We start from the raw sequence: 112,874 nt of genomic DNA on the forward strand, positions 1-112,874 counted from the left end.
GATCGGCATGTCTCAGGGCATTGAAAACAAAGTCGTCGTCATCACAGGCGCAAGCAGCGGGCTTGGCGAGGCCACGGCACGCCATCTGGCCGAGCGCGGCGCTCTCGTCGTCCTCGGTGCGCGCCGAAGCGGGCGCATCGATGCGCTGGCGAGCGAGTTGACCGCTAGAGGCTATAAGGCCAAGGCCGTTTCCACCGACGTCACCGACCGGAACCAGGTCAAGAAACTGGTGGACACTGCGGTGGAGGAGTTCGGCCGCATCGACGTGATGCTGAACAATGCCGGTCTGATGCCGCTTGCACCACTCGAACGGCTCAAGATCGATGAGTGGGACCGTATGATCGACGTCAACATCAAGGGTGTACTTTATGGCATCGCCGCAGCGCTTCCGCACATGAAGGCCCGGAAATCCGGGCACATCATCAATGTCTCGTCCGTCTACGGTCATGTGGTCGACCCCGGTGCCACCGTCTATTGCGCCACCAAATTTGCCGTGCGCGCCCTGTCCGAAGGCCTGCGGAAGGAAGTAAAGCCCTACAATATCCGCACGACGATCATTTCTCCCGGCGCAGTCAGTACCGAACTGCTCGAGCATATCAGCGAGAAGGATATCCAGGCCGGCACGAGGGAATTCGTCAGCAAGATCGCGGTCGGTGCAGATACCTTCGCCCGCACCGTCGGGTTCGCGGTGAACGAACCCGACGACGTCGATATCAATGAGATCCTGTTTCGGCCGACTGCTCAGCCGGTCTGACGGAGTGCAGTCATGTCGACATCCTCATATCTGACGCGCCGTGCGCTCCTCGGCGCAACCTTCGCAACCGCAACCCTGCCGTATGCGGCCAAGGGACAGGAAGGCCGGGATCCAGCGAGCCAAGTACCGACCGATGTCAGAATCCGGATAATCTTCAACGGCATGACCATGACGGCGACGCTCTACGACAATCCGTCGGCGCTCGACCTCGCTTCGATGCTTCCCCTGGATCTCAAGATCGAAGACTACGGCAAAAACGAAAAGATCGTCTATCTCCCGCGCAAACTCACCGAGGAAGCTACCGGTCCCTTCGACAACGAGCAGCCGGGTGATCTCTGCTACTTCAAGCCATGGGGCAACCTTGCCCTGTTTTATGCCGATTACAGCTGGGACGGGTTGATCCGGCTCGGTCGATTTGATAACGGCTTCGACCCGCTGCTGGTACGCGGCGAATTCCCGGTCCGCATCGAACGGATATGACGAGGGGTTCACGGCTGAGGACTTCGTTTCAGTTCCTTCCGCCGGCAGGCCACGTGTTCAGCCAGTTGCGCTTCTTCACAGCACCGGTCGCGGCACGCCCCAGTCGTGCTGACCCTGAACTGGTCCGACACTTGGATGCAGGGCACGCCCACAGATCCGTCGACACATTCAGGCGTGAGGTGTCGCGCGATGCCTGGCATCTATCCTGAAACGCTTCTTGATCCTGTCGACGGGCGTCCCGTCTTGAAGCGGAACCTGGACCAGCCGGTCATAGGTCTCGAAGCCCATCTTGGCATAATAGGCAAGACCGCTGACATTGTCGGCCCGAATGGTGGCATTGATGAAGTCGAGCCCGAGTTCCTCCGCTGCGGCCCGGGTTGCGGGAAAGAGCGCGCTGCCGACGCCTGGAGCCTTTGGGTTCATACGGGCGAAGGTCCCGATGTCGGCAAAGCCTTTCGGCGGATCGCCGTATAGGCTGAGCGACTGAAAGCCGACAAGCGACCGATCATGCTCCGCGACATGGCAGAGAAGAGGAAACTCGCCGTCGATGAACCAGTCCACGAACTCGGCAGCCGAAAGCGGTGTCTCGAGTGCTGTTGTTCCCCCAGCCCGGATGATCTCGTTGAGGAGCTCGCTCAGTTCCGCTGCGTCGGCAGAAACTGCCTTTCGAATATGCATGTTCTTGGCGACCTCCAGACTGACGGCGTATTGGCGAAGTTGGAGATTACAAATCGCCATTTCGTCCGCAAAGGCAATTGTGGTTCGACGGTTCCTCCGGCCTCTTATGTTCAGGCGTTCAAACGCTGTTGCGTCTGTCGGTCGAAGAAGTGAACCTTTGATGTTTCGAAGGAAAGCTTCACCTGCTGTTCGGGCGCCAGTTCGACACGTTCGCGAACGACCCATGTCAGCTCCCTGCCGTCGAGGTCCACGGCGACATGAGTTTCCGACCCGGTGGGTTCGACCACCTTGACCACCGCGTCCACGCCGTTCTCGCCACCGAAGCTGATATCTTCAGGACGAATACCCAGCGTCATCGGTCTGTTTGCCGAATTAACGGGAGCCCGCGAGAGCGGCACGCGGGAGCCGCCCGGCAGCGACAATACCGGGTTGCCGGCATCTTCGATGGTCCCCTCGAGAAAATTCATCGCCGGGGAACCGAGGAAACCGGCGACGAAGATGTTGCGCGGTCTGTCGTAGAGTTCGAGCGGACTGCCGATCTGTTCGACGCGGCCGCCGTGCAGCACGACGATCTTGTCGGCCATGGTCATGGCCTCGATCTGGTCGTGGGTGACGTAGACGATGGTGGTCTTCAGGCGCTGGTGCAGGGCCTTGATCTCCGCCCGCATCTTCACCCGCAGTTTTGCGTCCAGATTGGAGAGCGGCTCGTCGAAGAGAAAGACTTTCGGATCGCGGACGATGGCGCGACCCATGGCGACGCGCTGGCGCTGCCCGCCGGAAAGCTGGGCGGGCTTGCGGTCGAGTAGCGGCTGCAAGCCGAGAATGGCCGCAGCCTCGCCGACCTTCTTGTCGATCTCAGGCCGCTTGGCTCCGGCGAGCTCAAGGGCAAACCCCATGTTCTGGGAGACCGTCATCTGCGGGTACAATGCGTAGTTCTGGAAGACCATCGCGATATCGCGATCCTTCGGCTGCAGATTGTTCACCACCCGGCCGTCAATGCTGATCTGGCCGGCGGTGATGTCCTCGAGCCCGGCGATCATGCGCAGCAATGTCGACTTGCCGCAGCCGGAAGGGCCGACGAGAATGGTGAATTCGCCATCCGCGATCTCGACGTCGACGCCGTGAATGATATCGACCGTGCCGAAGGACTTCTTGACGTTTCTGATGCTTAAACCTGACATCCCGGACCCTCTCGATTAGCGCTTCCTGCGCACACGCAAAGCCTGGTACGGCTTGCGCGGGATTTTCACGCCGAAGGCCGCGTCCGGCTTGCCGCCGCGCACGACCGAGCCATGGCGCGTCGGATGCGGAACGGGAGCCTCGACTTTCTCGGCCGGCGTGATCGTCATCTCCCAGGTGTCGATGATATCGACATCGTAGTCGTCGCCATCAACCGGCAGGCCGGTGGACCAGATCACCGGCTGATGCTCGCCGAAATAGATCAGGCGGAAATCGCCGTCGCCGTCACGCGCGCCGGAGACGCGCGACCACGGCCATTCGCCGATGATGCCGAGCGGTTCGAGACCGTGCTTGACGTCGGCCTCCAGGAGGTCCCGGAGGAAGCCGATGCGCTTCCATGCTTCGCCGCGCAATTCGCCACCCTTGGCCCACCAGATCAGATCCTCGGGGTGAGAATAGGTTTCGCCGTGACCGGCATAGCCGCCGCGCGCCATGGTGATCCAGAAACGGTGCACCAGCTCCCTCGGATGGAGATTGCCCCATGACTGCAAGATGTCGCCCTCATACTCGGGCTCGTCGTTGACGACGGGCTTGCCATAGGCATCGCGCCATTCCTGGGTCCGCTTGACGTCGGGGTTCTGGATGCAGGTGTGTGTCACCCACGGTTTGCGGTGATCGAAATTGGCGGTCACGTCGCCATTATGGATGGACCGCAGATGCTGGTAGGGGTCGTTTTCCTCCAGAATGTGGAAGTAGCGGTCCCACTGCTCCATCGGTTTCGTGTCGATCAGGAAATCATATTCATTGGCGAGCGACCACCAGACGTTCCGGTAGGCGGCAAGACGGGCGGCCAGATATTCGACATAGCGGAAATCCTGCGCGGCCGACATGTCCGCATAACCCCAGCGGTCATAGGGGTGGAAGATGATGATATCGGCCTCGATGCCGAGGTCGCAGAGTGCGGCGACCTGCTTTTCGAAGTGCTGGAAGGCGGCGGGGTTGGGCCGGTCGAAGTCTTCCTTGCCGTCGGAGCCGCGTTCGAAGCAGGCATGCAACGGCTCGTTGACGTTATAGGGATAATCCTTCGGAAACACGCCCATGCGCATCTTGTTGAAGCGCGCCGTCTTCAGCGTCTCCAGCGTCTGCTTCTGCATCTCGAACGGTTGATGCGTCCAGGCGTAGCAGGTCGTTCCGAAAGAGAGGAACGGCGTGCCGTCGGCATAGGCGAAATGGAATTTGTTGCGCACGCGCACCGGGCCGTGATTGCCGGCCGAAGGTGCGGTCGCGGCCAAAACACCGGTCTTGCCGTCGAGGGCCGCGGTCTTGGAGCGCGTCTGGAACGACCACTCGCCTTCGCTATCGGGCATGAAGCGAATGCGGTAGGTGCCGTTACCATCATAGAAGCCCGGCACGCGGACTTCGCGGCTCTTCTGGGTGAAGACGGCATCGAATGCCACGTCGAGATAGGGATTGCCGCCGGCAGGCCCTTCGAAGGAGGCCTCGTACACACCCCATTTTTCGACTGTTGCATCGGACATTCTGTCTCTCCTCGTAGAATGATTTTGTGATCAGCCTTTGACGGCGCCGGAGGTGAGGCCGGAGACGAAGTAGCGCTGGAACATGAGATAGACGATCGTCGCCGGCAGCACGGTCATGACGATCGCCGCGTTGAGCTGGCCGTAATTGCTGGAGAACTGCCCCTGAAACGACATCAGGCCGAGCGGCAGCGTCCACATGTGCTGGTCCTGAAGCAGCACCAGCGCCATGGCGAATTCGTTCCAGGTGGAAACGAAGTCGAGGATGAGCAGTGCGGCGAGGACGGGCAGGCATACCGGCAGAAAGATCCGCCGGAAGATGACGAAGTGGCTGGCGCCGTCGATCAGCGCTGCCTCCGATAGCTCCTTCGGAATGCCCTTGAAGAAGCCGTGCAGGATGAAAACCTGATAGGGAACGCCGAAGGCGATGTAGGGAAGGATGACGCCCGGATATGTGTCGATGAGGCCGAAGGAATTGACCAGGGTGAAGAGCGGCGCAAGCATCACCTGGAATGGGATCATCGTGCCGAACACGACGAGCAGCAGCAGCGCCTTGGTGATCTTCAACTTGATCTTGGCAAGGGCATAAGCGGCCATCGCCGACAGGAACAGGCCGAGCGGCACCTTGATGACGGTGATGATGACGCTGTTGAAGAAGGAGTTTGCGAAATTGCCGCGGCTCCATGCGGCGCCATAGTTTTCGAAGGCAAGCTCGGCCGGCGGCATGAAGGCGCCGGTGCTCGTCACCGCCGCCGGCGTCTTCAGCGAGGTGAAGACGATGAAGACGAATGGCGCGACCCAGACGAGCGCCACGATGACAAGCGTTATCCAGAGGCCGATCAGAACGGGATCGCGCTTCATCGACGATGGTTGGGCTTCGAGATGCACGGCGGCATGGTCGGTCGGCACTGCTGTCACGATTCGACCTCCTCGTGCTTCTGGGTCCATCTGAGATAGGGAATGACGACGGCCATGGTGATCAGCAGCAGCACGACGGATATCGCGGCACCTCGTCCGAAATCGAAGATCTGCATGGCCTGCGTGAACGCCCAGAGCGCCAGCATCTGCGTGGACTGGGCCGGACCGCCGCCCGTCAAACCGTAGACGATGTCGAAAGCCTTCAGCGACGAGATGACGGAGAGAACGAGGACGATGGTGATCGTCGGGCGCAACGCCGGCAATGTCACATGTTTGAACACCGCCCAGCGGCCGGCGCCATCGATGCGCGCCGCTTCGACGAGCGTCTGAGAGACGTTCTGCAGGCCGGCCAGGAATAGAACCATCGAAAAGCCGACCGTCTGCCAGAGATAGGCTACGAAGACGGAATAAAGCGCGATATCCTTATTGCCCAGCCAATCCTTGATCCAGACCTGCATGCCCCAGGAGGTCAGCAGCTGGGCGAACAGGCCGAAGAAGGGATCGTACATCCACTTCCACATGGTGGCGACGGCGATCGGCGCGATGATCACAGGCAGATAGAAGATGGCCCTGAGGCCATTGCGGCCGAATATTTTCTGGTTGAGGCTGAGCGCCAGCAGCAGTCCGACCAGCGGCGGAAAGATCAGGCTCATCACGGTCCAGATCACCGTGTTGCGGAACGCCACCCAGAAGACCGGATCTTTGGTGAAAATCGCCGAATAGTTCGCAAGGCCGACGAATTGCCGATTGGGATCGAGCCCGTTCCACTTCTGGAAACTCAGGATCACGACGTTGAGCATCGGGTAGAGCGCGAAGACCGCATAGATCGCCAGCGCCGGCACGAGCAGGATGAGCGCTTGCATGCGCGGATCATGTGTCGATTGTCGAAGTGACATGCTTTCCTCCTGGCAGTGAAAAGCCGCTGCCAGCTGATGAAAGAATGTGCCAGCCGATCAACTCAGAGGTCGATCGACTGGCGCTTGGGAGGGATCAGCTTCTGCTGGCGATGAAGCTCTGCAACTGCTTGGCCGCCTCGGTCGGTTCGGTGCTGCCGGAAGCGACATCATTGATGACGCGGAAATATTCCGTCGTGACATCGAGCGGGAACGCCTGGTCGCCGTTCATGTAGACCTTGCCGTATTTCTGGAAGATGCCCAGCCATTCGGCTTCGAGCGGCTTCTGATTGGCATACTGCACGTTCTTGTTGACGGAGGTCGAGCTCAACTGGCCGAGCAGATCCTGCTGCACCTTCGTCGACAGGAAATAGTCGAGGAATTTCGCCGCTATGTCGGGGTTCTTGCTCTTGGTGCTGATATAATTGTACTCGGCAAAGCCGTAGAGACGGTCGGTATTTGTGGGGAAGGGGAAGATGCCGTAATCGTCGAGATTGGCGCCGGAGCCGTTGAGTTGACTGACCAGCCAGTCGCCTTCGAGCATCATCGCCGCACGACCGGCGGTGAAGAGGCTGTAGGACTGTTTGTTATCGATGCCCATGAACGGCTGCAGCGTATAGTCCTTCGTCCACTTCGCAAACTCCGCGAAGGAATCCGTCGCGCAGGGTTCTTTGGTCCAGTCCAGCGTCATCGCCTTCAGCGCGTCGTGCTTTTCGGCGCCGCACTTGGTTTCGAGGATAACGTCCATGAGGCGCATGACGTGCCAGTTGACCGTGCCGCCAAAGGTGAAGGCGGGGATGCCCGCGGCCTTCAGCTTATCGGCCGCGGCAAGGAGTTCCTCGTAGGTCTTCGGCTCTTCCTTGATGCCGGCCTGTTCGAAAAGCTTCTTATTGTAGTAGACGGCTTCGCCCTTGAAGGTGAAGGGAACACCGTGCTTGCCGCCCGTATAGAGGTCGGCGAAAGCGGCAGCCGACGGCAGCAATTCGTTGTTCCACTTATACTCGGTGTAATACTTGTCGAGTGGCAGCGACAGGCCGGCCTTCACATACTCGCCGCCGAGGCCGAGACCCGCCCAGCTGAAATAAATGTCGGGTCCTTTGTCCGAGCCCGCGGCGACGCGGAGCGCGGTCTTGTGTTCATCGACGGCGCGCTGAACGATCTCGACATGCGTCCCGGGATTTGCAGCTTCGAAGTCCGTCGCCACCTTCTTCAGGGCCGTATTGGCAGCATTATTGTCGAAGTTGAGGGTCCAGAGCGTGATGTCTTCAGCAAGAACCGGTGTTGCCGAAAGTGACGCCATGGCGATCGCAACGATGCTCGCAGTCTTCAATTTCTCAGAAAGGGTCAGCATTACCGTCCTCCTCTTGTAAGCCGGGACCCTTTTTGCAGATACTCATTGACATGTCAACTGGTATGATGAGCTAACCATCGTGCCGTCGAGCAAATTTGGCCATCGTGGCGATGATGATGACCGCCGATGCCGCACCGGGATCGATGTGCCCGATAGCCCGGTCTCCCAATCGCGAAGCCCGTCCTTTCGCTGCCGTCATGTCTTTGGTTGCGTCACAGCCGACGCGGGCTGCATGCACTGCCATGTCGAGGCATTCGGGAAGCGGCTTTCCTGTCCCCCACGCATCAAGTGCCGCATCGGCCGCGGGCTTCCAGGCGTCGACCATCGTCTTTTCACCGGCTTCGGCCTTTCCGCGTTCCTGGATTCCCGTCGCCATGGCTGCGAAAACGCGGACGAAATCGTCATCGGTCAAGGTCTGCCTGTCCTTGGCTGCGGCCGCGGCGCGCATGAAGGCCGTGGCATATAAGGGGCCGGACGAAGCGCCGACCGCATTCAGGAATGCCTTTGCCGCAACGTTGAATAGCAGCGTCGGTGCTGTTTCCACATCGAGCGCGCCGACCGCCTTGGCGGCAGCCTGACAGCCTCCGTCCATGGCAAGGCCGTGATCGCCATCGCCGATGGCGCCGTCCAGCTCGCAAAGATGGTCGCGCTCTGCCGCGATATCCTCGGCAATCCCGGCAAACAGCTGTTGCAGGTCTTTGGTGGTAATCGTCATCGATCACCTCGCAAACATCGCGCAATCGCACGGGTGATCGATCAACCGCTGAAGCTCGTCGTCGAGATCCATGACGGTGATCGAGGCGCCGGCCATTTCGAGCGAGGTGCAATAGTTGCCGACGAGCGACGTGTGGATGACGAGCCCGGCATCGTCGAGCCGGGACTTCACGCGCCGCATCATGATATAGAGCTCCATCAGCGGAGTCGAACCCAGCGAGTTGACAAGCACGGCGACACGATCGCCTGGGGCCGCCTTCATCTCCCGAAGAATGTTGTCCATCAGCTCGTCGGTCACCGCATCGGCCGACCTCAGCGGCTCGCGCGCCATGCCGGGCTCTCCATGGATTCCCATGCCGATCTCCATCTCGTCCTCGCCGATCAGGAAGTTCGGCCGGAGGGTCTGGGGCAGCGAACAGGGAGAGAGCGCCACACCCATCGTATAGGTTCGTGCATTGGCATGGCGGGCGGCGCGCTCGACATCGTCGAAAGAGTAGAGAAGATCGCAGGCCGCGCCGGCGGCCTTGAAGATGAAGACGTTGCCCGCCACGCCGCGTCGCCTGTCCCTCTGATCGGCAGGAGCGGACGCCACGTCATCTGTGGTCAGGACGGTGCGGACCTCGATCTCGTCGAGCGCCAGCATCTCGGCGGCCATGTCGAAATTCATCACGTCGCCGGCATAATTGCCGTACATGAACAGGACGCCGGCGCCGCCGTCGACCGCCTTGGCGCAGGCGATGATCGGATCGGGCGGCGGCGAGGCGAAGACATTGCCGATCGCGGCGGCATCCGCCAGCCCCTTGCCGACAAACCCCAGAAAGGTCGGCTCATGCCCGGATCCGCCGCCGATGACCAGGCCGACCTTGCCTTTGCGCGGTCCGTTTCTGGCAATGATCGCGCGGGGCATGTCTTCGACTGCGTAAAGATGGCGTGGATGCGCCGCGAGGATCCCTTGCAGCATCTCATCGACGGCATCTGCGCCGGAATTGATAAGCTTCTTCGTCTTCACGCCGATCCTCCCCAGTGAGCTCCGATTGCATAGATGCGGCTGATGCGCCGGAGGTCAATCCGCCAGCGGCAAGGCCACGGTGGCGAAGGGTGCGAGCAGCAGATCCTTCCCCGATGCGTGGTAATCGACCCTTCGCTCTCCGCTCGTCAGATTGACGACGTGGAGCTTGGTTCCTTCGGCGTCCCGCGCAACGAAAGACAGCACTTCGGAGGGCGAGGACGAGATGCATTCCTGCCAGGATGCACCAGCCAAGGCGGACAAAGTCCGCACCGCATTGAACAGCGGGCGCCGCCCACCCTGCTCGATCGGCTCGGCCGGACCGGCAATCAGACCGAACGGACCGGTCAAGGCCGAGAGCGTCAGGCATTCGAGACCGGCATCCAGCACTCTGATTGCGTAACCGAGTGCGAAGGCTCCTGCGAAACGGCCGTTGTGGCGCGGGTCGCGGTTGGCCATGGGTATGCGCGCGCCCGAGGGATTATCCATTGTGCGGCTGCCATAGGGGTTCTGCCGCATCGGGATCGTCGAGGGGCCGATCCGGTAGGGCTTGTCGCCGTAGATGGCACGAACGGAGCGGGTGATGAAGGGCAGCGCTTCCAATGTCTGCATGACGCTGAGATCGTCGGCCGCATGCACGATGGGGTTGGTGCAGTGGCTGACGAAGTCGAGCTGCCCATCCGGGACGCGCTTGCGGTTGAGTTCGGTGAAATAGCTCAGCATGCCGCCGCCGATGCGCATACCGGGAAACGTGGCGCGGGCCACGCCATAGATCTCTTCGAGCGGCGGGCAGTCCGGCCATTGGCTGCCGGGCGGCGTCGATTGCCGGTCGACGGATGGCGAGATCATGATCGCATCCGGCTTGAATGCCGCCAGCTGCATTTGGCGGGCGATCTCGGCCGCCTCGCTTGCCGGCGACGATTTGCAGGGGAGCGCGATCTCCAGCGTCGAGCGACCGCGATGGACGGCGGCGATCGCGGTAAAAGTCTTCAGTGCTTCGGCGGCGTGCCCGGCATTCGGATCGAAATGAAAGAGGAGTTCACGAGGCGCGATCTCCGACAGGACGGCCTTTGCCGTGAGCGTCGCATCGGCCTCCTCAGGCGTCACGATCACGCCGATATCGGGCATGATGCCGTTCCGCTCTCCAAGCTTGAGTTTTATCGCGCCGCCCAAGGTCGCAGGCGCGAAGCGCGGTGCGGAATACCTGGTGTCTCTGATAACAAGCGACGTCTTTTGCCGGACAGGTTGGTTGGCAGAGATCTGGTAGGGCCAGGGCAGAGCGAGCGGCCTGACATATGTCTTATAGGATGCGTCCGACCAGTTTCTTTGATCTTCCATTTCAAAGGTGTCGCCCTCCATCCGGCATTCAGCCTGAACGTCAGGCATGACCTGGTGGGTGATGGCGCGTATGTCCTTGAATGGTTGCCAGGGTTCGATGACATCGGGGAACCGTGTCGTCACGATCTCCCCGTCGACATGCTCGACCTTCGCCGGCGAACCCGCCACGCCGACGATTGGATGCAGGATGCAGAAGCCGCAGCGGTTGGTCTCGAAGCCGGTCTCGGTCATGGCTTCGGCCTCGAAATCGAGCCGGTCCTGATATGCCGCGATGCGAACATCGATGACGAGCCTCGTTTCGCCGGGTCCCTCGCAGCGGGCCTGATAAGCGACTTCGAAACGGTCTTCCTTCTGCTCGATGCTGAGATCGACGATTTCAGGGCTGTAGGTGCCCCAGTCCCGGTCGCGAACGAGATAAGAAATCGCCCGTAGCACCTCGATGCCGTCGTAGCGGATCGCGCGGAGGTTGCCATCGGCGAGGTCGACGGTCAGCTTTCCGGCCCTCAGCCGAACCGGCGGCCTCTCGACCAGGTGGGTGCCGTAGAGCTGGAACGCATTGGTCGTCATCGCAGCATCGCTCCGACATCGATCGTCTGTCCCCTGGCAGCGCTGTCATAGGCGGCCTCGACGAGGGCGAAGGTCTTCAGATTATCGGCCCCCGAGGTCGAGTGCTCCGCGCCGCGCTTGATTTGATCGACCCAATGCTGCTGGATCGCATAGACGCTCTCCTGGATGTTGTGCCAAGGCCGCGAGGCCCAGGACAACAACTTCGGAGAGACATCCACTGTGGTGGTGCCCCTGCCGTGGGCGATTTCAATGCGGTAGCCCTGGGTCAGGCGGATCGTGCCCTCGGAGCCGTCGAGCTCGATCAGCGTTTCGGGAAACGGCTCTTTCGAGAGCTTGGTGGCGTAGCTGACGTCGACGACCGAGGTGGCGCCGTTTTCATGATCGAGCAGAATGGTTGCGACATCCTCGCCCTTGATCTTGGGATTGACCCGTTTGGTGCGGGCCGTGAGTGATCTGATATCGCCGAGGATATAGCGGGCGATATCGAGCGTATGAATGCCGAGATCTTCGATGATGAAGCGCTCGCCTTCGGCAAGATACGGCTGGCCGGAGAAGACGTCGTAACCCGAGCGGAAGGAGAAGCGGCCCCAGAAGGGCGTGCCGATGGCGCCAGCATCGAGCGCCTTGCGGACCGCCTGGATCGGCGTCTGCCAGCGAAAATTCTCGTGCACCATCAGGGCCACGCCGGCATTGCGGCAAGCCTCGACCATCGCCTTTGCATCCGACAGCGTCTTGGCGAAGGGTTTCTGGCAGATGGCCGGCACCTTATTCACTGCAGCCATTTCCACCAGAGCGCGGTGACTCTGGACCGTCGTGGCGATGTCGACGAAATCGAAGCCGCCATCGGCAAACATGGCCTCGGCATCGCGGTAGCGGCGATCGATACCGAACTGGTCGCCGACGACCTTCAGCCGCTCCGGATCGCGATCGCAGATCGCGACGATGTCAGCACCTTCGACGTCTTTCCAGGCGTGCATCTGGTTGATCGCGAAGAAACCGCAGCCGATCAAAGCCCCCTTCAACTCGGTCATCTCAGCCTGCCTTTGCCATCTGCATGAGGGTGACGCGCTGCTGCAGGCGCCGCTGGGCCTGATCGACCACGACGGCAATGATGATGACGAGGCCCTTGATGACCATCTGCCAGAACGAGGAGATGCCCATCATGACAAGCCCGTCGGAGAGGATGCCGATGACGAAAGCGCCGATGATCGTGCCGCCGATCGTGCCGCGGCCACCCGACATCGAGGTGCCGCCGAGCACGGCTGCGGCAATCGCATTGAGTTCGAAGCTTTCGCCGGTCGCCGGATGGGCGGCCATCAGTTCGGAGGAAATGACGACGCCGACGATGGCGGCGCAAAGTCCGGAAAACATGTAGACGAAGATCTTCACCACATCGACCCGGATACCGGACATGCGCGCGGCCCGCTCATTGCCGCCGACGGCGAAGATATGACGGCCGATCGGCGTCGAGCGGGCGACATAGGCGGCCGCGAGTGCCAGCACGATCAGGATCCAGATCGACACCGGCAAGCCGAGAATGCGCCCCGCGCCGAAGAAGTCGAAACCGGTCGTGGCATATTCGGGCCGGCCGACGAGGTTCGGAAAGGTCTGGCCGTCCGATGACAGCAAGGCGAGACCGCGGGCGACATAGAGCGTGCCGAGCGTGGCGATGAAGGGCGCGACGTTGAGTTTGGTGATCAGCAGGCCGTTGATAAGGCCGATGACGAGACCGATCGACAGCGTGATCAGCACGATCTCGAAGAGGTTGAAATAGATCGTGTAGCCGATCGGCAATTCGATACCGTAAAGGATCAGGCCGCCGGCGACCATGCCGCACAACCCGACGATCGATCCGACGGAAAGGTCGATGCCGCCGGTGATGATGACGAAGGTCATGCCCATCGCCAGGAAGGCGTTCAGCGCCACATGCTTCGACATCAGGATCATGTTCGCCGTCGAGGTGAAGTTCGGCGCGAAGATCGCAAAGAAGATGATCACGGCGAAAAGCGCGATGAAGGTCCTGAGCTTCATCAGCGTCAGAAGCGCCGAGCCGTTGGCGCCTTTCGGCGCAAGAGTGGTTGACGTAGCCGCCATCATGACGCGAGTTTCCCTTGATGTCCGTGTCCCTTGGCCGAAGCCGCGATGATGGCTTCTTCCGTCGCCTCGTTCCGGTCGAAAACAGCGACCAGCTGGCCGTTGCTCAAGACCGCGATGCGATCGGAAAGCGCCATGACCTCCTCGAGGTCGGAGGTCGAAAACAGAATGGCGAGCCCGTTTGCCGCCAGCCGCCGCATGGTGCGGAAGACGTCGGCCTTGGCGCCGACATCGATGCCGCGGCTCGGCTCGTCCATCAGCAGCACTTTCGGATTGGTCATTAATGCCTTACCGATAACGACCTTCTGCTGGTTGCCGCCCGACATCGAGGTCACCTCGAAATCCGGGTTCGGCGCCTTGATCGAAAGATCGCGGATGGCCTCCTGGACGGCGCTCTTCTCGGCACCGCTGTCGATATGGAAGAGCCGGGCGAAGCGGCCAAGGCTCGCCAGCGTCAGGTTGGAAGCGATCGAGAGCACCTGGACCAGACCCTCGCGCTGCCGGTCTTCCGGAATGAGCGCAAGGCCGCGGCGGATGCGCCGGGTGGTGTCGCGGGCGCGAACCCGCTTGCCGTCGATGAAGATCTTGCCGGTCGAGTGTGCGTGGCGGCCGATCACACACTCGAAGAATTCGCTGCGTCCCGCACCCATCAGGCCGTATATGCCGAGGATTTCTCCCGCCTTGACCGACAGCGAGACATCGTTGACCGACAGCCCGCCCGTCGGTCTGGGAAGGCTGATGTTTTCGGCGCGAAAGACCTCGGCGCCAACGGCATGGGTGACGGATTTTGCAAAGTCCTTGGCATCCGAGCCGATCATCGAGCGAACGATCCAGCGCGTATCGATGTCGCGCATCATTGCCTCGCCGGTGACCTGGCCGTCACGCAGCACGGTGATATAGTCACCGATCCGCATCAACTCTTCGAGCCGATGCGAGATATAGACGATCGCAACTCCTTGAGCCTTCAGTTCCGCGATCACCTTGAACAGGATGTCGACTTCGGCCGCCGAAAGCGCCGACGTCGGCTCGTCCATGATCAGGATCCGGGCATTTAGCGACATCGCCTTGGCGATTTCGACGAGTTGCTGCTGGCCGATCGGCAGATCCTCGACCATCGTGTCCGCCTCGATCCCGGCATCCAGGCGCTTGAGAAAGCCATTGGCCTTTTGCACCTGCGCCTTGTGGTCGATGCCGAGCAGGCCGCGGGTGATCTCGCGCCTGGCGAAGATGTTCTCGGCGACCGACATGTTGGCGAAGAGATTGAGCTCCTGGAAGATCATGCCGATGCCATGCGCCTGCGCTTCCGCTGGGCTGTCGAAGGAGACGGGTTCACCGTCGAGGATGATGCGGCCATGCGTCGGACGCTCGACGCCGGCGATGATCTTCATCAGCGTCGACTTGCCCGCGCCGTTTTCGCCGACGAGCACGTTCACCGCACCGCGGCGCAGTTCCAGATTGGCGCGCTTGACGGCGACGATGCCCGAATAGACCTTCGACACGTCGTCAAGGCGCAGGATGACATCATCCTTTTGTGCCTCTGTCGCCGTCATGAGCCCACCCTCAATTCCGAAGGTGTCACGAGCGGCAACTCGCCGCTTTTCGGCAGCGGAAAGGCGCCGATCACGGTCACCGTCTTGCCGGCGAGGTCCTCGCGCGGGACGGCCGAGAGGAAGGCCGAGTTGGCCTTCTCGTTGAACGCCTTGCCGAACTGCGCCCATTCGATCTGGTTCTTGAATTCGTTGAAATTGACGAAGTCCAGCGTGTCGCGGAGCGCCGTGCCGCGGAGCGCCGGCCCGATCTGGACCTTTGCATCGGCCTTGCCGTCGCCATCGGCGTCGACATCGAGCGTTGCCGCGCGCGAGTCCGTATCGGCCGCCACGACCTTGCCGGTGATCTTCACCGCATAGGTCCATGGCGAACTGCTCTGCTTGCGGGGATTGCCGTATTTCTCGCCCGCGGCATCAGGGCTGGAGGCAGCCAGTTGCATGACGTCTTTCAGGTCGCCAGCGCGCTTTTCGAAATAAGGCACGACCTCGGGCTGCCAGATCGCCTCGACCTTTGCATTCGGGTCGAAGGCGGTCTTGGCCGCTGCCGCCGCCTTTTCCTCCGGCGTCGGCGTTTTGATGATCTTGCAACCGGGCAAGGCCGCCGCCACGACGGCAGCGATGAGGGCGCCCTTCATTCTCAACATGCTGTGAACCTCGACGTCTTGCGAAATGCATTGCAGAGGGCGCGGCCGCGCACCCTCTGCATCTCGCGGCTGATCAGTTCGTCAGCGCGAAGGTCTCGAGCTTGCCGGAGTTGTCGGCGTTGATGAGAACGCAATCCATCAACTGCTTCTCTTCCTTTGGCGCCGTCTTGGTCTTGATGTAGGCGTCTGCTTGTTCGACCGCGAGCTGGGCCTGGGCATAGGCGGGCTGCAGCACCGTCGCCTTGATGCCGCCCGACTTGATGGAGTCACGCACGTCGTTGGAGCCGTCGAAGCCGACGACGATCACGTCCTTGCGGCCGGCCGCCTGCAGTGCTGCGATCGCACCCATGGCCATGGTGTCGTTGCCCGAAATGACGCCCTTGATGTCGGGATTAGCCTGGAGGATGGTTTCCATCTTCGAATAGGCTTCCGTCTGGCTCCAGTTGGCCGACTGCTTGGCGACGGACTTCAGGTCCGGGTAGTCGTCGATGACGTCGTGGTAGCCTTGCGAGCGGATGCCGGCATTGGTGTCGGACTCCTTGCCGACCAGCTCGACGTAATTGCCCTTCTCGCCCATCAGCTTGACGAATTCCTGCGCCCCGAGCTGCGCGCCCTGATAGTTGTTCGAGACGATCTGGGCGACGGCCACGCCCGTCGCATTGATTTCGCGGTCGATCAGGAAGGAGGGGATGCCGGCATCCTTGGCCTTCTTGACGGCCGCGACGGAGGCGTCGGCTCCGGCGTTGTCGAGGATGATCGCCTTGGCGCCGCGCCCGATCGCCGTGTCGATCATTTCCGACTGCTTGTTGGCGTCGTCATCATGGGTCATGAGCAGCGTCTCGTAGCCGAGTTCCTTCGCCTTGGCTTCGGCGCCGACGGCTTCGGCCTTGAAGAAGGGATTGTCATGCGCCGGTGTGATGATGGCGATGAGATCGGCCGCAAAGGCCGGCATGGCCGTTCCCAGCGCCAGGGCGCCGGCGAAAGCCGCAAGTGTCAGTCTGCGCGTCAGTTTCATTTTTTCCTCCCTGTTGTGAATGAAGCTCCGTCTCCTCGGAGCGGTTGCCCGGTCTCCCGGAGCAGTTGAGGAGGAGGGCTTGCCTCCTCCAAGCCGAATTCAGGTGATGCGCCGGATGCTCTCGGCGATCTCCTGCGGTTCGAATACTTTCTTCCAGTCGTCGCGCATCAGCGCCGGGATGCCGAACTCGATCGCCTTGTTGCAGGCATCCGAGAACACCCCATCGACTTCCTTGAAGATGACGGCGCCGAGCACGTTCATATGGCCGAGCAGGAAGTCGCGGGCGGCCTGTTCCGGCACGCCGCGGGCCACGCATTCGTCCATGGCCTGACGCATGATGACGAGCAGCGATGCGCAGACAGTTTCCGACAGGCCGGGTTCGAGCATGGCGAGCTGGTCGACCGTGACGCGGTGCGAGCGCATGACCGGAGCCCAGATGAGCTTGGCGATTTCCTCGCCAAGCGCATAGGCGCTGTCAGGCCCCTGCATCAGCGCCGAAACGATGTGCTGCTTGGCGAACAGGCCGCCGAAATGGTCCTTCTTGGCCTGCATGTCGGTCTCGTCGTTGAAGATCGGCGGATGGCAGGGATGAGTGACGAAATAGGTGAGGTCGTCACGCTTCGGCAGGTGGCCGGCAAAGGGAGCCGCAGCATCCAGCGCGACCACCATGGTGCCTGACCTGAGCTTGTCGACGATGCCTGCCGCGACTTTGCCGATCGCCGTGTCCGGCACGGCAAGGATCACCACATCGGCGCCATCGAGTGCGGCATCGACTGGCACGCAATCAAGACCGAGATCGTTCTTCAAGCGAGCCTTGCCCGCGTCGCTCACCTCGACATGGCGCACTTGGAATCGTGAGCCTTTGAGATTTTTGGCAAGCCGATATCCCATTTTTCCGCCTGCGCCGAAGAGGGCAATCTGAGTCATGTTTCCTCACCTTTTCCGTTTGGATAGGATCATATACTGGTATGATGAGTCAATCACCATATCACTGCTTAATCTGTCGCTATCAATTTTTTTCGGCATCGAGCCGGTCGATCGCCTGCACATTTCCGGCCGAGGGGCCGTCAGGGTCGAATTCGGATGCAAGCCAGACATCGACGATCGATTTCGCCAGCTCCGGTCCGATGACGCGCGCCCCCATCGTAATGATCTGGGCGTTGTTCGATTTCACCGCGCGCTCCGCCGAATAGGTGTCGTGCGTCAGCGCGGCACGGATGCCCGGAACCTTGTTGGCGGAAATGCAGACGCCGATGCCGGTTCCGCAGATCAGGATGCCGCGTTGATGTTCGCCGTTGACGATCGTCTGCGCGAGGCGCTGCGACAGATCGGCGTAGAAGCCGGACTGGCTGAGATCATGAACTTCCAGGTCGGTCTTGTGCGCGAGATGGGCGGCAATGACATCCAGCAGCGGTTTGCCTGCGCTGTCCGCGCCGATTGCGATCTTCATAGCAGTTTCCTTTCGCTCGCCTTCAGGCATGGAAATCACCCTTTGATCGCCGCGCTGACGCGGCGAAGAATGTCGAGGTAACCGTCGACGAACCAGGCGGAGCGGCCGATGAACAGGCCGTCGATATGCGGCTCGGTGATCAGTTCCTCGCAATTTTGCGGATTGACGCTGCCGCCGTAGAGCACCGGCACGGAACGGCCAAGAATGGCTTTGGCCACTTCGGCGATCCTTCCATGCCGCTCCGAGGCGTAGTCGGCGTTTGCCGGAATACCGTTGACGCCGATCGCCCAGACGGGTTCGTAGGCGAGCAGGACCGTAGCCTGTTCGGCGCCGGTATCGATGCCCCTCAAGGCTGCCTCGACCTGGCGCCGCAGCACGGCGTCGGCCTGACCTTCCCGGCGCTCCTGCAATGTCTCGCCGATGCAGATCAGCGGGGTGAGGCCGTGGCGGATGGCGGCCGAAACCTTGAGGCCGACGGTTTCATCGGTCTCCCCGAAATGCTCGCGCCGTTCGGAATGGCCGAGCTCGACCATGTCGAGCTCACAGTCCTTCAGCATGAGAGGCGAAATCTCGCCAGTCCAGGCGCCAGCGTCCTCCCAGTGCATGTTCTGGGCGCCGACCTTCACCGACGTATTGGCAAGCGCGCGCTTGACCTCACGCACTGAGGTAAAGGAGGGAATGACGAAGCGCTGCACGTGGACGTCGCGTTCACGGTCTGCATGGGCGAGGCGGCGCGCGAAGGCGAGCGCTTCTTCCACGGTCTTGTTCATCTTGAAGCTGGTGCCGACCCAAAGGACCATTCAGCTCTTCCTCCCGTCACGGATCTGGGCGAAATAGCCGTCGGTGCCGACCTGGCCGCCTTTGAGGGCGATCTGCAGGCCGTTGGTCGGCGGATAGTCGCCATGGGCGAGGCAAAGCGGCGAACCCGGCGTTTGCGGCAACGGCAGAAGCGTCGTCAGCGCGTCGACCTTCAACTGCTTGAGGGCGTGACTGGACGTGTCGCCGCCGGCAACGACGGCACGTGACAGCCCTTCGCTTTCGATCAAGCGAAGCAAGATCGTGCCGAGCGCACTCCCAAGCCGGTGACGGGCGCCCGGAAACCTGTCGATGTCGGCGCCACGGTCCGCGGACGGTCCAAGTGCGGTGTGGAGGATGACGCTCCTGCCTTGCCGAAGCTTCTGGACACCGGCCTTGACCGCTGCATCCACCGCGGCTTCACTATGCTCTCCGACCAGGGCGAGTGGGTCGAGCGCCATGCTCTCGAAGCCGTTCTCGACAGCGGTGCGGATCTGGCGCTCGGTGGTCGGCGAGACGCTGCCCGACACGACGGCGAGGCGGTCGACGGGGCCGATATCGGGAAATTCGGTCCTGCTGTCGTCGATGAAGCCGCTCCGCCGCCATGCGCTGAGCAGGGCATATTCGATCCCCGACGAGCCGGCGACAAAGCTTGCCGAACGGCCAGTGACACGGAGCAGCTGCCGACCCGCCGCCTGCTGTGTCACCTCGGAGTCGACATCGATGAGCAGGATGCCTTCGGAACCCGACGCCAGATCGTCGGTCCGTTGATCGGCGTCCGCCGCGGTGATCGCCACGAGATCGGCGACCAGGACGGGTAGACGGGTCTGCTTTGAGAGATGCACCGCAAGATCCGCCTCGTCCATCGGCGTCACCGGATGGCGGCTCATGACGGGATGGCGGTCGATGCGGAAGATCCGGCCCTGATAGGCGGCAAAGAGGTTGCCGAAGGCTGTGTAGCGTTTCAGTTGCGGCGCGCCGACGATGACGGGAACGACGGATTGGCCGAACACCGCGCCGCCGATTTCGATCGCCTTGCCGATGCTGCCGATCCCGGGGCTGGAATCGAAGGTCGAGCAGACCTTGTAGTGGCAGATCGCGGCACCAAGCGAATTCAGCCATTCGAAAGCGCGGGCAAGGTGCACCTGCATCCATGCCGGCGTCTCGCTGCGGCTCGTCCCGGCAAGGCCGATGGCGCGGCAATCGCTAAAACGCGCGAGCAGTTGCGGCGTGGGAACGTCGAGGAAGAGCGCGGTCGAGACACCGTTCGATGCCAGGGCCTCCATGACATCGGTGGAACCGGTAAAGTCATCGCCGTAATAGCTGACGAGAAGTCCATCCATCGCGATCACGCGCCCTTGCCGTCGCTGAATTTTGCAATCGAGGCGGCGAGCTCCGGATGTTCTCTCGCATAGATCTCCAGTGGTATGCCGGCGACGGCTGCCTGCCACGCCTGCTGCACGGCCCGAACGCCGGCCGCCGGACCATGGGGGTGACTGACGATGCCGCCGCCGCAGAGATAGAGAAGATCGACGGTGCGGCCGGTCCGCTGGTAGGTCTCCGGTGCCTGTCCGCCCCACTGGCCGGAGCCGGCAACCGGAAGCGGGCAATCGGCGGCATCAAACAGCGGCGCGCTGACGGCCTTGAAGGACGAGACGAAGCTGTCGTCCGGCTCCCAATATTTGACCCTGATGCCGTTGATCTGGAACTGATCGACCCCCAACAGCCGCCAGAATTGCTGGTAGACCTTGAAATCCATGCCGGCGCCCGGATCGCGGGTCAGCACGTCCCAGCCGTTTCGATGCGCATGCAGCACCAGATTGGAGCGCTTGCGCAGAAAGCTCATGCCGCCGAAGCCGATCGAGTTGATGTTGACGACGGCGCAGTTGCCGCCGGCCGCAGCGACGATGTCGTGATTGCGCATCATCTCGTCGGGGTCGGCATGCGAGATGCCGAAGGCATACATCACCTTCTTGCCGCTCTTTTGTTCGTGATCGAGAATGCGCGGCATGATCGCCGCGACGCGATCCTTGAGCGGCGAATAGGCCGGGCTCATCAGCTTCTCGTCGTCTTTGATGAAGTCGACACCCGATGCGATCAGTTCGCCGACGAGCGCGGCCGTCTCCTGGGGTCTCAGCCCGAGCGCCGGCTTGACGATCGTTCCGATGATGGGGCGACCTTCGACGCCGGTGAGGCGGCGGCTTCCCGGGATGCCGAACTGTGGTCCTGGATGCGCGCTTCTGAAGGCGCCTGGCAGCTTCATGTCGACGATGCGGATGCCGGTCATGCCCTTGATGGAGTAGACGCCGCCGATTGCAATGGTCATCAAAGCCGAGAGGTCGGTCCCGATCGCCTCGAGGGGAAAGGCGATGTCGATATCGGCGCGATGGAGCAGCGTGCCGGGGGCGACCTCGGGCCAGGTCGGATGACGTGCATCTTCGAGCGGGCGGATCGCCAGGACGCGGGCGGCGACCCGCGACTTCAGCTCTTCGGTTTCACCGGGAACGGGCACGAAGGTTCCGGTCGACTGGTCGCTCGCGATCTTGTCCGCCATCGCCTCGACGCTTCCGGGCGTCTCGATGCGGTAGGTCAGGGTAATCATCATGAAACGGACGGTTGCTCCTCTCGCCACGCAGATTGCCATGGCGTCAACTTGTGATCTGGTATAATGAGTATTCCAACTAATGAAAAGCAGAATTTTCGGATGCGCAAATTTTCGTCGACAGCTTTGTTCTCGACATGGAAACTGCTAGGAGGAAACATTTTGAGCCAGCGAGATGTGATGACCCAGCCCCTCGAACAAATCGTCCGCCGCAAACTCTCTGACGAAGTGTTTGATCGACTTGAGCGAATGATCACCTCGGGCGAGCTTCAGCCTGGCGACGAAATGCCATCTGAACGCGTGTTGATGGAACGCTTCGGCGTCGGCCGGCCGGCGATCAGGGAGGCCATGCAGTCGCTTGCCAGCAAGGGTCTTGTCAGCATTTCGCACGGCGAGCGGGCGAAGGTTCTCAGGCTGACGGCGAAATCGATATTCCGCCAGGTTGATCTCACCGCCAAGATCATGCTGTCGCAATCGGCGGATTCGCTGGAGCATCTCAAGAGTGCCCGCATCTTCTTCGAACGAGGCATGGCGCGCGAGGCCGCGCAGCGCGCCTCTGCCAGCGATATCGCTGATCTCAGGAACATCATCGAACGTCAGCGCATGTCGCTTGGGCGGGCGGAAGAGTTCATTGACGCGGACATGGAATTCCACACCCGCATCGCCCAGATCTCAGGCAATCCGATCTACGTCGCCGTCAGCGAAGCGATGCTTGCCTGGCTGAAGGAATATCATACCGAGATGCTGATCTGGACCGGCAAGGAAAAATTCACGCTGGTCGAACACGACGAGATTGTCGACCGCCTTGAAGCAAACGACGTGGATGGCTCGGAAACGACCCTCCTCAAGCATCTCGAGCGCTCGCGTGCGCTTTACGCGAAGTAACCTTCACGAACGCGGTCGCCGCTGGCCGGCACGCCTGGCCATCACTCACTTCCTGACTCTGTCTCACCCTCGCCCTTGATCCTTGGTCGCGACCGGGCTCCAGAGCTTATGGGATGTTTGTAAGCAGGAAATGCGGAACAATGAGCTGTGGGCGAGGTTCTGCCTGATCACGCAAAGATCCCAAGGAGGACATCAGGATGCGTATGAAACTCATAGCAGCTTCGCTTGTCGCCATCGGCATGGCCACGTCTGCTTTCGCACAGTCCAATCCGGCACCAGCCGGCGCCACGATCGATAAAAACCAGGCCGATCAAGGTGGCGGTGCAAGCGGCGAAATGAAGGCCAAAAAGCCGATGGTGACCGATACCACCACGACCGGCTCCACGACCACCGGCACTATGAAAACCAACAGGCCCAAGTGCCCCAATCCGGTCAACAACTCCGACAATCTTCAGACGCAGGGCGGTACGAGCAACGCCACGCCGATGGATGAGGCCTGCGCCGCGCATAACAACTGATTATTCCTTTCGCAAAGAACCCCGCTTCGGCGGGGTTTTTTGTATGCCTGCTCGGCCTATGCCCTGAACTCTCCTTTTGAGTTTATGCGGCGGATTGACGCACAACTCCAGCGGTGATATCTATGCCGAATTGGTCAGGCCAATTGACCAGCTGCGCGCTTGAGGAGAAGCCGCCGGAGGAGGCCACGATGTTTTCGCCTGTTGAATCCCGCCGTCTTTACCGGCAGGTCGCGGATCAGATTCGCTTGATGATCGCGAGCGGCGAGCTCGCCGTCGGTCAGCGGCTGCCGGCGGAGCGCGACCTGGCGGAGCAATTGTCGGTCTCACGTCCGACCGTCCGCGAAGCGCTGATCGTCCTGGAGGTCGAAGGCTTCGTCAATATTCGCATGGGATCCGGCATCTATGTCGTGCGCCAGCATGCCGCGACCGTCACTGGCGCCGAGCGGGAACCGGTGGAAGGGCCTTTCGAGCTGCTGCAGGCGCGCGCCCTCATCGAATGCGCCATTGCCGAAGAAGCCGCAGGCCGCGCCAAGCCGGCGGATATCGCTCTGCTCGATGAAACGCTGCTGCGGATGAGCGGCGTGGTCAATGATGCGAGCGCGGTGCTTTCTGCCGATCGCGCCTTCCACACCGGCATTGCCGCCATCGTCGGCAATGCGACATTGATCCGCGTGACGGGCGAAATGTTCGACATGCGCATGACCCCTTACTTCGCGAGGCTCGCGAGCCATTTCGAGGGGCCGGGAACGTGGCGCAGCGCCGTGGACGAGCATCGGGCCATTCGCGACGCCATCGCCGCCGGCGATGCGGCGGGCGCCAAGGCGGCCATGCGCGCCCATCTCACCATGTCGCAGAAGAGGTTTTCCGAGAGTTTCGGGGAGGAGCTTTCGGGAGAGGAGGAGCGCGGCCGCAGCAAAGGCCCCGCGAAAGGAACGACCAAGATTTAACCGAGCTCGGAGGAGAGAGCGATGAAGAAGAGACTGGCAACGATACTTTGCACCGCAGCGGCGATCATGGCGAGCAGCGCGATTGCGCATGCCCAGACAGTGCTGAAATGGGCGCATGTCTATGAAACGTCCGAGCCCTTCCACACCGATTCCGTGTGGGCTGCGGAAGAGATCAACAAGCGAACCGACGGGCGTTATAAGATCGAGGTCTACCCGGCCTCGCAGCTCGGCAAGGAAGCCGACATCAACCAGGGCCTCAAGCTCGGGACGGTCGACATCATCATCTCGGGATCGAGCTTTGCGGCACGCGACTACAAGCCGATCGGCGTAACCTACTTCCCCTATATCTTCCGCGGTCCCGATCACCTGATCGCCTATACCAAGAGCGATGTCTTCAAGCGTCTTGCCAAAGGCTATGAAGACAAGACCGGCAACCACATCGCCGCCGTCAGCTATTACGGCACGCGCCATACGACTTCAAACAAGCCGATTGCCAAATGCGCCGATATGGCGGGCTTGAAGATCCGCGTGCCTGATGTTCCGGCCTATCTCGCCATGCCGCGCGCCTGCGGCGCCAACACCACGCCGATCGCCTTTGCCGAAGTCTATCTCGCTCTACAGAACGGCACGGTCGAGGCGCAGGAAAACCCGCTGACGACGATCGAGGCGAAGAAGTTCTACGAAGTCCAGAAGAACATCATCCTCACCGGCCACATCGTCGATCACCTCAACACCGTGGTCTCGAAGACGCGGTGGGCGAGCCTTTCCGACGAGGACAAGAAGATCCTCGGCGAGGTCATGCAGGAGGCCGCCGAGCGCACGAGCAAGACGATCGCCGGCAAGGAAAACAGCCTTATCGCGACCTTCAAGGAAAAGGGCCTGAATGTCGCTGAGGTCGACAAGACCGATTTCGAAAAAACCGTGATGGAAAAGGTCAAGTTCGAAGATTTCGGTTACCAGAAGGCCGATTGGGAAGCAATCCGCGCGATCCAGTAAGACTCGCGGCGCGGCGCCGTAAGGCGCCGCGTTCCTTCATTCCGACTGGAACAAGGCCGATCATGTCGCAAGAAATCCATACGCAAATCACGGCCGAAGAAATCGGTCACGAGTTCGAAGGGCACGCGCCGACTGCAAACATCTCGGACTATGCCATTGAAGACTGGATCACGCTGATCGTCTTCTGGCTGATGGCGGGTTGCGTCTTCCTTCAGTTCTTCACGCGTTATGTGCTGAACGACAGCTACGCATGGACCGAGGAAATCGCCATCAACTGCCTGATCGGCGTCGTCTTTCTGGGTTCCGTCATGTGCGTGCGCACCTCGCGGCATATCCAGGTCGATGTGTTCTATCACTATATGCCTGCGGGCCTGGCGCGCGTGCTTGCCACCTTCGTCGATATCGTCCGCATCGGCTTTTTCGCCTATGGCTGCCACCTGATGTGGCGCTACGTCGATATCGTCGCCGACGAGCAGATGGTCACCATCGACCTGCCGCGCAACATCGTCTTCTACAGCGTTCTCATCGCCTTCGTGCTGATGTTGATCCGCGCGGTCATCGTCTTCATCGCCAACATCCGCCGCGGCTACTCCGTTCTGGAGCGCCCCGAAGAATTCCAGACCATCGAGGATTGATCCGATGCTACTGCTTCTTGGCTCGTTTCTGGTGCTGATGCTGGTCGGGGTGCCCGTTGCCATCTCGATGGCCGTCGCATCGGTGCTTTACATCGTCCTCTACGGCATCGCACCCGACATCATCGTCGCCCAGCGCATGATCGCTGGCGTTGAAAGCTTCCCGCTGCTCGCTGTCCCGTTCTTCATCCTTGCGGGCAACCTGATGAACTCGGCGGGCGTCACCGGCCGCATCTATTCCTTCGCCGTCGCTCTCGTCGGCTGGATGAAAGGTGGTCTCGCGCAGGTCAACATCATCGGTTCCGTGATCTTCTCCGGCATGTCCGGCACTGCGCTCGCCGATGCGGCGGGGATCGGCACGATCGAGATCAAGGCGATGAAGGATCATGGCTATCCGGTCGAGGCCGCAGTTGGCGTGACGGCGGCTTCGGCGACGCTCGGCCCGATCTTCCCGCCGTCGCTGCCTTTCGTGATCTACGGCATGATGGCGAACGTCTCGATCGGCGCTCTTTTCATGGCGGGCATCCTGCCCGGCATCGTCATGACGCTGCTGATGATGATCACTGTCGCCGCTTTTGCCTATTGGAAGCGGTGGGGCTCCGACGCGCCGTTCGATGTGAAGCAGCTGCTGTCGGCGGGGATGGAAATCGTCGTCGTCTTGGCGGTGCCGTTGGCCATCTATCTGCTGATGCGGGCGGGCGTATCGATGAATGTTGCGGCGGGCATTGCCCTTGCTCTGCTTCTCGCCCTCGACTGGTATTTCCGCTTTTCCGCCGTTATGGCGCTGATGACGCCCGTCATCCTGATCGGCGGCATGACGATGGGCTGGTTCACGCCGACGGAGGCCGCCGTCGCAGCCGTCCTTTGGTCTTTGTTCCTCGGTCTGGTGCGCTACCGTACGATGACACCCTCGACGCTCGCCAAGGCAAGCTTCGATACGATCGAGACGACGGCTTCCGTTCTCTTCATCGTCACTGCGGCATCGGTCTTTGCGTGGCTGCTGACGGTGAGCCAGGCGGCCCAGCTGCTGTCCGATGCGATCCTGTCGATCACCGACAACAAATGGGTTTTCCTGATCTTGGTGAACCTCTTGATGCTCTTCGTCGGCTGCTTCCTGGACACGATCGCGGCCATCACCATCCTCGTGCCGATCCTTCTGCCGATCGTCCTGAAATTCGGGATCGATCCCGTCCAGTTCGGTCTCATCATGACGTTGAACCTGATGATCGGTCTGCTGCATCCACCGCTCGGCATGGTGCTTTTCGTGCTGTCGAGGGTCGCGAAACTATCCGTCGAACGCACGACCATGGCGATCTTGCCTTGGCTGGTGCCGCTCTTCCTGGCGCTGATCCTGATCACCTTCGTCCCGGCCATATCGCTGTGGCTGCCGCAGCAGCTTGGACTGCTGAGATAGGAGCGGAAGATGCGGACACGTGTGGCTCGGCTCTACCAAAAGGGCGATCTCAGAATCGAGACCGCCGCGGTTGCAGCTCTCGGTCCCGGCGAGGTGCTCCTCAAAATGGCGGCCGCAGGCATCTGCGGTTCCGACCTGCACTACTATCAGGACGGCGGCTTCGGGCCGGTCAGGGTTCGCGAGCCGATCATCCCGGGCCACGAGGCAGCGGGAACAGTGAGCCAAGCAGCCGAAGGCGTCGATCTGAAAGCCGGTACGCTGGTGGCGGTCAATCCCAGCCAACCTTGCGGACATTGCGAATATTGCCACAAGGCAATGCCGATCCACTGCCTGGAAATGCGCTTCATGGGCAGCGCAATGCGCCTGCCGCATGAGCAGGGCATGTTCCGGGAATGGCTGGTGGTGCCGGCCAGGCAGTGCTTTGCGGTCGGAGTTGCGACAACTGCCGCAGAGGCGGCCTGTAGCGAGCCGCTCTCCGTCTGCCTGCACGCCGCATCGCGTGCAGGAGATATCGCCGGCAAACGTGTCCTGATCACCGGAGCCGGCCCGATCGGCGCCCTGATGGTTGCCGTCGCCTGTTATCATGGTGCGAGCGAGGTTGTGGTCACCGATCTCGCGGATGCGGCGCTCACCAGGGCCAAGGCGATGGGCGCCAGCCGCACGTACAATGTTGCCAAGGATGCCCAGGCGCTTGCCGGATTCGAGGCGGGAAAGGGCTATTTCGATCTCGTCTTCGAATGCTCGGCCGCCGCCCCGGCAATCCGCAGCGCGATTGCCACCATCAGGCCGCGCGGAACGATCGTGCAGGTCGGCGTCTCGGGAGACGTCCCGATCCCTCTCAACGCCATCGTCGGCAAGGAGCTTCAACTCCACGGAACTCAGCGTTTCCACGAGGAATTTGCAACCGCCGTCGATCTGATCTCCAGCCGCAAGATCGATGTCCGGCCGATCATCAGTCACAGCCTGCCGCTCGAACAAGCCACCGCAGCCTTCATCCTCGCCGGCGACCGCGCGTCCGCCTGCAAGGTGCAGCTCACCTTTTAAGCGCGGCACGGCGTCCGTCGCGGACGACGATCTCGATCGAAGCCGAGCCGCCGAACCTCACAAGGTTGTTGCGGCAGCGGTCGAACGGTGCATGTTCTGTATGAGCCAATCTGCGAAAATTCGGGCCAGTCGCCGCTGCGTGCCGGTCTTCGGATAGGCAAGGTAATGTCCTATGTACCTGTTGTCGCGGGACCCTGCCGAAAAGGGCCGCACGAGCTTTCCACTTTCGAGCTCGCGAGCGGCGAGGATGTTGGATTCGAGCGCCACGCCCAGGCTGTTCACGGCAGCGTCCAGGGCAAGAAAGCTTCTGTCGAAACTCATCGCGGGCGGTGGCGGAGAGCCGATCTGATTGGCTTCGAACCAGTCGATCCACTGTATCCTTTTCAGGTCGCTTCTGATCAGGGGATGGCGCAGCAGGTCGCGCGGAGACTTGAGGCGCTGCGCTACCTCCGGTGAGCACATTGGAAAGACAAGCTCCTCACCCAACGGGATCACGATGAGATCGTCGCGGTTTTGCGGCTCGCCATAGACGATGTCCGCGTCGAACAGATTGTCGACGAAACGGGCATAGTTAGTACTGGCGGCCACCCTTACTTCGATGCCGGGATTCTCCTTGAGAAAACCCGGCAGACGCGGCGAAAGGACTTGTGCGGCGAAGCTCGGCGCACAGTGCAGTCGCAGGAGTTGAGCCTTTTTGGATGAAATGAGTTCAACACCGCGCCGCAGCTCTTCGAAGGCGTTCGACGCGTGCAGCAGCAGCGTCTGACCTGCAAGCGTCAGTGCAATGCTTCTTGTGTTGCGTTCGAAAAGACTCGCCCCCAGATCGCTTTCCAACCGCACGATAGCATGGCTGACAGCGCTCGGAGACAGGTTCAGCTCCTCTGCCGCACGGCGAAACGAACCGAGCCTGGCGGCTGCTTCAAATATTCGCATGGCGGAAAGCGAGATCGTATTGAGCATGCGATTAGTGAAACAGATTCACCTACTGATGTAAACTTGGCGTTTGATGACTCCTCTCCGTTCGGCCAGAACTATGGCCGTCGCAGTGACGATCGCTGCGGGGAAGAGAACCGGACGCCGGGAGAGCGTCAGGAGGAGATCATATGCTTTTGGAAGGAAAGACCGCGGTCATTTCGGGCGCGGCAAGCAGGCGCGGTATCGGCCGTGCAACCGCGCAGCTTTTCGCCGAACACGGGGCCAGAGTGGCAATCCTCGACATCGACGCTGGCGCAGCCAAGGAAGCTGCCGCCACCCTGCCGACCGTTGCCGGCGGTGACCACATCGGTCTGCGTTGCGATGTGGCCGACAAGGCGTCCTGCCAGGCTTCCGCCGACGCGGTGGTTGCAACGTTCGGACGCGTCGATGCTCTGATCAACAATGCCGGTATAACGCAGCCTGTCGCGACGCTGGAAATTTCCGAAGCGGATTGGCATCGCATCGTCGCGGTGAACATGACCGGCGTACTCTTTCTCAGCCAGGCCTTCATTCCGCAGATGCGCGACCAAGGCGGCGGCTCGATTGCATGCATGTCTTCCGTTTCGGCCCAACGCGGCGGCGGGATTTTTGGCGGGCCACATTATTCGGCGGCCAAGGCCGGTGTTCTCGGGCTCGCGAAGGCAATGGCTCGCGAATTCGGCCCTGCGGGCATCCGCGTGAACTCTGTCACACCGGGACTGATCCAGACCGATATCACCGGCGGAAAGCTTACTGACCAGATGCGGGTTGATATCATCAAGGGCATTCCTTTGAGCCGGCTCGGTGAAGCGAGCGACGTCGCCAACATCTATCTGTTCCTGGCATCGGACCTGTCCGCCTATGTCACCGGCGCCGTGATCGACGTCAATGGCGGCATGCTGATCCACTGATCGGCGAATGGAATTCCGGTGTCTTTGAAAGGCGTTTTTCAAGAATGAGCCAGATTGGTCATAACATCAGCCTTACCGAGCGCGCGCGACGAATTCGCCGCAACGCCCTGCGGATGGGCGAAGTCCAAGGCCAGGGTTACATCGCCCAAGCCCTCGGCGTGGCTGATGTGCTCGCCGTTGCCTACTTCCACGCCACAAACTACCGGTCGGAGGACCCGGAATGGGAGGGCCGCGACAGGTTCCTGCTTTCGATCGGACATTACGCGATCGCGCTCTATGCCGCCCTTATTGAGGCGAAGATCATCCCCGAGGACGAATTGGAGACATACGGCACCGACGAAAGCAGGCTGCCGATGTCTGGAATGGCCGCCTACACGCCGGGCATGGAAATCACCGGCGGCTCTCTTGGGCACGGGCTCGGCATCGCCGTCGGCATGTGCCTCGCCCTCAAACGCAAGAAGTCGCAATCCTTCGTATACAACCTCTTTTCCGACGGCGAGCTCGACGAAGGCTCGACCTGGGAGGCGGCGATGTCGGCCGGCTCTTACAAGCTCGACAACCTTATCGGGATCGTCGACGTCAACCAGATGCAGGCGGACGGCCCTTCGCTCGGCGTCCTGAATTTCGAGCCGCTCGCTCCAAAGTTCGAAGCCTTCGGTTGGTTCGTCCAACGGATCGACGGCAACGATATCAGCGCGCTGGTCAAGGCATTCGACGCCGCGCGCACTCACGCCGGGCCGGAGCCGCGCATCATCATATGCGACACGAAAATGGCGAAAGGTGTCCCGTTCCTCGAGGCTCGCGAGCGCAATCACTTCCTCCGGGTAGAGGCAGACGAGTGGGCCGAGGCAATCAGGATCATCGATGCGGGAGTTGAAGCATGAGGCGCTCGAAATACATACGCCCGACTCATCTTTCGCAGGGAAGCGACCGGCCGCGGCTGACGACCTCGGCGATGATCGCCTCGATCGCGAGCGCCGACCAGCCGACGAAGCCGGCTCCATTTGGAAAGACGCTGGCGGCGCTCGCGGAAAAGGATGAGCGGATCGTCGGCATGTCGGCGGACCTCGCAAAATACACCGATCTTCATGTCTTCCGAGCGGCGCATCCCGACCGCTTCTACCAGATGGGAATGGCCGAACAGCTGCTGATGATGTCGGCCGCGGGCATGGCGCGTGAAGGCTTTCAGCCATGGGTCACGACCTATGCGGTCTTCGCTTCCCGGCGCGCATATGACTTCATCTGCCTGGCGATCGCCGAGGAGATGCTCGACGTCAAGATCGTCTGCGCATTGCCTGGCTTGACCACGGGCTACGGGCCAAGCCATCAAGCCACCGAAGACATCGCCATGTTCCGCGGCATGCCGAACCTGACGATCATCGACCCCTGCGACGCGCTCGAGATCGAGCAGGCGGTGCCGGCGATCTCCGCCTACAAGGGGCCCGTCTATATGCGGCTCCTGCGCGGCAACGTTCCCCTCGTGCTGGACGAATATGATTACAAGTTCGAACTCGGAAAGGCGAAACTCCTGCGGGATGGCCGCGACACCCTGATCATATCGTCGGGGCTGATGACGATGCGCGCCCTCGAGGCGGCAAAGGAGCTTCGCAAGGACGGCGTCGACGCGGCGGTGCTTCACGTGCCGACCATCAAGCCTTTGGACGAGGAAGCCATTCTGACGGAGTGCCGCAAGAGCGGCCGCCTGGTCGTCGTGGCGGAGAACCACACTGTCATCGGGGGCCTAGGAGAGGCCGTGGCGGGCACGCTGCTGCGTGCCGGCGTCGCGCCTGCCGCATTCCGGCAGATCGCATTGCCGGACCAATTCCTGGAGGCCGGCGCGCTGCCGACGCTCCACGACCAATACGGTCTGGCGACCAGTCGCGTGACGTCGTCGATCAAGTCCTGGCTGGGAACATAGGGACGGGACTCGGTTCTTTCAGGAGGAGAGCCGAGTTCTGATGGGAGCACATAATGGAGGAGAAGATGAGCTTGCAGACCAACAGACGCAGATTTCTGGTAGCGACGGCGGCAGCCCTGGCTGCCCCCGCACTTCTTACGACCGTGCGTCCGGCGCAGGCAGGCACGGCACTGACATTGGGTCACGGCGCTGCTCCAGGCAATCCCCGGACAGTCGCCGCCGCCAAATTCGCCGAGCTCGTGGCTCAGAAGACCGACGGCCGTGTGAAGATCAACGTCGCGGGTGCTGAGACGCTCGGCAGCGACTCGGCGATGCTTACCAGCCTGCGCACCGGTGCACTGGATTTTACTGCAAACAGCCAGGGCGCCACCTCGGCAATCGTGCCGGAGCTTGCCGCGCTTGGTCTGCCGTTTCTTTTCGGCGATACCGAGAAAGCGATCCAAGTTCTCGGCGGTCCGGTCGGTGAGGATCTGAACAAGCGTTTCGAAGCCGTCGGCGTCGTACCGTTGGACTGGTGGGACAACGGAATTCGCCACCTGACGAATTCCAAACGCAAGGTCGCCGCCCCGAACGATCTCGCCGGCCTGAAGATACGCACGCCCGCGGATCCGATGACGATCGACATCTTCCAAGCTCTTGGAGCCGGCACGGAACAGATCGCGTTCGGCGAGTTGTATATCGCCCTGCAGCAAGGCGTGGTCGACGGACAGGAAAACCCGCTCGCCAACATCGAGAGCTCGAAGCTCCACGAGGTCAACAGGTTCATCAGCCTGACGGCACATAAGTGGGAGTCGACGCCCTTCCTGATGTCGAAGATCGCCGAGGCCCGGCTCGGCGCCGACCTCGACGCCGTCAAGGCGGCGGCGAAGGAGGCGGGAGCGCTGCAGCGGACGCTGTCGAATGAGAAGGCGTCCGAAGTTCTCGGCGCCTTCAGGAAGAACACGGCGATCGAAGTCGTGGACGTGGATCGGGAAGCCTTCGTGAAGGCGACCGCCGCTGTCGCCGAGAGCTGGAAGAAAAAGCCCTTCGGCGATTTCGTCAGCAAGGTTGAAGCGGAGGCAAAGGCCTGACCGGCCTTTGCCATGACGCGGAGTCATCTATGGAAAACGTGCTGAAGGCCGTCGACACGACGGCCGGCGCCATCGTTGCGCTGTCCCGTTTCATCATCATTGCCAGCGGCATTGCGCTGACCGTGGTGACGACTGCCAATGTGCTTGCCCGCTACACGCTGCAGAGCGGCGGCTTCTCTTTCGCCCAGGAACTGCCGCTGCTGATCTTCCCGCTCTTCATCCTGGCGGGAATCGTCATCGCCGCGCAGGCGGGTGGACACATGGCGGTCGAGTGGCTGTACGACCAGCTTGAGGGGCGCTCGCGGATCGCCGCCTTCGTGATCGCGAACGCAATCAGCGTGGCAGCCTTCCTCGTGCTCGGCTATCAGGCCGTCGTGGTCGCCGAGATCGCAGGCGTCGAGCACAGCCCGGTCCTGCAGCTGCCCAACAGTATCGGATATTACGCGCTCGCTATCGGTGCGCTTCTGGTGTCGATCGTGACCGTTTCGGCAACGCTACGTGTCTTGCGCCTCGGCTGGGGGCACCGGACGGTGATCGGATCCGGGGAGATGCCGCTATGACCCTTGTCATGATCATCTCCTTCTGCGTTCTCATGGTGCTGGCCGTTCCGGTCGGCTATGCCCTGATCATCGCGGCCGGCCTTGGAGTGCTGTTCAACGGCTACGTCCCTTTGTCGGTGGTGGCGCAACAGGTCTACGACCAGACGCAATCCTTTCCGATGCTTGCGCTGCCCTTCTTCATGCTCGCTGGAACCCTGATGCTCGGCGGCGAGCTCGGCCGCCAGCTTCTCGAACTGGCGTCCCGCGCCATGCAGCGCTGGCGCGGCGGGCCACTTTCGACCACCGTCGTCTCCTCCGTCGTCTTCGGTGGGGTGTCCGGTTCGGCGGTGGCCAATGCGAGCGCTCTCGGATCCGTCCTCATTCCCTGGCAGAAGCGCCAAGGCTTTCCGCCGGCCCTTTGCGCGGCCAACAACGCAACCTCCGCGGTCATCGACGTCCTCATCCCACCGTCGATCCCGATGATCCTTTATGCCCTGATCAGCGGCGTCAGCATCGGCGACCTGTTCATCTCCGGAATCCTGCCCGGGTTGATCATGGCGCTCAGCTTCATTTTCGTCTGCTGGTTCATCTCCGTGCGGCGGGGCTACGAAGCGCAGGCCGTCAAGGTTCGGAAGCGGGACCTGGCCAAGCTTGCCGTTCAGAGCTTCCCGGCGGTCGTCCTACCCATTCTGATTGTTGTCCTCCTGCGTTTCGGTTTTGCAACGCCGACGGAGGTCTCGGTCCTTTCAGTGGTCTACTCGCTGCTGCTCAGCCTGCTGTTCTACCGGGACCTCACCTGGAAGCGCTTCTGCGACAACATGGTGGAAGCCGGGGTCGCGACCGGCGTGGTCATGCTCGTCATCATGGGAAGTGCGGCCGTCGGCTGGGTGCTGACCTTCGACCAGGCGCCGCAGCAGATGGCCGAGTGGGTGGCGACCCACATTTCCAGTCCCGTCGTCATCATCCTGATGATGAACATTCTGATGCTGATCGTCGGGATGCCTTTGGACATGCCGCCTGCCATACTGCTGCTGGGGCCGATCTTCGTGCCCCTTGCCGATGCGATCGGTCTCGACCGGGTGCAACTCGGCCTGATGATGGTGATCAATCTCGGCATCGGGCTCTACACCCCGCCCATCGGCACGACGCTCTTTATCTCGTCGTCGATCGCCAAGGCGCCGCTTGGGGCGACGACCAGCGAGCTGTGGCCGTATTTCGGGATGGCGATGCTGCTGCTGCTCGCCGTCAGCTTCATCCCGGCTCTGACGATCTACTGAGGGCGGGATCATGGTCGAGACGCGAAATCCGGTTGTCAGCGTCAAGGGACTGACGAAGTCGTATGGGGCGACGTCGGTTCTCAAGGGCGTCGACTTCTCCGTGGCGCGTGGCGAGATCCACGCTCTGCTCGGGGGTAACGGTGCCGGCAAGTCGACGATGATCCACATCATCACGGGGTCGGCCTCGAAAGGGGACGGCGACATTAGCTTCTTCGATCCGAGTGGGGCGCCGCGCACCGATGCCGAGGGCCGCGCCAGGGTAGCGGTCGTCCATCAGGAGCTTGCCCTTCTTCCCCACCTTAGCGTCGCCGAGAACATCACCTTACCGCACTACCGCAGGGGTTTCGCGGCGGTGAAAAAAAGGCTGTCGATCGAGAAGGCGTTCGAAGCTTTGGCGATGATCGATCCGGAGTTCGCAGCCAGATCCCTGCACCGGCTCGTGGAAGACCTCAGCCTTCACGAGGGCCAGATGGTCGAGATTGCCCGAGCGCTTTCGTCAGGCGCCGAACTCATTCTTCTCGACGAGCCGACGGCGAACTTGACGGCCGCCGAGACGAGCCGCTTGTTTTCCGTGCTCCGCCGTTTGACCCGCGAGACAGGGCTGTCCGTCGTCTTCGTGTCGCACCGGATGAAGGAAATCCGTCAGATCGCGGACGTCTGCACGATCATCCGCGATGGCCGCACCATCGTCGACCGCTTGGCGCTTTCCGAACTTTCCGATGTCGCGATCATCGAGAAGATGGGGCAGGTCGCTGCGTCGCATTCTGCGTCGAGCGCGGCCGTGGACCGGAACGGAATGAAGGGAGAGCCGCTGTCGATCCGGGAGGCGGATCTCGAGATCACGCTTTCTCCCGGGACGATCCTTGGAGTGGCGGGCGCGCCCGCCGGTCCCGCGACGCTGATCTCGGCCCTGGTCGGAGCCGCTCAGGCGAAGCGTTGGACGGTGTCGCGCGCGGGTTGGCCAGAGCGCTTCGCCTCTCCTAGGAGGGCGGCTGCGGCCGGCGCCGGTTTTGTCACTGGCGACCGGACCCACAAGGGTATTCTTCACAGCCTTCCGATCATTGACAACGTGCTGGCGTCGCGCCGGGTTGTCCGGGGTGCCACGTTCATCTCAGGTCGCGAACGCCTGGAATGCGTGGACTTGCTGCAGGCTCTCAGTGTGAAAGCCGCCTCGATCTGGGATCTACCCGCAACGCTGAGCGGCGGTACCCAGCAGAAGTTGCTTCTGGCACGGTGGCTCGGCTTGCCGTCGAGCCTGCTTGTGCTCGAAGAGCCGACGCGGGGTGTCGATATCCGCACCAAGAAGGAAATCTACCAGCTTATCCGGCAGATGGCGTCGACGGGAACGATCATCGTGTGGTGGTCGACCGAGAATGCCGAGCTCCTCGAAGTATGCGACCGGATCGTTGCATTCGACACCGAGGGTTGCGCCTCCGGCATCATCGAACGGCAGGACATGAGCGAGGACAGGCTCGCAGAACTGACAGGAATGGCGACATGATTCCAACATCGACAGAAGAGGCACGCGCAGTGGAGCCGTCTCCACAGGCCACCAGAAATCGCGACAGTCTCCTCAGTGCATACCGGACGGAAATCGCGATCGCAGTGGCAATGGTCATCCTAGGTCTTGCCGTCGGGTCGCAGGTTCCCCAGGCGCTGAGCTGGGGGAATTTTTCGAACATCACCCAGGCGGGTGCGCCGCTGATCATCATGTCGCTCGGTGTCCTCCTGGTGGTCATAACCGGTGGCATCGATCTGTCCGTCGGCTCGGTCTTTTCGCTGACCGGCATGGTGACGGCGCAGGTCATGGCAAGCGGCTTCGGCGGGATCACCTCCAGCCTCGCCGGTCTCGCCGTCGGACTCCTCTTCGGCTCCATCAACGGCTTACTGGTCACGGTCGCGGGCCTTGCGCCGTTCGTGGTCACCCTGATCACCTTCGCCGTCGCGGGGTCGCTCGCCTTCATCGTCACCAATGGCCGCTCCATGCCGATCCCGGATCCCGATTACTGGCTGCTCAATGCCGGCAGCATCGTGCCTGGCATGCCGAACTACATCCTGTTCTGTGTCGTCCTGCTGGTCGCCATCGAGATCTTCCTGAAGAAGGTCGTCGCCGGGCGCTGGTTCTACGCCGTGGGCAGCAGCGCTGCGGCCGCCTATCTGCTGGGCATCCCGGTCAAACGCACAAAGTTCTTCGCCTATGTCGCTTCGTCCCTTCTGTCGTCCTTTTCGGGACTGCTGACGATTTCCTATATCCTGAACGCGGAATCGACGGCCGGCGCCAGTCTGATGCTTCAGGCGATCGCGGCCGTGGTGATCGGCGGGGCGAGCCTTCTCGGCGGCACGGGAACCGCGGTCGGCGCCGTCCTCGGCGCACTGATGATCACGGTGATCCAGAACGGCGTCAATCTCATCGGCATCAACAGTTTCTGGCAGGGCTCCGTCACCGGCCTTGCCATCCTGATCGCGGTCCTCATCGACCGCTTCGGCAAGGCCCGGCGCAGTGCGGGCTGACAACCAGCAGTCGGTTGTATACCGGCTCAATGAGGAGGAGGGAAAGACATGAAATCAATATCTGAAATGAGCCGCACCCTGGTGTTCGGTCTGGTCGCCGTCGGCATCGGACTGGCGGGTTCTGTCCACGCGCAGGATAAGAAGACCGTCGCCTATCTCGCGCCGTCGCTTGATATCTCCTATTGGCAGTGGGTCGGTTATGGCGTGAAGGAGAAGGCCAAGGAGCTCGGGATGGACTACGTCGAGTACACGTCCGAGAACTCCCCGGCCAAGCAGATGGACAATGCGCGCACCGCCGTCACCAAGGGCGTCAGCGCGGTCGTCATCGGCCCGGTGAGCTCGACCAGCACGCCGCCGCTGCTCGCCTATCTGAAGTCCCAGAACATTCCCGTTTCGTTTGCCGGTATCGGGCCTCAGCCCGGCCAGACCGACTACACCTCTGCAGTCACGGCGAACAACTATGAGACCGGCAAGGCGCAGGGCAGCTTCGTGTGCAAGCTTGCAAAGGAGCGAGGGGGAAACCAGGTGGGAGTGCTGTCGCTGCCGCAGGACCGAGAGAATGCTCAGAAGTACCTGAAAGGTGCCGAGGAGTCCTTCAAGGCCGACGGTTGCGAACTTGCGCAGATGCTGGAAACCCGCGGCCTGACGGTCAATGAGGCCGTCACGCAGGCGAACGATATGCTGACGGCCCATCCCGACATCAAGGCGATCTACGGCATGTATGACGAGGCCGGGACGGGTGCTGCGAAGGTTCTTCAAACCCGCGGACAGACCGGCAAGGTCGGCATCGCCGTCGCCGACGGGAGTCCGACCACGATCGCGCTGCTGAAGTCCAACGCCATCCAGGGCATCTTCTTCCAGGAAGCGGTGGGGCAGGGCATCGACGGGACCCAGCAGGTCTACAACGCGCTGACCGGTGCACCGGTATCCAAGGACCTTGCGCTGGTCATGCCGCTTGTGACGGCCGACAAGGTGGACTCTCCGGAAGCCAAGGCCGTCATCGCGCGCGTCTTCCCGCCGAGCAACTGACCAGACGGAGTGCCGCCCCGGCGGCACTCCTGCGCCAATCTCCAGCGACCATGGAAACGAACGAATGGACGACCTTCCCATCATCGATCCCCACTTCCATCTGTGGGACCTGAAAAACAACTACTATCCATGGCTGTCCGACGGTGTGAAGCCCTCGGCCTTCGGCGACTATACGGCAATCAACCAGACTTATCTGATCGGCGACTATCTCGCCGACGCCAAGAACCAGAACCTCGTGAAAGCGGTGCATCTCGACGTCGGCTACGACCCCAGGGATCCGGCTGGTGAAACGCGCTGGCTTCAGGGCGTTGCGGACCAACACGGCTTTCCCCATGGCATTGTCGGATATGCGGACCTGCGCAAACCCGACGTTGGCAGGCTGCTCGACGAGCACATGCAGTTTGCCAATTTCCGAGGCATTCGACAGTCGATGAACTTCCACGACGATCCCGCCAAGACCTATTTGACCGTGCCGGAAGTAAGCCGCACCCCGGAATGGCGGCGAGGATTCAAGGAACTGGCACGACGGGAACTCATCTTCGATCTGCAGCTTTACTATTGGCAGATGGAGGAGTTCCTCGAACTTGCCCGCGACTTTCCTGATGTTCAGATCATCCTCAATCACACAGGCATGCAGGTAGACGGACCTGATCACTTCGAGGGCTGGCGGAAGGGGATGAAGGCCTTGTCTCAGGCGCCGAACATCGCATGCAAGATCTCTGGACTTGGGATGGGGGACTGGACCTGGACGACCAGCTCGATCCGACCCTATGTGGAGGAGGCGATCACTTTGTTCGGAACAGATCGATGCATGTTCGCGTCGAACTTTCCGGTCGACAAGCTGTTTTCAAGCTATGACAGGATCTGGAATGCGTTCAAGGAAATCACAAGGACTTATACGGAAGGGGAGCGCCGCGCTGTCTTTCACGACAATGCTGCGCGCTTTTATCGGATCTGAATTCAGCCCGAGAGCGCACTTCTCGATCCTGCTCATTCGTCCTTGAAGTCTCGTGCCGTCTTGCGGCTCTAAGGTCTCAGAGGCCTGACATGCGCTCACCATTGGATCGCCTTCTCGTTTCCGATGGTGTTTCCCCGAAAGCGGTCCTGTAGCTGGCAGCAAATCGGCCGAAATGAAAGAAACCCCATTTCAGGCATATGTCCCGCAGCAATTGTCGGTTGGAAGGGTCGAGAAGATCTTCTCGGGCCGCTCGCAAGCGCATCGCGCGCAAGTAGGCTGACGGGGTCGTTCCCTTGAACGTACGAAACCCTCCCTCAAGCGCACGAATGGAGACGCCTGAAGCCTCGGCTACATTCTGCATGGTAATGGGCTCGCCGACGTTCGCATGCATGAATTCAACGGCGCAGCGTATATGCCGCGGCGCGGGCAAATGCACTTTCCTCTCGAGCAGATGTGAGAACCGATGCGGGATAGAGCGCAAGACCAGATTGGCAAAGGCTTGGGTCAGGTGCGACACGGCAATCGGAGAATGAATGAGCGGCCCGTTGTTCCGCACCCCGTTGATGATCGTTTGAGCCAGTCCTCTGACGAGTTGGCCGGCCGGCGTCGAAAGATCGATGGTCGGCGCCAACCGCAATGTCCCGATCAGCGGCGTCTCCAATATTGCGGCGGCGGTCTGCGCAATCACTTTCCAATCCAGGCGAAGCACGTCGGACTGATGCGGCGTTCCCCGGACGGAAAAGCGGTCGGCCTCGCGATTATTCACCAACAGCAAGCGCCCAGCTGTTCCTTCGATGACGGTCCGGCCAAGCGCCAAATCGATAGCTCCGGAGCGCACAAGGATGACCGACAGCCATTCCGCCGTTTCGGGGGCCGCTTTTACGCTCCATTCGTACGAATATTGGCCACTGACAAGGGATAGCGTGCCATCGGTCCAGAAGCCCGTCTTCCAGCTGATAGCCTGCTCCCGACCGGTACGCCATGCATCAAAGGGACCGAAGCTCCCGGTGAAGGCTTCGACCATATATTCGAACGTCGAACCCTCAAAGCTCGGTGAAAAATCTACTGGCGTATTCTCTGGCATTCGAAATCAGTGGCCGATCAAATAATGAGCAAATGCAGAAAGAAACGGCATGGATTTGTCCCGGCCGTCTTCCGGGAGTTCGAGAGGCAAAATTTGTGCCGCGGACGCCAAGCTATCGGCGCGGCTGTCTGACCCACTCTTGCGCATCGCCGTGAGCTGCCGAATCTGAAGAAAATCGTCGGCTTAGCCTCCACCACGGCGTCAGCAATCCTTCCTGACCTGAAACTGCTCTATCGCCCACCCGGGCAGGTGGATTCGATGTGGAAGTCTCACGCTCCATCCTTGACGTCTATCAAATGTCTACATAATGTCTTCTAAAAATATGAGGTACCGATTTTGGATACTGAAGTCAATCCCGACCGCAAAGCCAAGCTTGGCCTTATGCTCCGCAGACGCATCCTGACGATGGAACTGCAGCCGGGGGCGGTGCTGGACGAAGTGGCGCTGAGTGAAGAGTTCGGGCTGTCCCGTCCGCCAGTTCGCGAGCTGATGCGCCAGATGGCCGGCGAAGGTTACATCGAGCTGGAAGCCAACCGCGCAGCGCGGGTCAGCTCCATGAGCTACCAGTCGCTGCGCGACTTCTTCCTTCTTGCGCCGATGATCTATATCACCGCCAACAGGCTGGCGGCCGAGAACGGAACTCGCGGGCAGCTCGACGTGCTGAAGCAGGTTCAGCGGTCATTTCGCAAGGCCGTCGACCACTGCGATGTCGAGGGACGCGTCTTCCACAACGACCAGTTCCACCGCCAGATCGGCGAGATGGCGCACAACGTCTATCTGGTTCCAAGCCTTCGGCGTCTGCAGATCGATCATGCGCGCATCGGCAAGGTCTTCTACAAGCACCCGAACACGCCGCGCATGCAGGAAGAGCTCGAGCTCGCCGCGCAACAGCATGACGAGATGATCGAAGCTATCGAGAAACGGGATGTCGATGCATGCGGAGAACTGGCGCGGCTTCACCTCGAACTTTCACGACGAAACATGGCCATGTACGCGGCCCCGGAGGGTCTGGAAACGCCGACCCTTTAAGGCCTGGCGTTTCGAAGAACACATCGAACCACTGCTGGCGGGACAACGGGCGAACGTCTGAGCAAGCAGGAATACACCCAGATCAAGACCATCTGGCTCAACCTTTCGGCAGCCTAACGCGGGACACCAAACGAATGTCTGACTTCCAGTTTCCAGGCCTGAATCTTGCTATCGCCACGCCGTTCGACGATGCCGGACGCATCGACTACGCAAGGCTCGAAGACAATGTCGAGCGTTACCTAGCCGCAGGCGTCAGAAGTTTTCTGTTCAGTTCCGGCACCGGCATGCATGTCTACCTTTCCAAGGAGGAATCCGAGGAACTGATCCGCCGCGGAGCCCGGATCGTCAACGGACGGGCGAAGGTGATCGCACAGACCTCCGCACTTCTGGTGGAAGACGTCGTCGAGCGCACTGTCCGGGCGCGAGACGCCGGCGCCGAGGGCGTCATGGTGCTTCCGCCCTTCTTCGAAGGGCCGACCGACGACCAGGGCATCCTCGATTTTTACAGCGAGGTCGCGAAGGCCGGTCTTCCGGTGATCGGCTATAACGTTCCCCAGGCGGTCGGCGTCGCCGTCACGCCCGAACTTCTGGACAAGCTGAGCGAAATCCCCGGCTTCTGTGCCGTCAAGGACAGCGGCGGAGATCTTGCCAAGCAGGCCGCGCTTATCCGCACCGGCCGCTTCGTCATGAACGGCGCCGACCCGCTCGTTCCCTATGCACTCTATGCCGGATGCGATGGCCTGATCTGGGGTGGGGCGAACTTCGCTCCGAAAACCTGCGTCGCCCTCGTCGAGGCTGCCGCCGGGCACAAGTGGGAGGAGGTTCGCGCGCTCTGGAAAATCCTGGAGCCGTCGATGGGGCTGATCTGGGAAGGCGATTACGTGCAATCCGTCTATGCGGCGGCGGATCTGGTGGGCTATGGCGCCGGCGCGCCGCGCAAGCCGCTGCGCGCGCTTGCCCCGGAAAAGCTTCCGGCCATCCGGCGCTCCCTCGAGACGCTCATGGAGCGGGAAGCGATCTGACGTGACCCAGGCCGGAAAGAACGTCTTCGTCGCATCCAGGCTTCCGAAACGCGCAGGCGTTTCGGGCTGGGTGGCCACGCTTGCGCCGCGCACGCCGCGGCCTGTGTTGAACGGACCGGTCGTTGCCGACGTTGCGATTATCGGCGGTGGTTTCGCCGGTCTTTCCGCGGCCCGGCGCATCTCCCGGCTGGATCCGAGCGTGCGGGTCGCCATCCTGGAAGCGGGTGTCGTCGGCGAGGGGCCGGCGGGCGCGAATTCTGGTTTCATCATCGACCTGCCGCACGAAGTCGCGTCAGACGATTTCAGCGGAGAGTCGGAGGCGAGGTTCAGGCAGTCTGTCCTCATACAGCGCTCGGCCATCGCTCTGGCGAGCGAGATGGCCGCGGAAAACGGCTGGGGCAAAGAAGTGTTCGATCCCTGTGGCCGATACAGCGTCGCCATCAGCGCGGAAGGCGACAGACATCTCGAGGACTATGCGCAACAGCTCACGAAAATGGGCGAAGCCCACCGGCTGCTGAACGGCAGGGAGATCGCGGCGGTGACGGGGTCGCCGGTCTATACCTCAGGTCTGTTCATGCCGGGTACGATCATCGTGCAGCCCGCCGCCTACATACGCGCGGTCGCCGACTGCCTGAAGGAGCCGGTCGCCCTTTACGAGCGGACGCCGGCACTCTCGTTCAAGCGCCTCGGCACGGGATGGCTCGTCAAGACGCCGCAGGGGTCGGTGCAGACGGCAAAGATCATCATGGCGAACAATGGACATGCCGAAAGCTTCGGCTTCTTCCGCGGGCGCCTGCTCCACGTCTTCACCTACGCCTCCCTCACCGAGGAGTTCGACCCCTCGCGCCTCGATGGAGAGCGGAAGTGGGCCGCCACTCCGGCCCTGCCGATGGGAACAACCGTCCGTCGCATCGGCACGGCCGGCGGCGATCGAATCCTGGTGCGCTCCCGTTACAGCTACAATCCGGGCATCGAAATCAGCGACGCCGCGATCCGGCGGGCTGGCCGCCTGCACGACGGCAAATTCTCCAAACGTTTTCCCATGCTCAGCGGCGTCGGGATGCAGTATCGCTGGGCCGGCGCGATGGCGCTCACCCGCAATCATGTTCCGGCATTCGGTGAGATCGAACCCGGCGTGTTCGCTGCATGCGGCTGCAATGGCCTTGGAGCGTCGAACTCGACGGCCTCAGGGATCGCAGCTGCGGAACTGGCGCTCGGTCACAGTTCCGAACTCGGCCGTATCTATGCGCGCCTGGCTGCTCCGACGGCATTGCCGCCGCAGCCTTTCACGACGATCGGAGCCAAAATGCATCTCGCCTATCGCGAGTGGAGTGCCGGACCCGAGTGATGCAAGCGATCTCCAATCTGCGCCAGCGGCACAGTTGACGACACGGCGAGGCCGACCATCTGGCGGCCTCGCTCCGTTTTATGACGCGCCGCTACATCCGTCAGCGAATGCCGCCATCGATCTCGAAATTTCGCCTCGGCAAAGAGAGCCCGCGCCGCGGCGAGGGGCGACGGCATCGATATGGCCGATGGCCTGTCCGGCGAGGAAGGCGAACAACACCCGCAATGCCGAATAGATCGGTTCGCTATAAATAAACGCTATAGCGGCAGAATGGAGTTGTGTTGGCCAGCGACGCTTTCCTGAACCTACTGTGACGGTGTCGGCGCTGGGCTGACGCCATAAGAACCGCGGAAAGCGGTCAGGAGTACGCTGGGCCATAAGCCCAAGCGTTTGCACCCGAGAACATGGAGTGGGAACATGAAACTTACCGTAAGCCGCAGAGCATTTTTCCTTTCTACCGCAGTCCTTTCGCTGGCGGTTGCCGTTTCCGGCCTGCCGGCCGGCGCGCTGGCCGCGGACGGGACGATCAAACTCGGACTCGTTGCGCCGATGAGCGGCCCGAATGCGCGCTACGGCGCATTTTCGATGCACGGCGCCGAACTCGCCGTCAAAGACATCAATGATGCCGGCGGCGTCAATGGGATGAAAATCGAACTCCTCAATGCCGACAGCCAGGGTACGCCCGTCGAAGGTGTTTCGGCCACCCGCCGCCTGATCGACCAGGATGGCGTCGACTTCATCATCGGCGACGTTTCCAGTTCGGTGACGCTCGCCATCCAGCCCGTCGCTGAAGACGCTGAAGTGCTTCTGCTGAATGCGGCGTCGTCCAATCCGAAAATCACCTACCAGGCCGGTGTCGGCGGGTTCAAATGGACCTATCGCAACTATCCGACAGATGAGAACCGGGCGCTGATCGTCGCCAAATATGCAGCAGAGCAGCGCGGCTTTACCAAGTTTGCCGTGCTCTCCGTCGACAGCGATTATGGCCGCTCGGCGATTACATTCACGAAGAAATACCTGCCTGACTTCAAGGGCGAGATTCTCAGCGAGGACTATTACAAGGAAGGCGAAGTCGACTTCCGCAGCGTTCTCGCCAAGATACGCGACAATGGCGCCCAGGCCATCATCATGTACGGCCTCGCCGATACGACACCCATCATCGCCCGCCAGATGGTCGAACTCGGAATAGCCGGCAAGGTGACGCTGATCGGCAATGGCGAGTTCAACACGGAAAAGACCGTCAAATCAGCCCCGTCGGCGCTCGAAGGCGCCGTTGAAGCCGCCGCATGGCTGCCGCAGTTCGACTCGCCCGAAAGCAAGGCTTTCGTCGACAAGTTCACGGCCACCTATGACGAAGCCCCGAACAACCACGCCTATGTTCACTGGGACACCGTCAATCTCCTCGCAGCGGCGATCAAGCAGGCCGGCAGCGCCGACAAGGTGAAGGTTCGCGACGCACTCTCCAAAATCAAGTACAAGAGCCCGGTTGGCGAGGTCACGTTCGACGACCACAACCAGGCCCGCCTGCCGATGATCCTGCTGCAGATCGAGAACGGCAAGCCGAGCATCAAGGGTGCCTATACGGCGGACATTCAATATCCTGCCAAGTAATCTGCCGGGAGGAATACGCCCATGCTCTCGACCATAGTTGAGCAAACTGTGAATGGAATCGTCACGGGTTCTGTTTACGCAATCGTCGCCGTCGGCATGACCATGATTTTCGGCGTGCTGAGAGCCATCAACTTTGCTCACGGCGAATACTACATGCTCGGCACGTTCGGGGCCTGGTTTGCGATCGACTATCTCGGACTGTCCTACGAAGCGTCGATTGTCGTGGGGGTTCTTGCAACGATTGCCGTTGCCTATGTGGTCGGGCAACTCGTCATGCGCCGGATGGTCGGCGCGCCCGCGGAATCGGGCGTGCTTGCCACCCTCGGCATCGCGCTGATCCTGCAGAACACCATCATTCTCGTCTTCGGCGGAGGCTACAAGTTCTTCGCCGGAGGTTATATCGAGCCGGTTTCCATCCTCGGCTTCAGCCTGGCCCAACAGCGCATTCTCATTCTCGTCGTCTGCTTGCTGGTGTTCATCGGCCTCGAACTGATGGTCAGCTACACCCGCTTGGGAATGGCAATGCGCGCCGTTTCCCAGAACGTCGAGTGCTGCAGCGTCGTCGGCATCGATGTGCCGCAGGTGGTGCTTCGAACCTTCATGCTGGGGGCGGCGCTGGCCGCACTCTCCGGGGTTCTGACGGCGCCGGTCAATGTCAGCGTCTATGGCGGCATGGGCGAGCTGATCACCTTCAAGACGCTGCCGATCATCATCATGGGCGGTTTGGGCAATGTGCGCGGTACTTTCGTCGCGGCGATGATCCTTGGCGTGGCCGAGAGCCTGGTCGCCACCTATGTCGGCCTGCAATTCCGCGACACCGTCGGCTTCGCCACGCTGATCCTGATGCTGATGTGGCGGCCGCATGGTCTCTTTTCGACGCAGGCGCGCTTCTAGCAGCCGCGCCCGCCGACCTTTCTCGAACGACCGAGGACTCGACATGTCTCTGACGGAAACCGCTCAACAGGTACGCAGGCGCGATCTTCGCATACCGCTCGCCGCGGTCCTGATCGTCCTAGCACTCGCCGCGCCGTTCATCGGCAGCCGTTACATCACCCATTCCCTGATCATCGCCCTGATTTTCATGCTTCCGGCACATGGGCTCAATCTGCTTGTCGGGTATACCGGTCTTCTTTCATTGGCCCAGGCCGCGTTTTTCGGCATCGGCGCCTATACGGCAGGTCTTCTCGCCGTCACCTACGGCACGCCGTTTTACGTCAATCTCATCGCGGCAGGCGCCGTCTCCGGAGCCCTTGCTCTTCCGCTCGGCATTCCCGCCCTGCGTCTGCGCTCGACGTCCTTCGTGATGTGTACGCTCGGTTTCGTGATCATCGGCCAGGCCATTGCCAAGAACTGGATCTCGCTGACCCGCGGTGACATGGGACTTTCGGGCATTCCCAAACCCTATTTCGAACTGGGTCCGCTGTCGTTCACGGTGTCCGGCACGACGAACTTCTACTATCTCGCCCTGATCATCGGGGTCCTCGCCACCTTCGCCGTCTGGGCGATCGTCCGCTCGCCCGCCGGGCGCAACATGGTGGCGATCCGTGAGAACGAGACGCTCGCCGAATCTCTCGGCGTCCCGACCTGGCGCTACAAGCTGATCGTCTTCATGATCAGCGCGGTGTTTGCCGGTATCGGCGGTTGCCTTTACGCCTATTACCTGACGGTCGTCAGCCCGCTGACCTTCCAGATGTATTATTCGACGACGATGCTGATCATCGTGCTGGGCGGCGGGGCGGGCATGATTTCCGGCACCGTCTTCGGAAGCCTGCTTTTCGTCGGGCTGACCGAGGCGCTGCGCATCACCCCCGAATTGCGCATGATCGCCTACGGCTTCTGCCTTCTCGTCCTGGTCTTCTGGTTCAAGAACGGGTTTGCGCCGCTGATCAATCGCTTCTGGAATGCGATCGGAGGTGCGAAATGACCGGTCATCTTCCGCTTCTCGCGATCAAGAACCTCAGCAAGTCCTACGGCGCGGTGAACGCCGTCAACGATGTCAGCATTCACATCGATCGGGGTGAGATCGCGGGCCTGATCGGACCGAACGGCTCGGGCAAATCGACCTTCTTCGATTGCAGCACAGGCCTTGCGAAGCCGGACACCGGCACGGTTGTCCTCGACGGACAGGACATCACCGGCTGGTCCCTGAACTGCATCGCCAGGGAAGGCCGCATGCTGCGCTCTTTCCAGAAGACCGTCACTTTCAAGTCGCTCGATGTCGAGGAGAACCTGGTCATCGCCGGTCAGATGTTCACCTTCCCGTCCATTGCATCGACCTTCGGCTTGGGAAAGATGTCCCGTCGGCGCATCGATGGTCTCAGGGAGAGAGCCCGCGAGCTGATCAAGATGGCGGGTCTTTGGGATGTGCGCCACCAGCCGGCGGGCAATCTGTCGGGCGGACAGCAGAAGCTCATCCAGTTCGCATCCATGCTGATGCCCGAACCGAAGCTCATCCTGCTGGACGAGCCGATGGCCGGGATCAATCCGAAGATCATCGAACGCGTCGTCGATACCATCCTGTATGCCAACAAGTCGCTCGGCGTGAGCTTCCTGGTGATCGAACACAATATCGATGTCGTCACCAGCATCTGCCAGCGCGTCATCGTGCTCGACCAGGGAGCCAAGCTCGTCGAAGGCTTGCCGGGCGACATCATTCAGGATCAGCGCGTCAGGGAGGCCTATCTTGGCGGGTAATTCGAACCTTTCGATCCGTGACCTGCGCGCAGGTTACGGCAATCTGGACATCCTCAACGGCGTCGATCTCGACGTGCCGACGGGACAGTTCGTGGCGCTCATGGGGCCGAACGGGGCGGGCAAATCAACGCTTCTCAAGACGCTCTACGGCATGACGACCATCAAGCAGGGAAACATCGACTGGCGCGGCAAGAATATTGCCGGTAACACGTCGCGGGCCATTCTGGGCGAGGGGATTTCCTTCGTGCCGCAGGGACGCTGCAACTTCCCCGTCATGACCGTCGACGAAAATCTTCAGATGGCGGCCTATACAATCCGCGACGTCAAGGTGAAGGCTGACCGCGACTACGTCTACGACCTCTTTCCGATCCTCAAGAAACGCCGCGCGACACTGGCCGGCAACATGTCCGGCGGCGAGCAACAACTGCTCGAAGTGGCGATGGCGGTGCTGCAGCGGCCGAAGGTGCTGCTGGTCGACGAGCCGTCCGTCGGGCTGTCGCCGGCGGCGATCGGCATCGTCTTCGACGAGCTTCTTCGCCTTCACGCCGACGGCATGACGATCCTGCTCGTCGAGCAGAACACCAAGAAGGCCATGGAAGTCGCCCAGCGCGCAGTCATCCTGAGACTTGGCAAAGTCATCTGGGACGGCCTGCCGAAAGACATCACCCATGACGAACTCGGCGAACTTTTCCTGACCGGGAAAATGCGCGGCGAAACCGAGGCCGTTCACTGAAGGCGATCTCTTGCCTCTTATAAAATAAGCGAGGAAATTCCCATGAGCACCTTTGTGCCTGCATCACGTGTGTCCAGAATCAAGGTTTCGCCAAGCACGGCTGCGGCCGCCCGGGCGCGCGAGCTGAAGGCGGCGGGTCGCGACATCGTCGACCTGACGGTCGGCGAGCCGGACTTCGACACGCCTGACAACATCAAGGCCGCAGCGCACGCCGCCATCGACAGGGGCGAAACGAAATACACCGCCGTCAACGGCACGCCGGCGCTGCGCAAGGCAATCATTGGCGATTTCAAGCGCCGGCTCGGCCTCAGCTATGCCGACGACGAAATTTGCGTCGGCGGCGGCGCCAAGCAGATTCTGTTTCTCGCGCTGATGGCGAGCGTCGAAAACGACGCCGAGGTGATCATTCCCGCACCCTACTGGGTTTCCTATCCCGATATGGTCATCGCCAACGAAGGCAAACCGGTCATCGTCGAATGCCCGCAGGAAACCGGCTTCAAGCTGACGCCCGAAGCTTTGGAAAAGGCGATCACGCCGAAGACCCTATGGCTGGTCCTCAACGCGCCGTCCAATCCGACGGGTGCCGCCTATGACCGGCGCGAACTCGAAGCCCTCGGCGAGGTGCTGCTGCGCCATCCCCATGTCTTCGTGCTGTCAGACGATATCTACGACCAGGTCTGGTTCAAGGACGAGCCGATGACGACGCTGGTTGCCGCCGTCCCGGAACTGAAGGAGCGTGTTCTGCTCACCAACGGCGTCTCCAAGTCCTACGCCATGACCGGATGGCGTATCGGCTACGGGGCGGGTCCGGCCGCATTGATCGCCGCCATCAACAAGCTGCAGTCGCAGATGTCGTCCTGCCCGTCGTCGGTCAGTCAGGCGGCCGCCGCCTATGCGCTGTCTTCGGACCAGGCATTCGTCGCCGAAAGCGTCAAGGTCTATAAGGAACGCCGGGATTATGCGTGCGCACGGCTGAATGCCGTGCCCGGCCTCTCCTGCCTCGTGCCGGACGGGGCCTTCTATCTGTTTCCGAACTGCGCCGGCGTCATCGGCAAGAAGACTCCTGAAGGCAAGACGATCGAGACGGATCTCGATTTTGTGCTCTATCTGCTCGACGGCGTCGGGGTCGCGGCACTGCAGGGGGCTGCCTACGGCGTATCGCCGCATTTCCGCCTGTCGATTGCGACGTCGATGGAGACGATCACCCAAGCATGCGACCGCATCGAACGGGCTGTTGCCGAGCTGCGTTAACCGCGAAAGGCCAGTGGGACTTGTGACTGGGACTTGCGTCCCTCCGGCTGCAGGCTTTACGTTTTGCATGAAACAACAAGCCGGTGACCATGAGCGTCGATTTCCGCAAACTGAAGAGCTTCGTAAAGATCGTCGATACGGGCAGCGTATCGCGCGCGGCAAGCCTTCTGAGGACGGCCCAGCCGGCGTTGTCGCAGCAGATCGCCGCTCTGGAGGCGCACTTCAAGCACAAGCTTCTCATCCGCAGCAATGTCGGCATTGCGCCGACGGAGGCAGGGCTCATCCTCTATCGGCATGCGCAACTGATGTTGAAGCAGATCGAGCAGGCTCAGGTCGACATCGATCAGTCCGCCAAATCGGTGGCGGGCCGCGTCTCGATCGGCCTTGCGACCTATTCCTCGTCAAGCGCCTTGTCGCTGCCGATCCTCAAGGAGATGAAGGCGAGGCATCCCCATATCGTCGTCCACATCAATGACAGTTTCGGCCAGATCCTCAGCGAACTGATCATGACGGGCAAGATGGATATGGCGCTGATCTATGCTGCTGCGCCGATCAAAGGCGTTACCCTGCAGCCATTGTTCCGCGAGGAAATGTTCCTCGTCTCGCCGCCGGGCATCGAACTCCCCGGGGATAGCAGCGCGCCGCTTCCGCTTGCCGCCCTCCAGGAGATCCCGCTGCTTCTTCCCAGCAAGGCCCATCTGCTGCGCCGGCTGATCGACGACGCGCTGGCGAGAGCCAGAGCGACACCTGAGGTCGTCTCGGAAATCGAGTCCGTTCCGGCCCTCAGCGCGGCTGTGCTCGAAGGGCTTGGATCGACCATTCTCCCGGCTTCGGTGGTGACGGAGACGGCGATCTTCTCAGGCGCGCAGGTGCGGGCACTGACCAAGCCGGTGATCGACGCGACCGTGTCGCTCTGCGTCGCAGATCATCTTCCCTTGTCGGAGCCCGCCATCGCCGCACGGTCGGTTCTGCTTGATGTCGTCGGCAAACTGATGAGCAGTCATCACCAGGGAATCAAGCCCGCCTAGCCCGAGCTGCTCCTCGCAGCGGCAGTCCGACGGCTGACCGCCGCCCGCCATAAGCAAACCCTATAGCGGCAGACTGTAGTTGTGTTAGCCAACGCGCCGGGCATTCCCCTAACCTTCAAGCAGACATCGGGTCCGGGCATCGGATCCGCATAGCGGCGCCTGCCGCGCCGAACAGTCGCTTCGAGGACAACATGGCAAAACTGGCTTTCGACACGGGTGGTACCTTTACCGACTTCGCGCTCCTGGATGACAGGGGCGACCTCCACCTTCACAAGGTCCTGAGCACGCCGAAGAACCCGGCTGAAGCCGTCGTGCAGGGTGTGTCCGAATTGCTGGAAAAATTCGCCGGCACCATCGCCATCGACCAACTGCAGGTGCTGGGCGCCACCACCGTCGTCACCAACGCCGTGCTCGAGCGCAAGGGCGTCGAGACCGGCTTCGTCACCACCGACGGTTTCCAGGACATGCTGCGAATCCGTAACGAAGGGCGCTACGACCTCTACGACCTGAACATCAAATATCCCGACCCGCTGGTCACCCGCGCAAACAGCTTCGGCGCCAAGGAGCGGATCGCCGCCGACGGTTCCGTCATGACCGAACTCAAGGAAGAGACGGTGCGCGAGATTGCCGGTCGCCTGAAGGAGAAGGGCATTCGCTCCGTCGCCGTCTGCCTTCTCCATGCCTATAAATATCCGCAGCACGAGCAGCGCGTCGCAGCGCTGCTGCGCGAAGAAGACCCCGATATCTTCGTCTCGCTCTCCTCCGAAGTCTGCCCTGAAATGCGCGAGTTCGACCGCGCGTCGACGACTGTCGTCAATGCCTATACGAGGCCGCAAATGGCCGGCCACGTCGCCCATCTGCAGCGTGAATTCGCAGCGAAGGGCATCGACCGCCAGGTCCTGTGGATGACATCCTCGGGCGGACTGGTGCCGAGCCGGCGTGCCGCGGAACTGCCGGTGCGCCTGATCGAGTCAGGCCCGGCGGCGGGTGCGGTGGCTGCCGCAGAGTTCGGCCGCACGGCAGGCGAGGCGAGCGTCCTGTCCTTCGACATGGGCGGCACGACCGCAAAGCTCTGCCTGATCCCGGACGGTGAGCCAAATGTCGGGACCGATCTCGAGGTCGCCCATTATCAGCGTTTCCGCAAGGGATCCGGTTTCCCGCTGAAGATCCAGTCAATCCAGATGATCGAGATCGGCGCGGGTGGCGGCTCGATCGCGGCCAAGAACCCTCTCGGCCTGCTCGATGTCGGCCCTCACTCCGCAGGCGCCATGCCTGGACCGGCCGCCTACCAGCGCGGCGGCACCCAGCCGACCGTCACGGATGCCGACATCCTGCTTGGATATATGGGCACCGAATCCTTCGTCGGCGGGTCGTTCAAGGTTTCCAGAGAAGCAGCTCACGAGGCGATGGCCAAACTTGCCGCCTCGCTCGAGGTCTCGGTCGAGCGCTGCGCATGGGGCATCCATGACCTCGTCAACGAATCCATGAGCAAGGCGGCCGCCATGCATGCGACCGATCTCGGCGTCGATCCCCGTTCGCTGCCGATGGTCGCCTTCGGTGGCGCCGGCCCGGTGCACGCCTATGGCATCGCCCGCAAGCTTGGCATTTCCCGCATCATCTGCCCGACCGGTGCTGGCGTCAGTTCGGCGATCGGCCTGTTGATCGCGCCCGTGGCCGTCGATCTTTCCGCAAGCCATCCGATGGTGCTCGACGCCTGGGATGTCGGCGCCATGAACCGCCTGCTGGACGAGCTATCGGCCCAGGGCGCCGAAGTCGTGTCGGCAGCGGGCGTCCCGAAGGATACGATCAGCAACCGCTACACCGTCGACATGCGCCATGTCGGCCAGGGCCATGAAATCACCGTGGCTCTGCCCGACCGGACCCTGCCGAAGGAGGAATTCCTTAGCGAGCTTCGCGGCAACTTCTTCAAGCTCTACCGCGAACTGTTCGGCCGTACCGTTGCCGCTCCGCTGGAGGTCATCACCTGGCGGCTGCGCGCCGGCGGCGAAAAGGATCAGGTCACGCGCCCGCACGAGACCGTCGTTGCCGACGCGAAGAAGGGCAGCCGAAAGGTCTATTTTCAGGAGATCGGCGGCTTTGCCGAGACTGCGGTCTACGACCATTACAAGCTTCCCGTCGGCGAAGAGGTCAAGGGTCCGGCAATCGTCGAGCAGCGTGAATCGACCGCGGTCGTCGGCCCGAGCGGCGTCTTCCATGTGGATGCCCATGGCAACCTCGTGATCAACATTCACTAAGGGGTACTCTGATGTCGAAACCCGCCACCGATTTCAACGACCCGATCAATCTTCAGGTCATGTGGAACCGCCTGATCTTCATCGCGGACCAGGCCGACAACGTTCTCGGCAAGACGGCATTCTCGCCGATCGTCCGCGAGAACCACGATTACGTGACTGTACTCCTCGACAGCAAGGGACGGGCGCTGGCGCAATGCACCTGGTCGATCCCGGTCTTCATCACCTCGCTCCCGGCTGCCGCCCAGAACTATTTCCTGCCGAAGTTTCCGGCCGACAGGCTCGAAGAGGGCGACGTGCTGGCGACCAACGATCCGGAGATCGGCACCGGCCATCTTCCCGATGTCACGATGATCACGCCGATCTTCAAGAACGGCAAGGTCGTCGCCTATGCCGGCTCCATCGCCCATCTTCCCGATATCGGCGGGGCGCCTCTGCATTCCGAAGCAAGCGACATCTACGAGGAAGGCATCCGCTTCCCGATCGTCAAGCTGCTGAAATCAGGCGTTCCGAACCAGGACGTCTTCGATATCATCGAAGCCTCGGTCCGCCTTCCGACAGAGGTGCGGGGCGATCTCGAATCGATGATCGCCGCCAACAACGTCATGGGCCGCGAACTCGTCAAATTCCTGGACGAGTATGGTCTCGACGATGTCGAAGGCCTGGCCGCTGCCATTCATTCCCGCTCCGAAGCGCAGACCCGCAAGGCGATCCGGGAATGGCCGAATGGCAGCTACGCGGCCGAGGTTCTGCTCGACGGTTACGATGTCGACGTGACGCTGAAGGCTTCGGTCATCATCAAGGACGACTCTGTTCATGTCGATTACACCGGCACCTCCGACCAGGTTCTGCACTCGATCAACTGCCGGACGAACTATCGCTACGCCCATTCGGTCTATGCTCTGAAGTGCCTGCTCGATCCCGAGACGCCGAACAACGAGGGCTGCATCGTCCCGATCACTGACGAGGCGCCGCTCGGCTGCATTCTCAATCCGCAGCAATGGACGGCGGGCAATTCGCGAAACCTGATCGGGCACGTCATTCCCTCGCTGATCTTCAAGGCGCTCGAAGGCGTCGTGCCCGATAAGGTGATGGGCGACAGCGGCGGCGCTCCGATCTGGGCCGCCAATTGCGTCGGTCAGCGCAATGACGGTACACAATATGGGTCCGTTCAGAATTTCCACGGCGGGCAGGGCGCGCGCGCTGAGCTCGACGGCCTGGACACGCTGAGCTTCCCCTCGAACTGCAAGGTAACGGCCATCGAGATGTTCGAGGTTGCCGTGCCCGTGCTGACCGAGCGGAAGGAACTGATCGCCGACTCCGGCGGCGCAGGTAAACATCGCGGCGGCCTCGGCCAGCGTGTCGTGCTCCGCAACCTCGGCAGGAGCCCGATGAACATCTATCTCGCCTCCGAGCGTGTCCGACATCCCTGCTTCGGCGTCGTCGAAGGGCAGAGCGGATCGGCCGGAAAGGTCTCGAAGGACGGCAAGCCTCAGTTCCCAAAGGGCAAGGTGGTCCTGAAGACCGGCCAGCGCCTCGAGGTAGAGACGCCTGGCGGCGGCGGTTGGGGATTGGCGAGTGATCGTTCGCGGGCGCTCATCGAGCAGGATCTTGCCGAGAACCTGATCACAGCGAAGGCCGCGCGGGAAATTTACGGCTATTCTGGCCCGATCGCTGCTGCGGCCGAATAGGGGAAAGATATGGGACGTCTTCAAGGAAAAATCGCTCTGGTGACGGGAGCCGGCTCCGGGATCGGTCGCGAGACCGCCCTGCTGCTGGCCAAGGACGGGGCCACCGTCGTGCTGACCGGGCGGCGGATCGAACCGCTGCGCGAGGTGGCGGCCTTGATCGAAGAGGCGGGTGGCAAGGCCGTCATGCGAGCACTCGATATCGAGACGCGTGAAGAGATCTTTGCGGCCGTGAAGTGGATCAAGGATAGCGTCGGACCCGTCGACATCCTGGTGAACAATGCCGGCAGCGCAAGCAAGGTGCTGAACGCGCGGTTCTTGAGCGAGGCCGAGTGGACCTCCACCATCAACGTCAATCTGACGGCCGTCTTCAACCTGACCCAGGCGGTCCTTCCGGACATGATCGCTAAGGGCGAGGGGACGATCATCACGGTCTCGTCGCTTGCCGTGATCAACCCCAACCTGCTCGGCGGCGCGGCCTATGGTGCGGCCAAGGCCGGCGTGAAGAACTTCATGACCTTCCTGCACAACACCTATCGCAATCAGGGGATCCGGGCGACGACGATCCTGCCCGGCGAGACGAATACGCCGATCATGGACAATCGCGCGCGCCCACCTCTGCAGGAGGAACGTGCCGTCATGATGGATCCTCATGACGTCGCCCGTGCGATCGTCCTCTGCGCCAGCCTGAACAAGAGCGCTGTGATCCCCGAGCTTCACATCTGCCCGACATTCATGCGGGACACGTCAGCGGATATCGAAATTGCGCGGTGGGTCGGAGCGCCGGCCGACACGCCGGATATGCCGAAAAAGTAGAATTGGGAGACATCGATGAACGGAGCGAAGTTGCGCGCGCGACTGTTGGCAGGCGAGGCAGTCACCATGTATACGCCGCATCACGTATCGTCGGGCCTGGCAGCCCGGCTGGTGGAGCTCGGCGCCGATTCCGTCTTCGTCGACTGCGAGCACGGAAGCTGGAGTTTCGAGGATGTGCGCATGACCGCGCAGATCGTCCGCTCCGTCGGCGGGGCGGCGATCATTCGGCCGCATTCGCACGAGCGCCCGATCATTATCCGCTACCTGAATGCGGGCGCCGATGGGATCATGGTCCCGATGGTGGACACGGCCGAACAGGCGCGCGCCATCGTCGATACCGTTCGTTACGCTCTTCCGTCCGACTTCGACAAGCGCCTGGTGGTGGCGATGATCGAGACGGTGGATGCCATCGACAATCTCGACGAAATGCTGAAGGTCGATGGCATTGACGTCTTCTTCATCGGCCCCGGCGATCTCTCGCAGAATATGGGTTATCCGCCGGCTCCGCCCTTCGGCGAGCCGCGTCCCGAAGCAGTGATGGATAAGGTCGCGGTCGCCGTCGACAAGATTCGTGCAGCAGGCAAGATTGCAGGCACGCTCGCCACCGCCGACGAATTGCCTCATTGGCTGCAGAAGGGGGTCCAGTTGTTCTACGTCCACACCGATCCCTTCCTGCGCCGCGGGATTGCCGGCATCAGGCAGACATTCACGCGATAGCGGGCGGAATTGGGCTTCCACCATTCGATCTTTTGCTACTGAGATGCTATCGGACGGTTCACCGCAGGTCAGCGTCCAAGGCTGCCAGCGGCCGCGATGATCTCTGCCGCGGTCGGGAAGATGGAGAGGCTGTTCGGTCCGTCGAGCGCCTCGATTTGTGCCCAGCCGATGGTGCCGTTCGCATTGACCAGGAAGTGCCCGAGGAGTTGGGTCGCGTGGTTCGCGAAGATCTCATTGTCGGCTTCGTCAAGCTCAAACCGATCCTTGGCGTTGAGTATCGTGTTGGCCTCCATCGGGTGCAGCGGTTCCGGCAATTCGTCCGTGGGGTTGATGCGTGCCGCCAGGAACTGTTCCATCGTTGTACGATAGGGCCATTCGGGCTGCTCGCAACTCCCATCGGGCAGGAACTCGGCATGCGGCACACCGTAGGCCCGATGCGTGCGGCAATCCGGGTCGCATAGAAGTGTTATTGGCGTTGGCCGGTGGCGGAAATACAGGCGGGCACGTTCCACCGGCGTGTTGATAACGGCGACGGTCTCCACCCCGGCGGCGCGTAGCGTCGGCTGTACGCCGGCAAGCTGTTCCAACTGACGCCGGCAGAACGGGCAGTGCAGCCCGCGAAAGAACCCGATCACGAACGGGCGACCGCTCAAGTCGGCGAAAGAGACCGTTCCGTCGAAGTTGGCCGTGGCGAGCGCGAATGCGGGAGCGGTTTCTCCAGGTTGCAGCGGGCGTTTCTGGTCTCCCATGGAACAGTTCCTTTGTCGTATCGTCTAGGTCGGACGACCGAAATTGAACTATACCACTTGTGGCCAGAAGGCCCAGCGCTCGATGTTGAGGTCACCGAAGGTGGTTAGGCATGCCTGCCATCTGCCGTTCCGCCCACTAAAGCGCTGAACTCTCCTATGCCCATTCTAATTTGCTTTCCAGTTCGCATTGTCGGGGATCGATCGCTGCGGCACGACGACCTGGATGATGGACGGACTGTTCAGGTTTTCTTTGGCGCCGTTTATGGCCTCCCTCAGTTCGCCATAGGTGCCCACTTTCCAGCCTTGGCAGCCAAAGACCTCTGCCAGCTTGCTGTAATTCCACTGGTGCAGGATGCAGGAATTGTAGAACGGTTTGTCGCCATGGAAAACCGATGCGTCGGCAAGCCATTGCTCCACGCCATAAATGCCGTTGTCCATCACAAAGATGATCGGGTTGAGATTGAAACGGGTTTGTGTCGAGAGGCATTGAGCGGTCATCTGAAACCCGCCATCCCCCGCAAAGACCAGTAGCCTTTGTTGATTTTGCTTCGCCAGCGAAACCCCGGTTGCGGCCGGACCGATATAACCGATCGCCGAATAGGATGATTGCACGATGAAACCGCGGCGAGCACCCACTTCAAGAAGCAGGCTCCCGAAATAATTCAAACTCGCGTCGGCACCAACGATGGTATTTCCGTCGATCTGCGCCTGAATGAAATCGTAGAAGCCCTGATAGGTAATTTCGCCTGCCGGATTGACGACCGGCAGTTGCCGGGCCGGTTTCACCGGAAGACTTTGGCCTTTGCACGTCAGCCTTTTGTCAATCAAGCCGTTGACGAGATCCGCTAGCGAAACCTGTGCGTTGAAGATCGTGCCATATTTCACGGTCTCCCAGGAGGCGAATGCGGTTTTATCGAGATCGATAGGCCAGCCCAAATCATTGATATCAGTCAACCAGACGCCCAGTGCCAATACGAAGTCGGAGTCTTTGACCAAAGACTGGACATAGGGTGATGACGATTTGCCATCGAACACCCCGGCAAATTGTACATCGTCTTCCGATAGAATGGCCTTGCTCAAAAGCTCGGTCACGTAGGGAATTTTGAGGTCCCGGATGAGCCGCTCCGCCTGGTCGTGAAGGCCAAACCGGTCGATCTCGACACCGACCCAGATCAGCGGTCGGGTGGCGTTTTGCAATCTTTCGCTGATTTGCGCGATCGACTGATTGAGACTGTTCTCGTCGGATATAACAGGCGCCGCTTTTAAGGCATTCGACGGGCGCGTACATCCCAGGTCCACCATATCCTCCAGCAACTCGATATAGACCGGACGTCTTTCCGTGATGCACTGCGTCAGCGCATAATCTATGAGCATTGGCGCAAGATGAGGGCTGTCGATGCGGACGGCAGCGGCGGTGATGTATTCGAATACCTGAAGATCCGTTTCCCGGCCGCTGATGAAGTGATGCGAACTGTAGCCGGTTTGTTCGAACGTCAGCGTTTTCTTGATGCTGGGCGCACCGTTGATCAGAACGACCGGCACTTTCTCGACGTAGGATCCGGCGATCGCATTTGTTGCGCAAAGCGAGCCTGCGGAATAGGTGACGCACAGAGCGCCAATTCCTTTCAGTCTGGCATAGCCGTCAGCCGCATAACCGGCATTCAGTTCATTCGCCTCTTCGATGACCTTTATATCGCTTTTCTCGACATAACTGTTCACCCATTCGATCGAATAATCGCCTGCTACGGAAAACAGGTGCCCCAGGCCCAGTTCGCGAAGTCTGTCGACCAGATATTGTCCAACCGTGTATGTGTCGCCCATGTTCCAACGGCTCCCCTGTTGACGACAATTGACGGATATTAGAGTGCCGTGCGTCCTTTCGGACGCACAAAGGACAGCTCTAACACTTTGAATCTACGCATCGTTCTTTCCGAAAATCGATTCCGATTTTCGGGCCGATGCGCTAGAACTCGCTCGCGTTATCGAATAAGCGCGGTACGTATATGTCGAATATGCCGGGGCATTTCCGCTCGGGAAATCTTTCCAGCAGGAAGCGCTTGAAAGCGTCATTGGTGAGTCCGTTGCCGGCGGCCTCCAGGGCGACGGACAAATACTCTATATTTTTGGCAACCTCGTTTTTGTCAGCCGGAAAGCCGTGACCGGGAAGGAACAGGTCATAGTCGGACAGCAGCATACCCTGCAAAATCCCAATCCAATGCTCCATGTATTTCGTCAGATAAAGGTGCGTTCCGCTGTAGATCAGGTCTTGCGCAATAAAAACGCCCACGTCCGGAAGACCTATGGTGAGAAGAAAATCGATCTCCGTATCGACGACTTCATCAAATAGGTATTTGACTCCGTCGATGATTTCCTCGCCGGCGCGGACAGCTCTTTCGGGAATGATCAAGCTCTTCGGAGCGAGATTGCCCAATTTCCAGTGGTCATTCAGGGAATCTTCCCCATGCTGCTGCAGGAACTCTATCGTTTTCGGCAATGCATAAATCGGAATATCGCTGAATGCGGCTCCCAGGCCGAACCAATGGTCGGGGTGTCTGTGCGACAGATAGATCCGGTCGATCTTCTTGCCGATACTGTTGGCATATTCCCTGAATTGCAGGGCATAGGGAACGAGGAATTGCCCATCGACGAGAACAAGCATGTTCCTGCTTTCGATGATGTGCGTTGCATTGGCGATATTGTCAGCCGTGAAAGCTGAAATGAAAGTATGAATACGGACATCGCCTGCTCGCCTGACGATTTTAATGGGATCCGGCAATTGCGTGACCATCGGTATCTCCCTGATTGAAAGGTCGTTTGCTGAGATTTGAAGTTCACTCGGGCACAACATCTGCGCCCGAGCGCCATCACGGATGAGATCAACGGCCGCGGGACGCGAGTTTCTCCTCCAATGTCTTCAGGGCCGCGCGCGCAACGTCGTAGGCGCTGTCGACGTCTGCCTCCGGCGCGTCCTCACCGGGCCGCCAGAAGCGTCTGCGCGTCATTCGCATCGAACTCTCGAAGGGTGGAATCGCGTTGAAGACTTCGACGAGATAGGGGCCGGAATAGACCGGCTCGATTTCGTCCAGCATGATCTCCCAGGGAATCCAGCTATCTCTGACAGCGCCCCGGTCCGGCGCCGAGATGTGAACGTAATTCAGCCGACTCTGCTGTACGGCACGGGCGACATTTTTCCTGAAGATGGCCGGTCCCTGGCTTTCCATGACGACCTGGGCTGTATCGATCGTGACGCCCCCGACCGGAATGTCGGCGCTTTCGAGAAAGTCCAGCGCTTCCGAGACCATGGTCGGCCCGGGCGTTTCCCAATTCTTGACCGGTTCGATGGCGAGCTTCACCCGCTTCTCCGCAGAATATTGCGCCAATTCCCGGAAGATGGAGGCGGCCGCCGCGTATCGTGGCTTCATCCAATCCTGAAGCGCGTCGCTCCAGATCCCTTCGCCGTCATCCGTCAGTGGAAAGATGCCATAGGGGTACAGGAACGGCCCCGACATGATCGTATTCTCCCCGCCCAGCACCGAGGTGATGTCGACGCGGGATTTGAGATAGGACAGCGCCTGCTTGCGCTGGTCCTCATAGGGCGAGGTCGGATCGAAGGTTCGCGTGGTCCCCACATTGGTTGTGAACTTCACATCCCGGAAGCCGGCCCGATCGAACGCCCTCTTGAGGCCGATATAGCTCTCGACCTCAGCGTGATGACCGACGTTGGCCGGTCCTGGGGCGATATGCACATCGAAGCCGGTGTAGCCGATCTCGGTAAGCGCTTTCAGATGCCGGACAAGAACCTGGGTATAGCCCGCGTCGTTCGGCCTCAAATCGGCTGTAAACATAAAGAAGCTGAAATATATCTCTCGTCTGCGTGCCTCTTCCATCTTCATCGCTCCAGCTGTCGCTATCCAGTCATGCGTGGTTCAGGATGATGTCCCGCCCGACACCGTCATGAAGCGAGATCCCTGCCCGCCTCCTTCACATCGCCATCGGGCTGAGACAAACGGTCCGCGCCGGGCTACCATCCGAGCAGCTTGCGCAGATATTCGCGGCCCATTTTCGCGTATTGCAGCGGATTGGCCTTGGCTGGGTCCTGCTCTGCCTCGACGCAGATCCAACCGGCGAAATCCGCCTCGGCCAACGCATCGAGGATTTCCGGAAAGGTCCCTATGGAGCCGTCACCCGGGACGGTGAAGATTCCCGCCTCGATCCCTTGCTGGAAGCACAATCCTTCTTTGTGAATCTTCGTAACCACCTCGGCGCGAATGTCTTTCAGATGAACATGCTTGATGCGGTGGGCATATTTTCTGGCCAGCGCCAGCGGATCGACACCGGCAGCCGCCTGGTGCGCAGTGTCGAGAAGCATGTTGACCAGGCGAGGATCCGTCTCGTCCATGAGCCGGTGGATCGCTTCCGTATTCATCACCCCGGTCCCCAGATGCGGGTGATAGCAGAGCCGGCGGTTACGGGCCCTGGCTTTCTCTCCGGCCTCATGCAGGCCTTCGATCAGCCGTTTCCACTGGTCATCGGAGAAATCGGGGCAATTCGGAAACAGGGCGACAGGAAGCGGATTGACGGCTCCGCCAAACTCGGAAACGACCAGGTCGGCCCTGCGCGGATCGTCGCTGCCGCCTTCCATGGCTTCGAGGAAGTCGAGTTGAGCATCGACATTATCAAGCGTATGACGCTTCATCGCATTGATGGTGAAGTAGGTGCTCACCCAGGGCTCGGAAATCCGTAATCCCCTGAGTTCGAGGACAGGCCGCAATATTTTCGGGTCCGTCGGATATTTGTGGCCGACGCCGCATCCGACATAGCCGGCGAGCGCCATTTCACTCAGAGCCTGCTCGTAGGGGATGCCGATGTCGATATTGATGAAATCGTCATTCCACCAGAGCGTGGGGATGACACCGAGCCAGACTTTGGCAGGCGTCAGTCGATGCAGATGTGTCGTCATGGCAATGATCCAGTTCTTGAAGACAAACGGAAGTGGCGTCAGGTCAGGTTTTGGAATCGAGAGCCGGAAAAAGCCGGAATTTTCGGCGGAAAGGCCCAGGAGCCGAAACCCGGCCCCTTGGCGCCTGCAGGGTGGGCTCCGATCGCCTTCCAGAGCAGACCCTCGACATAGGCATCGGGAGAAACGACGAAGGTGATATTCGCAGGCCTGGGGCCAAAGCGCTCGGTCCAGGCGGAGGACAGCTCGAACCAGGTGCCGGAATACCAGAGCTTGATCAGCGCACGGGCCACGTCTCCGAGCAATTCATTGCCCAGAATGGTCGTGCGCACCGCCTGGATGCGGACCTCACCTTCCGGGGATGGCAGGGCGGCGAAGGCGGCCAGCAGCGCGTCGACGATCTCGCCGCCGACCACCTTGTCGAGCGTGGCGAGATAGCGGTCCGCCAGGCCCGTTCCCAGGAGATCAAAGTGGGAGAAGGCCGTCAATTCGCCGGAAAGACCCAGAAATGCCTCGAAACGGTTGCTCATGCGTTTACCTCCGCCTGCCGGGTGGCGGCTGGCTGTTTGATGGCGCCGGGGATCTCATAGGTGGGGCTGCCGTTCTTACCGGGATGTTGCGGCAGGGGATTGCGGATGAGTTCGAGGATCATGTTGCGGAATTCGAACATCATCGGAACGGCTTCCAGCAGCAGGGTCGGCTGGCCGTTATAGGCACGCGTCAAAAGCTGGAGAAATTCGCCGTAGCGCGTGTTGAAGGCGATCGCCGCCCCACGCAGTTCCGAGCCTTCGAGTATGTCCTCCACTTTCAGGTTCTTTTTTATGGGATACGCGCCTTCCCAATCGACCTGCAACTCAGGACCTGTGGGGTGGCCGGGCTGGTCGCCCTTCTGGTAGTAGCGGCCTTTGACCAGTTCCTCGAAACGATAGTAATGGGCCAGTTCGTGGTCGTCATCGTCGTAGATACCGCCTCCGTCGCCCTCGCCCTGTTCGATGATGAGATCGATGGCTTCCAACGCGCTTTTCAGATCGGTCACCGGAAACAGCTCGCCGCCGCCGGAGTAATAATATTCCGAGGTGATCTGGCGCGATCTGTCGCCTGTAAAGATGGTTGTGCCCGCCCCATGCGCTTCGGCCTCCAGGTATTTGATGCCTTCCGCGATGGCTGAGTAGAACTCGCCGATACTGAAGAAGTGGAGGTCCTCATGGCTCGGATGGCTGGCAAGCGCGGTGATATCAGGGGGAGTTTTGCGATATATCAGGCCCTTGCCGACGAGATGTTCAGGACGCTGGGCCGGCCGCTCGATTTTCAGGAAAGTCGCCAGCGCCTCACGGCCGAAAGCCTGGATGCCGACCTTGAAATCCGTCTCGCCGTCCGGCAGGGCGGCGGGATAGCGGGCTACGAAGTCCGGCCTGACAAGATCCGGCGTGCCGCCGATGGCGTTGAGAATATTGGCCGCGATGGTCAGATGCAGCATTTCTTCCACGACGATCACGCGCAGAACCTGGGTCGCATCCTGATTGACGCCGGGCTTGATCGAGTAAAGCGCCGTCAGATAAGGCGGAATCGTCGCATGTTCGAGCTGCATCGCCCGGTAGAGAAACTCTTTCAGCTCATCGAGCGTCTTAATACTGGAGGAATACATCTCAAGCTCCATGAAAGATAAGTTGGGTTCACAGGCCGGCTTCGTGTCGCTTGCGAGGCCATCTGTTCGTTCCGCACAGCGGATGCCGGTCTTCGTTCAATGCAGAGACTTCAGAATGTCGCGGCCGCTTCGGAAGCACATGGCGGCCAGCGTCAAGGTGACATTGGCCGTGCCGATCGTCGGCATGCTGCCGCCGCCCACGAGATAGAGGTTTTCGTGGTCCCAGCTGCGCTGGTTCTTGTCCACGACGGAATTGGTCTTCGTCGTTCCCATGATATGGGTCCCGGCCAGATGATTGCCGCCGCGGATCGCATAGCCTTGCCCCTCATAGGCCACATAGCCGAAATCGCTGGGGTCGTATTGGGTATGATCCTGCGCGCCCAGACGCGTGAAGACGGTGCGCGCAAACTGGCGGCCATAGGCGGCACCCTTCATGGTATATTCCGGAACCGTGAAGGACAGGATGGGCCGCATATTGCCCAGAGCATCGGTATATTGCGGATCCACCGCGATGCGGTTGCTTTCGACGGGCATGACCTCGATCATGAATGCCAGCAGCAACTGCCGCGAAACCTGGTCGATCATGCCGCGCCGAAGATCCGCCCCGTAGAGGTTGCGATCATCCACCAGTTTGAGAAGGTCGGAAGTCGGCGCACCCGTGGCCCAGCCCCAGCCGTCGTTATGGATATCGATGGCGAAGGCGGCTTGCCTTTCCCGGAAAGGGCCGTCGCGCAGGTCCACGATACCGCCCGTCGAACTGGTTCCGCGCATCGTGCCGCAGATTTCCGGCATCAGCGCCCAGTTCAGCAGATAGGCGTGGTCCATCAGATTGCGTCCGACAAGACCGCTGGTGCTGCGCAGGCCGGAGGCAAGCATGAGACGCGCCGTTTCGATGGCGCCTGCCGCAAGCACGAAAACCTTGCCCTTCACGGTGATGGTCTCGTGAGCAGGTGAGGTCGGATCCTTGTAAATCTTGACCTCGAGAGAGTGGACTTTCCCGCTATCCGGATCGATGTTGACCTTCGATGCGACCGCCTGCGGCAATAGTTCGACAAGCCGCTCGCTGCTTTTCCCGTTTACTGCGAACGCCTTGGCAAGCGTTTTGCCGGAGTGGTAACGCGCTTGCACGGGACAGAGCGGTACGCAGTTGGTGTTGCCCTGGCAGCGACCGCCCTCTTCGACCTGATGCGTATCGACGGCGCCGATGGGACGGTAGCCCTTGCCGCCGTCATAGGCCGGGTTGGGTATGCTGTTGCGCCCCTGCGGATAGGGCCTGACCTTCAGGGGATAGGTCTTGTCGTAAAGTTCGACGCTGGTGCCTTCGATGCCCTTGTTGACCTGCTGATCCAGATAAGAAAGCGGCAGGCCGCGCATGGGAAAGACATAGTCGTCCGGGAAGGTCTGCCCCAGATATTGCTGATCTTCGACATCTGCCGATACACCGATTTCCCGCTCGGCCAGGCGGTAATCATCCTCGATTTCCTCAAAGCTCAGCGGCCAGTCCAACCCTTGGCCGAAAATGGTGCGCGTCTTGAAGTCCGAGCGAAGCAGGCGAGGCGTTTTCGCCTCCCAGTGCATGGTCGTTCCGCCGAAAATACGGGTATATGTCGTATCGCTGACATAAGGGCCGGATTGAACGATATAGGTCGAGCTATCGGTTTCCCCGGCCTGCAGCTTGCGAAGCTGCGGGCTGCGGGGCATGGCCGCGTTCGCATTCAGCGGAAAGGGCGACTGGTTGTCCTTGGAGGCTGCCGAATAGAAAGTCGTCAGCAGATTGTCATAGCCTGACAGTGTGCTGTTGGCACCGGTTCCGGCTTCAAGGATAAGGACACGCTTGCCCGCTTCGGCAGCCTGCTTGGCAATGATTGCGCCGGAAATGCCACTGCCGACAATCACGATATCGTAGTCGCCAGACGCTGCGACGGTTTCGGCATCGGCTTTTATCGCGGATTCAAGGGGAAAAAGCACTTTGGTCCTCCATTATTCTCGGAAAGCCGCATCAGGCTTTGCGGATCATGCGGTTCTGGACTCAATCGAGATTTCAGACCGGACGGCCTGACGTCGTCATGATCTCGGGCCGCGGGAGTTTCGGGGTTTGGACTTGGCGGCGGGGGCGGCGGCGGAGCGGGCTCTGACCGCCGACAGAAAGGAGGCGTAGCTCCAGGTCAGGTTCCGGACGCTTTTCTCATAGCCAACGGTTCCATCGAACTGTTCGCTCAGTTCATAGTGATCGCTGTGGTAGACGATGGCGCGCAGCATGACGTCAGACGAAGCCCGCAAGGCAGCTGAGGCGTCGGCGGCGCTGCTGGATGCGCCAAGTCCCAGTTCCGTGAAGAAGGGCTCGGAGAACTGATCGAGGGGGATGGCGCCGCTGGCCTCGATGGCATTGGCAAGCCGATATTGGAACTCGGCGAAGTTGGCCGTGCACAGAGCCCAGGGATGGCCGCCGACCACCGGGGCCGCCACATCGCCATCGTAATGATCGCCTGGATAGCGCCCGAAGAGTGGTCCGAGCCCTTTGGCCGCGTCGGCGCCATTGATCGGGTAATAGTTCGAAGACGAAGGATCGGCCCACTGGCGCCGCAGGATGGCCGCCGTTGCCAGCAGCTTGGTATCGGTCGGCTCGATCCCGCCATAGCAGACCGCAGAGACGATATCGATGTTCGCGTCGTAACCGGCTTGCTCCGCGGCATCCAGAATGCTCACATAGAGCTGCCCGTTCCAGTGGGTGGCCAGCTGGCTTTCCAGCCAGGAGATGGCATCGGCCACCCCGGCAGGCACGGCAATAGAGATCGTGTTTGCGGAAATTTCCCGGAAAAAGCGCAGCTGCACGGCCCTTGCGAAAAAGGAATAGCCCTCATATTCCTCCCAGAGATTGGTGGTCTTGTTCTGGTAAACTTCGAGAAGATAAGAGAGGTTGGTCTCGACCAATTGTTTGGCGATCGTCTGCGTGGCGCCATCCAGCTGATTGAACAAGGTCAGGATCGCAATCGACTGAATGGCCGGTCCGTCATTCTGCTCCGACCACGGACGAACCTCGCCGGTGATGGTGAAGCAGGCGTGGCCAAGTGTGACGGTCGCGGAATTCTGCGCATTCGCCTGGCAGAGCGCGGCGAAATTCACGTAGTCGACCAGGCTCGGCAAAACCCCGCCCGGAACGGGCAGCAAGCCGGCAAGTGCGATTTCGATGGCCGTAATGGCCCCGTCGCGGACCCAGTTGAAAACATAGTCCTGGTCGACACCCGGCGTGTTCGCGGGATAGGAGGGTGCGGCGATGACGCAGCCCGGGGCCGAAAAGACGCCCGGCGATGCCGGATCCTCGATGACATAGCCATCGCTTGTGATGTTGCGCATCATCAGCAGAGAAAAATAGCGCGACAATGCGACCAGATCGGTCTGCGCGAAGGCAGGCCGCGGTTTGACCGTAGGCGCATTGGCGCCGATATGGGCCGGGTTCGCACCGGTCATTGACTGACTCCAAAGCGCAACTGTCATTGACTGACTCCAAAATCGGTTGAGACTGCCGGGACCAGATCCAAAAATGTTCCGGACCGGTGGCGATGCGGTTTTTCGATAATTTTCGGGCTGCGTATTTACGGTTTCACGTCAAAAGCCGACGCCAACGACCCTTCTGCATTGAGAGTGAAAACAAGGTCTCTGCGGCGGCGAGGGCAGGGCGAGCTGGCCGCCCTGTTGTGTCGCCGTTGAAGCTTTAACTAGAAAGATCGTCGACGATCTGCTTTTTATCAACCTAAACGTGTTGACCTCAGGTCAAAAATTCGCGCAGAATTGCGCTTGGCGTTACGGGTGCTCCGGAGGGATGGATTCGACCAGCCCAGCGAGATTGGACCGTGTTGCCGCAGACCGGTTGCGCAACGCCAGAACCATTTGCAATTCCGTGGCGGAGATCGCGCTGTTCCTATGCCAGTCCATGGTGCCTCGCCCGAGCAGCAGCCAGTCGAGGGAGACATCCAGCAGGTCGGCGAGCGCGCAGGCGCTTTCCAGCGAGGTATGGCCGCCATTCTGCCAGCGTGAGACGGCGGCGACAGACACGTCCAGTTCGGCCGCCAGGGCGTGAACTTTCCGGAACTTGCCCCGGGATATCGCCTCTCGAATACGTTTGCCGCGGGCCATGTCGTGGGTCATCAGAATCCTCCCGTTGGTTGCGTTGAAATTGGCAATTACCAAGAGCTTTCGATCGACGAACATCAGAAACTTCTTATGAAAGGGGAAGGCAAAGCGAAGCACCGGTCAACCTGGTGAAATATCCAGATTGCTCCCGGTCGGCCTCCTGTTGTGAAACGTCAGAACATCAGGAGGGACGGATATGTTGCGGATACTCACCAAAGACATGCTCGATACCGATCGACGTGCTTTCGATGAAATGTTTCGGGCTCGCGCCGCCGTTTTTCGCGATCGGCTGGGATGGCAGGTCGATGTCCGGGACCAATGGGAGAGGGACCGATACGACGAGGCCGAGGATCCCGTATATCTCGTCACGCAACGACCTTCCGGCACACTGACGGGTTCGCTGCGCCTGCTACCGACGACGGGAGCGACGATGCTCAAAAGCGAGTTCCGGCATTTCTTCGATCAGCCTATCGACGTCGATAGCCCAACGACTTGGGAATGTACGCGCTTTTGCGTTCACCCGCTTGCCGGGCACATGGAGCAATCGCGCACAGTTGCCACGGAGCTGCTCTCAGGGCTTTGCGACCTTGCGCTCGACACCGGTATCGAAAGCATCGTCGGCGTCTATGATGGCGCCATGGTCGGAGTGTATCGCAGGATCGGCTGGAGGCCGACGCCGCTTGCCCGATCCCTGCCCGAGATTGGCAAGCTGTATGTCGGCCTATGGGATGTGACGGCGGACAATTGCCGGGCACTTCGGGCCAACCTGTCCCGACTGGAGCGAGCTTCGCCCAATCGTCCCAGAACCTTTGCCGATGGCGGCATGCGGTAAGGCTCGCCCAGCAGCGGGATATGCTCCCGCTAAGCCTTAACCCATTTTTCACCGCACCCATGGTTGTATTAGAATTAGCTGTTCCCCGATCCCGTGAAATGTTACCGGTACGAGTAGTCAATGAAACGCACAACCACGAGTCCATCTCATGCTGAGCAGTTCTCGTTTTTTCTATTGTCTGGATCGGATCTCCGCAGCGCCGACATTGCGGGATCTGGAAACGACGCTGGACGAAGTCCGCCACATCTATGCGATATCGCACATGGTTTTGCATGTGATCCGCTCCTCGGGGGCGGCGGCCAGCAATCCGTTACTGATGCTGACCTACCCGCCCGAGTGGGTGAAACAATATCTTGACCGGGACTACTTCAGCATCGATCCCGTCGTCCGTCTCGGCCGGCGCGGCTTCCTGCCCGTGGAATGGTCGGCGTCAAAATGGGATTCGGGCCGGGCTTATGGCTTCTTCAAGGAGGCCATGGCCTTCGGTATCGGCCGGCAGGGCGTGACTCTGCCGGTGCGGGGACCTCAAGGGGAGCGGTCGCTGTTTACGGTCACGTCCAATCACCCCGACGCCTACTGGCGGCATTTCCGCATGGACAGCATGCGCGACCTCCAGTTTCTCGCCCACCATCTCCACGACAGGGCCATGGTTCTGTCGGGCCTGAGAAAAACGGCGGATTTTCCGCAATTGTCGCGCCGCGAACTGCAATGTCTTGAAATGACGGCCAGCGGCCTGATGGCAAAGCAGATCTGCGCCCGTCTGTCCATTTCGGTGAGCGCGGTGCAACTCTATCTCGCCTCGGCACGCCGGAAGCTGACCGTCGCCACGACGAGTGAAGCGGTCGCCAAGGCTACGGCGCTCGAATTGATCTAGAGCCTGACGAAAACCTGCTCCGGCAGAATGCTTCAATCTAACCCGGAAAGGCTCTAAGCGTGGGGATCGCGGTTCAGCGCCTGCCCCTCGTGCGTGTCGCCAGAACATTGCGAATCGAGAAGCTGGAATGAATCCTGAGGACACCCGGCAAGGTCGACAGTATCTCCTTGTGAATCCGCTCGAACTCGCCGGCATTCGCGACCTCCACGCGCAACAGATAGTCCGAACCGCCCGTCATCAGAAAACATTCCCGGATCTCGGGATGCCGGCGAACCGCCGCTTCGAGGCGGTCGAGATAATCCTCTGTTTGTCGTTCCAGGGTGATGTTGATGATCACGGCGATCATCTCATCCGCATTGCCAGTGTCGATCAGCGCCGTATAGCCGCGGATCACACCTGATTTTTCCATGATTTTGATGCGCCTGAGACAGGCCGATGGAGAGAGACCGATCTCCGCGGCGAGCTTGGCATTGCTCATGCGGGCATCGAGGCGCAGCAATCTCAGGATATTGCGATCGATCGCGTCAAGAGCGGGCATGAGATATCGTTCCAAATATTCGTTGATTATGCGGCTAATAGGCAAATCACACAATAATCGACTACTGAATGATAGGCAATTTCGCTCATTATTTCATAAACTCCTTGAAATCGACAAGGGGTGGACATGGATAGCGATATTTTGGTTTCCCGCACACGCACCGTTACTCCAGCGCAGGGAGCCACGGGCTATCTGACGATCGATCTTGCCGCCCTCGGCCGCAACTATCGCAAGCTCGTGTCGATGCTGTCACCGGTCCGCGCGGGCGCGGTCGTCAAGGCAGACGCCTATGGCCTCGGCGCCGAGCGGGTCTCAAGAACGCTCTACAGGGAAGGTTGCAGGCATTTCTTCGTCGCCCAGTTCGTCGAGGCCCTGAGGCTCCGGCCGGCCCTTGCGCACGATGCCCAGATTTTCGTGCTGAACGGCTTGCAGCCCGGAAACGAGATCGCCTGCGCCGAGATGGGCATCGTTCCGGTTCTCAATTCGCTGGCGCAGTGGCGGCAATGGTCGGCGGCTGCACGTATCCTGAATCGCTGCCTGCCCGCCGTCCTGCAATTCGACACCGGCATGTCGCGGCTCGGCTTTCCCCAGGAAGAGCGAGCGGAGCTGGCGGCAGCCCTTAGGGACGGCGCCAATGTAGAAATCCTGTTCATCATGAGCCATCTGGCTTCGGCCGATGACATGGACAGCGAGCAGAACGGCGATCAATTTGCCGAGATGTCCCGCATCGCCGACGAATTTCCCGGCTTCGACATCTCCTTCGCCAATTCCGGCGGGGTTTTCCTGGGGGACGCCTATCACGGCGTGCTTGCCCGGCCCGGCATCGCGCTTTATGGCGGCGCTCCGAACGCCGGCGAGAAGAACCCGATGGAACCGGTCGTCAGCCTCGATGTCGCCGTCGTGCAGACGCGCATCGTGCCGGCGGGTGCCAAAGTCGGCTATGGCGGCGCGCATGTCACGCAGCGGGAAACGCGTCTCGCCACCATTGCCGCCGGCTATGCCGATGGTCTGCCGCGGTGCCTGGGCGACCGCGGCGCGGTCTATTTCAACGGCGCACGCCTGCCGATCGTCGGCCGTGTGTCGATGGACAGCGCGACCGTCGACATCACAGCACTGCCCGAAGGCGCGCTGACCTTCGGCAGCCTTGTCGAAGTGCTTGGCCGCCATCAGACGCTCGAGGACATCGCCGGCGACGCCGGCACCATTTCTTACGAAATCCTAACCGGCCTGGGCGATCGTTATCACAGGCAATATCGCTGAGAGCCGGCGGCTCCATCATTGGGAACATCATGAAGGTCATCGTTCTAGGAGCCGGCATCGTCGGCGTCACATCCGCTTATCAACTGGCCAAATCAGGCCATAACGTCACGGTCGTCGACCGGCAGTCGGGTCCGGCGCTGGAGACGAGCTTTGCCAATGCCGGCGAAGTCTCCTTCGGCTATTGCTCGCCATGGGCGGCGCCCGGCATTCCCATGAAGGCCATGAAGTGGCTGTTCATGAAGCACGCGCCGCTCATCCTGCGCCCGAAATTGGACATGGCCATGCTTGCCTGGATGGCGAGGATGCTGTCGAACTGTACCTCCGAGCGCTATGCGATCAATAAGAGCCGCATGCTGCGCCTTGCCGATTACAGCCGCATCGCGCTGGCCGACCTTCGCGCCGAGACCGGCATCGCCTATGACGAACGCATGCAGGGAACCCTGCAGCTGTTCCGCACGCAGCAACAGCTCGAGGCTTCGGCAAAGGATGTGAAGGCACTGGCTGCCGACGGCATTCCCTATGAGGTGCTGGACCGGGACGGCTGTGTCCGCTTCGAACCGGCGCTCAGGCACGTGCGCGACAAGATCGTCGGGGGTCTGCTGACGCCGAAGGACGAGACCGGCGACTGCTTCAAGTTCACCAATGCGCTGGCGGCCAAAGCCGCGGCGCTCGGTGTCCGTTTTGCTTACGGCACGACGATCAAGGCGCTGGATGTCGAGGCCGGCCGGGTGCGCGGGGTCATCACCGATCGTGAGCGGATGAGCGCGGAGGCGGTGGTGGTCGCGCTCGGCAGCTATTCGCCGCTGTTGCTCAAGCCGCTCGGCATCCGGCTGCCGGTCTATCCCGTCAAGGGCTATTCGCTCACCATCCCCATCACCGATGCGTCGCGCGCGCCGGAATCGACCATCATGGACGAGACCTACAAGATCGCGATCACCCGGCTCGGCGATCGCATTCGCGTCGGCGGCATGGCTGAAATCTCAGGCTATACCAACGACCTCGGCCTGGCCCGTCGCAGCACGCTGGAACACTCGGTCACCGATCTCTTCCCCGGCGGCGATATTTCCAAGGCTTCCTTCTGGTCCGGCCTGCGCCCGATGACGCCTGATGGCACGCCGGTCATCGGCGCGACAAAGGTCGCCGGCCTCTTCCTCAATACCGGCCACGGCACGCTCGGCTGGACGATGAGCGCCGGTTCGGCGCGGCTCATCGGCGATCTCGTCGGCGGCCGCCAGCCGGAAATCGATGCGAGGGATCTCGCAATCAGCCGCTACGGCTGAAAGCGCCCAGGGGGCAACACAAAAGAGGGATGAACATGATTGCACAAATCCAGTGTCGCTTGTGCGCCTCGTCTTTCGAGGTCCAGAATGTCCATTAGTTCTCAAACATATAACAATGCCGGCCTCACCCGGCAGCTGGCAATGCAGAGCATGTCGTTTCGGGAGACGGCGCATAGCGGAACAGACCCGGACGCGCTTTCGGAAGTATTGTCGACGCCAAACTCCCCGATCAAAGTTGTGGCGGAAGGCAATATGCCCATAGCGTACCGCTGCAATTTCGTCTCCGTGGGAGACGAGGTGACCGTAGCCGACTGCACCTACGAAGGCACGATCCTGATCAGGCGGGAGGCGACCAGCGACAGGATGATCGTTTTTCTGCCGATGGAGGGAAACGCGTTCTTCGACGGCATGCGGGAGCAAATATACTCGGTCCCCGCGCGTGGTACGATCCTTGAGGCAGGTCGTGCCGCAGGCGCCCGCCTGTTTGGGCCTCGCCGTCATTTCGGCCTGTTCGTCGATCAGGCGAAGATCATCAGCCACCTCACGCAGATGTTCGAACGAACGATCAGCGGCGACATCGATTTTCATCCTCACATCGATCTGACGACCGGTCCGGGGCTTGTATTGCAGCAACTTGTCTCGAACCTCCATCGCGGGCTCAGCGGCAACGGACCGCTGCAACGGTCGCCGCTGGCCGCCGGCTCGCTCTGCGACGCCGCGATCTATCTGCTTCTGGAGGCCTGTCCCAATCGCTTTTCGAACGAGCTTGCACTCCCTGCACCGACACCGGCCCCACGCCATGTAAAGTGGGCGATCGACTTCATGCAGGAACACATCGCCGAGCCGATTTCGCTCAACGACATCGCGATTGCAGCCAAGGTCAGCGTTCGGACTTTGCAACAGGGTTTCCGGCAGTTCAGGGATACGACCCCGATGGCCTACCTGCAGGAACTTCGGATGGTTGCCGCCCATCGCGATTTGCTCGAATCCGACGCCAGGCAGGGCATTGCCGACATCGCGCTGAGATGGGGCTTCACGCATCTGGGGCGATTTGCAGCCGAATACAGGAAGCGCTTCGGCCAGTTGCCGTCACAGACCTTGAAGCGCTGAGCGCTCACCCGGTCTCACAGATCAGCCTGTGTGGAGCCGTCGACGAACAATCCCTGCGTGAAAGTTTGCTCCATGCGAGAGGCCGGCGTCGTTGAAGTCATAGGTCGGGTTATGGAGCGGCGGCGAGTGCACGCCATTGCCCAGGAATACGAAACAGCCCGGCACGCGCGAGAGGAACTGCGCGAAGTCTTCGGATCCGGTCATCGGTTTACTCGCGATGGCGACGTTCGAAACACCGTAGAGATCACGTGCCACGGTCAGGGCTTCCTCCGTCAAGACAGGGTCGTTCATGAGAGGCACGAATTCCCTGGTGTAGATCACATCGGCCTTGACGTTGTAGGTCATGGCCGTGCCCTCGGCGATCAGGCGCATCTGCTTCTCGATCGTCTCGCTGATCTCCGAACGGAAGCTGCGGGCATCGCCCAGAATGCGAGCGAGGCCGGGGAGCGCATTCCTCGTGCCGTCGGTGATCAGTTCCGTGACGGACACGACGCCGATATCGGCCGGATCCAGCCGCCTGGAGACGATGGTCTGCAGATTGGTCAGGAGCGCACATGCCGCGACGAGCACCTCGTTGCCCCAGTGCGGCCTTGCGGCATGGCCGCCGATGCCCGTCAGCGTAATCTCGAAATTGTCCTCGGCCGACATGATCGCGTCAGGGCGCGTTTGGAAGCTGCCGACGCCGATCCCCGGCATGTTGTGGATGCCGTAGATCTCGTCGAAGGGAAATCTTTCGAAGAGCCCGTCGGCGATCATCGCCAGCGCCCCCTTGCCCCATTCTTCGGCCGGTTGGAAGATGAAGCGCACGGTGCCGTCGAAGCCGCCTTCACCAGCCAGGATCTTTGCGGCGCCGAGCAGCATCGTGGTGTGGCCGTCGTGACCGCAGGCATGCATGACGCCCGGGTTTTGAGATCGGTGCGGGACGGTCGTCTGTTCGCTGATCCTGAGTGCATCCATGTCGGCGCGCAGCGCGATGGCGCGGTTGCCGCTGCCGCGCTTCAGCGTTGCGACGACTCCTGTGCCGCCGACGCCCTCGACGATCTCGTCGAATCCGAATTCCCGCAGCTTTGCGGCGACGAAGGCGGAGGTCCGCTGCTCCTCGAAGCCGAATTCGGGGTACGTGTGAAGATTGTGTCTCCACGCCGTCATCTCTGCATGTAAAGCGTCCTCGTCGATGGTCATGCCGGCAATCCTTCCGTGGCAAGCCGGCGAACGACATCGAGCAGGATGTTTGCGCCTGCGACGAGATCCTCGTCGTCGGTATATTCCTTCGGATTATGGCTGATACCGCCGATGCTTGGCACGAAGATCATCGCCGACGGGGCGATCCTGGCGATCATCTGCGCATCGTGGCCGGCACCGGAGGTCATCCGCCGGCAGGCGAGGCCCCGTTCCCGCGCCGCCTCTTCGATCAGCCTCACGATGTTCTGATCGAACTTGACTGGTTCGAACCGGGCAAGCGTCTCCACCGATACGCCGACCTGCTCCTCGGCCGATAGCCTGTCCAGGAACGTCGCGAGCGCGGCTTCCTCTTCTCTCAACCGTTCTTCGTCCGGGTCACGGAGATCGACCGTGAACGTCGCCCGCGACGGGATCACGTTGATGACATCCGGTTCGAACCGCATGCAGCCGACCGTGGCGACCGTCGGCGTGTTCGAGGCCTGCGCCCGGTCACGCAGGAAGGTCACGACCCGTGCGGCCGCATGACCCGCGTCGCGGCGCATGGAGATCGGTGTCGTTCCCGCGTGATTGGCGTCTCCCGTGATAACAACTTTCTGCCAGGAGATGCCTTGCAGATGTTCCACGGCACCGAGGCGAATGCCCTCGCGCTCAAGCACCGGCCCTTGCTCGATGTGGAGTTCGATATAGGCATGCGGCCTAGGGAATCCTGGTTGACGCTCGCCGGCATAGCCGATCCGCTCGAGTTCGTCGCCGAGGATCGTTCCATCGGTGCCGATGGTGGCAAGCGCCGTATCGACATCCAGGCCGCCGGCATAGACCAGCGACCCCATCATATCGGGCGCGTAGCGCACGCCTTCCTCGTTGGTGAAGGCCGCGACGACAATCGGACGAGACGGCGTCAAGCCTTCTGCCCTCAGCGTTTCGATCACTTCAAGCCCGGAAAGCGTGCCGTAGCAGCCGTCGTAAATGCCGGCACCGATGACCGTGTCGATATGCGAGCCTAGCATGAGGGGTGCGTTGTCGGTCACGCTATCGGGCTTCCAGATGCCGAAGATATTGCCGATGCGATCGACGGCGACTTGAAGTCCCGCGCCCTCGATCCAGGCGACGAACCGGTCGCGGCCGAGTTTCTCCGTATCGGAGGCCGCCAGCCGGATCAGTCGGCCGTCGGCATCCCGGCCGATCTCGCCGAGCGTCCGGATCCGGCCGAGGAGACGCGCGGCATCGATCGATTGTCCGGTCATGTCAGGGCTCCTTCACGGTTCCTGGCGGCGACTGCTGCGGGCGACAGTCCGACGATCTCTTGATATTTGCCGGGATCGGTTGCGCCTTCGGTATTCACCACGAAGATACGGGAGCGGCCGTCGATCGAGAGCGCTGCCCTGAGCGCCGGGTCGGCGACGGCCTTGATGGCGCCTGCGAGGCCGACACCGCCGCTTTCGCCGGCAACGACGGCGGGGTCGCCGGAGACCGGGTTGGCAAGACGCTTCATGATGTCGGTCGCATCCGCCTCATCCACCGTCATGAAGGCGTCGGCGGCGCGGGCAAGAATCCGCCATGCGACAAGGGAGGGTTCGTAGCATTCGAGCATCGCCATGACGGTCGGTTCGCCATGGGCGACCGTCACCGGACGCCCGGCCCGCGCCGTCTCGAACAGGCATGCCGCGCGGGCGGGATCGACTACCGTAAAGACCGGACGATTTTTGCCGAACTCGATGGCCAGATGGCCGGCGACCGCTGCGGCAATTCCCCCGACGCCGGACTGGATAAACACATGAGTCGGCGGTTCCTGCATCTGTCGGAGCGCTTCCCTGACGAGGGCGGTATAGCCTTGCATCACCAGACCGGGGATCCGCTCATAGCCCGGCCAGGACGTATCCGAAACGATGATCCAGCCGTTCGCCTCGGCCACGCGGGCCGCTTCGCGGACGGCGTCGTCATAGGTTCCCTCGACGCGGATCATCTCCGCGCCGAAGCGGGCGATGGCGGCGATGCGTTCGCCGCTGACGCCTGCGTGGACGAAGATTGCGGCGCGCGCACCGACCAACTGCGCACCCTGGGCAACCGAACGGCCATGATTGCCGTCGGTCGCACAGGCGACCGTCATCGTCTGCGCAATGGCGCGAACCTCGGACGAATGCAGCTCCGCCATATCGACGACGCGGCCAAGCTGCTGCTCGGCCTGTTTGAGGACGAGGCGGATCACCGCATAGGCTCCCCCGAGCGCCTTGAAACTTCCAAGCCCGAGGCGGTGGCCTTCGTCCTTGACGTGGATTGCGGCGACGCCGATTTCGCTCGCCAATCCGGGCAAAGCCACGAGCGGCGTTACCGCATGGTCCTTCCGGAAAGCCAGGTGGCGTTCCACCTCCACGGCGGCGGAGGCGTCGAGCGTTTTCTCATCTCTCGGGTCAAGTGCCAGACGATAGTCTGCCGTGCTGTTCAAAAGAAACATCGCGCACCTTCATGTGGGTTTCGTTGAACTCTATTGCAGCGAACACGAAAAAGGCGCTGATATTTGGCCGTTCATTTGCAATTTTGTTTCATTGGAGCATCGGTTTGCGCAACCCCGTTCATCCGCCGCATCTCGACGATTTCGACCGGAAAATCCTCGCCATTCTTCAGCGGGACAATATGACCCCGCAGCGAACGATCGGCGATGCGGTGAACCTTTCCGCACCGGCCGTTCAGCGTCGGATCAAGCGAATGCGGGAGGAGGGCGTCATCCGGGCGGATGTCTCGGTCGTCGAGCCGGACGCGGTCGGACAATCCATCACGATCTTCGTCGAAGTGGAGGTCATCAGCGAAACCGCCGAGCAGATCGAGCAGGCAAAGCGTGAATTCACGGCCGCGGCCGAGATCCAGCAATGCTACTACGTCACCGGCGAAGCGGATTTCATCCTGGTCATCATCGTGCCGTCGATGGCCGACTACGAGGCTCTGACGCGCAGGCTCTTCTTCGGCAACAACAACGTCAAACGCTTCCGGACCTTCGTCGCAATGGATCGGGTCAAGGTCGGGCTTGGGGTGCCGGTGGGATAGCAGGATGCGGCGGCCCGTTTGCCGCCGCATCGGGAGAAGGTCATGCGGCGCGCTTCAACGCATCGCTGAGCGTCGAGACGATCGTGTCGATCTGAGCCTTCTCGATGATCAGCGGCGGCGAGAGGGCGATGATGTCGCCGGTCACGCGGATCAGCAGGCCCTTGTTGAAGCAGTCGACGAAGACGTCGTAGGCGCGGGTTCCTGGCGCCGCGGCTCTCGGCGCCAATTCCACCGCGCCGACCAGGCCGAGATTGCGGATGTCCACCACGTTGGGCGAGCCTCTCAGCGAATGGAGAGCTTCCTGCCAGTATTCGGCGAGATCGGACGCGCGGGTCAGCAGGCCCTCTTCCTCGTAGATCTCGAGCGTCGCGAGCCCGGCTGCGCAGGCGACCGGATGGCCGGAATAGGTGTAGCCGTGGAAGAGTTCGATCGCATTATCAGGTCCGACCATCAGGCCGTCATAGACCTTGCGGCTGGCAAAGACCGCCCCCATCGGGATCGTGCCGTTGGTGATGCCCTTTGCCGTGGTGATCAGGTCGGGCACGACGCCGAAATAGTCGGTCGCGAAAGGAGCGCCCAGACGCCCGAAGCCGGTGATGACCTCGTCGAAGATTAGTAGGATTCCGTGCTTGTCGGCAGTCGCGCGCAGCTTTTCCAGATAACCCTTCGCAGGCAGGACCACGCCCGCCGATCCCGACATCGGCTCGACGATGACGGCGGCGATGGTTTCGGCGCCGTGCAGTTGCACCAGCCGCTCGAGATCATCCGCCAGTTCGACGCCATGAGCGGGAAGGCCCTTCGAAAACGCGTTGCGCTCAATGTCGAGCGTATGGCGCATATGGTCGGCCGGTATTTGCGGGAAAACCCGGCGATTGTTGACCAGGCCGCCGACGGAAATGCCGCCGAAGCCGACGCCGTGATAGCCCTTTTCGCGCCCGATGATCCGCGTGCGGGTGCCCTGGCCGATGGCGCGCTGGTAGGCGATGGCGATCTTCAGCGCCGTATCGACCGATTCCGAACCCGAGCCGGTGAAGAACACCCTGTCGAGCTTGGCTTTCGGACCACCCGGCGCATTCGCGGCCAGTTTCGCGGCGAAGTCGAAGGCGATCGGATGCCCCATCTGAAAGGTCGGCGCATAGTCCAGCGTTGCAAGCTGCCGCTCGACCGCTTGCGCGATCTTCTTTCGGCCGTGGCCGGCATTGCAGCACCAGAGGCCGGCCGTGCCGTCAAGCACCTGATGTCCATCGACGTCGGTGTAGTACATGCCCTCTGCAGCCGCGAGAAGCCGCGGCGTCGCCTTGAACTGCCGGTTCGCGGTGAACGGCATCCAGAAATTGTCGAGTACGGGCGCGTTCGTCTTGTTGAGCTGGTCCATCCTGGCCTCCTTGGAATGCGCCGAGAATGGCGATTTCTCCTTTTCAAACAAGTCCTTTTCTTCGCCGATATAACCCATTGAAATATAACAGGTGAAGGGATACATTTTCGATATTCTGAACAAGACAAACGAACACATCATGTCCGTCGATATCGGCAACCGCCTTCGCCATCTCCGCATCGCCCATAAGCTTTCCCAGCGCGAGCTCGCCAAACGCACCGGCGTTCCCAATTCGACGATCTCGCTGATCGAATCGAACGCCTCCAATCCGTCGGTCGGGGCCTTGAAGCGGATTCTCGACGGCATTCCCATCGGTCTGGCGGAATTCTTCGCCTTCGAGCCCGAACGTCCAAAGAAGGCTTTTTATGCGGCCGAGGAACTGGTGGAGATCGGCAAGGGTGCCATCTCCTACAGGCAGGTTGGGGAAAACCTGTTCGGACGCAGCCTGCAAATCCTCAAGGAATGCTACCAGCCGGGCGCCGACACCGGAAAGGTTCCGCTTGTTCACGAGGGGGAGGAGGGCGGGATCGTGCTCTCGGGAAGGCTCGAGGTCACGGTCGACGACGAGCGGCGCATCCTTGGACCGGGTGACGCCTACTATTTCGAAAGCAGGCGCCCGCACCGTTTCCGCTGCGTCGGGCCCGTGCCCTGCGAGGTTATCAGCGCCTGCACGCCGCCGACTTTTTAGTTCCTGCCCTCGATGCGGGCAAGCACGCCGTCGAGTGCGGCGGTCAGAGCGGCAAGGCCGCCCTTCTTCTCGAAGTCGGAAAAAACCTGCTCGTTCAGTCCGCCCTTGGTCGCGAATTCGCGGCTCAGCGCGCTGAACGGTTCGTTGCCGGGCCTGTTCGCTTTCTGCGCGAGGCTTGCAAAGAGCTGGGCGATATAGGCCTGTCCCTTCGCCTTTTCGAGGCCGCTTCTTTCCAGCCAGACCGCAACCTGCTCCATGATGCCGAAATAGGTCGACATCATTGCGCTCGCTGCCGCGAGAAGATCGTATTCCTTCCTCGACTGGCATTGGACAGCCGTTCCGAGCATATCGAAAAGCGCTGCGACGGCGGTATCTGGCGGATAGATGGCGGTGACGCCTTGCCGGCCGGCGACGAAGGGCAGGGGGATCGCCTGCACGAGGTGCACGTCGGCGCCGATCCATTCGGAGAGGGCCTGGCGCTCCGTCGCCGCAACGAGGCTGACGACCATCTGGCCATCCCTGAACGACAGCGCGCGCACGACCTCCTCGGCGACCTGCGGCCGTATCGCCAGGAACACCATGTCGCTGCGATCGACGACGTCCTGGTTGTCCTTGGCAATTCTGACGGCGGCGAATTCGTCGGCGAGCGTCGCGGCGATGTGAGCGCTTCGTGGAGAGACGTGAATCTCGGAGGCATAGGCCGGTTCTGCGAGAAGCCCGCGAACCATCGCTTCGGTAATCGCGCCGGTGCCGACGAATCCAATAGGCTTGACTGTCACGTGATTACTCCGCGGCCCGCAGCGGGCCCAACGCGACATCCGTCGTGTAGTTCTCGCGCATGAAATTGATGAAATTGTCCTGGAACTGGCGGGTATGGGCATGGGCGAGTTCGTCGGCGAGCTCCACGTCCTTGTCCCTGATGGCATTCAGCATGAGTGAGTGCTCGTCGGTCAGGAGGTAGCCCTCGTGGGTCCGCTCCAGATATTCGAAATGCAGGTGGAGCATGCGCTGCCCCTGCGACAGCAGTTTCTCGTAGAACGAGGCCAGATACTGGTTTTTTCCGGCATGGGCGATCGCCATGTGGAATTCCTTGTTAGCTTCCGACATGGCCAGATGATTGCCGGTTTTAACAGCCGCTTCGAACGACTTCAGCCGCTTGGTGATGATCTTCAGGTCGGCCTCGGTCCTCAATGCTGCGGCAAGCCGCGTATTCATGCGCTGCGCGATGTCGAGCGCTTCCACATATTTCGGAAACGTCGCCACTTCGATCGGCGCCACGATCGTGCTTCGGTTCGAAAGCGTCACCACCAGTTCGTCGGCGCCGAGCCGGATCAGGGCCTCGCGGACCGGCGAGCGCGACATGTCGAAACGCTCGGCAAGCGTCATCTCATCGAGAAGCTGACCGGGCGGCAAAGTGAGTGCCAGGATCTCGTTGCGAAGCGTTTCGTAGACGTTCTTCCAGCCGGTCCCGCGGATTCGTTTCACTTCCGATTCATCAGACACTTAGGTCCCTTTCTCTCGACGCGGATGCCATTGGGCCAGAAAAACAGCGTGTCGGCAATGTAATTTTTCCACTTGACTTTGTCGACACGCTGTTGACTTAATATTCTCAGTCGACACGGAGCCGACAAAAAATAACAGAAACGGCTACAGCCGACGAGTGGAACCGCGCGCTTCGCGCACAGCAAAAGAGGAATGCCGATGCTTTCGAAGTTGATGACGTCCGCCTTGCGGGCGCTGCCCGCGCTCGCCCTGATGGGAGGCCTTTCCGCAACCGCCGCACGGGCTGAGACCGCCGAGGGATATTGGCAGGGCGTGCAGAAGGCGGGTGTGCTGCGCTGCGGTGCGGCTGTCGCGCCGCCCTATGTCATGCGTGATCCGGCGACCGGCGAATATTCCGGCTTCTTCGCCGATCTGTGCAAGGAATTTGCCGATGTGCTGAAGGTGAAGCCCGAATTCGTCGATACGACCTGGGACAATATCGTCGCCGGCCTGCAGGCGGGCAAATGGGATCTGTCGCTGGCGCTGAACCGGACGCCGACGCGCGCCATGGCGGTGCAGTTCTCGATCCCGGCGATGGAGTACCAGATCTCGCTCGCCTATAACAAAAACAATCCGAAGATTACGGCTGGTGCTGCTTCGGTCACCGATATCGACAAAGCAGGCGTGACGCTCGCCGTCATGTCGGGCACGGCGCAGGACAAGGCCATTTCCGCAGCGGTGAAGAACGCCACGATCATGCGTCTTCCCGGCAATGACGAGACCCGCCTGGCGGTAACCTCGAAGCGTGCCGACATCCTGGTCGACGCCTCCGACACCAACCAGCTCTTCACCCAGTCGAACCCGGATTGGGCGGTGGCGCTCAATCCGACGCCGGCGCTCGCCAAGCAGGGCGTCGCCTTCGGCCTGCCGCACAATCTCTCGGCTGCCGACGTCGAGGTGGTCGATATCTTCCTCGAAGAGAAGGTCGCGACCGGTCACGTCGACGAACTGATCAAGAAGGCGGTCGACGAAGTCCTCAAGGGCGCAAAGTAACCTCGCCGGGCCGGTGCGAAGATCGCGCCGGCCCTCTCCAGCTTCGATCATTGGAGATTGGCATGACCACGTCCTTCAGCCTTCCCCTCGTGAAAATGCAGGCGCTCCACAAAAGCTACGGCAACGGAGCCATTCAGGTGCTGAAAGGCATCGACATCGAAATGAAGCCCGGCGAACGCGTCGTCGTCATCGGTCCCAGCGGCGGCGGCAAGAGCACGCTGCTGAGAGTGATGATGGGGCTCGAGCAGATCGACAGCGGGTCGGTCAATTTCGATGGAAAGCCTTATATTTCTTCCGACGGGGCAGGGAGGAAGACCCAGATCGACACCAATGTCCGCCGTTCGATCGGCATGGTCTTTCAGCATTACACGCTGTTTCCGCATCTCAACGTCCTTCAGAACCTGATCCTCGCTCCCTGCAAAGTGCGTGGAGAAGCCAAGGCGAAGGCCGCGGCCCGCGCTCAGGCGCTGCTCGAGCGGTTCGGGCTCGGCGCCAAGTCCAAGGCCTATCCGGCCCAGCTTTCTGGCGGCCAGAAGCAGCGTGTCGCCATCGCCCGCGCACTCATGCTCGACCCGAAGCTGATGCTTTTCGACGAAGTCACGTCGGCCCTCGACCCCGAGCTCGTCAGCGAGGTGGAGCAGGTGATCCTGCAACTCGCCGCCCAGGACATGCCGATGATGATCGTCACCCATGACATGTGGTTCGCCAAAAACATCGCCTCCCGCGTGATCTTCTGCGCCGGTGGCGTGGTCGTCGAGGACGGCCCTCCCGAGCAGGTGCTCGGCGCCCCGCGCGAGGAGCGCACCAAGGAATTCATCGACCGCGTCTTCCATATCAAGCAGTAGGGAGGGGCACCCATGAACTACACGTTCGACTTCAACGCGGTTTCGCTGGCGCCGCTTCTGCAGGGGTTGTGGGTTTCGCTGGAACTGACGGCTGCGGCGAATGTCATCGGTATCGTCTTCGGCTTCGCGCTCGCTTTGCTGATCATGAGCCCTTACCGGATCGTCCGGCTGCCGTTCATGCTGTTCGTCGAATTCTTCCGCTGCACGCCGGCCATCGTCCAGATCGTCTGGATATTCTATTGCGTACCGATGCTGTTCGACGTCTTCCTCGACCCGGTGACGATGGGCATCATGGCGCTCGGCCTCAACCTGATGGCGTTCAACGCCGAGGCGTACCGGGCGTCCATCCAGGCGGTGCCGCGCGAACAGCTCGACGCCGGCATCGCGCTCGGCCTCAATCCGCTGCAGCGCGTGCTCCACATCGTCTTCCCGACGGCCTTCCGCGCCTCGATCCCGGTGCTTCTGACCAACGGCATCGTCATCTTCCAGCAGAGCGCGCTGGTTGCGATCGTGGCGATCCAGGACCTGATGTACCAGGGCAAGACGCTGGCCACCGAGACCTATCGCCCGATCGAGACCTTCACCGTCGTCGCTCTCATTTATTTCGCCGTGTCCTTCCCGATAACCCAGATCGTCGGCCTGCTCGAACGCCGCCGCCAGATCCTCGTCAGCTAGGAGGCCCGGATGACTCTCGATTTCTCGATCCTGCTGCGTTTCGAAAACGCACTTCTGCTCGGCCTGTGGATGACGATCAAGCTGACGGTCATCTGCATCGTGCTCGGATGCACCCTCGGCTTTCTCGTCGGCCTGATGAGGACGTCGCGCAACCTCGCGCTTCGCGCGGTCTCGGGCGCCTATGTCGAATTCTTCCGCGGCACGCCGGTGCTTATCCAGCTCTTCTGGATCTTCTTCTGCCTGCCGCTGCTCCTCGGCATCGAGCTCTCGAACCTGGCGTCCGGCGTCATCGCGCTGACGCTCTATATGGGGGCGATCACCAGCGAGACCTTTCGGGCGAGCCTCAAGTCGATCGGCCGGGAGCAACTGGACGCCTGCGTCGCCCTCGGTCTGCCGAAAAGGGCCCAGGTCGTCAACGTCGTGCTGCCGCAGGCGGTGCTGCGCGCAATCCCAACGCTGTTGTCGAACTGCGTCAGCCTCTTCAAGGAGAGCGCCCTGGTCTCGGCCGTCGGCATGGCGGACCTGATGTTCGTCGGCCAGAACATCTCCAACAACACCGCCCGTCCCGTCGAAGTGCTGACGGTCGTCGCCCTCATCTACTTCGTCATCGCCTTCCCACTCACGCGGGCCGTCTCCCTCATCGAGGGGCGCATTCTCAAGAAGCTCGCAATCTAATCAGTCTTTCCCAGGACAGGAGAAATCCCATGAAACTTTCCGGCGTCATGCCCGCGCTCATCACTCCCTTCGACGCGAACAACAGGATCGACTTCAAGGCGTTCGAAAGGCTTCTGACGCATCTGCGCGAGGCAGGCGTCACCGGCTGGGTTCCAAACGGCTCGACCGGAGAGTATTTCAGCCAATCCAGGGAAGAGCGCCGCGACGTGCTGCAGTTCGTCAAGGATTTCGCCAGGCCGGGCGAAATTCTGATCGCCGGCACCAACGCGCCCGCCACCCGCGAGGTGATCGAGCAGACGGCTATGGCGAGGGATATCGGTTATGACACGGTCCTGCTGGCGCCGCCATTTTATACCCGTCCGACACAAACGGAGCTCATCAAGCACTATGAAGCCGTCCTCGGCGCCGTCGATGTGAGCCTCGTCCTCTATTCCTATCCGGCCAAGGATGGTTCGGACATCAGTTTCGAGCTGATGGATCATTTTGCCGATAATCCGCGCGTGATCGGGATCAAGGAAAGCTCGGGCGTGCTGCAGCGCGCGGTCGACATCGCCAGCCGCTATGACGGCAAGATCCAGCTTGTCAGCGGCTCAGACGATATCGCGCTCGACTTCATGTTCTGGGGCGCCGAAAGCTGGATCTGCGGACCGTCGAACTGCATGGCCAAGGCCTGCTGTGACCTCGACCGCACGTTCCGATCCGGCGATCTGGATAAGGCGCGCGAGCAGATGAAAACGCTCTACCGGGCGATGAACATCCTCGAAAGCGGCAAGTTCGTGCAGAAGATCAAGTATGGCTGCGAGCTTCAGGGCTTGCCCGTGGGTATATGCCGCGCGCCGCTCGGCGAACTGACACCGGAGGAAAAGGCCGAATTCAAGGCCGCGATGCAGCCGATCCTGAATTGGTAACAGATCTGGAGCGGCCAAGCCGCGCCAGGGACCACTGAAATTATGAGGTTCGCCGTGTCATCCATCGTGGTCGTCGGCGCCGGCATTATCGGCGTCACCATCGCCTATGAACTCCAGCGCCGCGGCCTTTCCGTGACGCTTGTCGATCGCGACGCGCCGGGCCTCGGCGCTTCCTACGGCAACATGGCAAGTATTGCCGTCACCGAGTTCATGCCGGCCTCGCGGCCCGGCATCTGGGCGCAGATGCCGAAATGGCTGCTCGATCCGGAGGGGCCGGTACGCATCCGGCCTGGCTACCTGCCGAAGCTGGTGCCCTGGTTCCTCAGGTTCCTGGCCGCCAGCCGTCCCTCCAAGCTGAGGGCGCTGGAGGCGGCCGGCGCCGCGCTCTGCGGCCGCGTCTACGACGATCTGGACGCGCTGCTGAAGGAAACCGGCCTGACGCACATGCTGACGGTGGAGGGCTGCCTCAGCCTCTATACTGACGAGGCCGAATTCAAGGCCGATCGCGAGCATATCGAAATCCTGGAACGGTTCGGTTTCAGGTACGAAATTCTCGGCGGCAACGCCATCCGGGATCTCGAGCCTTTTTTGACGACGAAGATCGGCAAGGCGGTGCTCTTTCCCGACAACCGGTCGATCACCGACCCCTACAGGCTTGTCACCGCCCTTGCCGAAAGGTTCGAGGCGCTCGGCGGCAGGACCGTCCGTGGTGAGATCGCCGGCTTAGAGCAGGGCGAGGCCGGTGTTTCCGCTCTCCGGCTGGCGGACGGGCGCAGCCTTACGACCGAGAACGTCGTGCTGGCTGCCGGCGCCTTCACCGCCCGGCTTTCCGCTCTGCTGCGCGAACATATCCCGCTCGAAACCGAGCGCGGCTACCACACGCAGATCATGGAGCCCGGTATCTCGATGCGCCATTCCATCATCTGGCCGGCGCGCGCCTTCATGGTCACGCCGACGGCGGGCGGCATCCGCGTCGGCGGCACGGTCGAGATGGCCGGCCTCGACGCGTCCCCGGATTATCGGCGCGCGAAGATTCTGGTGAAGCGGGCTCAGGAGGCGTTGCCGGATCTGCAGGTCCGGCAGGCGACGGAGTGGATGGGGCATCGCCCGGCGCTGCCTGACACCGTTCCGGTCATGGGTCCATCAGCCAAGCGCCGCAACGTCTGGTACGCAACCGGCCACGGACATCTCGGCCTTACCTATGCGGCCACGACCGGCCGTCTGATGGCCGACCTCATCACCGGCGTTCAGCCGCCCGTGGATATGCAACCCTATCGCGTCGATCGCTTCTGAGAGCGGTGCCGTCGCAAGGAGAAAGGGAGTGAACATGCGAAGCGAACTCTATATCGACGGAAAATGGGTGAAGCCGGTCAAGGGCGGCGCCTGCGAGGTGACCAACCCCGCGACGGAGGAGGTGATCCAGACGATCGGAGCCGCAACAGCCGAAGATGTCGATCTCGCCGTCAAAGCGGCTCGCCGGGCCTTCGACAAGGGCGGCTGGCCGAAGCTGACGGGCGCCCAGCGCGCCGGATATCTTCGCGCGATTGCCAACGGAATCCGCGCCCGTCAGGCCGAGATCGCCCGCCTCGAAGTTCTTGACAACGGCAAGCCGTTTCCGGAGGCCGACTGGGACATCGCCGACGCGGCCGGCTGCTTCGATTTCTATGCGGGTCTGGCCGAACAGCTCGACAACAATCCCGAGGAGGCGATCGCGCTTCCCGACCAGCGCTTCACCTCCAAGGCGGTGCGCGAACCGATCGGCGTGGCCGGCGCCATCATTCCCTGGAACTACCCGCTGCTGATGGCGGCATGGAAGGTTGCCCCCGCACTCGCCGCCGGCTGCACCGTGGTGCTGAAGCCCGCCGAACTGACATCGCTGACGGCGCTCGAACTGGCTGATGTCGCCGATCAAGCCGGGTTGCCTCCAGGTGTCCTCAACATCGTAACCGGCGCCGGATCGGTCGCCGGCCAGGCGATCATCGATCACAAGCAAGTGGATAAACTCGCCTTTACCGGCTCCGGCCCGGTCGGCTCGAAAATCATGGCGGCCGCCGCCCGCGATATCAAGCGCGTCAGCCTGGAGCTCGGCGGCAAGTCGCCCTTCGTCGTCTTCGAGGACGCCGATATCGACAAGGCCGTCGAATGGATCATGTTCGGCATCTTCTGGAACCAGGGTCAGGTCTGCTCGGCGACGTCAAGAGTCCTCGTGCAGGACACCATCTACGAAGGTTTGCTAGCGCGTCTGGTCGAGGAAACCAACAAGATCAAGATCGGCAATGGCCTGGACGAGGGCGTGCTGCTTGGGCCGCTGGTTTCCAAGCGTCAGCACGAGCAGGTCGTCGCGGCGATCGAGGAGGCGCGGCGGGCCGGCGCGACCGTCGCCTGCGGCGGCGTCCGCCCCGAAGGATTCGACAAGGGTCACTACCTCCAGCCGACCGTTCTGACCGACGTTCCGCTCGACAGCGCCGCCTGGGTGGAGGAGATCTTCGGGCCTGTTGTCTGCATCCGGCCGTTCAAGTCAGAAGAGGAGGCGGTCGAACTCGCCAATGATTCCCGCTTCGGTCTGGCGGCCGCCGTCATGTCGAAGGACGACATCCGGGCTGAGCGCGTCGCGGCCGCCTTCCGCGCCGGGATCGTCTGGATCAACTGCTCGCAGCCGACATTCACCGAGGCGCCCTGGGGCGGCTACAAGGAATCCGGCATCGGCCGCGAACTCGGACGCTGGGGTCTCGACAACTATCTCGAGACCAAGCAGATCACCCGCTTCGCCAGCGAGGATTCCTGGGGCTGGTACATCAAGCCGGAGGCGGCCGAATGAACTGGAACCGGACCCTCGATCTGCTGCAGGTCCACTGCCAGGGCGAGATCGGCAAGGTCATTATGTCGGGAGCGCCTGAAATACCCGGCGCCACGATGCTCGACAAAATGGACCACATCAACACGGTCGACGACAGCCTGCGCCGCTTCGTCACCTTCGAGCCACGCGCCAATGTCGCCATGTCGGTGAACCTGCTGGTCGAGCCGACACGCAGCGATGCGGACGCCGGCTTCATCGTCCTCCAGGCCGATCGCGCCCACGCCATGTCCGGCAGCAACTGTATCTGCGTGGTCACCGCACTTCTCGAAAGCGGGCAGGTGGCGATGTCGGAACCGGAGACGATCGTCCGCCTGGATACGCCGGCCGGCCTCATCGTCGCGCGCGCCGCCTGCCGCGACGGCCGCTGCCTGTCCGTCAGCCTCGACAACGTGCCGAGCTTTGCCGAAGCGCTGGACAGGGAGGTGGACACGCCGAAATGGGGCCGCATCAAGATCGACGTCGCCTTCGGCGGCGTCTACTATGCGCTGGTGGATGTCGAGCAGTTCGGCTTCGATATTGCGCCTGCCAATGCGCGGCTGCTGGCGGAAGCCGGCATCGAGCTGAAGTTGCTTCTATCAGGCCAGGTCTCGGTCGCTCATCCTGTCCTCAGCGGTATCGACGAGATCGCCTATGTGATGTTTCGCGGATGCGAAGCCGACGGCGCGGTGCGGACCTGCACGACGCTGCGGCCCGGCCGCGTCGATCGTTCGCCGTGCGGGACCGGCAGCTCGGCGAATCTTGCCGTGCTGCATGCGCGCGGCGAGGTCGCCGTCGGCGACCGCAGGACGTCCCGGTCGATCATCGGCGGTGAGTTTCTCGCGGAGGCGATCGGCGAGACCGAGGTGGGCGGCCGCCGCGCCGTTCTGCCGAGAATAACCGGCCGGGCCTACGTCTATGGCCGGGAGCAGTTGCGTATCTCCGACGACGATCCCTTCGCAGCAGGATTTGCCCTGTCCGACACCTGGGGTCCCCAGGTCGGCCTGCTCGGTTAGGAGCCAAAGATGTCTCACGTTACACCACTGGCCGGCCAGACGGTCCTCATCACCGGGGCGTCGGGCGGCATCGGCGCAGCCATCGCCGAGCGCCTGTCTGCCGAAGGTGCGCGGCCTGTCATCCAATACGGGCGCGACAGGGAAGGGGCGGAAGCCCTGCATCGCAGGCTCGGTGGCGACGGCCTGATCGTCCAGGCCGATCTCTCCGGTCCGGACGGCGCCTTTGCACTCTGGCGCGACGCGCTCGCGGCGGCGGGGCGGATCCATGCCGTCGTCAACAATGCCGGTATCCGCAACGAGATTTCGATCGACGCCGATCCGTCCGATTGGCGGGCCGCCTGGCAGAAGGAGTTTCAGGTGAACTTCTTCGCGGCAGCGGACCTCTGCAAGGAGGCTCTGGTGCATTTCAGGCAACATGGCGGAGGGCGGATCGTCAACATGGCAAGCCGGGCGGGCCAGCGCGGTTACGCGGCCGATGCCAGGCCCTACGGGGCGACGAAGGCGGCGCTGATCAATCTCACAAAGTCGATTGCGCGTAGCTTCGGGCGCGACGGCGTCGTCGCCGTCTCCATCGCGCCGGGATGGGTGCGCACCGACATGGCCGAGGATTTCGTGGCGAAGCATGGCAAGGATGCGGCGGTCGGCGATATCCCGATCGGCGAGATGGCCGAGACGGCGGAGATCGCCGAGCTGGTAGCCTTCCTGCTGCGCCCTTCGCAGGTCTCGGTCAATGGCGCGACGTTCGACGTCAACGGCGGCAGCTACATCAGATAGGGAGGTTCGATATGAAAAGATTTGTGGGTAAGGTCGCGGTGGTCACGGGCGGTGGCGGCGGTATAGGGTCGGCCATATCGAAGAGGTTGGCCGACGAAGGCGCCCTGGTGGTGGTGACCGATGCCAATGCACAGGCTGCAGGCGACGTCGCCTCGCTCATCGAGGCGGCGGGCGGATCGGCGATCGCCATCGGGGCCGACATCTCCCGGAAATCGGAATGCGTCGACCTGATCGAGAAAGCCTTCGCGATCAAGGGGCAGCTGGATGTGCTGGTCAACAATGCCGGCATCAACCGGCGCGGAAACCTGCTGTCGCTTTCGGATGAAGACTGGCAGCTGAGTTTCGCAGTCAACCTGGATTCGATGTTCCATCTCTGCCGCGCGGTCCTGCCGCACATGATTGCGGCGGGCGGCGGCGCGATCGTCAACACCGCCTCGCAATGGGGCCTTTACCCCGCGCCAAACCATATCGCCTATAACACGACAAAGGCGGCGGTTGCCGCCTTCACCCAGAATCTGGCTCGCGACTATGCGCCCGACAAGGTCCGGGTCAATGCCGTCTGCCCCGGCGAGATCCATACGCCGATGCTCGAAGCCGGCGTTACGCGCGCCGGCCGGACGATCGCCGATCTCGACAAGCTCGTCCCCTACGGCCGCATCGGCAAGCCTGAGGAGGTGGCAGCGCTCGTTGCCTTCCTGGCATCGGATGAAGCGGCCTTCATGTGCGGCTCGCTGGTTGAAATCACCGGCGCGCAAGCCGTGGCGTGAAAGGACGGCCGAGTGCGCCGACACCGAGCCAGGGGTGGATGCCAGTCCTGCCCTGGTGGCCTTCGGCGCTCTGCGGCGGTTGGTTCGCCGCCGCCGCGGGCGTGCTGGCGCTAGACATGGCCGACAGTCCTGCCCATAGGCCCGCCAGAAAGGATCGCCGTTGCAGCCTCTCGCTCATGCTCAATCCGTCTGCTGTTCCAGTGTCTTGGCAAGCTCTTCATAAATGTGGGCAGATCCCGCATTGTTCTCGGCGGCATAATGGGCGCTGACCGACCGCGCGGCCTCGGCCGCAATACGAAAGGCATCTATCCGATTCTGCGGCTCAGGCTCAGCTTGCCCGCCGATATCGCCGTCGCGGAAACTGCCGGCTCTGTATCCCTCTGCCAGATCGATGACACCGATCTCAGGAATCCCCTCCTTCATCCGGCCGAAGAAGGCAGGCCCGGCCTGGCCGCCATCCCGGCGACGCAGCATCCCTTCTCCGGACGCCTTGCCGTCGATACAGGAGCCGATCCAGAAGGTGGGGCCGCTGGTCAAGGACGCTGGCGCGACGAATTTGCAATGAGTGCCTGGATCCTGGGACCAATGAAGATCGGTCGGTGCTGCCCCGCCAGTGCCATTCGAATACAAAATCACCACCAGGGCAATCGGGACGATAACCGGCAGCCGCCCTATGCCGCCGAAAACTCGTCTTGCCATGATGTCGCCCCTTGTTGAAGGACCTTCCATATCGTCCGCAATCGCCGTTGTCATGGCTTATTGGTTGACAATCCGGCGGACCTCCCAGCCGATTGCGGCAGACCTTACGGCTCAATTATAGGTGATCTTGTCGGTAACCCGCGGGCGATTGAAGAAATGGTGATCGAAGCTGTAGCCATTCATTCCGGTAAAGTTCGAAAAGAACGCCGAGACCGGTGTCGTCAATGTGTATTGCACCCGGGTCAGCACGACCTGCACGTCCGTTTCCTGTATCTCTGAAGGTATCGCGATCGCGCTCGCGGTGCCTGAGTTGAGCGCGGTGGTGTTGAGTGCGGCGGACCAGTTGACGGTCGCGCTGCCGCTGCTGCTGACATCGTTGACCGTAAGCGTGATCGTCAGCCCCGTCGTGTCATAGGGCTGTAGGATGAAGCTCGCGCCGGTGAGAAGCTTGGCAACGTCGGACTTTGTCCAGGAACTTTGCTGTGAAATCATATCGCCTGTGGAGGAGGCGATCTCATCGATCTTTCGGCTGACCGTGAGCGCGTGGCCGAGATCGACGGTGCCGAACAGCAGCATCACCAGGATCGGCAGAACGAGCGCGAATTCCACGCCCGAGGCAGCCGACCGGTCGTGCGTGAGGCGGCGGATCGCGGATAGGGTACACCGGAAAAAGGACAGGCTCCGTTTCATGGTCAGAAAGGCTCGTTGCGGAACAGAACGGCAGAGCCGAGCAGGTAGCGGCCATCGGAAAGCTTGGCGCTCGACAGGCTGAAGAAATTGACGACGGCCGTCCAGGGCAGGAACGTCTGAACCAGGATGTAGTCGCTGCCCTTGCCGACATCAAAGCTCTCGGTGACGGTGAGATTGCCGCTGTCGTCGATGGGGTCGGCGCTGGCGGCGGACGAGATGTCGGAGAGCACGTTCACCTTGACCAGGAGATCGCTGGAACAATTGAACGAGAGAAGCATGTCGCTGCAAATTTTGGCCTTGAAATCGGCCAAAGTCATATTGGAGGACGCGACCTCGCCGGTGCGGATCATCCGGGAGATCTTGTGCACCGAAGCATCCAGGGAAGAGTTGACGAAAAACATCAGCGACACTTCGATAATGCCGAATATCATGATGAAGAGCGGCAGAGCCAGGATCGCAAATTCGATCGCAGCCACGCCGTCTCGATCGGCGAGCAGGCGGCGCGGCGATGCAAAGAATTTCCTGCGGCTCATTGGGTCAGCCGAACGGATGCAAGATACTGGGTAAAGAGCGCCGACAGGCCGGCCGTGATCTCGGCCGATGATGACGCTGATATAAACAGGCTTGTGGACGATGCGCAGTCCGAAAGCGCATAGGGGATGTAGTCGCGCCTCGTGATGCTGGTCGACACGCCGCTATCCATGGTGCCGCCCCAGGTGCTCTTCCAGTTGGCGCTTGCCATTGTCGCGCCGACGGTGGCGTTGTAACCCCAGTCCGTGGTGATCGGCAGATATTCCGTGTAAAGCACGGCCATGGTGTCGGATTGATCTTTCAGATAGCCGCACCAGTCCGGATTGAGCGGCGCGACTTTGTTCCAATATGCCCCGGAGATCGCCTGTTTGTTACTCCATGTGACCTTGTCAGTCACCCATTCGCGCTTCGACTGGACGCCGTCCGTCAACAGGAGAACCAGCTTGAGCGGTGAACCCGAGGAGGTTCCGTCCCCTCCGGCGCCGACCTTTTGCTTGAGCGTCGCCAAGGAGACGTCGAAATAGGTGGCTGCCTTCGAGGTCGCGCTGGTGAGGCCGTAACTTGCGTCCGCGAGGCGGGTGCGCGCCGTGTCCGTGCTGAGCGTCGGGCTTAGAACTTCTGTCAGGGTGTCGCCCAGGCTATACAATCCGACCTTGATCCGTTCATGACTGCTGTCGGACGTGTCGATCATGTCGAGCACTTCTTCGACGGCGTCGCCGGCGACATCGGCGCGCAGCTTTATGTTCTTGGCCGTGCTGTATTCATAGTTGTTGCTGTATGTCTTGTTGCCGATTTTGTGTGAATCGCCCGTGTGGCAGGCGAATTGGCATCCGATGCCGGCATACATGGTCGACTGCCCCGACGTCGTTGCCGCCAGCAGCATCGATGGGGATGTGTCGATGACGATATAGACATTGAGATAGGACGTGGTTGGTCCCTTGACGGCGCTTGCCACGCTGACGTCGACTGTGTCGATATTGGCGATCTTCATCAAGGTCGTCGGAACCGTGCCGCTGGCCGTCGCGGTGATCTTGTGGTTTGACGTATCGATGTCGATGTCGCCAAGCGTATAGCTGTTTTCCACTTGTGCGTGGAACCAGTCGGAAACCTTTTCCTCGAGGGCGTCCTTGTCCGAGGTGTCGATCTGCTTGACGGCGGCGATCAGGGCCGCGTCAAGGTCGCTCTGCATCCGCTGCCTGACATTGTAAGCGCGAATATAGTCAAAGCTCGCGCCGACCGCGACGATCATCGGCACCAGGGTGAGGGCAACGACAATCGCGACATTGCCGCTCCTATCTCTGCCGAGACCGCGGAGGGCTTTGAAGAGCCGAGCAAATGAACAGGAAAGACCCGAGCGCAAAAACCACCATCACATAAGTCATGAAAATTACTCATGTGCGAGATGTATCCAAGGTGCTTAAGTCTTTGTTAATTCCTGCACTTTTCGACATGAAGCAGGCTGCCGACGCGCTATTTGCTGCGCAGATTGTACATGTTTGCGAATTATGGATATCCGCGGGATGGCATATCGTCGTCTTTCACGTCGAGAGGACCCACATCCGTGGGGTGTCAGCGTTCGGCTGACAGGGGCTGACCAAGCGCGGCGATCAGCGCGTCGGCAGCAATTTCTGCTCTTTCCTGCTGCTGTTGTGTCGAAGGACCGGGAAGTCCCATCAGCACGCCGAGCATATGGGTGCCAAGCAGCCGGTCGATGAATTGCACGGCGAGTTCGCTTCGGCGCTCGGCGCTGATGCCGAGAGTCTCCTGTTTGAGCCCGAGCATGAAGGCAACCATGCCTTCGAGATTGCCGACGAGGCTGGTATGAGCCATCTCCGCCAGACCGGGAAACCGGCTGGTCCCGGCGATCACGGTGCGCATGAGGGCGATCGTGTCGGGATCCATCAGGCGGCTTTGCGCCGTCATCCCGGCCCAGAGCAGGACGTCTCTCAGAGGTTTTTCAAGGAGCGCCTCCATCTGCGCCCGCTCGGCCTCGTCGTCCGGGTCGCAGGCATTGGAGATCACGGCTGAAAACAGGTCATCCTTGCTCTCAGCATGCCGGTAGAGCGTCATGATCGAGACGTTTGCCGCCTTGGCGATGCTTTCCATGCTCGTTCCCTCGTAACCGGTATCGAGGAATGATGCTTTGGCCGCCGCGAGGATGTCGGCCCGCTTGCTCGCCATCAACTTCGCTTTCGGATGGTCTGATGACCATGATTTCATGCGCTTGACTCCATGCGATAGTCAATCATATCGTATCAACGATAGTGAACGTTATCGTATCTCTACATCAGATTATACAAAGGTGCCGACACATGAAAGCTGCCCGTCTCAAATCCTATGGCGACATTGACCAGTTCACAATCGATGACGTCGGCAGGCCCACGCCTCAGGCCGGTGAAGTCCTGATCAAGATCGAGGCTTCCGCCGTCAACCACTTCGATCTCATGATCCGCCAGGGCTATGTGGCTCAATACATTCCCCTGGAACTTCCCGCGGTGCTGGGCGGTGACGCTGCCGGAAGCATCGTCGAGATCGGCTCCAGTGTGACCGGATTTGCGATCGGCGATCGCGTTATCGCCGATTTCGCACCGAACGGTAAAGGCGCGCATGCGGAGTACGGCGTCGTTCCGGTCTCGGCGATTGCCAAACTCCCCGCCAATCTCAGCTTCGAGCAGGGCGCTGCTCTGCCCAAGGCGGGTCTTACCGGCCGGCAATCGGTCGACACTCTTGGCGTCAAGGCGGGTGACCGCGTGCTGGTGTCAGGCGGTCTCGGGGCTGTCGGCCGTGCCGCCATCCAATATCTTCAGGAGATCGGCGCCAATCCGGTGGCCGGCGTCCGGGCGGATCGGCTCGACGAGGCGGCCCGGCTTGCGGGAGAAGCACTCGACATTGCCGAGCCTCCGGCTGCCACGACCTTCGATTACGCGATCAGTGCTGCTGCCCCTGTCGCGGCCAATCTCATCGGGCATGTCAGGGACGGCGGCCAAGTCGCCAGCATCGTTCCCGTACCGGAGGGTGCCAATATCGGCAATCGGGTGATCATCCACGAACTCTATCACCGCGCCGATGCGGCCACGCTCGAAGCCGTGGCCGACGCTGCCTCGCGTGGCGTTTTGATCGTTCCGATCGCCAAGACTTTCCCGCTGAGTGAGATCGGTGCGGCCCACAGCGCCGTCGCTGCCGGTATCCAGGGCAAGGTCGTCTTGAAACATTGAACGAGCGGAGCAGGCGATTGTGGAGGGGCCAGTTGCGCCGTCCCGCAATCGCCTGCCGGCAGGAGCCCTCCCGCCACAGGGAATCTGACTTAATCCCGCCTTCAGCGCTGCATCAGGAGATCATGCAGGCGTTTTTGAACGTATTGTGCAGTCATGTTTCGATTGTTGAAGAAGTCGCCAACCACGGCAATCCAGCCCTCAGACATCTGGGTCGGCATGGCCTGGGATTGGGCGCTGACTTCGCCCTTCCTCGCCTTGATCATCTCCAATCCAAGCTTGCCGCAACGATCAAGCCCGGACGGATCGACATCGGTGCGGACGGGCAACGACCCCTTGATCCGGCTGAAGGCAACCTGATTGTCGCGATCGAGCACCATGCGCGCGAAGGCCTGCTGCGCCTCTGCCGTGCCTTCCCGATTGGTCAGCGGAAAGGCAAAGGCATCGATCACCATGAAGTATGCGATGGATGTGCCCGGAACGAGGCTGCAATTGAAATCCTTGTCGACGCTGTAGCCGCGCGCCGCAAGCTCGCCCTTGGCCCAGTCGCCCATGAACTGCATGCCGGCCTTGCCCTGGCCCACGGCCACCGTGGCATCAGCCCATGTCTTGTCCTTTCGCTGTTCGATCGGTTCCACATAATTGGCCAGGCGCGACAGCATATCCAGGGCTTCGATCATCCGCGGGTCCTGCACCAAGTCGGCATCGCCGCTCATGAGACGGGCATAACCTTCCGGGCCGAACTTGTGATAGATGATGTCGTTGAAAATGAGCGACACTTCCCATCGCGCCCCGCCAAGCGCAATCGGCAGACGCCCCGTCGCCTTGATTTTTTCGGCCGCGTCGAAAAGTTCGTCCCAGGTCTGTGGCGTCTTCACACCCGCTTCGGCCAAGGCCGCTGCGCTTGTCCACAGCCAGTTTTCGGCATGGATATTGGTCGGCGCAAAGTAGACTTTCCCCTTGTAGGAGATCCGGTTGAGAACCGTTGCCGGGATGACGTCCTGCCAATGATCCGCCTGCGCGACATCATCTATATCTTGCACGATGCCCATTTCCGGCAGTTCGCGCGATCCCTCGTTTGCATTCCATTGCATCACCGCCGGCGCGTATCCATTGGCAATACGATCACTCACCACGCGCTGGACGGCGACCTTGTTCTCTGCCGGCATGTCCACCCACTGGTTGCCGGCGGCTGCCCAGGCCCGGCGGAAAACATCGAGTGCGGCAGACTCGCTTTTCGACACCCAGAAATGCACGACGTCGACGGCCATGTCCTGCCCCGCCAAAACCTGTGTCGCAGGACCTGCGGCCGCCAGAGCCGCGGCGAGCCATGTGCATATGATTCCCCGTTTCATCCGTTCCCCTCTTTCTTTGATAAACTCTGCCGCACCGTCCCTTGTGCGGCGCCTCTCTCAGGAGACAGTTTCAACCCGCAATTTGCGCGACCGGCCTGATATCCCGCGCAGAACCGCCCGGCGAGCCAATCGGTCGACCGCTACGGCCGCCGGTTCCGGCTTGGCATAGAAATAACCTTGGCCGATCTCGCAGCCGGCGTTCAAAAGGAAATCACGCTGGCTCTCGTCCTCGATGCCTTCCGCGACGCACCGTTTGCCGAGGTTGCGGGCCAGATCGATGATTGCCCTGATGATCTGTTCCGAGCGGATATCCTTGCCGATCTCGGCAACGAAGCTGCGGTCGATCTTCAGCTCATCGAAGGGGAAGTCGCGCAGATGCACAAGCGACGCAAAACCGGTGCCGAAATCATCGAGCGAGACCGACACGCCATGTTTGCGAAAACGGGAAATGGTTTCGATAATCTGATTGGCGCCGCGATTGAGGAAGACGTCTTCCGTGACCTCGATGGAAAAATCGAGCCAGTCGAGGTGGTTTGCTTCGACCGCCGCAGCGATGAGGGCGTAACCGTCGTCGCCGACCAACAGGGCCTCCGGCAGATTGATGGCAATCGACCCCACCCTGAGCCCTGCTGCTTTCCAGGTCCTCAGATCACGCGCGACGATATTGACGATACAGCGCGTCATGCCTTGTATGATATGGCCTTCCATGAGCGGCAGGAAGCGGCCGGGCGGAAGGATGCCGAGCTGAGGATGGCGCCAGCGCACCAGTGCCTCGAAACCGAGATGCTTGCCGGTCTGCAGATTGACCTTCTGCTGGTAGTAGACGACAAACTCGTCGCGATCGGCCGCGACGGCGAGGGCCGCAGCAAGCCGGTTCTGTTCCAGACGTTGGGCAAAGGATGCTTCATCGAAGATGACGGCTGTGTTGCGCTTGGCCTTGGCGGCATAGAGTGCCAGATCGGCGATGCGCATGAGCGTCGCCTCATCTGACGCGTGGCCGGGCACGACCGCGCCGCCGATGCTCGCCGAAACCGGTAGCAACCGGCCCTCGAAATGACATTCCGCTGCAATGGCTGCCACCGCGCGCCCGGCAATTCCTTCCAGCGTTGCCGCATCTGAAATTCCAGGAAGGAGAGCGGCAAACTCGTCGCCACCAAGCCTTGCGACGACGTCGCCGGTGCGGAAGGTCTTCTGCAGCGCACTCGCGACATGGCTCAAAACCGCATCGCCGGCAGGATGGCCAAAGCTGTCGTTGGTGGCCTTGAAGTGGTCGAGATCGACCAGCAGCATGGAAAAACCTGAGCCTGTCCGATCGAGCGAACCGAACAGCCCGTTTAGGGCCTCATTGAACGAAGATCGGTTGCCAAGGCCTGTCAGAGTGTCGGTATGCGCCAGATGCGTCAGTTTGATCTCGAAATCGAGAGTCCGGCGGTGCTCGGTGCGCAGTTTTATCAGCAGCGGTATGAAAAGGATGAGGGTCGCCAGTATCAGCGTGGCTGCGGTGAGGCTGAGGAGCACGGCGCTGATCAGGCGGGTATGATCGATGCTCACATCGCTTCGGTCGTGCGCGCTCTCGATCAGGGCGCTGAACTGACGCATGAGCATGCTGTCGGAGGAAACGGCGAAGTCGATTGGTCCCCAGAAGCTGTAACGCTCCCGCCGATCCAGCAATTTCGCGGACACGACGCGTTCAGCTCTTTCAAGAAAATCCTCCAGCCGCCCGTCGAGTTCCAGCCGTAATTTTTCAGATGCGGCATCCCGCCCGTTCAGCTTTTCGAGAAGATTTGCTTCGACCTCGATATTCAACGCGTTCAACTCTGCGCTCATGGCGCGGATGTCGTTAATCGCTTTTTGAACGTCTTCGACCATTGGCCTGACGATATATTCCGGCATATTCGGATCGGCCGAGGCGCGCATGATCGCGCGCGTCTGATTGGCAAGCTGCTGGAAGCGAATGAACTGGCGCCCGATCAGATAGCTGATGTTCTGCTGCAGGGAATGGCGATCAAGCGCCACCTTGACCGTCAGGAAGGTTGCCCCGATCAGCACCGTCATCACGACGACGGCGACGATGTAGTGTCGCCCGATGGAGCGGATATATTTCGCCACGGAGGAATGGGACTCGCCGGGCGGCATCACCGTGTTTTTCAAATCCGATCCCACCACCATTCGCGCTCCATCAGAAAGATACAAGCCGGCTGAGCAGCCGCCGGCATGCGGACGGTTGCATCACGATCATTTATTTAGAGATCGGCCATCATGGCCCTGTCCGCGCCTCGAGCACTGGCGCCGGAAATAGAAGGGTCACGTCGTGCGCTCCCCGGACCGCTGTCGCGATCGGATTTGCTGTCAACACTGCCAAGGGGAGGCTTTCAGCGAACCAACGCCGGTGCGGCTTTGCTCATCAACAACTGCTACCCGGAATGCTCCGGAGTTTCAGAGCCGGCGCGATCGCGCCATCTGCGCTGCACTTGGAATAGAGGCCGTCATATGCATGCCGATTATTGAACATTCCCACCTCTGATAGACGCGATCGATTGACGACAGCGCGGATTTTTGGCTCGTCCCTGAACCCGTCATCATGGCGGAGAAGTACAAGCAGCACCTCATTCGAATGACTCGAAATTGTGGACCACCTGGTTGAAGAAGCGTAAACACTTTTGTGAAAAGGCAATAAAACCAGTTCCTTGCGAAGAATTCGGTACAAAATCGTCGTGATTTGGCCATGGGATTCGGATTTCGGATAAGGCGCCCACCCTTGCTTTTCCGATCGATTGGCTTTGGCTTGTCAGTGTGCCTGGTTTGGACATCGGCAGCGTCGGCTGGGCGATGAAAGCCAAAGGACGCGCAGGTTGGGATCTGCGCGAGAGGCGAGGATGTCCATATTGCGCGGCCCGATCCGTTTCGCGCGTTGAAAGTTGCCGCGGCGCAAGAGAGGGCAGCGATCTCTTAATTTTCTGACCGCAATATTCAGGCCAAGCCGACATGCTCGGTCGCAGCGGCCGATGCCTTTGCGATCGGAAACTTCGGGCCTTCGTTTTCGCCTCAAATGACTTGGGCGGCCTTCTTGGAAGAATTCTCGACTGGATGGATGATGCATTCGGTTGCCCATGGTGAGGAAGATCCATGATGACGTTGTCTCAATCGCTTCGGCAGCCGGCCCTTTTCACGGAAGGGGACGAGCAGAGGCGAGACGGATCGCAGCATCAGGACGCCGCCGTCGACCGGGAAGCCCTTCTCGAAGCGTTGCTCGGCGCATTTCCCCTGCCGGTTTTCTATAAGAACTCCGAGGGGCGCTACGCCGGCTGCAACAAGGCTTTCGAAGACTTGCTTGGCCACAGGCGCGAGGAGATCATCGGGAAAACCGAGTTCGATCTCAATCCGGAGCACCCGGCTGAACTCCAGTTCACGTGGGATGAGAGATTTCTCGAAGGGCGCGGAGGCCGAGGCTTCGAGAAGAAGATGACTGCCGCGAGCCAGACGGTGCGGGATGTCGTCGTCAACAAGGCGGTGTTCACCGGGCACAACGGCGATCCGGCCGGGGTGATCGGCGCCATCGTGGACATTACAGAGCACAAGCAGGCCGAGCGGGAGCTCAAGAAAGCGCTTGAATTCGCAGAGGGGATCATCACCGCCATTCCCGATGTCCTCTTCGAGGTGGACGAGGACGGCCGCTACCTTCAGGTCTGGACAAGAAACCCAGAACTTCTGGCTCAGCAGAAGGAGATGCTGCTCGGCAAGACGGTCAACGAGGTTCTCGCGCCTGACCAGGCGGCCATCGCGATGGAGGCTCTCGCGGCTGCCGGCAAAGAGGGTGTTGCCTATGGCCGATGCATTCGGATCTCCTTGCCAAACGGCGAGACCCGATGGTTCGAACTCTCCGTCGCCAAACGGCCGAGCGCCGATCCGACGATCACCACGCTCCTCGCACTTTCGCGTGACATTACCGAGCGAAAACAGGCGGAGGAAGCCGTCAATTCCATGCGGACGCAGCTGCTCAGCGTGCTTCAGACCATTCCTGATATGGTCTGGGTGAAGGATATGGGCGGCGTCTATCTGTTGTGCAACCACGCGTTCGAACGACTGACAGGTAAGGCGGAGTCCGAGGTTGTCGGCAAATCGGATCTCGAACTGTTTGGTGCTGAAAGGGCTCAGGTCTTTCTGGAGTCGGACAAAGCCGCGATCCAGGCCGGAGGTACTCTGGCCTCCGAGGAATGGGTCATCTCCCAGGAAAACGGTCAATCCGTTCTTCTTGAGACACGCAAGGTTCCGGTGCTGGGCGCGGGAGGAGACGTCGTCGGGGTTCTCGGTGTGTCGCGGGATGTGACTGAGTTGAATGTCTCGCGCCAAAAAATCCACCAGATGGCCTTCTACGATCCTCTGACCTCGCTGCCGAACCGATCGCTGTTCAGCGATCGACTGCGGCAGATGATCACCGCTGCCGTATCGCGTGGCCAACGCGCCGGCGTGATGCTGATCGACATCGATCATTTCAAGGCGGTCAATGATACGATGGGACATCCCGTCGGTGATCAGTTGCTCTGCCAGGCCGCCGCGCGGCTGAACGAAAGCGTTCGCGACTATGACACCGTTGCGCGCCTCGGCGGCGATGAATTCGCGATCCTGTTGCCGGATATCCGGCAAGGTGACGATCTCGGCCGGATGGCCAACACGATCCTTGAAAAGTTCAAGGAACGTTTCCTGCTGGACGGCCAGGAGCTGTTTATTTCTTGCAGCGTCGGCATCGCGCTCTATCCCGATGACAGCGCTGACGCCAACGACCTCGTGAAATACGCCGACTCGGCGATGTATCTCGCCAAACGCTCGGGGCGAAACAGTTTTCGCTTCTACTCGAAGGACCTGACGGCGAGCGCCGAAGAGCGCATGCGGCTGGAATCGGAATTGCGCCGCGCGATCGAGCGCGGAGAGTTGGAATTGCACTACCAGCCCAAGGTGCTTTTAGACAGCGGCGCCATAGTCGGCTGCGAGGCCTTGTTAAGATGGCGTCACCCCGAAATGGGCATGATCCCTCCCTCGAGCTTCATTCCGGTTGCCGAAGAGACAGGGCTGATCGTGGAGCTCGGACGATGGGTGCTGCGCGAGGCTTGCCAGACAGCGGCCGAATTCAACGCCGATAGCCGGTCACCGCACAAGGTGGCGATCAACCTGTCGGTCAAACAGTTCCAGTCCGCCGGCCTGGTAAGGTCGATCGCCGAGATTCTCGAGGAGACCGGCTGCCGCGCGGAATGGGTTGAAATCGAAATAACGGAAAGCCTGCTGCTGGATCAGAAAGACGAAACGCTGCAGATGCTTTCTGAACTTCGAAACATGGGATTTTCGATCGCCATCGATGATTTCGGCACCGGCTATTCGGCGCTGAACTATCTCGCGCGCTTTCCGATCGACACGCTGAAGATCGACCGGTCTTTCATCAACAGCGCGGATAAACGCAACGAGGAACTTGTGAAGGCAATCCTGTCCATCGCCCGTTGTCTCGGACAGAATGTGGTGGCGGAAGGCGTCGAGACCGCCGAGCAGGCAGCCTTCCTGGTGGCAAATGGATGCGGTTCGGCGCAAGGCTTCCTTTACAGCAAAGCTCTGCCCAAGACGGAAATCATCGCTCTGTGGCTGCGTTCCCTGGCCAACGGCTGCTCCCCACGCGAGGAGCGGCCTTGCATTTGAATTCCATCACGCAGGGAACATCGTCGAACTGAGTGCAACGTGGCGATCACCCGTCTCCAGGCGACGCCGCCCTGACGCGGGTAACATCCATGTTGCCGTCAGCTATCGGCTTCCATGAGGCCGGGTTCGACATCCTCCTCCGACGGCTCTCGGCTTCCAACCCCGCCTGAAAGCCTCGCCTGGAACGCCGCCGTCAGCCATCTCGCAGCGGGGCCCGGCGGGTTTGCAACATTGCGGACCGCATGGATGGGAAGCTCGCCCTGGTCGAAGGCAGAAAACTGGAGACGGACGAGGCGGCCTGCAGCGAGATCGTCCTTGACCACGGATGCGGGAAGGCCGCCCCATCCCAATCCGCCGAGGATGAACAGATGTTTCGTCGCGTTGTCGCTGACCCGCCAGGTCTTGAGAGAGAATACATTGAAATCCCGGCCCTTCGCCGTTCCCGAAGCATCGAAGACCACCAACTGGGTTTCGTCTCGCACGTCGGCAAGGGTCAATGGCCGGCGCAGCGTGGCAAGAAGATGATCCGGGGCTGCAACGGGGACCATCGCCGTCTGGCCGATCCGCTCGAAAACGATCTGATCGTTTTTGACTGCCATAGTGCCGCCAAAGCCGACGACGGCCCTGCCATGAATTACCTCGTCCATGACGATCACAGGTGTCCCCGCCGTTACTTTCAAGGAGACGGTGGGATAGTGGTTGCGGAAGGCACGCAGCACCTCGACGACGACGTCCGAGGGGACAATGGAGCTCATCGCAACGTTGAGCTCTGCCTCCAGGCCGTCGCTCAAGGCCTGCACGCGAGCCCGCATCAGATCGAGATCGCCAAGCAAGCGGCGAGCATCCTCGACGACGGATCTGCCGGCATCTGTCAGCTCCGGTCGTCTGGTGCCGGAACGGCTGAAAAGCGCCACCCGCAGCTGCGCCTCCAGGTTGGCGATCGTATAGCTGACGACCGATTGCGTTCGGTTAAGGGCGCGGGATGCAGCGGAGAAGCTGCCTTTCTCCACCACGGTCAGGAACACCTGAAGCTGATCCAAAGTCGGGTGGGGCTGCATATCTCATCGATCCTATCGATAACTTTTCTCGAAAGTTTAGCGGTTTTCGCGATGAGCTTCCAGCTTTATCTATCCCGCGCGACGCACCGCATTTTGCTCCAGAGGTTCGCATGCCCAACACCACGACTGTCTTGCCTGCACCTGCCGGAAAATGGCTCCAGATTGGGCTGTGGGCCGCGCAGGTGCTGATCTTTGCCGCCTTCACCCTGTTCGGCTGCATGAAATTTTTCATGCCGGTCGATCAATTGGCGGCGATGTGGGTATGGCCCGGCGACGTTCCCGTGTGGTTTTTGCGTCTGATGGGTATTATCGATTTTGCGGGCGGAGTGGGCGTGCTGCTGCCTGCGTTGACCCGCATCCAGCCTCGCCTGACGGTGCTGGCGGCGCTCGGCTGCGTGCTGCTGCAAATCGCCGCGATGATCTTTCATCTCTCCCGCGGCGAAGCCCCCGCCGTGCCGCTCAACGTCATCCTGCTTGCTCTTTCGGCGTTCATCCTGTGGGGCCGCGGCAGGCGGGCGCCGATCGCGCCACGCCGATGAGGATGGCGGCCGAGCGGGGAGCCCCCTCGGCTCTCAGCAAACGCAGACATTCATCATTGGCCAGAGGTAACCGGGAGTGCCGGACGTAAGTTGGAAGACCTTCGACCATCTGTCGTTTGCCGGGGCGGATCTGCAGGAATTCTCAACGTCGCTTTCCCGTTTGCACAGCGGAATCCAAGTGAGATCGGAAAGTCAGCGGAATACGAAATATCAGGTCAATATGGTTCGCACGCGGGGGATCTCGGTCATCGCGAGCCGCTATGACGGCGATTTCTCGATCCACTTTCCCGCATCGATCGACACAGCCATGGTTCTCATTCCGCTGACCGGGAGCGCGATGGTCGCGGTAGCCGACCGTAATTTGCCGTCCATCCAAAACAAGGGCGTCTTCGTCGATCGGCTGTCGGACAATCAGCTGCGCATTGCGGGCCCCAGAACGCATCTTTGCCTTAGGCTGCCCCACTTCGAACTGACCCGGCGTATCGAAGCCCGGTTGAATGCCTCGTTGAGGGAGCGTCTCCAATTCGCAACCGAGATCGATCTGTCGCAAGGGCCTGGATTGGACCTGGCACGGCTCGCTATGGCCATCCATCACGGCCTGGCGGGTGAAACCCTCCATAAATCGCCTGCGGCGCTTGGTCATGTCCTGGGAGCAATGCTCGAGCTTCTCATCGACGCCCTACCGCACAACTATTCCCAGGAGTTTTCCCGCGACAGGGAGGCTCCTGTTCCATGGCACGTTAAGCGCGCGATCCACTACATGCATGGCAATATTTCCCGGGCGATGACTCTCAAGGAAATTGCTGAAGCATGCGGCGTCAGTGCCCGGACCCTGCAGGATGGCTTTCGAAAATTTCGCATGACGACGCCGATGGCCTATCTGGAGCATATGCGTCTTGATGTCGTTCGCCAGGAACTTTCATCGGCCGATCCCGAGCAATCGGTGAGAGTCATTGCGCAAAAATGGGGCTTTGCCCATGTTGGCCGGTTCTCAGGCCAATATCGAAAGCGCTTCGGCGAACTGCCATCGCAAACCCTTCGCAGGATTGTCGAAATTCCAGCCGATGTCGGGACGGCGGATTCAGGCCGCTCCCGACCAAGGGCGCTTGCCAAAGGATAAAGGAGCCGGCCTTCTCCTTTTGATCTGGCTTGCCGCTGTCCTCGATATGCAGTGGTAGAATTTGCAATCTATAAATGTGAAAAAATCACAACCTATGATATTTATAAAATCTTTGGTTGCGGTATCCGATTGTCGCATCTCTGTCCGTTTGACGCAGCAAAGCCGGCAAGCGCGCCGCTGTGCGCGCTAAAGTAAGAGTTTGTTAAGGCTGACACGGCGTTTACTAGCCATACGAACAGGCGCAACTCACTGAAATGAATAGCGAAGATGTTCCGGTTGATCGGCGAATGAAGCATGCCGGATCCTCGAGCCGTCGGACTTGGAGACATGAGAGTTTCCGATCCTCCCAGATTGTCAAGAATAGCGAATGCTCATGGCTGAAATCATCCCATTTCCAAACCCGGCCCCCAACACCTCGATCGAGATTCACGACCTCAACGTCGCAGGCGTATCGTCCGGAGATCCGGATATGGACCAAATGCTCCAGGCGCGTGCCCGGATCCAAAAGGTTCTGGATGAACTCGACAGATTAAGCGGAGCGCTGCAAACCGGTTCTGCATCGACAGGCGCCGCAGGGTAACCGCCCTTTCACTCGGACGATTTCTCGGCAAGACGGAGCGGGATGCAACGCGGCATTCTCGCCGCAACCCTGATGCTCGATATCGAGAAGATATACGGGCTGCTGCCTCACGTTAAGCGCTGAACCACCTCGACCAAGGTGCAGCTCTACAGGCTGCCTGACATCATGGCGTCTTGTGACGAAGGGCAGCGATCACACGATCGGCCATGAAAGCGCACCGCGCGCCATCGAACGGAAACAGCGCCGAGAATGCACCGGAGAGCTGGTTTTCGATCGACTGCCGCATCAGCTTTCGCGCCCGGTGCAGCCGGGTCTTGGCCGTTTCCGGTCTTATGCCAAGGTAAGATGCGGCCTCGTCCGTGCCCATGCCTTCGACATCCCGCAGCACGAATATAGCGCGAAAATCATCCGGCAGTTCGTCGACAGCATTTTCGAGGAGATGTCGCGCCTGGCTCCTGGCGAGTTCGGTTTCCGGATCAGTCGCCGACAGGGAGGACGGAAACTGCAATACGTCGCCGCCCCATCTCGTCTGCATGTCGATTTCCTCAAGTCCGGTGGTGTTCTTTTGCCGCCGCACGCGCCCCAGCGCCTCGTTGAGGGCAATGCGGGTCAGCCATGTCGAAAACTGTGCATCGCCCCGGAACGCGGCCAGATTGGTGAACGCCTTGATATAGGCGGCCTGGACGACGTCTTCGGCCTCCGCATCGTTGCGGATGATGGCGCGCGCCGTCCTGAACAGGCGCCGATTGTGACGCTGAATGATGGCGCGGATGGCAGGCTCGTCGCCCATTCTTGCCAGGGGCACGAGTTCGGCGTCGGACAGTGTCGATATTGGCCGCCGGTGTCGCTCGGCCGGTACCGGAATGGCTGTCATGGGAATTCTCCCCTTGCTTGCCGTCCTTCGATCGGAGCCCGGCCCTAAAGCCTTTTGTTTATGCATGCCGGTATCCCGGAACCGCTGCACACTTCCGGGCGACATGCATTAGGGCCGAACATCCAGTTTGCCCGTCATGGCGGGATGAAAACGACAATAGAAATCGACGGCTCCCGCCTGGCTGAGCGTCATGCGGCCTTCCGATTTTGGCGGCAGGTCGAGATCGAAGCTTTTGTCGCGTGCGGTTGCTGTGTGCCGGAATATATCATCGTTTCGCCAGACGATCACATCGCCGACATGCAGCTCGGCAGATGGCGAGCCGAATTTCATGCCGGCGATGGTGACCTGATATTCCGCCGCCGAGGCGACGCCGTTGCCTGCCCAAAGCAGCGCAGACAGCAGCGGGAGCCGCAGCGATTTGACCAGCGAGCCCATCGCCATGTCTACTTGATCATCGAAGCCAGATGCTCGGCATGCATCTGGTGCTCCTTGAACAGGGTCAGGCCCGTCTCCAGCAGTGACTTGAGCTCCTTATTCTCAGCCGACGGGATCAGGATCTTGGCAAGCGCTGAGTTGACCGACTTGTGATAAGCGACTTCGTTTTCGACATAGGCCTTGTCGAATGCCGCGCCGTCGAGCGCCTCCAGCGTTTTCAGTTCCTTCGCTGCCTGTGTCGACAATGATTGGCTGACGGCGTTGTCTTCGGGCGTCACCTTCAGTTTCTTGACGAGAGCGAGCGCCTGGTCGTTGACGGCCTTGTGGTCGCGCTCCATGGTCTTGGCGAATTCGATGACTTCGGCGTTCTTGCTTTTCTTCAGCGCCTGCTCCGCGGCGGTGACATCGATCTGCCCAGCCGTATAGGCGATGTGGGCGATCTGAGGATCGGTCGGTTTGGGGTCCGCGGCGATCGAAGCCGTGCTTATGGATGCCGCCATGAGGGCGGCGCCGAGAATTCCTTTCAACATGGTCTGTCTCCCTTGTGTCGATATGACGATGCCTCCCGGCAGCAGCGGTGTGCGCCTTTGAAGCGGACATTGGATGCAGGTCCGTCGAAAAGGTTCCCGGAAATTTCGGAGATGAAGAAACGGCTTGTTGTCGGCGTCAGTCCTTGCCGATGAAATGCTGGAGGACGATCGCGTGATTGTGGCGCAGATCTTTCGCAGCGTAGAGAAGTGTCGCGTCCGATTGCCGGATCTGGCGTTTCAGTTCTTCGACGGCCGATGAATTTTCTTCCAGCTCGTCCCGGTAACGGCGCTGGAACTCCGTCCATTTGGCGGGGTCATGGCCAAACCATCGGCGCAGCGCCGGGCTTGGCGCGATATCCTTCAACCAGATATCGACTGCCGCATCCTGCTTGCTCAACCCGCGCGGCCATAACCTGTCGACCAGGATGCGGGTGCCGTCACTGTCTTCCTTGGGCTCGTAGATTCGTTTGATGCGCAAGGCCATTTGCTCACTCGCCATGAGTCGACGCCAACTTCGACCGAAAAGACGGGCGAAGGATTTGGTTCCACCGAGGGGCTGATGGTTGCCAATTAGTCACACATGCCTACCTCTGGACTGTCATAATTGATTTTTCGCGTGCAACTGGTATTGCTCGGTCGCATGCCGCTGATATTTTCCGATTCTCTCAATATTGCCAAAAGGATACTTGATGCGAAAGTTGGCGCCGCTCGTCCTTGTCGCAGTTCTCAGTGCCTGCGCCCGGCCCTCGGATGGCCCAACCGCCGGTGGTTTCTATAATGCCACTGCCCCTCAAAGTAATGAGCGGATCCCGGTGGTCAGGCTCTCTGAAGCGCCGATGGGTCCGGTTGCGGTCACCCCGCTGGCCTATGCGGCCACGGATCCCGGGCTCAGCCTTATGCGCTCGGGTGGATTTGCCGATACGAAGCTGAGGCGCGGCGACGTCATCGAGGTGACGATCCTCGATCCCGGCGAAGATGGACTTTTCTCCTCGACCCAGAGCAAGACCCTCAATCTCGGCCGGTTCACCGTCGATTCGACGGGGAATGTGACGCTTCCCTTCATCGGCAAGCAGCGGGTGGTGGATTCCTCGCCGGAAGCCCTGCAGACCCGCATCGTCACCGGCCTCAAGGGCTCGGCGGTCAATCCGCAGGCCGTCGTCACCGTTGTCGACAGGCCCTCCAGCGGTTTCACCGTCAATGGCGATGTACGCTCCGCCGGCCGTTTCCCGCTCAGCGCACGCAAGGAGCGCGTGCTCGATGCGGTCGCTCTTGCCGGCGGTGCATCGTCGGCGCCAGGATCGGCGACCGTCACGCTGATGCGCGGCAAGCAGCGCGCCACCGTGCCGCTCCAGCGCGTCATCGATGACAGCAAACAGAATGTCTACCTGCTGCCTGATGATCAGATCTATGTCGACAAGGACTCGCCGACCTTCACCGCTTTGGGCGCCTTCAAGAGTGTCGGCGAGTTCGAATTCGAACCGGGCAAGCTGACGTTGGCCCAGGCGCTCGGGCGCGCCGGCGGCCTGCTCGACGATCGTGCCGATGCAAGCAATTTCTATGTGCTGCGCAACCAGCCGGTCTATACGCAGGTTGCAGCCGCAAATGGGAAGAATGCCGCGCCGCCTGTCGTGCGCACCAAGCCGGTGATTTACCGGGTCAATCTGAAGGACGTTTCCAATCTGGCGTTGATGCAGCGGTTCCAGATGATGGATGGCGATATCATCTACGCCAGCAACGCCAGCCTGGTGGATTTTGCCAAGCTCTTCAACGTCTACCAGAAGAGCGTGCCGACGGCCGCAGCGCCGATCCCCGGATCGAGCGGCAACTAAGCGCCGACTGGACGTTTCGCGAGGCCGCCGAGCAGATGCAAGGCGGCCTTCGCATTCTCGGGCCTGTCTTCAGGATTGTGCTGTGACAGGCAGATCGCCAACGCCTCTAAAGCCTGAAGCTCTTCGCCTTCCTCGTCGCAATGATGCAGGAGCAGGGACAGCAGAAGTCCAGCGGCATAGAGATCGGATCGGCCGTCGAGCGATTCACCGGCCATTTGTTCCGGAGACACGAAATCCGGTTGGCCGGCGAAGGCGAGATCGAGTTGCCCGTGCCGGCACCCGACCTCGATCGCGATGCCGAAATCGGCGATCTTCAAATGGGAGAGGTCGCCATCGGCAAGGAGAAGATTGAGCGGCGACAGGTCGCAATGCACGGTGCCGGCGGCATGGATGGCGTCCAGCCCGGACAGCGCCGAAATCATGATCGAGATGACCTCATCCGGAGATAACGGTTGTTCCTGCAAGCGATCCGCAAGCCGTCTCCCGAGCCATTCCATCACCAGGGCCGGGCGTCCGTCGGCGAGGCGCAGAACCGCTTGTGTTCCAGCGATATGAGGGTGACGGAGCGTTATGCCGATCTCGGCTTCACGCAGCATGAGCTTCCTCAGCACGGGGTCATCGGCGTGCTCGGGCCGCGGCATCTTGATGGCATGAAGCGTTCCGAGATCACGATGGCGGGCACGATAGATTTGGGTCAGCGCGCCGTCATGGACCAGCGCCTCGAGCGCGAAGCTGTTGGCGATGACCCCGGGATCGGTATCGCTGAGGCGGGCCTCGCCTCGATCGAGCGCATCCCGGACCCGGTCGACCAGCATCTGCCGGGTCTCGAGCGGATACCGACTGTCCGCCCTGGCATTCAAGGCCTGCCAGAGATGGGAGAAACGTCGCGCGATCTCCTCGAAATCCGCGTCCGGAGGTTCACGGCTCATCGGTCTTCACATCGATCACGATGGCGCTGAGATTGTCACGGCAATTGGCGATCAGCCCCTCGTGGACGAGGATGTCGGCCGCCTTTTCGATCTTTGCGGAAAGCAGGATTTCGGCGATGCCGCGTTCAGGGATCGCATTCGGCAGCGGCGCGCTGCAGAGCAGCAGCCGGTCGCCGGCCTGCAGTCCGCCGAAACGGACTTCGGGGATGAGATGTCCCCGCATGCCGATGGCGCGCGAGAGCGTGCGCCGCAGGCCGATCTCAACATGGTCGCGGGTGAGGCAGCGCATCATGCCGTCCCGTAAGAGATAGCAGCGGGCATCGCCGACCCAGAGCAAGGCGCAGCTGTCCCCAAGCGTGGCCAGCACGACGATGCTGGCGGCCGACGGCTCGCGATCGGAGGAATGATAGGCCGATTGAAGCAGGCCGTGGGCACGGCCGAGCTTGCCCTTGACCTCCTGCACCAGCGCTTCGATCGTCTGCTGCTTCGCCGTTTCGGCCAGCACGTGAACGGCGATCTTGCCGACTTCGGCCGCGGTGTTGCCGTCACCCACGCCATCGGCGACGGCAAAGAGCGAGGGCGTTTCCGAAACGAGCAGCGCATCGGCGTTGACGGCAAGCCTTGTTCCGGCATGCGTGGCATGGCTGTGCCGGAGCACCAGAGGAGGATGCGGTTCGACGACAACAGGACGCGGTGTCGCGACTGTTTCTGGCTGCGGCGCCGTTGAAACCACACTGGCACTCTCGCGCAGCAGCTTTGCGAAGTGAGCAGGTTCCGGGGCACCAGTGACGCCAAATCCCTTGGCCCGCCGCTCCTCGGGGTCGATCCGCCACCAGATCGTGCCGCGGCTGGACGCTCTGTCCTGCAGCGTCTCGTTTTCCGCGAGATCGGCCGGCCGCAAGCTCCTCAGCCGCTTCAGGCTTGCGGTGAAATGGTTGATCTCGAAATCCCGCTTGGCCGAGCTTTCGGCGATCGCCTCGGCCGCCGTAAACCACGTATCGTCCAGATAGAGTTGGCGCGGATGCTCGGAAAAGCCGTGAAGCTGTGCCGCGATAACAAGCGGAAAGCTGCGCCCGACGCGGTCGAGACTGGGAAGCAGGACGCCGGCAACGGTTGCCGGTCCCCAGAGGCCGCGCTCGATGATGAAACGCCATGCCGGCATGAGGCGAAACCGGCGTTCCCAATCCTCGCCGAGGTCCTGCTGCGCTGCCTGCAATCCCGATTGCAGCCAGGCGTCAAGTGCTGTTTGCAGGCCGCGGCCGAGCCCCATCGAGACGAAATCGCCGTGGCTCGGCAGCTTGCCGAAGAAGCCGATCCTGTCGGTTTCGCTCGGGCTTCGGTCCAGGGCGGCGCGCTCGTTCATATCAGACCGGTCAGAATTGTGCCGGGCATGAGAAGGCGCCGAGCGCCTCCAGCCGGAATGGATTGAGCACCGAACCGAACTGCACGTCGAATTCCGCCGCTTGGCCGTCCTGCTGGAATTTCGCCCGGAAGAGGTCGTCGCCCTGTATGGCGATGTCGGCATCGTCGAACAGCCGGAAGGGCGACCAATCGCCATTTTCCGTCAAGGCCTGCTGCCAGCCACCCGGCTGGAAGGCGAGGCGGGAAGCATTGCTTGCTTCCGTCGACGGCCAAGTGATCGATTTCGATTGGATCGGGCCGTGGAAATAGACCACGCGTTCGCCTT

The 112,874-nt window shown here is 61.1% G+C and carries 110 protein-coding genes (1 of these 110 cut by a window edge); 56 read left to right on the forward strand and 54 right to left on the reverse strand.

All coding sequences use genetic code 11. The annotated features are described in order from the left end of the window. The first annotated feature begins 7 nt into the window (after positions 1 to 7). Both ACMUVN_RS18590 and ACMUVN_RS18595 read left to right on the forward strand, forming a co-directional pair. Entirely contained in the window at positions 8 to 754 is a 747-nt protein-coding gene (locus ACMUVN_RS18590) for an SDR family oxidoreductase (RefSeq protein ID WP_132574853.1), read from the forward strand. A 12-nt stretch (positions 755 to 766) separates the two neighbouring features. Then, positions 767 to 1,234: a cyclophilin-like fold protein gene (locus ACMUVN_RS18595; protein WP_132574855.1), complete on the forward strand. Its 468-nt coding sequence runs from the start codon at positions 767 to 769 to the stop codon at positions 1,232 to 1,234. Between the two features lie 168 nt (positions 1,235 to 1,402). On the opposite strand, the gene ACMUVN_RS18600 is transcribed toward ACMUVN_RS18595, so the two are convergent. The 19 genes from ACMUVN_RS18600 to oiaX form a co-directional block, all read right to left on the reverse strand. Then, positions 1,403 to 1,912, reverse strand: a complete 510-nt coding sequence (locus ACMUVN_RS18600) for a GNAT family N-acetyltransferase (RefSeq protein WP_127430818.1) — start codon at positions 1,910 to 1,912, stop codon at positions 1,403 to 1,405. Positions 1,913 to 2,022: 110 nt separating this feature from the next. Further along, positions 2,023 to 3,093 carry an ABC transporter ATP-binding protein gene (locus ACMUVN_RS18605; RefSeq protein WP_028756740.1) on the reverse strand — a complete coding sequence of 357 codons (1,071 nt, stop codon included), beginning with the start codon at positions 3,091 to 3,093 and terminating at the stop codon, positions 2,023 to 2,025. 15 nt (positions 3,094 to 3,108) lie between these two features. Next, on the reverse strand, positions 3,109 to 4,629 hold the full coding sequence (locus ACMUVN_RS18610; RefSeq protein WP_132574857.1) for a DUF5060 domain-containing protein: 1,521 nt from the start codon (positions 4,627 to 4,629) through the stop codon (positions 3,109 to 3,111). 30 nt (positions 4,630 to 4,659) lie between these two features. Beyond that, positions 4,660 to 5,544 (reverse strand): carbohydrate ABC transporter permease, encoded by an 885-nt coding sequence (locus ACMUVN_RS18615; RefSeq protein ID WP_028756742.1) that lies wholly within the window; start codon positions 5,542 to 5,544, stop codon positions 4,660 to 4,662. Beyond that, positions 5,541 to 6,440, reverse strand: coding sequence for a carbohydrate ABC transporter permease (locus ACMUVN_RS18620; RefSeq protein ID WP_028756743.1), 900 nt, complete (start codon positions 6,438 to 6,440; stop codon positions 5,541 to 5,543). Before ACMUVN_RS18620 ends, ACMUVN_RS18615 begins: the two co-directional genes overlap by 4 nt. A 94-nt stretch (positions 6,441 to 6,534) precedes the next feature. Then, positions 6,535 to 7,788, reverse strand: coding sequence for an ABC transporter substrate-binding protein (locus ACMUVN_RS18625; RefSeq protein WP_028756744.1), 1,254 nt, complete (start codon positions 7,786 to 7,788; stop codon positions 6,535 to 6,537). Between the two features lie 70 nt (positions 7,789 to 7,858). Beyond that, entirely contained in the window at positions 7,859 to 8,503 is a 645-nt protein-coding gene (gene dhaL, locus ACMUVN_RS18630; RefSeq protein WP_028757655.1) for a dihydroxyacetone kinase subunit DhaL, read from the reverse strand. Positions 8,504 to 8,506: 3 nt separating this feature from the next. Further along, positions 8,507 to 9,511, reverse strand: a complete 1,005-nt coding sequence (locus ACMUVN_RS18635; RefSeq protein ID WP_132574859.1) for a dihydroxyacetone kinase subunit DhaK — start codon at positions 9,509 to 9,511, stop codon at positions 8,507 to 8,509. Between the two features lie 54 nt (positions 9,512 to 9,565). Beyond that, a complete protein-coding gene (locus ACMUVN_RS18640; RefSeq protein WP_132574861.1) occupies positions 9,566 to 11,413 on the reverse strand; it encodes a hypothetical protein in 1,848 nt (615 codons plus the stop codon). Further along, positions 11,410 to 12,444, reverse strand: coding sequence for a Gfo/Idh/MocA family protein (locus ACMUVN_RS18645; RefSeq protein ID WP_132574863.1), 1,035 nt, complete (start codon positions 12,442 to 12,444; stop codon positions 11,410 to 11,412). Before ACMUVN_RS18645 ends, ACMUVN_RS18640 begins: the two co-directional genes overlap by 4 nt. Position 12,445: 1 nt before the next feature. After that, complete coding sequence (locus ACMUVN_RS18650) at positions 12,446 to 13,510, reverse strand: ABC transporter permease (RefSeq protein ID WP_132574865.1); 1,065 nt, start codon at positions 13,508 to 13,510, stop codon at positions 12,446 to 12,448. Further along, positions 13,507 to 15,057, reverse strand: a complete 1,551-nt coding sequence (locus tag ACMUVN_RS18655) for a sugar ABC transporter ATP-binding protein (protein WP_097595392.1) — start codon at positions 15,055 to 15,057, stop codon at positions 13,507 to 13,509. Before ACMUVN_RS18655 ends, ACMUVN_RS18650 begins: the two co-directional genes overlap by 4 nt. Further along, positions 15,054 to 15,698, reverse strand: coding sequence for a DUF2291 family protein (locus ACMUVN_RS18660; RefSeq protein WP_047616917.1), 645 nt, complete (start codon positions 15,696 to 15,698; stop codon positions 15,054 to 15,056). The genes ACMUVN_RS18655 and ACMUVN_RS18660 overlap by 4 nt, the downstream gene beginning before the upstream one ends. A 73-nt stretch (positions 15,699 to 15,771) precedes the next feature. Beyond that, complete coding sequence (locus ACMUVN_RS18665) at positions 15,772 to 16,713, reverse strand: D-ribose ABC transporter substrate-binding protein (RefSeq protein ID WP_028757644.1); 942 nt, start codon at positions 16,711 to 16,713, stop codon at positions 15,772 to 15,774. Between the two features lie 99 nt (positions 16,714 to 16,812). Continuing rightward, the gene (locus ACMUVN_RS18670) at positions 16,813 to 17,640 is read right to left on the reverse strand and encodes a phosphogluconate dehydrogenase C-terminal domain-containing protein (protein WP_028757645.1); all 828 of its coding nucleotides are present in this window, start codon (positions 17,638 to 17,640) and stop codon (positions 16,813 to 16,815) included. Positions 17,641 to 17,722: 82 nt separating this feature from the next. Further along, positions 17,723 to 18,163, reverse strand: coding sequence for an RpiB/LacA/LacB family sugar-phosphate isomerase (locus tag ACMUVN_RS18675; protein ID WP_047616916.1), 441 nt, complete (start codon positions 18,161 to 18,163; stop codon positions 17,723 to 17,725). Positions 18,164 to 18,198: 35 nt separating this feature from the next. Beyond that, positions 18,199 to 18,963 carry a triose-phosphate isomerase gene (locus tag ACMUVN_RS18680; protein WP_097595389.1) on the reverse strand — a complete coding sequence of 255 codons (765 nt, stop codon included), beginning with the start codon at positions 18,961 to 18,963 and terminating at the stop codon, positions 18,199 to 18,201. Continuing rightward, positions 18,964 to 20,301, reverse strand: a complete 1,338-nt coding sequence (locus tag ACMUVN_RS18685; RefSeq protein WP_414815388.1) for a four-carbon acid sugar kinase family protein — start codon at positions 20,299 to 20,301, stop codon at positions 18,964 to 18,966. Positions 20,302 to 20,306: 5 nt separating this feature from the next. After that, positions 20,307 to 21,563 (reverse strand): 3-oxo-isoapionate-4-phosphate decarboxylase OiaX, encoded by a 1,257-nt coding sequence (oiaX, locus tag ACMUVN_RS18690; RefSeq protein WP_127430809.1) that lies wholly within the window; start codon positions 21,561 to 21,563, stop codon positions 20,307 to 20,309. A gap of 177 nt (positions 21,564 to 21,740) precedes the next feature. On the opposite strand from oiaX, the gene ACMUVN_RS18695 reads away from it, so the two are divergent. From ACMUVN_RS18695 to ACMUVN_RS18725, 7 genes are all read left to right on the forward strand, one after another. Beyond that, positions 21,741 to 22,445, forward strand: coding sequence for a transcriptional regulator NanR (locus tag ACMUVN_RS18695; protein ID WP_028756917.1), 705 nt, complete (start codon positions 21,741 to 21,743; stop codon positions 22,443 to 22,445). A 197-nt stretch (positions 22,446 to 22,642) separates the two neighbouring features. Next, a complete protein-coding gene (locus tag ACMUVN_RS18700) occupies positions 22,643 to 22,963 on the forward strand; it encodes a hypothetical protein (protein WP_097543341.1) in 321 nt (106 codons plus the stop codon). A 188-nt stretch (positions 22,964 to 23,151) separates the two neighbouring features. Next, positions 23,152 to 23,910 (forward strand): FadR/GntR family transcriptional regulator, encoded by a 759-nt coding sequence (locus ACMUVN_RS18705; protein WP_063474078.1) that lies wholly within the window; start codon positions 23,152 to 23,154, stop codon positions 23,908 to 23,910. Positions 23,911 to 23,931: 21 nt separating this feature from the next. After that, positions 23,932 to 24,906 carry a sialic acid TRAP transporter substrate-binding protein SiaP gene (locus tag ACMUVN_RS18710; RefSeq protein ID WP_132574866.1) on the forward strand — a complete coding sequence of 325 codons (975 nt, stop codon included), beginning with the start codon at positions 23,932 to 23,934 and terminating at the stop codon, positions 24,904 to 24,906. Positions 24,907 to 24,968: 62 nt separating this feature from the next. After that, complete coding sequence (locus tag ACMUVN_RS18715; protein ID WP_028756914.1) at positions 24,969 to 25,541, forward strand: TRAP transporter small permease; 573 nt, start codon at positions 24,969 to 24,971, stop codon at positions 25,539 to 25,541. A 4-nt stretch (positions 25,542 to 25,545) separates the two neighbouring features. Then, positions 25,546 to 26,952 (forward strand): TRAP transporter large permease, encoded by a 1,407-nt coding sequence (locus ACMUVN_RS18720; RefSeq protein WP_028756913.1) that lies wholly within the window; start codon positions 25,546 to 25,548, stop codon positions 26,950 to 26,952. Positions 26,953 to 26,961: 9 nt separating this feature from the next. Then, a complete protein-coding gene (locus ACMUVN_RS18725; RefSeq protein ID WP_028756912.1) occupies positions 26,962 to 27,996 on the forward strand; it encodes an L-idonate 5-dehydrogenase in 1,035 nt (344 codons plus the stop codon). Between the two features lie 57 nt (positions 27,997 to 28,053). Here ACMUVN_RS18725 and ACMUVN_RS18730 read toward each other — a convergent pair whose 3' ends face one another. Beyond that, positions 28,054 to 28,956, reverse strand: coding sequence for a LysR substrate-binding domain-containing protein (locus ACMUVN_RS18730; RefSeq protein ID WP_028756911.1), 903 nt, complete (start codon positions 28,954 to 28,956; stop codon positions 28,054 to 28,056). A gap of 143 nt (positions 28,957 to 29,099) precedes the next feature. Between ACMUVN_RS18730 and ACMUVN_RS18735 the strand changes: the two genes are divergently transcribed. The 10 genes from ACMUVN_RS18735 to ACMUVN_RS18780 all read left to right on the forward strand — a co-directional run bounded on the left by ACMUVN_RS18735 (position 29,100) and on the right by ACMUVN_RS18780 (position 39,163). Then, a complete protein-coding gene (locus tag ACMUVN_RS18735; RefSeq protein ID WP_028756910.1) occupies positions 29,100 to 29,861 on the forward strand; it encodes an SDR family NAD(P)-dependent oxidoreductase in 762 nt (253 codons plus the stop codon). Positions 29,862 to 29,905: 44 nt separating this feature from the next. Beyond that, complete coding sequence (locus ACMUVN_RS18740) at positions 29,906 to 30,745, forward strand: transketolase (protein ID WP_028756909.1); 840 nt, start codon at positions 29,906 to 29,908, stop codon at positions 30,743 to 30,745. Further along, positions 30,742 to 31,779 (forward strand): transketolase family protein, encoded by a 1,038-nt coding sequence (locus tag ACMUVN_RS18745; protein WP_028756908.1) that lies wholly within the window; start codon positions 30,742 to 30,744, stop codon positions 31,777 to 31,779. The genes ACMUVN_RS18740 and ACMUVN_RS18745 overlap by 4 nt, the downstream gene beginning before the upstream one ends. 65 nt (positions 31,780 to 31,844) lie before the next feature. Then, positions 31,845 to 32,849 (forward strand): TRAP transporter substrate-binding protein, encoded by a 1,005-nt coding sequence (locus tag ACMUVN_RS18750; RefSeq protein WP_028756907.1) that lies wholly within the window; start codon positions 31,845 to 31,847, stop codon positions 32,847 to 32,849. 29 nt (positions 32,850 to 32,878) lie between these two features. After that, complete coding sequence (locus ACMUVN_RS18755) at positions 32,879 to 33,409, forward strand: TRAP transporter small permease (protein ID WP_028756906.1); 531 nt, start codon at positions 32,879 to 32,881, stop codon at positions 33,407 to 33,409. After that, positions 33,406 to 34,665, forward strand: coding sequence for a TRAP transporter large permease subunit (locus tag ACMUVN_RS18760; RefSeq protein WP_028756905.1), 1,260 nt, complete (start codon positions 33,406 to 33,408; stop codon positions 34,663 to 34,665). Before ACMUVN_RS18755 ends, ACMUVN_RS18760 begins: the two co-directional genes overlap by 4 nt. Before the next feature lie 10 nt (positions 34,666 to 34,675). Continuing rightward, positions 34,676 to 36,166, forward strand: a complete 1,491-nt coding sequence (locus tag ACMUVN_RS18765) for an ATP-binding cassette domain-containing protein (protein ID WP_097543346.1) — start codon at positions 34,676 to 34,678, stop codon at positions 36,164 to 36,166. Continuing rightward, positions 36,163 to 37,176, forward strand: coding sequence for an ABC transporter permease (locus ACMUVN_RS18770; RefSeq protein ID WP_097543347.1), 1,014 nt, complete (start codon positions 36,163 to 36,165; stop codon positions 37,174 to 37,176). Before ACMUVN_RS18765 ends, ACMUVN_RS18770 begins: the two co-directional genes overlap by 4 nt. A 66-nt stretch (positions 37,177 to 37,242) precedes the next feature. Further along, positions 37,243 to 38,205, forward strand: a complete 963-nt coding sequence (locus ACMUVN_RS18775) for a substrate-binding domain-containing protein (protein WP_409527194.1) — start codon at positions 37,243 to 37,245, stop codon at positions 38,203 to 38,205. 64 nt (positions 38,206 to 38,269) lie between these two features. Next, a complete protein-coding gene (locus tag ACMUVN_RS18780) occupies positions 38,270 to 39,163 on the forward strand; it encodes an amidohydrolase family protein (protein ID WP_414815367.1) in 894 nt (297 codons plus the stop codon). Between the two features lie 76 nt (positions 39,164 to 39,239). On the opposite strand, the gene ACMUVN_RS18785 is transcribed toward ACMUVN_RS18780, so the two are convergent. Beyond that, positions 39,240 to 40,247 carry a helix-turn-helix transcriptional regulator gene (locus ACMUVN_RS18785; RefSeq protein ID WP_097543348.1) on the reverse strand — a complete coding sequence of 336 codons (1,008 nt, stop codon included), beginning with the start codon at positions 40,245 to 40,247 and terminating at the stop codon, positions 39,240 to 39,242. A gap of 381 nt (positions 40,248 to 40,628) precedes the next feature. Here ACMUVN_RS18785 and ACMUVN_RS18790 point away from each other — a divergent pair, with 381 nt between their 5' ends. The 14 genes from ACMUVN_RS18790 to ACMUVN_RS18855 all read left to right on the forward strand — a co-directional run bounded on the left by ACMUVN_RS18790 (position 40,629) and on the right by ACMUVN_RS18855 (position 56,436). Then, complete coding sequence (locus tag ACMUVN_RS18790) at positions 40,629 to 41,276, forward strand: GntR family transcriptional regulator (protein ID WP_176707342.1); 648 nt, start codon at positions 40,629 to 40,631, stop codon at positions 41,274 to 41,276. A gap of 134 nt (positions 41,277 to 41,410) precedes the next feature. Continuing rightward, positions 41,411 to 42,298: a dihydrodipicolinate synthase family protein gene (locus ACMUVN_RS18795; RefSeq protein WP_097595387.1), complete on the forward strand. Its 888-nt coding sequence runs from the start codon at positions 41,411 to 41,413 to the stop codon at positions 42,296 to 42,298. A 1-nt stretch (position 42,299) separates the two neighbouring features. Then, on the forward strand, positions 42,300 to 43,646 hold the full coding sequence (locus tag ACMUVN_RS18800; protein ID WP_414815368.1) for an NAD(P)/FAD-dependent oxidoreductase: 1,347 nt from the start codon (positions 42,300 to 42,302) through the stop codon (positions 43,644 to 43,646). A 417-nt stretch (positions 43,647 to 44,063) separates the two neighbouring features. Beyond that, positions 44,064 to 45,257 carry an ABC transporter substrate-binding protein gene (locus ACMUVN_RS18805; RefSeq protein ID WP_414815369.1) on the forward strand — a complete coding sequence of 398 codons (1,194 nt, stop codon included), beginning with the start codon at positions 44,064 to 44,066 and terminating at the stop codon, positions 45,255 to 45,257. 21 nt (positions 45,258 to 45,278) lie between these two features. Further along, the gene (locus tag ACMUVN_RS18810; RefSeq protein WP_047616795.1) at positions 45,279 to 46,151 is read left to right on the forward strand and encodes a branched-chain amino acid ABC transporter permease; all 873 of its coding nucleotides are present in this window, start codon (positions 45,279 to 45,281) and stop codon (positions 46,149 to 46,151) included. A gap of 43 nt (positions 46,152 to 46,194) precedes the next feature. Continuing rightward, the gene (locus ACMUVN_RS18815; RefSeq protein WP_063474086.1) at positions 46,195 to 47,181 is read left to right on the forward strand and encodes a branched-chain amino acid ABC transporter permease; all 987 of its coding nucleotides are present in this window, start codon (positions 46,195 to 46,197) and stop codon (positions 47,179 to 47,181) included. Continuing rightward, a complete protein-coding gene (locus ACMUVN_RS18820) occupies positions 47,178 to 47,951 on the forward strand; it encodes an ABC transporter ATP-binding protein (protein WP_414815370.1) in 774 nt (257 codons plus the stop codon). Before ACMUVN_RS18815 ends, ACMUVN_RS18820 begins: the two co-directional genes overlap by 4 nt. After that, entirely contained in the window at positions 47,941 to 48,684 is a 744-nt protein-coding gene (locus tag ACMUVN_RS18825) for an ABC transporter ATP-binding protein (protein WP_414815371.1), read from the forward strand. The genes ACMUVN_RS18820 and ACMUVN_RS18825 overlap by 11 nt, the downstream gene beginning before the upstream one ends. Before the next feature lie 42 nt (positions 48,685 to 48,726). Continuing rightward, positions 48,727 to 49,935, forward strand: a complete 1,209-nt coding sequence (locus ACMUVN_RS18830; protein WP_097595385.1) for an aspartate transaminase — start codon at positions 48,727 to 48,729, stop codon at positions 49,933 to 49,935. 89 nt (positions 49,936 to 50,024) lie between these two features. Beyond that, entirely contained in the window at positions 50,025 to 50,963 is a 939-nt protein-coding gene (gene nac, locus ACMUVN_RS18835) for a nitrogen assimilation transcriptional regulator NAC (RefSeq protein ID WP_047616805.1), read from the forward strand. Between the two features lie 191 nt (positions 50,964 to 51,154). Continuing rightward, positions 51,155 to 53,218: a hydantoinase/oxoprolinase family protein gene (locus ACMUVN_RS18840; protein ID WP_183904378.1), complete on the forward strand. Its 2,064-nt coding sequence runs from the start codon at positions 51,155 to 51,157 to the stop codon at positions 53,216 to 53,218. An 11-nt stretch (positions 53,219 to 53,229) separates the two neighbouring features. Continuing rightward, positions 53,230 to 54,906, forward strand: coding sequence for a hydantoinase B/oxoprolinase family protein (locus ACMUVN_RS18845; protein ID WP_254962630.1), 1,677 nt, complete (start codon positions 53,230 to 53,232; stop codon positions 54,904 to 54,906). Positions 54,907 to 54,915: 9 nt separating this feature from the next. Continuing rightward, positions 54,916 to 55,719, forward strand: coding sequence for an SDR family NAD(P)-dependent oxidoreductase (locus tag ACMUVN_RS18850; RefSeq protein ID WP_414815372.1), 804 nt, complete (start codon positions 54,916 to 54,918; stop codon positions 55,717 to 55,719). A 15-nt stretch (positions 55,720 to 55,734) separates the two neighbouring features. Beyond that, the gene (locus ACMUVN_RS18855) at positions 55,735 to 56,436 is read left to right on the forward strand and encodes an HpcH/HpaI aldolase family protein (RefSeq protein ID WP_414815373.1); all 702 of its coding nucleotides are present in this window, start codon (positions 55,735 to 55,737) and stop codon (positions 56,434 to 56,436) included. A 68-nt stretch (positions 56,437 to 56,504) separates the two neighbouring features. Here ACMUVN_RS18855 and ACMUVN_RS18860 read toward each other — a convergent pair whose 3' ends face one another. The 10 genes from ACMUVN_RS18860 to ACMUVN_RS18905 all read right to left on the reverse strand — a co-directional run bounded on the left by ACMUVN_RS18860 (position 56,505) and on the right by ACMUVN_RS18905 (position 67,933). Then, on the reverse strand, positions 56,505 to 57,185 hold the full coding sequence (locus ACMUVN_RS18860) for a redoxin domain-containing protein (protein WP_414815374.1): 681 nt from the start codon (positions 57,183 to 57,185) through the stop codon (positions 56,505 to 56,507). A gap of 165 nt (positions 57,186 to 57,350) precedes the next feature. Further along, the gene (locus ACMUVN_RS18865) at positions 57,351 to 59,006 is read right to left on the reverse strand and encodes a thiamine pyrophosphate-dependent enzyme (RefSeq protein WP_132574868.1); all 1,656 of its coding nucleotides are present in this window, start codon (positions 59,004 to 59,006) and stop codon (positions 57,351 to 57,353) included. 142 nt (positions 59,007 to 59,148) lie between these two features. Then, positions 59,149 to 59,973 (reverse strand): MBL fold metallo-hydrolase, encoded by an 825-nt coding sequence (locus tag ACMUVN_RS18870; RefSeq protein WP_414815375.1) that lies wholly within the window; start codon positions 59,971 to 59,973, stop codon positions 59,149 to 59,151. An 88-nt stretch (positions 59,974 to 60,061) separates the two neighbouring features. Continuing rightward, positions 60,062 to 61,078 carry a sugar phosphate isomerase/epimerase family protein gene (locus ACMUVN_RS18875; RefSeq protein WP_207910829.1) on the reverse strand — a complete coding sequence of 339 codons (1,017 nt, stop codon included), beginning with the start codon at positions 61,076 to 61,078 and terminating at the stop codon, positions 60,062 to 60,064. Between the two features lie 128 nt (positions 61,079 to 61,206). Next, positions 61,207 to 62,145 carry a myo-inosose-2 dehydratase gene (gene iolE / locus ACMUVN_RS18880; protein WP_414815376.1) on the reverse strand — a complete coding sequence of 313 codons (939 nt, stop codon included), beginning with the start codon at positions 62,143 to 62,145 and terminating at the stop codon, positions 61,207 to 61,209. Between the two features lie 38 nt (positions 62,146 to 62,183). Beyond that, on the reverse strand, positions 62,184 to 62,672 hold the full coding sequence (locus ACMUVN_RS18885) for a hypothetical protein (RefSeq protein WP_097543363.1): 489 nt from the start codon (positions 62,670 to 62,672) through the stop codon (positions 62,184 to 62,186). After that, positions 62,669 to 63,787 (reverse strand): ferritin-like domain-containing protein, encoded by a 1,119-nt coding sequence (locus ACMUVN_RS18890; RefSeq protein WP_097543364.1) that lies wholly within the window; start codon positions 63,785 to 63,787, stop codon positions 62,669 to 62,671. Before ACMUVN_RS18890 ends, ACMUVN_RS18885 begins: the two co-directional genes overlap by 4 nt. A gap of 96 nt (positions 63,788 to 63,883) precedes the next feature. After that, positions 63,884 to 65,755, reverse strand: a complete 1,872-nt coding sequence (locus tag ACMUVN_RS18895) for a GMC oxidoreductase (protein WP_414815377.1) — start codon at positions 65,753 to 65,755, stop codon at positions 63,884 to 63,886. 96 nt (positions 65,756 to 65,851) lie between these two features. Continuing rightward, positions 65,852 to 67,282: a glycoside hydrolase family 15 protein gene (locus tag ACMUVN_RS18900; RefSeq protein ID WP_047616822.1), complete on the reverse strand. Its 1,431-nt coding sequence runs from the start codon at positions 67,280 to 67,282 to the stop codon at positions 65,852 to 65,854. A 306-nt stretch (positions 67,283 to 67,588) separates the two neighbouring features. After that, complete coding sequence (locus ACMUVN_RS18905; protein WP_018245423.1) at positions 67,589 to 67,933, reverse strand: helix-turn-helix domain-containing protein; 345 nt, start codon at positions 67,931 to 67,933, stop codon at positions 67,589 to 67,591. Positions 67,934 to 68,114: 181 nt separating this feature from the next. Between ACMUVN_RS18905 and ACMUVN_RS18910 the strand changes: the two genes are divergently transcribed. Further along, positions 68,115 to 68,750, forward strand: coding sequence for an acyl-homoserine-lactone synthase (locus ACMUVN_RS18910; protein ID WP_063474099.1), 636 nt, complete (start codon positions 68,115 to 68,117; stop codon positions 68,748 to 68,750). A gap of 148 nt (positions 68,751 to 68,898) precedes the next feature. After that, positions 68,899 to 69,624: a helix-turn-helix transcriptional regulator gene (locus ACMUVN_RS18915; protein ID WP_047616826.1), complete on the forward strand. Its 726-nt coding sequence runs from the start codon at positions 68,899 to 68,901 to the stop codon at positions 69,622 to 69,624. Between the two features lie 73 nt (positions 69,625 to 69,697). On the opposite strand, the gene ACMUVN_RS18920 is transcribed toward ACMUVN_RS18915, so the two are convergent. Then, positions 69,698 to 70,162, reverse strand: a complete 465-nt coding sequence (locus ACMUVN_RS18920) for an Lrp/AsnC family transcriptional regulator (protein WP_047616828.1) — start codon at positions 70,160 to 70,162, stop codon at positions 69,698 to 69,700. A 126-nt stretch (positions 70,163 to 70,288) separates the two neighbouring features. Between ACMUVN_RS18920 and alr the strand changes: the two genes are divergently transcribed. From alr to ACMUVN_RS18935, 3 genes are all read left to right on the forward strand, one after another. Further along, the gene (alr, locus tag ACMUVN_RS18925) at positions 70,289 to 71,422 is read left to right on the forward strand and encodes an alanine racemase (RefSeq protein WP_414815378.1); all 1,134 of its coding nucleotides are present in this window, start codon (positions 70,289 to 70,291) and stop codon (positions 71,420 to 71,422) included. Between the two features lie 29 nt (positions 71,423 to 71,451). Further along, positions 71,452 to 72,702, forward strand: coding sequence for a D-amino acid dehydrogenase (locus tag ACMUVN_RS18930; RefSeq protein WP_254962653.1), 1,251 nt, complete (start codon positions 71,452 to 71,454; stop codon positions 72,700 to 72,702). A gap of 87 nt (positions 72,703 to 72,789) precedes the next feature. Further along, positions 72,790 to 73,812, forward strand: a complete 1,023-nt coding sequence (locus ACMUVN_RS18935; protein ID WP_414815389.1) for an AraC family transcriptional regulator — start codon at positions 72,790 to 72,792, stop codon at positions 73,810 to 73,812. A gap of 21 nt (positions 73,813 to 73,833) precedes the next feature. Here the strand turns inward: ACMUVN_RS18935 and ACMUVN_RS18940 are convergent, their stop codons facing one another. From ACMUVN_RS18940 to ACMUVN_RS18950, 3 genes are read right to left on the reverse strand one after another with little or no spacing between them, the layout of a single operon-like run. Continuing rightward, entirely contained in the window at positions 73,834 to 74,994 is a 1,161-nt protein-coding gene (locus ACMUVN_RS18940) for a M20 aminoacylase family protein (RefSeq protein WP_414815379.1), read from the reverse strand. Beyond that, positions 74,991 to 76,238, reverse strand: a complete 1,248-nt coding sequence (locus ACMUVN_RS18945; protein ID WP_414815380.1) for a Zn-dependent hydrolase — start codon at positions 76,236 to 76,238, stop codon at positions 74,991 to 74,993. The genes ACMUVN_RS18940 and ACMUVN_RS18945 overlap by 4 nt, the downstream gene beginning before the upstream one ends. After that, positions 76,235 to 77,446, reverse strand: a complete 1,212-nt coding sequence (locus ACMUVN_RS18950) for a diaminopropionate ammonia-lyase (protein WP_047616837.1) — start codon at positions 77,444 to 77,446, stop codon at positions 76,235 to 76,237. The genes ACMUVN_RS18945 and ACMUVN_RS18950 overlap by 4 nt, the downstream gene beginning before the upstream one ends. Before the next feature lie 104 nt (positions 77,447 to 77,550). Between ACMUVN_RS18950 and ACMUVN_RS18955 the strand changes: the two genes are divergently transcribed. Further along, a complete protein-coding gene (locus tag ACMUVN_RS18955; RefSeq protein WP_047616969.1) occupies positions 77,551 to 78,033 on the forward strand; it encodes an Lrp/AsnC family transcriptional regulator in 483 nt (160 codons plus the stop codon). Positions 78,034 to 78,073: 40 nt separating this feature from the next. Here the strand turns inward: ACMUVN_RS18955 and ACMUVN_RS18960 are convergent, their stop codons facing one another. Continuing rightward, positions 78,074 to 79,408 (reverse strand): aspartate aminotransferase family protein, encoded by a 1,335-nt coding sequence (locus ACMUVN_RS18960; RefSeq protein ID WP_132574885.1) that lies wholly within the window; start codon positions 79,406 to 79,408, stop codon positions 78,074 to 78,076. A 139-nt stretch (positions 79,409 to 79,547) separates the two neighbouring features. Here ACMUVN_RS18960 and ACMUVN_RS18965 point away from each other — a divergent pair, with 139 nt between their 5' ends. Next, positions 79,548 to 80,096, forward strand: coding sequence for a cupin domain-containing protein (locus ACMUVN_RS18965; protein WP_132574887.1), 549 nt, complete (start codon positions 79,548 to 79,550; stop codon positions 80,094 to 80,096). On the opposite strand, the gene ACMUVN_RS18970 is transcribed toward ACMUVN_RS18965, so the two are convergent. After that, the gene (locus ACMUVN_RS18970; protein ID WP_210304364.1) at positions 80,093 to 80,914 is read right to left on the reverse strand and encodes a pyrroline-5-carboxylate reductase; all 822 of its coding nucleotides are present in this window, start codon (positions 80,912 to 80,914) and stop codon (positions 80,093 to 80,095) included. The two genes, ACMUVN_RS18965 and ACMUVN_RS18970, sit on opposite strands and share 4 nt — an antisense overlap. Continuing rightward, positions 80,880 to 81,599, reverse strand: a complete 720-nt coding sequence (locus tag ACMUVN_RS18975; protein ID WP_047616841.1) for a GntR family transcriptional regulator — start codon at positions 81,597 to 81,599, stop codon at positions 80,880 to 80,882. The genes ACMUVN_RS18970 and ACMUVN_RS18975 overlap by 35 nt, the downstream gene beginning before the upstream one ends. 198 nt (positions 81,600 to 81,797) lie before the next feature. On the opposite strand from ACMUVN_RS18975, the gene ACMUVN_RS18980 reads away from it, so the two are divergent. The 10 genes from ACMUVN_RS18980 to ACMUVN_RS19025 all read left to right on the forward strand — a co-directional run bounded on the left by ACMUVN_RS18980 (position 81,798) and on the right by ACMUVN_RS19025 (position 91,124). Further along, positions 81,798 to 82,631: a substrate-binding periplasmic protein gene (locus ACMUVN_RS18980; RefSeq protein WP_047616966.1), complete on the forward strand. Its 834-nt coding sequence runs from the start codon at positions 81,798 to 81,800 to the stop codon at positions 82,629 to 82,631. Between the two features lie 62 nt (positions 82,632 to 82,693). Further along, the gene (locus ACMUVN_RS18985; RefSeq protein ID WP_047616842.1) at positions 82,694 to 83,476 is read left to right on the forward strand and encodes an amino acid ABC transporter ATP-binding protein; all 783 of its coding nucleotides are present in this window, start codon (positions 82,694 to 82,696) and stop codon (positions 83,474 to 83,476) included. A gap of 12 nt (positions 83,477 to 83,488) precedes the next feature. Continuing rightward, positions 83,489 to 84,151 (forward strand): amino acid ABC transporter permease, encoded by a 663-nt coding sequence (locus ACMUVN_RS18990; RefSeq protein ID WP_047616844.1) that lies wholly within the window; start codon positions 83,489 to 83,491, stop codon positions 84,149 to 84,151. A gap of 9 nt (positions 84,152 to 84,160) precedes the next feature. Next, complete coding sequence (locus tag ACMUVN_RS18995; RefSeq protein ID WP_132574895.1) at positions 84,161 to 84,826, forward strand: amino acid ABC transporter permease; 666 nt, start codon at positions 84,161 to 84,163, stop codon at positions 84,824 to 84,826. Positions 84,827 to 84,855: 29 nt separating this feature from the next. Beyond that, positions 84,856 to 85,734 (forward strand): dihydrodipicolinate synthase family protein, encoded by an 879-nt coding sequence (locus ACMUVN_RS19000; protein ID WP_183904364.1) that lies wholly within the window; start codon positions 84,856 to 84,858, stop codon positions 85,732 to 85,734. A 42-nt stretch (positions 85,735 to 85,776) separates the two neighbouring features. Further along, the gene (locus tag ACMUVN_RS19005) at positions 85,777 to 87,027 is read left to right on the forward strand and encodes an NAD(P)/FAD-dependent oxidoreductase (RefSeq protein ID WP_132574899.1); all 1,251 of its coding nucleotides are present in this window, start codon (positions 85,777 to 85,779) and stop codon (positions 87,025 to 87,027) included. 34 nt (positions 87,028 to 87,061) lie between these two features. Then, a complete protein-coding gene (locus ACMUVN_RS19010) occupies positions 87,062 to 88,552 on the forward strand; it encodes an aldehyde dehydrogenase family protein (protein WP_132574969.1) in 1,491 nt (496 codons plus the stop codon). Then, complete coding sequence (locus ACMUVN_RS19015; RefSeq protein ID WP_097543377.1) at positions 88,549 to 89,583, forward strand: proline racemase family protein; 1,035 nt, start codon at positions 88,549 to 88,551, stop codon at positions 89,581 to 89,583. Before ACMUVN_RS19010 ends, ACMUVN_RS19015 begins: the two co-directional genes overlap by 4 nt. Before the next feature lie 9 nt (positions 89,584 to 89,592). Then, positions 89,593 to 90,357: an SDR family NAD(P)-dependent oxidoreductase gene (locus tag ACMUVN_RS19020; protein ID WP_414815381.1), complete on the forward strand. Its 765-nt coding sequence runs from the start codon at positions 89,593 to 89,595 to the stop codon at positions 90,355 to 90,357. Positions 90,358 to 90,368: 11 nt separating this feature from the next. Then, positions 90,369 to 91,124, forward strand: a complete 756-nt coding sequence (locus ACMUVN_RS19025; protein WP_097543379.1) for an SDR family NAD(P)-dependent oxidoreductase — start codon at positions 90,369 to 90,371, stop codon at positions 91,122 to 91,124. Here ACMUVN_RS19025 and ACMUVN_RS19030 read toward each other — a convergent pair. From ACMUVN_RS19030 to ACMUVN_RS19055, 6 genes are all read right to left on the reverse strand, one after another. Further along, positions 91,099 to 91,242: a hypothetical protein gene (locus ACMUVN_RS19030; RefSeq protein ID WP_164735942.1), complete on the reverse strand. Its 144-nt coding sequence runs from the start codon at positions 91,240 to 91,242 to the stop codon at positions 91,099 to 91,101. The two genes, ACMUVN_RS19025 and ACMUVN_RS19030, sit on opposite strands and share 26 nt — an antisense overlap. Before the next feature lie 62 nt (positions 91,243 to 91,304). Further along, complete coding sequence (locus ACMUVN_RS19035; RefSeq protein ID WP_244604814.1) at positions 91,305 to 91,823, reverse strand: hypothetical protein; 519 nt, start codon at positions 91,821 to 91,823, stop codon at positions 91,305 to 91,307. Positions 91,824 to 91,934: 111 nt separating this feature from the next. Beyond that, positions 91,935 to 92,519, reverse strand: coding sequence for a TadE/TadG family type IV pilus assembly protein (locus tag ACMUVN_RS19040; protein WP_063474111.1), 585 nt, complete (start codon positions 92,517 to 92,519; stop codon positions 91,935 to 91,937). After that, positions 92,516 to 93,046: a TadE/TadG family type IV pilus assembly protein gene (locus ACMUVN_RS19045; RefSeq protein WP_047616910.1), complete on the reverse strand. Its 531-nt coding sequence runs from the start codon at positions 93,044 to 93,046 to the stop codon at positions 92,516 to 92,518. The genes ACMUVN_RS19040 and ACMUVN_RS19045 overlap by 4 nt, the downstream gene beginning before the upstream one ends. Continuing rightward, positions 93,043 to 94,404, reverse strand: coding sequence for a TadE/TadG family type IV pilus assembly protein (locus tag ACMUVN_RS19050; RefSeq protein WP_047616909.1), 1,362 nt, complete (start codon positions 94,402 to 94,404; stop codon positions 93,043 to 93,045). The genes ACMUVN_RS19045 and ACMUVN_RS19050 overlap by 4 nt, the downstream gene beginning before the upstream one ends. Before the next feature lie 209 nt (positions 94,405 to 94,613). Then, positions 94,614 to 95,264 (reverse strand): TetR/AcrR family transcriptional regulator, encoded by a 651-nt coding sequence (locus tag ACMUVN_RS19055; protein ID WP_047616870.1) that lies wholly within the window; start codon positions 95,262 to 95,264, stop codon positions 94,614 to 94,616. A 92-nt stretch (positions 95,265 to 95,356) separates the two neighbouring features. Here ACMUVN_RS19055 and ACMUVN_RS19060 point away from each other — a divergent pair, with 92 nt between their 5' ends. Then, the gene (locus tag ACMUVN_RS19060) at positions 95,357 to 96,259 is read left to right on the forward strand and encodes an NADP-dependent oxidoreductase (protein ID WP_132574903.1); all 903 of its coding nucleotides are present in this window, start codon (positions 95,357 to 95,359) and stop codon (positions 96,257 to 96,259) included. A 101-nt stretch (positions 96,260 to 96,360) separates the two neighbouring features. Here ACMUVN_RS19060 and ACMUVN_RS19065 read toward each other — a convergent pair whose 3' ends face one another. After that, positions 96,361 to 97,611, reverse strand: coding sequence for an ABC transporter substrate-binding protein (locus tag ACMUVN_RS19065; RefSeq protein ID WP_097543383.1), 1,251 nt, complete (start codon positions 97,609 to 97,611; stop codon positions 96,361 to 96,363). A gap of 57 nt (positions 97,612 to 97,668) precedes the next feature. Beyond that, positions 97,669 to 99,780 carry a putative bifunctional diguanylate cyclase/phosphodiesterase gene (locus ACMUVN_RS19070; RefSeq protein WP_063474116.1) on the reverse strand — a complete coding sequence of 704 codons (2,112 nt, stop codon included), beginning with the start codon at positions 99,778 to 99,780 and terminating at the stop codon, positions 97,669 to 97,671. A gap of 957 nt (positions 99,781 to 100,737) precedes the next feature. On the opposite strand from ACMUVN_RS19070, the gene ACMUVN_RS19075 reads away from it, so the two are divergent. Then, a complete protein-coding gene (locus tag ACMUVN_RS19075) occupies positions 100,738 to 103,293 on the forward strand; it encodes an EAL domain-containing protein (protein ID WP_097543384.1) in 2,556 nt (851 codons plus the stop codon). Between the two features lie 98 nt (positions 103,294 to 103,391). On the opposite strand, the gene ACMUVN_RS19080 is transcribed toward ACMUVN_RS19075, so the two are convergent. Beyond that, positions 103,392 to 104,351, reverse strand: a complete 960-nt coding sequence (locus ACMUVN_RS19080; protein WP_097543385.1) for a LysR family transcriptional regulator — start codon at positions 104,349 to 104,351, stop codon at positions 103,392 to 103,394. 110 nt (positions 104,352 to 104,461) lie between these two features. Here ACMUVN_RS19080 and ACMUVN_RS19085 point away from each other — a divergent pair, with 110 nt between their 5' ends. The 3 genes from ACMUVN_RS19085 to ACMUVN_RS19095 all read left to right on the forward strand — a co-directional run bounded on the left by ACMUVN_RS19085 (position 104,462) and on the right by ACMUVN_RS19095 (position 106,590). Next, positions 104,462 to 104,890, forward strand: a complete 429-nt coding sequence (locus ACMUVN_RS19085; RefSeq protein WP_097543386.1) for a DoxX family protein — start codon at positions 104,462 to 104,464, stop codon at positions 104,888 to 104,890. A 76-nt stretch (positions 104,891 to 104,966) separates the two neighbouring features. Further along, entirely contained in the window at positions 104,967 to 106,010 is a 1,044-nt protein-coding gene (locus ACMUVN_RS19090) for an AraC family transcriptional regulator (protein WP_132574905.1), read from the forward strand. Positions 106,011 to 106,383: 373 nt separating this feature from the next. Continuing rightward, complete coding sequence (locus tag ACMUVN_RS19095; RefSeq protein WP_244604813.1) at positions 106,384 to 106,590, forward strand: hypothetical protein; 207 nt, start codon at positions 106,384 to 106,386, stop codon at positions 106,588 to 106,590. 163 nt (positions 106,591 to 106,753) lie between these two features. On the opposite strand, the gene ACMUVN_RS19100 is transcribed toward ACMUVN_RS19095, so the two are convergent. The 4 genes from ACMUVN_RS19100 to ACMUVN_RS19115 form a co-directional block, all read right to left on the reverse strand. Beyond that, on the reverse strand, positions 106,754 to 107,464 hold the full coding sequence (locus tag ACMUVN_RS19100) for an RNA polymerase sigma factor (RefSeq protein ID WP_132574907.1): 711 nt from the start codon (positions 107,462 to 107,464) through the stop codon (positions 106,754 to 106,756). Between the two features lie 108 nt (positions 107,465 to 107,572). After that, positions 107,573 to 107,899 carry a cupredoxin family copper-binding protein gene (locus ACMUVN_RS19105; RefSeq protein WP_132574971.1) on the reverse strand — a complete coding sequence of 109 codons (327 nt, stop codon included), beginning with the start codon at positions 107,897 to 107,899 and terminating at the stop codon, positions 107,573 to 107,575. Positions 107,900 to 107,907: 8 nt separating this feature from the next. Further along, positions 107,908 to 108,429, reverse strand: a complete 522-nt coding sequence (locus tag ACMUVN_RS19110) for a DUF4142 domain-containing protein (RefSeq protein WP_132574909.1) — start codon at positions 108,427 to 108,429, stop codon at positions 107,908 to 107,910. A gap of 136 nt (positions 108,430 to 108,565) precedes the next feature. Beyond that, entirely contained in the window at positions 108,566 to 108,913 is a 348-nt protein-coding gene (locus ACMUVN_RS19115) for a DUF488 domain-containing protein (RefSeq protein WP_047616892.1), read from the reverse strand. 205 nt (positions 108,914 to 109,118) lie between these two features. Here ACMUVN_RS19115 and ACMUVN_RS19120 point away from each other — a divergent pair, with 205 nt between their 5' ends. After that, positions 109,119 to 110,258, forward strand: a complete 1,140-nt coding sequence (locus ACMUVN_RS19120; protein WP_132574911.1) for a polysaccharide biosynthesis/export family protein — start codon at positions 109,119 to 109,121, stop codon at positions 110,256 to 110,258. Here ACMUVN_RS19120 and ACMUVN_RS19125 read toward each other — a convergent pair. The 3 genes in view from ACMUVN_RS19125 to tssM are tightly spaced (at most 10 nt apart) and all read right to left on the reverse strand, a layout consistent with a single transcriptional unit that may run on beyond the window. Continuing rightward, entirely contained in the window at positions 110,255 to 111,187 is a 933-nt protein-coding gene (locus tag ACMUVN_RS19125) for a serine/threonine-protein kinase (protein WP_132574913.1), read from the reverse strand. The two genes, ACMUVN_RS19120 and ACMUVN_RS19125, sit on opposite strands and share 4 nt — an antisense overlap. Next, entirely contained in the window at positions 111,177 to 112,550 is a 1,374-nt protein-coding gene (tagF, locus tag ACMUVN_RS19130) for a type VI secretion system-associated protein TagF (RefSeq protein WP_063474127.1), read from the reverse strand. The genes ACMUVN_RS19125 and tagF overlap by 11 nt, the downstream gene beginning before the upstream one ends. Before the next feature lie 10 nt (positions 112,551 to 112,560). Beyond that, positions 112,561 to 112,874 carry the 3' end of a type VI secretion system membrane subunit TssM gene (gene tssM / locus ACMUVN_RS19135; RefSeq protein ID WP_132574915.1) on the reverse strand. It continues 3,163 nt past the right edge of the window, so only the last 314 of its 3,477 coding nucleotides appear in the window; its start codon lies beyond the right edge, outside the window; the stop codon is at positions 112,561 to 112,563.

Origin of the sequence: Rhizobium sp. IY2 (genome assembly GCF_047532935.1) — a bacterium.
GTDB lineage: Bacteria > Pseudomonadota > Alphaproteobacteria > Rhizobiales > Rhizobiaceae > Rhizobium > Rhizobium anhuiense.

Coding starts and splice junctions, on each gene's coding strand:
- ACMUVN_RS18590 (WP_132574853.1), top strand. CDS start 8: ATGTCTCAGGGCATTGAAAACAAAGTCGTCGTCATCACAGGCGCAAGC.
- ACMUVN_RS18595 (WP_132574855.1), top strand. CDS start 767: ATGTCGACATCCTCATATCTGACGCGCCGTGCGCTCCTCGGCGCAACC.
- ACMUVN_RS18600 (WP_127430818.1), bottom strand. CDS start 1,912: ATGCATATTCGAAAGGCAGTTTCTGCCGACGCAGCGGAACTGAGCGAG.
- ACMUVN_RS18605 (WP_028756740.1), bottom strand. CDS start 3,093: ATGTCAGGTTTAAGCATCAGAAACGTCAAGAAGTCCTTCGGCACGGTC.
- ACMUVN_RS18610 (WP_132574857.1), bottom strand. CDS start 4,629: ATGTCCGATGCAACAGTCGAAAAATGGGGTGTGTACGAGGCCTCCTTC.
- ACMUVN_RS18620 (WP_028756743.1), bottom strand. CDS start 6,440: ATGTCACTTCGACAATCGACACATGATCCGCGCATGCAAGCGCTCATC.
- ACMUVN_RS18625 (WP_028756744.1), bottom strand. CDS start 7,788: ATGCTGACCCTTTCTGAGAAATTGAAGACTGCGAGCATCGTTGCGATC.
- dhaL (WP_028757655.1), bottom strand. CDS start 8,503: ATGACGATTACCACCAAAGACCTGCAACAGCTGTTTGCCGGGATTGCC.
- ACMUVN_RS18640 (WP_132574861.1), bottom strand. CDS start 11,413: ATGACGACCAATGCGTTCCAGCTCTACGGCACCCACCTGGTCGAGAGG.
- ACMUVN_RS18645 (WP_132574863.1), bottom strand. CDS start 12,444: ATGACCGAGTTGAAGGGGGCTTTGATCGGCTGCGGTTTCTTCGCGATC.
- ACMUVN_RS18650 (WP_132574865.1), bottom strand. CDS start 13,510: ATGATGGCGGCTACGTCAACCACTCTTGCGCCGAAAGGCGCCAACGGC.
- ACMUVN_RS18655 (WP_097595392.1), bottom strand. CDS start 15,057: ATGACGGCGACAGAGGCACAAAAGGATGATGTCATCCTGCGCCTTGAC.
- ACMUVN_RS18660 (WP_047616917.1), bottom strand. CDS start 15,698: ATGTTGAGAATGAAGGGCGCCCTCATCGCTGCCGTCGTGGCGGCGGCC.
- ACMUVN_RS18665 (WP_028757644.1), bottom strand. CDS start 16,713: ATGAAACTGACGCGCAGACTGACACTTGCGGCTTTCGCCGGCGCCCTG.
- ACMUVN_RS18670 (WP_028757645.1), bottom strand. CDS start 17,640: ATGACTCAGATTGCCCTCTTCGGCGCAGGCGGAAAAATGGGATATCGG.
- ACMUVN_RS18675 (WP_047616916.1), bottom strand. CDS start 18,163: ATGAAGATCGCAATCGGCGCGGACAGCGCAGGCAAACCGCTGCTGGAT.
- ACMUVN_RS18680 (WP_097595389.1), bottom strand. CDS start 18,963: ATGGTCCTTTGGGTCGGCACCAGCTTCAAGATGAACAAGACCGTGGAA.
- ACMUVN_RS18685 (WP_414815388.1), bottom strand. CDS start 20,301: ATGGATGGACTTCTCGTCAGCTATTACGGCGATGACTTTACCGGTTCC.
- oiaX (WP_127430809.1), bottom strand. CDS start 21,563: ATGATGATTACCCTGACCTACCGCATCGAGACGCCCGGAAGCGTCGAG.
- ACMUVN_RS18695 (WP_028756917.1), top strand. CDS start 21,741: ATGACCCAGCCCCTCGAACAAATCGTCCGCCGCAAACTCTCTGACGAA.
- ACMUVN_RS18700 (WP_097543341.1), top strand. CDS start 22,643: ATGCGTATGAAACTCATAGCAGCTTCGCTTGTCGCCATCGGCATGGCC.
- ACMUVN_RS18705 (WP_063474078.1), top strand. CDS start 23,152: ATGTTTTCGCCTGTTGAATCCCGCCGTCTTTACCGGCAGGTCGCGGAT.
- ACMUVN_RS18710 (WP_132574866.1), top strand. CDS start 23,932: ATGAAGAAGAGACTGGCAACGATACTTTGCACCGCAGCGGCGATCATG.
- ACMUVN_RS18715 (WP_028756914.1), top strand. CDS start 24,969: ATGTCGCAAGAAATCCATACGCAAATCACGGCCGAAGAAATCGGTCAC.
- ACMUVN_RS18720 (WP_028756913.1), top strand. CDS start 25,546: ATGCTACTGCTTCTTGGCTCGTTTCTGGTGCTGATGCTGGTCGGGGTG.
- ACMUVN_RS18725 (WP_028756912.1), top strand. CDS start 26,962: ATGCGGACACGTGTGGCTCGGCTCTACCAAAAGGGCGATCTCAGAATC.
- ACMUVN_RS18730 (WP_028756911.1), bottom strand. CDS start 28,956: ATGCTCAATACGATCTCGCTTTCCGCCATGCGAATATTTGAAGCAGCC.
- ACMUVN_RS18735 (WP_028756910.1), top strand. CDS start 29,100: ATGCTTTTGGAAGGAAAGACCGCGGTCATTTCGGGCGCGGCAAGCAGG.
- ACMUVN_RS18740 (WP_028756909.1), top strand. CDS start 29,906: ATGAGCCAGATTGGTCATAACATCAGCCTTACCGAGCGCGCGCGACGA.
- ACMUVN_RS18745 (WP_028756908.1), top strand. CDS start 30,742: ATGAGGCGCTCGAAATACATACGCCCGACTCATCTTTCGCAGGGAAGC.
- ACMUVN_RS18750 (WP_028756907.1), top strand. CDS start 31,845: ATGAGCTTGCAGACCAACAGACGCAGATTTCTGGTAGCGACGGCGGCA.
- ACMUVN_RS18755 (WP_028756906.1), top strand. CDS start 32,879: ATGGAAAACGTGCTGAAGGCCGTCGACACGACGGCCGGCGCCATCGTT.
- ACMUVN_RS18760 (WP_028756905.1), top strand. CDS start 33,406: ATGACCCTTGTCATGATCATCTCCTTCTGCGTTCTCATGGTGCTGGCC.
- ACMUVN_RS18765 (WP_097543346.1), top strand. CDS start 34,676: ATGGTCGAGACGCGAAATCCGGTTGTCAGCGTCAAGGGACTGACGAAG.
- ACMUVN_RS18770 (WP_097543347.1), top strand. CDS start 36,163: ATGATTCCAACATCGACAGAAGAGGCACGCGCAGTGGAGCCGTCTCCA.
- ACMUVN_RS18775 (WP_409527194.1), top strand. CDS start 37,243: ATGAGCCGCACCCTGGTGTTCGGTCTGGTCGCCGTCGGCATCGGACTG.
- ACMUVN_RS18780 (WP_414815367.1), top strand. CDS start 38,270: ATGGACGACCTTCCCATCATCGATCCCCACTTCCATCTGTGGGACCTG.
- ACMUVN_RS18785 (WP_097543348.1), bottom strand. CDS start 40,247: ATGCCAGAGAATACGCCAGTAGATTTTTCACCGAGCTTTGAGGGTTCG.
- ACMUVN_RS18790 (WP_176707342.1), top strand. CDS start 40,629: ATGCTCCGCAGACGCATCCTGACGATGGAACTGCAGCCGGGGGCGGTG.
- ACMUVN_RS18795 (WP_097595387.1), top strand. CDS start 41,411: ATGTCTGACTTCCAGTTTCCAGGCCTGAATCTTGCTATCGCCACGCCG.
- ACMUVN_RS18805 (WP_414815369.1), top strand. CDS start 44,064: ATGAAACTTACCGTAAGCCGCAGAGCATTTTTCCTTTCTACCGCAGTC.
- ACMUVN_RS18810 (WP_047616795.1), top strand. CDS start 45,279: ATGCTCTCGACCATAGTTGAGCAAACTGTGAATGGAATCGTCACGGGT.
- ACMUVN_RS18815 (WP_063474086.1), top strand. CDS start 46,195: ATGTCTCTGACGGAAACCGCTCAACAGGTACGCAGGCGCGATCTTCGC.
- ACMUVN_RS18820 (WP_414815370.1), top strand. CDS start 47,178: ATGACCGGTCATCTTCCGCTTCTCGCGATCAAGAACCTCAGCAAGTCC.
- ACMUVN_RS18830 (WP_097595385.1), top strand. CDS start 48,727: ATGAGCACCTTTGTGCCTGCATCACGTGTGTCCAGAATCAAGGTTTCG.
- nac (WP_047616805.1), top strand. CDS start 50,025: ATGAGCGTCGATTTCCGCAAACTGAAGAGCTTCGTAAAGATCGTCGAT.
- ACMUVN_RS18840 (WP_183904378.1), top strand. CDS start 51,155: ATGGCAAAACTGGCTTTCGACACGGGTGGTACCTTTACCGACTTCGCG.
- ACMUVN_RS18845 (WP_254962630.1), top strand. CDS start 53,230: ATGTCGAAACCCGCCACCGATTTCAACGACCCGATCAATCTTCAGGTC.
- ACMUVN_RS18850 (WP_414815372.1), top strand. CDS start 54,916: ATGGGACGTCTTCAAGGAAAAATCGCTCTGGTGACGGGAGCCGGCTCC.
- ACMUVN_RS18855 (WP_414815373.1), top strand. CDS start 55,735: ATGAACGGAGCGAAGTTGCGCGCGCGACTGTTGGCAGGCGAGGCAGTC.
- ACMUVN_RS18860 (WP_414815374.1), bottom strand. CDS start 57,185: ATGGGAGACCAGAAACGCCCGCTGCAACCTGGAGAAACCGCTCCCGCA.
- ACMUVN_RS18865 (WP_132574868.1), bottom strand. CDS start 59,006: ATGGGCGACACATACACGGTTGGACAATATCTGGTCGACAGACTTCGC.
- ACMUVN_RS18870 (WP_414815375.1), bottom strand. CDS start 59,973: ATGGTCACGCAATTGCCGGATCCCATTAAAATCGTCAGGCGAGCAGGC.
- ACMUVN_RS18875 (WP_207910829.1), bottom strand. CDS start 61,078: ATGAAGATGGAAGAGGCACGCAGACGAGAGATATATTTCAGCTTCTTT.
- iolE (WP_414815376.1), bottom strand. CDS start 62,145: ATGACGACACATCTGCATCGACTGACGCCTGCCAAAGTCTGGCTCGGT.
- ACMUVN_RS18885 (WP_097543363.1), bottom strand. CDS start 62,672: ATGAGCAACCGTTTCGAGGCATTTCTGGGTCTTTCCGGCGAATTGACG.
- ACMUVN_RS18890 (WP_097543364.1), bottom strand. CDS start 63,787: ATGTATTCCTCCAGTATTAAGACGCTCGATGAGCTGAAAGAGTTTCTC.
- ACMUVN_RS18900 (WP_047616822.1), bottom strand. CDS start 67,282: ATGACAGTTGCGCTTTGGAGTCAGTCAATGACCGGTGCGAACCCGGCC.
- ACMUVN_RS18905 (WP_018245423.1), bottom strand. CDS start 67,933: ATGACCCACGACATGGCCCGCGGCAAACGTATTCGAGAGGCGATATCC.
- ACMUVN_RS18910 (WP_063474099.1), top strand. CDS start 68,115: ATGTTGCGGATACTCACCAAAGACATGCTCGATACCGATCGACGTGCT.
- ACMUVN_RS18915 (WP_047616826.1), top strand. CDS start 68,899: ATGCTGAGCAGTTCTCGTTTTTTCTATTGTCTGGATCGGATCTCCGCA.
- ACMUVN_RS18920 (WP_047616828.1), bottom strand. CDS start 70,162: ATGCCCGCTCTTGACGCGATCGATCGCAATATCCTGAGATTGCTGCGC.
- alr (WP_414815378.1), top strand. CDS start 70,289: ATGGATAGCGATATTTTGGTTTCCCGCACACGCACCGTTACTCCAGCG.
- ACMUVN_RS18930 (WP_254962653.1), top strand. CDS start 71,452: ATGAAGGTCATCGTTCTAGGAGCCGGCATCGTCGGCGTCACATCCGCT.
- ACMUVN_RS18935 (WP_414815389.1), top strand. CDS start 72,790: ATGTCCATTAGTTCTCAAACATATAACAATGCCGGCCTCACCCGGCAG.
- ACMUVN_RS18940 (WP_414815379.1), bottom strand. CDS start 74,994: ATGACCATCGACGAGGACGCTTTACATGCAGAGATGACGGCGTGGAGA.
- ACMUVN_RS18945 (WP_414815380.1), bottom strand. CDS start 76,238: ATGACCGGACAATCGATCGATGCCGCGCGTCTCCTCGGCCGGATCCGG.
- ACMUVN_RS18950 (WP_047616837.1), bottom strand. CDS start 77,446: ATGTTTCTTTTGAACAGCACGGCAGACTATCGTCTGGCACTTGACCCG.
- ACMUVN_RS18960 (WP_132574885.1), bottom strand. CDS start 79,408: ATGGACCAGCTCAACAAGACGAACGCGCCCGTACTCGACAATTTCTGG.
- ACMUVN_RS18965 (WP_132574887.1), top strand. CDS start 79,548: ATGTCCGTCGATATCGGCAACCGCCTTCGCCATCTCCGCATCGCCCAT.
- ACMUVN_RS18970 (WP_210304364.1), bottom strand. CDS start 80,914: ATGTCGCGTTGGGCCCGCTGCGGGCCGCGGAGTAATCACGTGACAGTC.
- ACMUVN_RS18980 (WP_047616966.1), top strand. CDS start 81,798: ATGCTTTCGAAGTTGATGACGTCCGCCTTGCGGGCGCTGCCCGCGCTC.
- ACMUVN_RS18985 (WP_047616842.1), top strand. CDS start 82,694: ATGACCACGTCCTTCAGCCTTCCCCTCGTGAAAATGCAGGCGCTCCAC.
- ACMUVN_RS18990 (WP_047616844.1), top strand. CDS start 83,489: ATGAACTACACGTTCGACTTCAACGCGGTTTCGCTGGCGCCGCTTCTG.
- ACMUVN_RS18995 (WP_132574895.1), top strand. CDS start 84,161: ATGACTCTCGATTTCTCGATCCTGCTGCGTTTCGAAAACGCACTTCTG.
- ACMUVN_RS19000 (WP_183904364.1), top strand. CDS start 84,856: ATGAAACTTTCCGGCGTCATGCCCGCGCTCATCACTCCCTTCGACGCG.
- ACMUVN_RS19005 (WP_132574899.1), top strand. CDS start 85,777: ATGAGGTTCGCCGTGTCATCCATCGTGGTCGTCGGCGCCGGCATTATC.
- ACMUVN_RS19010 (WP_132574969.1), top strand. CDS start 87,062: ATGCGAAGCGAACTCTATATCGACGGAAAATGGGTGAAGCCGGTCAAG.
- ACMUVN_RS19015 (WP_097543377.1), top strand. CDS start 88,549: ATGAACTGGAACCGGACCCTCGATCTGCTGCAGGTCCACTGCCAGGGC.
- ACMUVN_RS19020 (WP_414815381.1), top strand. CDS start 89,593: ATGTCTCACGTTACACCACTGGCCGGCCAGACGGTCCTCATCACCGGG.
- ACMUVN_RS19025 (WP_097543379.1), top strand. CDS start 90,369: ATGAAAAGATTTGTGGGTAAGGTCGCGGTGGTCACGGGCGGTGGCGGC.
- ACMUVN_RS19030 (WP_164735942.1), bottom strand. CDS start 91,242: ATGTCTAGCGCCAGCACGCCCGCGGCGGCGGCGAACCAACCGCCGCAG.
- ACMUVN_RS19035 (WP_244604814.1), bottom strand. CDS start 91,823: ATGGCAAGACGAGTTTTCGGCGGCATAGGGCGGCTGCCGGTTATCGTC.
- ACMUVN_RS19045 (WP_047616910.1), bottom strand. CDS start 93,046: ATGAGCCGCAGGAAATTCTTTGCATCGCCGCGCCGCCTGCTCGCCGAT.
- ACMUVN_RS19055 (WP_047616870.1), bottom strand. CDS start 95,264: ATGAAATCATGGTCATCAGACCATCCGAAAGCGAAGTTGATGGCGAGC.
- ACMUVN_RS19060 (WP_132574903.1), top strand. CDS start 95,357: ATGAAAGCTGCCCGTCTCAAATCCTATGGCGACATTGACCAGTTCACA.
- ACMUVN_RS19065 (WP_097543383.1), bottom strand. CDS start 97,611: ATGAAACGGGGAATCATATGCACATGGCTCGCCGCGGCTCTGGCGGCC.
- ACMUVN_RS19070 (WP_063474116.1), bottom strand. CDS start 99,780: ATGGTGGTGGGATCGGATTTGAAAAACACGGTGATGCCGCCCGGCGAG.
- ACMUVN_RS19075 (WP_097543384.1), top strand. CDS start 100,738: ATGATGACGTTGTCTCAATCGCTTCGGCAGCCGGCCCTTTTCACGGAA.
- ACMUVN_RS19080 (WP_097543385.1), bottom strand. CDS start 104,351: ATGCAGCCCCACCCGACTTTGGATCAGCTTCAGGTGTTCCTGACCGTG.
- ACMUVN_RS19085 (WP_097543386.1), top strand. CDS start 104,462: ATGCCCAACACCACGACTGTCTTGCCTGCACCTGCCGGAAAATGGCTC.
- ACMUVN_RS19095 (WP_244604813.1), top strand. CDS start 106,384: ATGGCTGAAATCATCCCATTTCCAAACCCGGCCCCCAACACCTCGATC.
- ACMUVN_RS19100 (WP_132574907.1), bottom strand. CDS start 107,464: ATGACAGCCATTCCGGTACCGGCCGAGCGACACCGGCGGCCAATATCG.
- ACMUVN_RS19105 (WP_132574971.1), bottom strand. CDS start 107,899: ATGGGCTCGCTGGTCAAATCGCTGCGGCTCCCGCTGCTGTCTGCGCTG.
- ACMUVN_RS19110 (WP_132574909.1), bottom strand. CDS start 108,429: ATGTTGAAAGGAATTCTCGGCGCCGCCCTCATGGCGGCATCCATAAGC.
- ACMUVN_RS19115 (WP_047616892.1), bottom strand. CDS start 108,913: ATGGCCTTGCGCATCAAACGAATCTACGAGCCCAAGGAAGACAGTGAC.
- ACMUVN_RS19120 (WP_132574911.1), top strand. CDS start 109,119: ATGCGAAAGTTGGCGCCGCTCGTCCTTGTCGCAGTTCTCAGTGCCTGC.
- ACMUVN_RS19125 (WP_132574913.1), bottom strand. CDS start 111,187: ATGAGCCGTGAACCTCCGGACGCGGATTTCGAGGAGATCGCGCGACGT.
- tagF (WP_063474127.1), bottom strand. CDS start 112,550: ATGAACGAGCGCGCCGCCCTGGACCGAAGCCCGAGCGAAACCGACAGG.